The organism is Streptomyces sp. NPDC091412 (genome assembly GCF_044756885.1).
Classification (GTDB): Bacteria; Actinomycetota; Actinomycetes; order Streptomycetales; family Streptomycetaceae; genus Streptomyces.
The window spans coordinates 55,275-166,982 of sequence record NZ_JBIVTV010000009.1; the positions used below are offsets into that span (position 1 = coordinate 55,275).

Consider the following 111,708-nt stretch of genomic DNA (forward strand, 5'->3'; position numbering starts at 1 on the left):
TCGCTGCGCGGGCCGACCGTGGCGATGGGAGCGCCGTTGTCGCAGGTCGCCCCGCGGAAGACCTCGACGCCCCTGCGGCTGTCGTTGCGGATGTTGAGGCTCTTGGAGCCCAGGCCGCTGACCACGGTGATGCAGCCGTCCGGGCGGGCGGAGTACGACCGCTCGTTGATGAAGATCCTGCCCACCTCGCGGTGTCGGCCGCGCTCGCCGCCGCGCTCGTGGCCGCCCCCGCCGCCGCGCTCGCCGCCGCGCTCGTTGCCGCCGCGGCCGCCGCCCCCGCCCTCGTAGCCGCCGCGGCCGCCGCCGCCCTCGTTGCCGCCGCGGCCGCCCCCGCCGCCGCGCTCGTTGCCCTGTCCCTGTCCCTGCCCCTGTCCGGACATGCCGTCCATCGGGGCGTGGGCCGGAGCGGGCGCCTGCTTGACGACGGCCGGGACCGTCTGGGCCACCGGCTCGGTGGCGGCCGTGGCGTAGGTGATGCCGGTCGCGACGAGTGCTGCAGCGGCGGCGACAGCCGCGGCGACGGCATGTGAACGGGTCATGGTCATGTCGCTTCTGCTCCTGTCTCAAAGTGGCCGGCTGTGGCAGTCGGCATGTGAATGAACGTAATGAAAGCCTCACTGGCTGTCATTTCGGGCCATTGGGAGGGGGTGCTGCTATGGAGCCGAATGGGGTACCCAGGGCACCCGCGCGCCCGATTCACCGGCTGCTGACGACACGTCAATCCTCGTTGAAAGCTGGGCGTGTCGGTGATCGACTAGGCCTTCAAGGTGATCTCTGACAGCTGCTCACCCGTGCGGCAGCGAGTCGACTGGAAATTCCGGCCGAAAGGGTCCAGGCATACCGGGACGGGCGGGTCCCGGACGGACCACGGCGTGGGCCGGGTCGCCGTGCCGTGGTCGGGGGAGAGGTCCCGAAGCCGAGCCTGTGACGACCCCTCACCCCCGGGCTCGGCCGTGGACCATCCGACGTGCTGCCGCGGCACGGGCTGGGACATGCCGTGCGGGTCGTCGCGCGGGCCCGTGGGCCGGGCTGAGGGTCGGGTGTCGTACCGGAGCGGGATCGACGGACCCGATCAGCGCCGCATCCCAAGTCCCCTTGCCCGCGTGCACCGCGGCCGGCCGTCGCCGCAGCCGGATCATGCCACCCGTCAGGGGCCCCGCCCTCATGCGCTGTCACGGAGCCGACCGACAACGTGGACGGCGCGCCCGCGGAAATTCCCTCGCGTTGTGGCCGGAACGGGCCGAGACTCGTCTCATGGCTGACATGGGGGCGTTCCGGGACGCGGTCACCGCGTGGGCGGCGGGTGGTTCCGGCGACCTTGCGCACGAGCTGGCCGCGCGGCTGTCCGTCCGGGCGGCCGTCCTGCTCGAAGGGCCGTGCGACGTCGCGGCGGTCGACGCGCTGGCGGAGAGCCGCGGCCGGGACCTGGCGGTCGAAGGGGTCTGCGTCCTGCCGATCGGCGGTGCGATGAGCGTCGGGCGCTACGCCCGGCTCCTCGGTTCACCCGGTCTCGACCTCCGCCTCGCGGGACTGTGCGACGAGGCGGAGCGTCCCTACTACGCACGCGGCTTCGAACGGGTCGGTGCGGCACAGCAAGGCTTCTTCGTCTGCGCGGCGGATCTGGAGGACGAGCTCATCCGCGTGCTGGGCGTGACACGGGTGGAGGAGCTCGTCGGGGCGGAAGGCGACCTGCGTGCTCTGCATACCTTCCTGCGCCAGCCCGCACAGCGGGGCCGCGCCCCGCAGCAGCAGTTCAGGCGCTTCCTCGGAACGAAGAAGGGACGCAAGATCCACTACGGCCGCGTCCTCGTCGAGGCCCTTGACCCCGACCGGGTTCCAGCCCCACTCGACCGCCTGCTCTCCAGCCTCTGACCGCCGGACCCCACCACGGACGTCGAGGAGACGCTTTCCGCGCTCTCCGGCCTGATCCACAGCGGGAAGGTCGGTGCGGTCGGGACGTCCTGAGGCCGGCGTCCGGGACCGCCGAAGCCCAGTGGGTCGCCGAGCGGCGCGGTCCGGAACGTGCCGCCGGCTCTCCGGCAGGCCGGCCTGCGCCGCCGGCCGGTCGGTGGACGCATCGCCGTCCGACGCCTCTTGAGGCGTTCCCGTCCGCGCGCACCGCTCCCGGCCGGCCGGCGTGGGCGGTGTGGTCAGGCTGGTGCGTCGGCTTCGAGGATCTTCGCCAGTTGCTCCACGGTGGAGTGGATCTCGCGTTGGAGGCCGGCGAGGTCGAGTCCGTCGTCGCCGAGGACGGTCAGCAGGGCGCGTTCGCCGATGGCCTGGATGACGACGTGCCGCCCGGAGCTCCGCGTGGCCACGTCACGCAGCACCCCGCCGCCGGCCTCGTGCACCATGCGCTGGCCGAGGCTGTGCGTGGCGGCGGAGAGCGCGGCGATGGATTCCGGCTGGACGGCATCGGCGTCGGCGGCGACCAGCAGGCCGTCGACGGTGGAGATGACCGTCTCGTTCACTCCCATCACCTGCTCACGCAGAGCGGTCAGGACCTCGATGAGCGGTTCGGGCTGGTGGACGGTGGGCATCGGCGCTCCTGGGGGGTGGGCTGTGAACTGATGCTGCACATACGCGCTTGGGTCAGGACAGGGCTTTGAGGCCCGCGTAGACCCGGCGCAGAAGGAGCAGGTCGGGTTGGTGGTCTGCGAGGTCGTCAGGCGGCTTCGGCAGCGCGAGGCCGGTGCCTGGCCGACGGACGGTGAGCGGGGTCGGGGCGAACGGAGCCGTGTCCGGCAGCGGGTCGGGGCTCACACGCTGTCCGTTCGGTGCGGGCGATGTGTTCCGGGGCTGCGTCGGGGCAGCGAGAGGTCGGAGGCAGGCGGGACGTTCCGGGACCGGGGCCCGGGCAGGCGCGGCGCGGTGCTCGGACGGCCGCCCGCGGCCGGCCGCTCGCGGTGCAGCAGTCCCAGTTCGCGCATGCGGGCCAGGTCCAGCATGACCGCGTAGGTTCCCCGCCCCAGGGTGAAGGCGATGTCCCGCGGGGTGCGGCGGCCGTTGGCGGCCCGCAGCAGCGTCGCATAGCGGGACGGGACACCCGCGGGTACGTCCGCAGCCGGGCGGACACGGGTGCGGGCGAACTCGGCGGGCGATCCCCACAGACGGCTCAGCAGCACCAGACGCCGCGAGGTCTCGGCCGCGAGGAGCTGCGGTTCGAAGGCCGGCCCGATGGCCACCGCCGGCATCGCCTCGGTCACCTCCCAGTCCCCGGGCGGGCTGAGTGCGAGGGCGAAGGCACCGTCGAACACGGCCGCCGCGCAGGTGATCTCGAACTCCTCCGGTGCCAGCAGGCCACGCGCCTGAAGCTCGGCGCCGACCCGGCCGTCGGCCGCACCGTCGGTCGCGCAGGCGGACGTCCAGGCGGCATCGTCGATCCGGCCGGACGCGAGCAGGAGGGACTCGACACTCGGTGCGCCCGGGGTCTCCACGGCGACGACCCGGCCGGCGCGCAGGTGGATCCTGCCACCGGGTGCGCCGGAGATGACGACCGTGCCGGTGCGGCCTTCGTCGTACAGCGTGTTGAGCAGGGCGGGGACGTTGCGCGGGCCGTCGGTGCGGGTACTCATCCCGCCGCCTTCGCCGCATACAGGTCCAACTGGCGCAGCACCAGGGCCAGATTGGTCTGGTCGCGGTCCAGCGCCGTCAGCAGCAGCAGGGGGTCGCCCTGCCGGGGCAGCGCCCTGAGGACGAGCTGACGCCGGCTGCCCGTGATGACCATGCTCTCCAGCTCCCCTTGTGCTCCGGCCAGGTGGAGCCGGTCGCTGACGAACGCGGCGAGTCGACTGCACTCGGCAGCGTCCATCTCCCCAGTGCCGGACTCGCCGTAGGTCAGTCCGGTGACCGCGTCGACGAGGACGGCCCCTTTGACTCCCGGCACTTCGAGCAGGCGGCGCAGGGAGTCTTCGACTGAGGACACCGGCATCCCTTCACGAACCCTTCACATTCGGTCAGAAATTACAGTAGTTTAAGCCAGACATTCCAGAACAGGTTGTCTGACCAAGTTTTTCTGACACGGCCTCAGCGCCGGGTCACACAGCGCGAAGGGCCGGAGCATGAGCATCGAGACCGCACTCAAGGAAGCCATGGCGATCGAGGGTGCGATCGGCGTCGCCGTGGTCGATTACGAGAGCGGCATGTCGCTGGGGACCCTCGGCGGTGGCCACGGACTGGACCTGGAAGTCGCCGCCGCCGGCAACACGGAGGTCGTACGCGCCAAGACGCGGACGCTGGCCACCCTCGGCATGAACGACTCGATCGAGGACATCCTCATCACCCTCGGTGAGCAGTACCACCTCATACGCCCTCTGAACAGCAGCGACGGGAGCCTGTTCCTCTACCTGGCACTCGACCGGTCCCGCGGCAACCTGGCTCTCGCGCGCCACTCGCTCAAGCGCATCGAGGCCACCCTGGAGATCTGACCCCGCCACCCCGCCGCACACACCGCCGGTGCCGGGCCGCCCCTCCCCGCGACCGGTGCCGACCGGACGGTTCGGGGCCGACGTGTGCGTCCAGGGCCGACGCATGCGTCAACGAGGTGGCCCGGTCGGGTGGTCAGGCGGTCAGCGCCGCAAGCTCCGCGTTGGCGTGCTCGGTGACCAGGGCGAGGACGCGGCCCGCGGCGGCCAGGTCCTCGGCGGGTATCCCGCCCCAGATGCGGGCGGTGATGGGGGCGGTCTCCGCGCCGACGGCGGCGAGCAGTTCGCGCCCCGCGTCCGTGGGACGAAGGTGCGCGCCGTCGGTGGCGAGCAGTCGCCTGTCGAGCAGTTCGCCGAGAGTGGCGCGGACGTCGGCCGGATCGGCCTTGAGGGAGCCCTGTACCCGGGTGGCGAGATCGTCCGGCGTCTGCGGGGCGTCGGCGGTGACGGCGGCGCGCAGGGCGATCTGCTGCTGGAACGTGATGCCGTGCCGGGCCAGGACGTGCTCCAGGACGCCGCGGGCGGCGTAGTGGGCCAGGCCGAGGGCCCGGGCGTCGGCGACGGGTCCGGTGGTGGACGCGCTGGTGGATGCGGTGGTCGTCATGGTGTCGTCCCCTGAATGCTCTCGTCGTTCGGCAGGGATGGAGCGAGAGGTGCGTCGAGAAGGGTCGTCAGCTCGTCGGTGAACGCGCGCGTCCGTGGGGCGTCGAGTCCGCCGAGCGGCTCCAGCAACTGCTGAAGCAGTTCCTGGACCACCCCGATGGCCTGCCGCGTGACGGCTTGGCCCTGCTCGGTGAGGGCGAGTTGTACGGCGCGCGGATCGCGGGGATCGCGGGTGCGCTCGATCAGGCCGGCCGACTCCAGGGCGCGCGCCAGCTTGGAGACGTACAGCGCCTCCAGACCTGTGTGGTCGGCGAGTCGGCGCTGACTGGGCCGCTCGCCGGCGCACTGCATGCCGTACAGCGACGCGACCAGTGAGTACTGCGCGTGGGTGAGGCCCAGTGGAGCCACCGCGCGATCGACCGCGACGCGCCACTTGGTGGCGAGCCGCCATACCAGGAAACCGGGTGTGGGCCCCGGTGAACCCTTGCTCATGGCATATAAAGTACATGGCTACTATGTCCATGGCTACTATTTTCGGGCGGATCTGGACGGCGCGTCCCGAACAGATCAACGACGCCCAGTGCTGTGGCCGGGAGGGTTTGCCGGGAAGCTCGCGGCGTCCGGTGCTGGGGGCACCTCCCACGCCCTTCGGGCAGTGGGGGAGCCTCGCGAGGCGGAGCATTGCCCGCGTACTGGATGTACTCGGGTGATGCGACAACGCGGCGTGGGGGTACCCCCGGCCGAAGGCTGGGGGAGTGCCGTGCCGGGCGTCGCGAGCCGGCACACCTTTCCGGTCACAGCACTAGTGCGCCCGGCCGGTGCCCGACAGCGTGTCCCAGTGGACGGTGCGGTCGCACCAGCGGTGGAGCAGGGCGCGGTCGTGGCCGACGGCGAGGAGGCCCGCGCCGGTGGCGGCGCGGTAGTCCTCGACGACCGCGACCAGGGCGGCCGTCGTGGAGGCGTCGAGCATCGCGGTCATCTCGTCGCAGATCAGCCAGCGGGGGCGCAGGACGAGGGCCCGGGCCAGGCAGGCGCGTTGGAGCTGGCCGTCGCTGACCTCGTGCGGTCGTCTGCCGAGCAGGTCGGGGGTCAGACCGGCCCTTCCGGCGAGTTCGGTGACGCGCTCCCGCACCTCGTCGCGGCGGCCGGTGGCCCGCAAGGGCTCGGCGATCAGGTCGGTGAGCGTCAGACGCGGGTCCGCGGAGAGGCGGGGTTGCTGGAAGACCACGCCGAAGGCGGTGCGCAGCGGGCGCGGGGCGCGGTGGCGCCACCCTCGTACGGACGCGCCGTCCAGCAGTACGGTGCCGGAGTCGGGGCGGTGCAGCAGGGCCGCGACCCGGGCGAGCGTGGACTTGCCGCAGCCACTGGGGCCGAGCAGGCCGACCGCTTCACCGGGCGCGACGGTGAGTGAGACATCTCGTACCGCCGGATTCCGCCGGTCGTAGCCCGCGGTGATGGCGCGCAGTTCAAGCATGCACGTCCTCCGATGCTCCCTGGGACGCTTCCCCGCCGGTCGCCGAGGCGGGGTGGGGGTGGTGGCAGGCGACCTCGCCGGCTGTCGGCGGCAGTACGGCGCAGGCGTCGTCGGCCCGGTCGCACCGGGCGGCGAAGGCACAGCCCTCGGGGAGGGCACCGAGTTCGGGTGGCAGGCCGGGGATGGCGGTGAAGGCCCGGTCGGGGAGGGCCTGGAGCAGGCCGCGGCTGTAGGGATGACGGGGGCCGCGCGCGCCGAAGAACACCTCCGCGTCGGCCAGTTCGACGATCCGGCCCGCGTACATGACGGCGATCCGGTCGGCGATCCGTTCGGCCGCGGCCAGGTCGTGCGTGATCATCAGCAGGCCGCGCCCCGCCGCGTCCGGATTGCCCGGGCGGTCGAGGTGGCGCCGCAGTTCGTCGACCGTGCGGTCCACCAGGTCACGGTCGAGCCCGGTGGTCGGTTCGTCGGCGAGCAGCAGCGGCGCGTCACCGACGAGGGCCAGGGCGGTGGCGGCGCGCTGGGCCAGGCCGCCGGACAGCTCGTGCGGGTGGCGGTCCAGGTGATCCGCGGGGAACGCGGCGCGTTCGGCGGCCGCCCGCGCGGCGGAGCATACGGCCGCGCGGCCGCGGACCCCGGTCAGTGCGGCGATCGTCTCCTCCACCTGGGAGCGGATGGTGCGCACGGGTGTGAGATGGGCGGCCGGGCTCTGCGGTATGAGCCCGACCAGCCGGCCCCGTACCGTCCTTGCGAGGGTCCGTTCGTCGGCCGAGAGCAGGTCGAGGCCGCCGAGCATCGCCTCCCCGGCCGCCTCGGCGTTGCCGGGAAACAGCCCCAGCAGGGCGGAGGCGAGGACGGACTTGCCGCAGCCGCTCTCGCCGATCAGGGCCAGGCACTCGCCGGCCGCGACGTCGAAGTGCGCGTCGGTGACGGCGGCGACACGGCGCCCCCCGGGCATGAGGAAGCGCACCGACAGTCCGCGCACCGACAGCACGGGCGATCGCTCGGTCACAGCATCAGCTCCGATCGGCGGCGGGGGTTGATCCGTTCCCGCCAGGCTCCGGCGAGTCCGGCGATGGCGAGGGTCGGGACGATGACGAACAGGCCGGGGAAGACGGTCGGCCACCACTGTCCGGCCAGCAGCGAGCCCCGCGCGCCCTGGATGAGGGTGCCCAGGCTGGCCATGTGCGTGGGCAGTCCGAGCCCGAGGAAGGACAGCGCCGATTCGTGCCACATGGCGTGCGGCACCATCAGCGCCGCGGCGAGCGCGGCCTGGGGCAGCACGGCGGGCAGCAGGTGCCGTACGGTCACCCGCCACCTGGACGCGCCGCCGGAGACGGCGGCGTCGATGTACGGGCGTGAGCGCAGGGAGAGGACTTCGGCGCGGACGATCCGGGCGGTCGACAGCCAGTGGGTGAGCGCGACCGAGACGATCACCGGCCAGACGCCCGGCCGGAACATGGCGACGATGAAGATGCCGAGCAGCAAGTGGGGTACGGAGGAGACCGTGTCCACGACCCGCATGATCCCGCGGTCGACCCAGCCGCCCAGCGCACCGGCGGTGGCTCCGACGGCGGTACCGACGACGGTGGCCGTCACAGCCGCGGCCACTCCGACGAGCAGGGAGACGCGCAGTCCGTAGACGCAGCGCAGCAACAGGTCCCGGCCGAGGTCGTCGGTGCCGAAGGGGTGGGCCCGGCTCGGTCGCAGCAGCTTGGCGGCCAGATCGACGGCCTGCTGGTCGAGTTGGACCAGCGGTGGCACGACGAGGACGGCGAGGACGGTCGCGGCGACCAGCACGGCGGAACCGCGCACCCGCAGTGTGCGGGTGGAGCGGCGCCTCGTCCCGTACGAACGCCAGACGGTTTCCCCGGAGGCGGGAACGTCACATGTCACTGAACTTCACCCTCGGGTCGAAGAGTCCGTAGAGCAGGTCCGCGAGCAGGTTGCCGACGAGGACGGCGGCCGTGGCCAGCGTGGTCAGCGCGGCGAGCAGCGGGAAGTCGACGGAGGTGGCCGCCTCCACGGTGGCCGCGGCGATGCCCGGCCAGCTGAAGACGCTCTCCACCAGCAGGGCGCCGGTGATGAGTTCGGGCACGCGGGAGCCGATCAGGGTGAGCACCGGAAGCAGGCCGGAGCGAAGGGCGTGGCCGAGCAGGACCGTGCGCTCGTTCAACCCGCGGGCCCGGGCACCGCGTACGGGGTCCTCCGCCAGCGCGTCGCCCACGCCTTGGCGCACGTAGAGGGTGAACCACGGCAGTTGGGAGACGGCGAGCACCCCGGCCGGCAGTACGAGATGGCCGGCCACCTGCCCTGGGGTGACCTGTTCGCTTGCGGTGTCGGTGAGCCCGCCGGCCGGGAGCACGCCCAGTTGGAGGGCGAACAGCCAGATCGCCAGCAGGGCGAGCCAGAAGACCGGTGCCGCCTCCAAGGAGTAGGCGAGTGACGTGACGACCCGGTCGAGCAGGGATCCCGGCCGGCGCGCGGCGAGGACGCCGAGCACGGTGCCCGCCAGCACGGCCGTCGCGAAGGCGACCGCGCACAGCAGCGCGGACCACACAAGACGCTCCCCGATGACCTGGGTGACCGGCTGCCGCATCACGCTCGACTCGCCGAGGTCGCCGGAGAGGGCGGAGGTCAGCCAGTGCCACCAGCGCGAGGTGAACGGCTGGTCCACGCCCAGGTTGGCGCGCAGCCGGTCGAGGGTCTGTCCGTCGGCACGGAGGGCCGCCGTACCCGCGTACGCCTTGACCGGGTCGAAGGGGGAGACGGCGGCGATGGCGAACACGCCGAAGGTGACGACGAGGAGGACGGGGGCGGCGAACAGCAGCCGCCGCCCCACCAGACGCGCCATCGCCGCCCAGAGCGGGGAGGTCACTTCTTCGGCTGCCAGTCCTGGAGGTTCCACCACGGGCCGCTGGCGAAGCCGTGCTCGTGCGGCTCGACCTGCGTGGTCAGGCCGTCCCAGTGGTCGGCCAGCACATAGAGGTGGTCGATGTGGGTGAGGAAGGTGTAACCGGGGTCCTTCACGAGTTCGCGCTGCACCGTGTCGTACGCGGCCCGGCGGGTGTCGGTGTCCTGGCTGCGGCGGCCGGTGTCGAGGGCCTTGTCCACGGCCGGGTTGGCGAAGTGGCCCATGTTGTTGAAGCCGTCGCCGGCCAGGGAGGAGTGCAGCAGGGTGAACAGGCCGAAGTCGGGGTCGCCGCTGCTGTCGAGTCCGGCGAGGACGGCGTCGCTCTTCATCCGCGGCTCGATCACCTCCCAGGTGGCGCTCTCCACCTTCACCTCGATGCCCGCCTTCTTGGCGTCGGAGGCGTAGGCGAGGGCGTGGTCCTGGCGGACCTTGTCGCCGGAGGGGTAGAGGAGCGTGAAGGAGGCCCGCAGACCGTTCTTCGCGCGGATGCCACCGCTGCCGGCCTTCCAACCCGCCTGATCCAGCGTCCGCTTGGCCTTCGCCAGGTCCTGCGGTCGCTCGATGCCCGCGGCGAACCAGGGGTCGTCGCTCGGCAGCGGTCCGTAGGCAGGGCGCCCTGCCCCGTCGAGGATCTTGTCCACCATGGCCTCGCGGTCCACGGCGGCGTCCAGCGCCTGGCGGATCGCCCGGTCGCCGGTGACCCTGTTCTGCTGGGGGAGGGTGACGGCCCGGAAGTCGTAGGACTTCGCGTCGTACGTCGTCTTCGCCGTGTCGCCCTTGAACGTGGCGGCCAGGTTGGGCGGCAGGACCGCGCCGTCGAGGTCGCCCGAGCGCAGCCGGGTGGCGCGCACGTCGTCGTCCTTGACGATCGCGATCGTCACCTTCTTCACCTTCGGCTCGCCGCCCCAGTAGCCGGGGTTGGCCTTGAAGGTGAGCTTCTCGCCCTTGCTCCAGCCGGTGAGGACGTACGGTCCGGTGCCGACCGGCCTGGTGTTGAAGGAGCCGGTGTTGGGGTTCTGGCCCCCGGCGATGTGCTGGGGGACGATGGGCAGGACCGTGCGCCCCGCGAACGGCGCGTAGGGGTACTTGAGCGTGAAGACGACCTTGCCGTCGCGGTCGGCCCGCACCTCCTTGATGGCGTCCAGCTCGCTCCGGGCGGTGTTGTTGGTCTTCGCGTCGAGGATCGTCCGATAGGTGAAGACCACATCGGCGGCGGTCAGCGGCTTGCCGTCGCTGAACTTCACGCCGTCGCGCAGGGCGTAGGTGTAGGTGAGCCCGCCGTCGCCGACCTGGGGCAGTGAACTCGCCAGTGCCGGCCTCAGCTTCATGTCGGCGTCCCGGGCGAGCAGACCGTCGAAGATCTTGGAGTTGCCGTCCTTGCCGTAGCCGAGAAGAGGACTGAGGGTGTCCGGCTCGGAGGCCACGCCGACCACGACGGAGTCGGAAGCACTCTCGCTGCTCGCACCGCCCCCCGGGGCCGAGCAAGCGGCGGCTCCCACGAGTGTCGCCACCGCTGCGGCTGCCCGTATCCGTCGGACGGTCATGAACCCTCACATCCTTAATGCTGACCAAATGCTTTTGCATAGTAGTCGCAATAGAGCCTCCGGTCACCCGGGGGTCGGATGTGTGAGTTCGTCCCAACTGTCCGGCTGACCAGGAGTTTCGCGGGTGCGGAGGCGCGGAGGCGCGGAGGCAGGTGGGCGCGGCCATCGCTTCCCAGGCCCTCCTCGGGCCCAGTGCGTAGGACGGCGGTCGTTCCCGCTCACCGGTGCGGGGCAGTCCCGGATTCCCACCGGGTTCCCTCTTGCGACGCGTCCCGCGTGGCGGGCGGGGCGAACCAGCTGCGCGGGCCGGCCTGGGGTCTTCCCGGATCGCGGCCGATCATGTCCAGTATTCGGATGGCGAGCCCGGACAGGCGTCCGGTCCTGCTCGCTACGGGATCCGGTGCGCGCCCTCGGCCCCCACGCGCCCCGCGTACTCCGCCAGCCCCTGCGTGGTCTCTCCCGCCCAGCCCACGTAGCCGTCCGGGCGGATGAGGAACACCCCCGCGCCGTACCCCTGGTGCGCCGTGTCCCCGTCCGTCGTCAGCAGGGTCCAGTGCGGACCCCGGAACGCGTCGAACAGCCGGATCCCGCCCACCGTCCCGTCCGGCGCACGGTCGCCCGCCCGCACGGGGCCCGGGGACCGGCGGGTTTCCTCCGTGAGGGAGGAGGCCCGGTAGCCGAGGCCGAGTTGGCGGGTCGCCCCGCCGCGGCGGGTCTCGCCGCGGTGAACGCTCGTCGACAGCGCGAGCATGTCGGCGGCGCTCGGGCGCCGTTCCTCCTCGTAGGTGCCGAGGAGGGAGTCGGGCACCCCGTCCCGCAGCACCGCGCCCAGCTTCCAGCCCAGGTTGCAGGCGTCCTGCACGCTGGTGTTGAGGCCCTGGCCGCCGGCCGGCGAGTGGATGTGCGCGGCGTCCCCGGCGAGGAAGACCCGGCCCTCGCGGAAGCGGTCCGCCAGGGCCGCCCGCGGGCGGAAGTCCGAGGCCCACCGCACCTCGGTCACGTCCTGCGGGGCGAGATGCGAACGGGCGGCGACGACCTGGCGCATGCCGTCGAGGGACAGGTCCACCACGGTGCCTTCCGGGAACCCGGCCACGACCTGGAAGTCCTCCGTACCCGCGAGCGGGCAGATCGCCATGAAGCCGTCGCCCTCTCCGCCGGCCGGGAAGATGTGCCAGTTGTCGCGGTCCAGACCGGTGATGCGGACGTCAGCCACCAGCATCGGGCTCGGATCGACCGTCTCGCCCGTCATGCCGATGCCCAGCGCCCGGCGCACCGTCGAGCGGCCCCCGTCGGCGGCGACCACGTACCTCGCCGTCAGAGCGGCGCCGGAGACGAAACGCACGGTCACCCCGGCCTCGTCCTGAGCGAGACCGACGACCTCCCGGCCGAAGACGACCCGCCCGCCCAGCTCCTCCAGCCGTGCCAGCAGGATCCGCTGCGTGCGCCACTGCGGCACCATCCACCCTTCCGCGTACGGCGAGTCCTCGGTCGCTTGCACCGGTTCGAACATCCGGTGTTCGCCCGTCCGCCGCCCGTTCTGCCAGATCATCCCGACCGGATAGGTGCCGCCGGCCGCGCGGATCGCGTCCAGGACGCCGAGGTCGTCGAAGACCTCCAGGGTGCGCGGCTGGATCCCCTTGCCCCGCGAGCCGGGAAACAGCCCGTCGGCCCGCTCGACGACGAGCGCGTCCACCCCTCGCCGGGCCAGATCGATACCGAGGGTCAGTCCGCTGGGGCCCGCGCCCACGATCAGTACGTCCACCTGTGCGGTCATGTGCCGATGCTCCTTAACGCCGTTAAGTTCGGTCTGTCAGACGATGGACTTAACGCCGTTAAACTGTCAAGCGTGAACTCGGAACCACGCCTGCCTCTCGACCGCAAGCGGGTCGCGGACGCCGCCCTGGCCCTCCTGAACGAGGTGGGCCTGGCGGGCCTGACGCTGAGCGCCATCGGCCGCGAGCTGGGCGTCAAGGCACCCGCCCTGTACTGGCACTTCAAGGACAAGCAGGCCCTGCTCGACGAGATGGCCACGGAGATGTACCGCCGGATGATCGCGGGGACCCCTCTCGACCCCGCGGACACCTGGCAGGAACGGCTGCGCAAGTCGAACCACGGTCTGCGCGAGGCGCTGCGCGGCTACCGCGACGGCGCGAAGGTCTTCAGCGGCTCACGTTTCACCGGCATGGAGCACGCCGAGCAGATGGAGGACAACCTGCGTCTGTTCACGGCCGCCGGCTTCACGCTCGCCCAGGCGGTGCGCGCGACTACGACCACGTATCTCTACACGCTCGGCTTCGTCACCGAGGAGCAGGGCGTCGAGCCGCTGCCCGACGAACGGCGCGAGGGCTTCGACATCGGGGAACGCGCCCGGATGATGGCCGACTTCCCGCTGTCCGCCGCCGCGGGCGTGGAGATCTTCGCGGACTACGAGCAGCACTTCGCGGAGGGACTGGAACTCGTGATCGACGGCATCGCCACGCGGTACGGAATCGAGTGAGGACGCGGCCCGCAGGACGGTGAGTCGCCGGCGGCGCGGTCACGTGCGGGCCGCGGCCCGCGGGACGCCGGGTCCCGACTTCCGCGGTTCGGGACGTGGCGACGTCGCCCCGCTCCTCACCCGCGCCGGAACCCACGCCGACCGGAGCCAGGGCTCCCAAGGGACAGGCGCTAAGCCGTTCCGGGGGTGTCAGCCGTTCCGAGGGCTTCGCGCAGGAACATGACGGCCTGGTCGATGGCCGCTCGGGTGGCCTTGGACCGGCTGAGCGAGTTGAGCATCATGAAGTCGTGCACCGTGCCGTCGTAGCGCACCGTGGTGACCGGGACGCCGGCGGCACGCAGCTTGGCGGCATACGCCTCGCCCTCGTCGCGCAGCACGTCGGCCTCGTCGACGACCAGCAGGGCGGGGGGCAGACCGGTGAGCTGCTCGGGGGTCGCGCGGTTGGGGGACGCGGTGATCTCCGCGCGCTGTTCCGGGTCGGTGGTGTAGGCGTCCCAGAACCACTCCATCAGCTTGCGGCTGAGGTAGTAGCCGGTGGCGAACTGGTCGTAGGAGTCGGTGTCCATCGCCGCGTCGGTGACCGGGTAGTACATCGACTGGTGCACGAACCTGACGTCGCCGCGCTCCTTGGCCATCAGGGCGAGCGCCGCCGTCATGTTCCCACCGACCGACTCGCCGGCCACCGCCATGCGCCGGGCGTCCAGCCCCATGGACTCTCCCTCACGCGTGATCCACTGCGCCGCGGCGTAGCCCTGTTCGATGGCCACGGGGTAGCGCGCCTCCGGGGAGGGCGTGTACTCCACGAAGGCCACGGCGGTACGGGCGCCGACCGCCAACTCCCGCACCAGCCGGTCGTGGGTGCCGGCGTTGCCCAGCACCCAGCCGCCGCCGTGCATGTACACCACGACGGGCAGCGTCCCGGTGACGCCCTGCGGCTTGACGATGCGCACCCGTACGTCGCCCACAGCGGCCGGTACGGTGATCCACTCCTCGTCGACCGGGAGTTTGTCGACCGGCGCGGCCTGAAGGTCGTCGAGGACCCTGCGTGCTTGGGCGGGTTCCATCTCGTACAGGAAGGGGTGCTTCGAGGTCGCGTCGGCGAGTTCCTGCGCCGGGCGCTCCAGGACGATTGAGGCGGACTGAGCAGCCATGGCAATGCTCCTTGGCGATGCTGGGAAGCGCATGCTGAGACGCGCGTGCCGAGCGGCGTAGGGCGCCCGGCCGGCAGGCGGCGGTGCCACTGAACACCCGGGCCCTGGGAAATGAGTCCTTGTCCAAGGTTCAAGGCCCTCGTTCAAGCCCTACGAGCCGATGTGCCCATCGTAAGCGCACATCGTGTGCCCATCGAGTTCGCGGCGAACGGCCGGCGCCGGGAGATCGGGCCGATCAGATCGGTCGGGCCGGTGAGAGTCGGGCGGGACGCGCGACGCGGCGCCGCTGCCGGCGCACGCGTGCTCGTGTGAGCCCTGTGCGCGCCCCCGCCCGGTCGACAAAACTGCCTGCCGACGGGCAGGGAGCTGTGGCACTGCCCGCCGCCTTCGTCCGGCGTCCCAGGAAGGCAGGTCGGTCGCTGTGCTGTTGCGTCTGCCCACGTCCGTGTCCGAAGCACGGGAGTGCCTGGCCGAGGGGGCCGTCCCGATCGGCGGGGCGACCCTCGTCTGGGCCACCTGGCAGCGCGACGGATTCCCCGAACTGGCCATGTCCCTGCGCGAATTGCCGGAGGCCAACGTCGTGGGGCGGCGGACCCTGGGCGGCGCCGTGGTCCTGAACCTGATCGACGAGCGGGTTCCCGGCGTGCTGCGGCTGGCGGCCGCCACGGTGGGCACCGGTGCCGTGCGGCGGACGGCGACGGTCGGCGGCAACCTCGTCGGCAGTACGCTGCGCTGCCTGCTGCCCGCCGCGCTCGTCCTGGACGCCCGCGCGATGGTGCTGGAGCCCGAAGGCGTCCGTGAGGCCGATCTGTCCGAGGTGGTGGCCAAGCGGCCCGTCCTGCTCAGCCTCCGTTGGCGCGAGCCGGTCGCCTGCGCCTACCGCAAGCTGGACGGCGAGGCGGGCGGACCGCCGCCCCTCGTGGTCGCCTCGGCGGTGCATGCCGACGACGACGGCGACCGGCTGAGGGTCGCCGTCCGCGATGGCTATGACGTGCTCAGCGGAAGTGCCCTGCGCGCCACCGACGTGGATGAGGTCCTGAGCGGGTTGCGCGGGACGGCCCTCGGTGAGCTGCCCGCCGCCACGTGGGAAGTCGTCCGCTCACAGATCGCCGGCCTGCTGGGCGGGCGTGGCGCGCACTGAGTGACTGAGTAGGCGGCTCGCGCCTGGCCCCGGCCGTCCGGCGGGGCCAGGCGCACCTCCACGTCCGTCCCGGGGCGGACGGGCCCGGTGCTTCACCGTCCCCTTCTCCCACCGCGCGCTCCCACCGCGCCCTGTCGTCGGTCTCGCCTGTGGATGTTCATGGGCGGCTCGACGCACGTCAGATACCCCCATGGGGTATTGATTCAGAGAGGGTGATTCCTTGCCTTGAATACGGGTGGGGGGTATACATGTACGCGTGCCGGGTACCCCCCTGGGGTATCCGATGAGACGAGGAGGAAACGATGTCCGGCTGCTGCACGCCCGAGGGAAGCTGCCACACCGACGCCCGGATCAGGACCGTCTACAAGGTGGACGGTGTCGGCAGCGCCCACTGCCAGGGTGTCGTCGCCAAGCCGTGGGCGCGCTCGACGACGTCATCGCCGTGGAGGTCGAGATCGGCACGGGGCTCGTCACGGTGACGACCGCCGCCGCCCCCGACGCGACGTTCGAGTCGCTGCTCGCCGAGACCGTGGACGAGGCCGGCTACGACTATGCCGGCCGCGTCGGCACCTGACCGCACATCACCGGGCGGGGGCGCCCCGGCCCCGCCCCACCCGCCATCCGCACCCGCCGTGACCGTGAGCTGCGAGGAACAGACATGACCACCACCACGCCAGGTGCCGCCGAGGTAGAACTCGCCATCGGCGGCATGACCTGCGCCTCGTGCGCCGCCCGCATCGAGAAGAAGCTCAACCGCATGGACGGCGTCGAGGCGACCGTCAACTACGCCACCGAGAAGGCGAAAGTCACCTTCCGTGAGGATGTCGCCGTGACCGACCTGATCGCCACGGTCGAGGCCACCGGTTACACCGCGCGCGAACCCGAGCCCCTTCGTGCCGAGCCGGAGCGGGCCGACCGCTCGGCAGGCCCCGCGGGGGAGGGCCCCGACGAACTCCAGCCGCTCCGGCAGCGGTTGACCACCGCGGTCGTGCTCGCCGTGCCGGTGATCGCGATGGCGATGATCCCGCCCCTCCAGTTCGAGTACTGGCAGTGGCTGTCCCTGACCCTGGCGGCCCCCGTGGTGACGTACGCCGCCTGGCCGTTCCACAGGGCCGCCTGGACCAACGCCCGTCATGGCGCCGCCACCATGGACACGCTGATCTCCGTCGGCACCTCGGCGGCGTTCCTGTGGTCGGTGTGGGCGCTGTTCTTCGGCACCGCGGGCATGCCCGGCATGACCCACCCCTTCGAGCTGACCATCGCCCGCAGCGACGGCGCCGGGAACATCTACCTGGAGGCCGCGGCCGGCGTGACCGCGTTCATCCTCGCCGGCCGCTACTTCGAAGCCCGGTCCAAGCGCAAGGCCGGCGCGGCGCTCAGGGCTCTGCTGGAGCTGGGCGCGAAGGAAGTCACCGTTCTCCGCGGCGAGCGCGAAGAACGCATACCGGTAGCGGAGTTGAAGGTCGGCGACCGCTTCCTCGTCCGCCCCGGCGAGAAGATCGCCACCGACGGCACCGTCGTCGAGGGCGCTTCTGCCGTGGACGCCTCGATGCTCACCGGCGAGTCCGTCCCGGTCGAGGTCACCGTCGGGGACGCCGTCACCGGCGCCACCCTGAACGCGGGCGGACGGCTGGTCGTCGAGGCCACCCGGGTCGGCTCCGACACCCAACTCGCCCGGATGGCCACGCTGGTGGAGGACGCCCAGAACGGCAAGGCCGCGGCGCAGCGGCTCGCCGACAGGATCTCCGGAGTCTTCGTTCCCGTCGTCATGGCGCTGGCCCTGGGCACGCTCGGCTTCTGGCTCGTCGACGGCGCGGGACTGACCGCCGCCTTCACCGCCGCGGTCGCCGTCCTGATCATCGCCTGCCCGTGCGCCCTGGGGCTCGCCACCCCGACCGCCCTCATGGTCGGCACCGGGCGCGGCGCGCAACTGGGCATCCTCATCAAGGGTCCCGAGGTCCTGGAGAGCACGCGCAAGGTCGACACCGTCGTCCTGGACAAGACCGGCACCGTCACCACCGGCCGGATGACCCTGCTGGCCGTGCACCCGGCCGACGGCACCGACGAGACGGACGTCCTGCGGCTCGCCGGCGCCCTGGAACACGCCTCCGAGCACCCGATCGCCCAGGCGGTCGCCACCGGAGCCGCGGACCGCGTGGGCACCCTGCCGGTCCCGGAGGACTTCGCCAACATCGCCGGATTCGGTGTCCAGGGAGTCGTCGAGGGGCACGCCGTCCTCGTCGGGCGCGAGCAGTTGCTGGCCGAGTGGGCGATGTCCCTGCCCGACGGTCTGCGACGCGCCAAGGAGGCCGCCGAGGCGGCCGGTCGTACGGCCGTCGCGGTCGCCTGGGACGGCGAGGCGCGTGCCGTGCTCGAAGTCGCCGACGCGGTCAAGGAGACCAGCCCCGAGGCCATCCGCCGGCTGCGTGCCCTCGGCCTGACCCCCGTGCTGCTCACCGGCGACAACCGGGCCGTCGCCGAGGCCGTCGCGGCTCAGACGGGCATCGCACCCGAGCACGTCATCGCCGAGGTCCTGCCGCAGGACAAGGTCGACGTCGTCAAGCGACTTCAGGGCGAGGGGCGTTCGGTCGCCATGGTCGGCGACGGCGTCAACGACGCGGCGGCACTCGCCCAGGCCGATCTGGGCCTGGCGATGGGCACCGGCACGGACGCCGCGATCGAGGCCGGAGACCTGACCCTGGTCCGCGGAGACCTCCGGGTCGCGGCCGACGCCATACGTCTTGCCCGCAGGACGCTGGGCACCATCCGCTCCAACCTCTTCTGGGCCTTCGCCTACAACGTCGCCGCGCTTCCGCTGGCCGCGGCCGGACTGCTCAACCCGATGATCGCGGGCGCCGCGATGGCCTTCTCCTCGGTCTTCGTGGTCGGCAACAGCCTGCGCCTGCGCCGTTTCCGGGCCATCGGCCACTGACCTCCCGCCGGGAGCCGGGAGCCGGGAGCCGGGAGCCGGGAGCCGGGAGCCGGGAGCCGTGAGCGGTGCGCGGGCATCGCGGCAGGGCGTCCGCCGTTCCTCCGGGGGCGACGGACGCCCTCGGCTCACCCCTCGTGACCGAAGGGACCCGATGATGACGCATCCACCGGCCCCGCACGCCTCGTCGGCCTCATGGGCCGTGCTTCGCACGGCAGTCGCCCATCCGGTGACGCGTATGGCCGCTGTGGCCCTGCTTCAGGCCCTGGCCGCGCACATCGGCCGGACGGAGGCCTCGGGAACACGGCCGCCTCAGTGCGGCTGCCGGGTGTCCGTAGGATGAGTGCCGTGACAGCCCGTGCACAACAGCGCCGTGAGCGACCGCCCGTGGGGCGGTGGCGGGCACTGCTGGTGCTCGGGCTGCTGGCCGGGCTGTTGGGGATGCACGCCCTCGCGCCGGGCGGTGCGGCAGCCGTCGGCGCTCGTCACGCCTCCGCCGCCTCGGCGCACAGGGGCATGGTGACGGGCGGCGACGAGTCCGTCTGCCACGACGACGGCGGCGGTGGCGGGCACGTCCGTCACGCGGACTCGACGTGTGCGTCCGGAGCCCTTGACGCGGGCCCGGTTCTTCCCGCCCTGATGCCCGACCCCGTGGGCCCGGTCCCGCTCGCCTTCGGCGGGCACGGGTCCTTTGCCGCCGCCGTGGAGGGCGGACGCGCGCCGCCCACGCTGGCCGAACTGCAACTCCTGCGGATCTAGGACAAGGCCGCGCCGCGCCCGCCCCCGGGGGCCGCCGCGGCACTCCGCCATGTCCCGCGCCCCACCGGCGCAGCATCCTTCGCGCATCGCAGGAGTACCACCATGACCAGTACCCGTTCCCTCGTCCGCCGTGCCGCGCTCGTCACGACGGCCGTGACCGCCGCCCTCGCTCTCGCCGCCTGCGGCAGCGGCGACGGCTCCGGAAGCGGCGCCGACGCGCGGACGTCGTCCTCGGCGGCGAGCGCCGAGCGCACGGCCGGCGCCCACAACGACGCGGACGTGTCCTTCGCGCAGGGCATGATCCCGCACCACCAGCAGGCCGTCCTGATGGCGCGGACGGCCGCCACCCGGGCGTCCTCCGCCGAGGTCAAGGACCTGGCCACCCGCATCGAGAAGGCCCAGGACCCGGAGATCGCGACGATGTCCGGCTGGCTGGAGTCCTGGGGCGCGAAGGTGCCCTCCGCCATGCCGGGTATGGACCACTCCGGTCACGCGGGCATGCCCAGGATGATGGACGGTCAGGACACGAACAAGCTGGCGAAGGCGTCCGGTGCGGACTTCGACAGGATGTTCCTGACCATGATGGCCGAGCACCACGAGGGCGCCGTGGAGATGGCCACGACCGAGAAGACCAACGGCCGTTACGGGCCCGCCAGGAAGACGGCCGACGACATCATCACCGCGCAGAAAGCCGAGATCGAGGAGATGAACAAGCTCCTCGGCAAGAGCTGATCGTTCAAGCCGACGAGAACCCGGAGGCCGGTGGCCCGCCTCCGGGTTCTCGTGACGGTCAGGCGCGGTCGGCCGGTGCGGGGGAGGGGAGCCGGAAGCGCGGGTGGGGCTCGGTGTCGCCCTCCGCGAGGTCGGCGAGCATCCGGCCCAGCAGCGGCGTGAACTTGAAGCCGTGCCCGGAGCAGGCCGTGCCGACGACCAGCGGACCCACCCGGTCCAGCAGGAAGTCCTCGTCGGCCGTGTTGGTGTAGAGGCAGGTCGTCTCCGTGGAGACGACCGGTTCCAGACCGGGCAGCCGCTCCGCCGCGAACGCCAGGACCCGGCCGCGGGCGGCGGCGTCCACGATCCCGTCCCGGGTATCCGGGTCCACGACCCGTCCGCCGAGGTGTTCGGCGACCTTGACGCCCTCGTCGGCCGTGGGCATGCCGTAGACGATGCCTCCGTCCTCGTGCTGAAAGCTGAAGGCGGGCCAGACGGCGTCCGGATCGCGCTGCGGCAGGTGGAAGACCTGTTCTTGGGTCACCGTCAGCTCCGGCAGCGTGACGAGACCGTCGAGCAGCCGGCTCGTCCACGGGCCGACGGTGACGACCGCGACAGGTGCGGTGAACGTGCCCGCGGGCGTGCGGGCACGGACTCCGTCCGCGTCGGTCTCCAGCGCGGTCACCGGTGTGTCGTACAGGATCCGGCAGCCGGAACGGGCGGCGAGGTGCTGGAGCGCCGGGAGCGTCGCGTCGGGGTCGACGCGGGCGGCGTCCGGGTGGAACAGCACGTCACCCGGCAGGGCGAGCTGCGGCCAGCGTGACCGCGCCTGGTGCTCGGTGAGCACCTCGAAGTCGGCTCCCTCGTCGGCCAGCGCGGCGGCGGCCTGCTCCAGACGCTCCGCGCGGCCGCCGTCCACGGCCCCCACGGTGGAGATCAGGTCGCCGCCGCTCTCGGACTCGAGCCGGTGCCACATGCGCAGCGCCTCGGCGGCCATCCGCGCGTACAGAGGATCCGTGTAGGTCAGCCGCAGCAGCCGCGACCTGCCGTGCGAGCTGCCGGCCCGGTGCCCGGGTGCGAACCGTTCCAGCAGGCAGACGCGGTGGCCGCGCTTCGTCAGCTGCCAGGCGGCGGCGGAGCCGGCGGCGCCCCCGCCGACGACGAGGACGTCGTAGTGCTCGGCTGTGCCGGAAGCGTGCATGGGATGAACCCCTTTCCTCTGTGCCACTGCGGCCGTCCGTGTTCCCCGCTCCCATTGGATGCAGTGCACACACCGTATACAGCGCATTCGCCACGAGCAATGGGCCGACGGCCCGCAGTTCACGTCCGGCCATGACCGGGGCGGTTCCGGATTTCCGGATACCGAGGGGCTGCACGCCCCGGCGCGTCCGGTGCGCGTGCGCGTGGGCGGGCTGCCCCGGAAGTACGCCCCGTCGACCGCCACCCGCCCGGCGGAGCGGCTGGGGGTCGACTCCGGGTGCTACTGGCGGCGTCAGGAGCGGGGAGCCCGCCCGAGGCCGGCTACCGCGCGGCCCATGCGCGTGAGCGCTTGACGCAGGATCGCCGGTGAGGTCGCGAAGTTGAGGCGTACGCATCCCGCGCCGCCGCTGCCGAAGACGTGTCCGGAGCTGAGGGCGACGCGAGCTTCGTCCAGGAACAGCCTCGCCGGTCCGGCGAGGTCGCTCACGATGCCGGGTCCGCCGGTGGGACGGTCGTCGTGCAGTCCCAGCCCGGTGCAGTCGAGCCAGGCGAGGTAGGTGCCCTGGGGCGGGACGTACCCCACGTCCGGGAGGTGTTCCTTCACCAGTTCGCCCAGCAGGTTCCGGTTGGCGTCGAGCCCGAGCAGCAGCTCGTCGAGCCAGTCGCCCGCGTCGCGGAACGCCGCCGTGTGGGCGAGGATGCCCAGATGGCTGGGGCCGTGGCCGACCTCCTCGGGCATCCGGCGCAGGTCGTCCGCGGCCTCGGTGCCGGCCATGGCCACGGCGGCCTTGAGACCGGCCAGGTTCCATGCCTTGGACGCGGAGGTCAGCGCGAAGCCGTTCTCCGAGCCGGGAACGCCGAGGAAGGGCGTGAAGACGGCGCCGGGCAGCACCAGCGGGGCGTGGATCTCGTCGGAGACCACCCGGACACCGTGTCCGCGGGCGAGCGCGGCGATCGCCTCGAGTTCCGCGCGGGTGTGGACGACACCGGTCGGGTTGTGCGGGTTGCTCATCAGGAACGCCGCGCGGCGGCCGTCGCGCCGCGCGCGTATGAAGGCGTCCTCGAGTCCGGCGAGGTCGATTCGCAGGTCGGGGCCGAGACGGGCTTCGACGACCTCCCGGCCGGCGTGCGTGACGAACGCGTAGAACGGGGGGTAGACGGGTGAGCAGACGACGACCGCGTCGCCGGGGCCGGTGACGAGGCGGAGGATCTCGACGATGCCCATCATCACGTCGGGCACGAGCGCCGTGTTCTCCACGCGCAGGCCGTCCCACCCCCATCGCGTGGCGGCGAAGGCGGCGAGGGCCTCGGCGTAGCCGGTGCCGTGGGGGTATCCGGTGTCTCCCAGCGCGACGGCCCGGTGCAGGGTGTCGGCGACCGCGGGTGCCAGGGGGACGTCCATCTCCGCCACCCACAGCGGCAGGACGTCCTCCGGGTGCGCGCGCCACTTCATGCTGGACCGCTGCCGCAACTGCTCCAGGGACAGCTGGACGAGCGGATCGGTCCGGCCGCCGTCGTCGGGCTCGGCGACTGCCTGGTGGGTGGACTCGCTCATGCGGTGCTCCCCTCGCCCGGGCGGACCGGGCCTCGGCGGTGCGGTGTGGTCGTCTCGCTGGACGGTACCGCGACCCCCGTGTGCCGGTCAGCAGGTCATCGAGGAGGCCGGCCGCCGCCGTCACGCGCAACCGTGCCGGTGGCTGCCGGACCGGCCGCCGGTGGGGCCGGCCCTGCGGGCCGTACGGCCGGGACGGCCGGTGTCAGCGGCTCCGCCAGCTCGCCCAGACGGTCGCCAGTTCCGCCTCGATCGCCGGTGCCACCGTGTCCAGCAGCCGCACCTGAGCCCCCGGCCCCGCCAGCTCCATGCGGTACGGGTGGTGCGGTCCGCGGGGACGGGAGCCGAGGCAGGTGACCGAGCCGATGACGCGGTGGGGGCCGAGGACGCCCGGGAGCTCGCGCAGGTCCGGCTCCGTCAGGTCCAGGTCCTCGACCAGCAGGTCGTGCCCGTCGTGGGTGACGTGTGTGGTCGCCCGTACGCTGCCGCCCCGCTCGCCGGAACGCCCCAGGACCAGGGTGTCCCGCCACAGCATCCGGGCCCCGGCCGCCAGCGCGACGTCCATCGAGCGTTCCACTCGGGCGCCGTCGCCGACCACGAACGGCTTGCCGTGCCAGACCAGTTCGCCGTCCTCGGCGATGTGGACCCGGGCCCGCCACCGCGAGGTGCCGCCGCGGTGGTCGTAGGCGACCAGGCCGGACGGCTCGATCAGTTCCAGGCGGGCCCCGGGGCCGACCGAGATGTGCAGGAGCAGGTCGTCTCCCGCGAGCAGGCCGGCCCGGGTGCCGACCAGGGCCATCCGCACCCGGTCGGGGGACGGCAGCAGGGGGCGGGGGGCGAGGAAGGCGCCGGGGCGCAGTTCGCGGACGAGCGGGCGGCCGGCGCCCTCCCGCTCCACGGCGACGACCGTGGGGTCGGCCGGCTCACCGTGGGCCACCGTGCCCCCGGTCACGAGTCGTGGCTGTGGCTGTGCGGTGCCATCGGTCCCGGGTCGGTGGGGACATGAGTGCCGGCCCGGTGGCGTGCGAGCAACGAGCGTACCCAGTCGGCGAGTTCGGCGATCGAGGCCGGGTCCTTCCTGGACAGCGCGAGGACCGGCAGACCGCCCCGGGCACTCCGGGCGTCGGCGACCATGGCGTCCACGTCGACCTCGACGTGCGCCGCCAGATCGGTCTTGTTGACGATCAGCAGGTCGGCGCCGGTGATGCCGGGGCCGCCCTTGCGTGCCACGTCGCCGCCGCCCGCGACGTCGATGCAGAACAGCTGGGCGTCGGCCAGGGCCGGGCTGAAGGTGGCGGTGAGGTTGTCGCCGCCGCTCTCCACGAGCACCAGGTCCAGCGGCCCGAACGCCTCCTCCAGGTCCTCGACCGCGTCGAGGTTGGCGCTGACGTCGTCGCGGATCGCGGTGTGCGGACACGCGCCCGTCTCCACCGCGCGGATGCGCTCCGTCGGCAGCACGCCGGCCGAGCGCAGGAAGCGGGCGTCCTCGTCGGTGTAGATGTCGTTGGTGACGACGGCCATGGCGAGTTCGCCGGCCAGCTCACGGCACAGCGTGGCCAGGATCGAGCTCTTGCCGGTGCCGACGGGGCCCGCGACGCCGAGTCGCAGGGCGCGCGGGGTGCCGGACGGCCGGTGGTGGTGCTGGTCGGGCTGCTGGTCAGGCAAGGAAGAGTCTCCGTTCTCGTCGTGCGTGTTCGAGTGCCCACTGTTCGGTGAGCAGGGGGGTACGGGCGGGCAGTCCGGCCGGGTTCCGTACCGCGAGGGCCTCGTGCGCCGCGGCCGTGGCGTCCGGCTCGGCGGCGAGGATCCAGGCGACCGTGTCGAGGGGGTCGCCGGGCAGCAGCTTCAGGGCCGCCGAGGTGATCGTCTGGAGTTCGTCGTAGATCACGCCGTGCGCCAACTCCTCCTCGGAGACGTCCATGACGGCTCCGAGCGCGCCGAGCGTGACCGGCCGCAGCGGGCGGGGACGGATCGACGACAGCGCGGTGACGGCCGGGTGGTCCGGGGCCAGCCGCCGCGCGAGGCGGTGCACCCCGCGGCCGAGCGTCGCCGACGCCTCCCGCAGCGGCGCCGCCGGGGTGCGGGCGGCGAGGGCCCGCTGTACGGGCTCGTAGTCCACCGGGTCCGCCCGGGCGGCCCGCAGGGCGAGGACGGCCGCGGCCGCCTCGGTGACGGCCGCGGTGCGCAGCCGGGCGCGCAGCAGCGCGGGTACGTCGTCGCGGGTGAGGCCCGCCGCGACGGCCGGTTCCAGTCCGGCGCTGTAGGTGTACGCGCCGACCGGGAGCCGCCCGTCGCCCAGCAGCAGGGGTGCCAGGCCCGGCATCAGAACATCGCGTACCGCTGGGCGAGCGGCAGTTCGGTGGCGGGGGAGGGCTCGACGAGCGCGCCGTCGATCCGGATGGCGAACGTCTCCGGGTCGACGTCGATGTCCGGCAGCGCCGTGTTGTTCGGCAGGTCCGCCTTGGTGAGGTGACGGGTGGGCCGCACGGCGACCAACTCCCTTACGAGGCCGAGACGTTCGGCCAGGCCGTCCTCCAGGGCCGCCGGGGCGACGAAGCTGACCGACAGGTGCGGGGCCGCGCCGGCCGCGGCGGTGGGCCGCAGCAGGACGGGCTGGGTGGTGGGGATCGCGGCGTTGGGGTCGCCGAGCGGCGCGTACACCACCATGCCGCCCTTGATCACTGCGGCCGGGCGGATGCCGAAGAAGGCCGGGTCCCACAGCACCAGGTCGGCGAGCTTGCCCGGCTCGACGGAGCCGACGACGTGGTCGATGCCGTGGGCGACGGCGGGGCAGATCGTGTACTTGGCGACGTAGCGGCGGGCGCGTTCGTTGTCGGCGGGAAGTTCGCCGCCCCGGTCGCCGAAGCGCCGCTTCATGGTGTGGGCGACCTGCCAGGTGCGGCAGACGACCTCACCGATGCGCCCCATGGCCTGGGCGTCGGAGGAGGTGATGGACAGGGCGCCGATGTCGTGCAGGACGTCCTCGGCGGCGATGGTGGTCGCGCGGATGCGGGACTCCGCGAAGGCCAGGTCCTCCGGCACCCGCGGGTTCAGGTGGTGGCACACCATCAGCATGTCGAGGTGCTCGGCGACGGTGTTGACGGTGTGCGGAAGCGTCGGATTGGTCGACGCCGGAAGGATGTTGGGGTGGGAGGCGACGGTGATGATGTCGGGTGCGTGGCCGCCGCCCGCGCCCTCCGCGTGGAAGACGTGGATACCGCGTCCGGCGATGGCGGCGAGGGTGCCTTCGACGTAGCCGGCCTCGTTGAGGCTGTCGGCGTGCAGGGCGACCTGGAGGCCGTAGGCGTCGGCGGCCTTCAGCGCGGCGTCGATGGCGGCGGGCGTCGCGCCCCAGTCCTCGTGGACCTTGTAGCCGCCGGCGCCGCCGAGCGCCGCTTCGCGCAGGCCGTCCTCGCCGACGGTCGAACCCTTGCCGAACAGCATGACGTTGAGCGGCACCCGGTCCAGCGAGCGGTGCATCATCGCGAGGTTCCACGGGCCGGGGGTGACCGTGGTGGCCTTGGACGCCTCGGTGGCGCCGGTGCCGCCGCCGATGACGGTGGTCGTGCCGGTGGCCAGGGCCTCGTGCAGGGCCTCGGGCATCAGGAAGTGGACGTGGGTGTCGACGGCTCCGGCGGTGAGGATGCGGCCCTCGCCGGAGACCACGTCGGTGCCGGGTCCGATCACCAGGTCGGGGTGCACACCGTCGCTGATGTCGGGGTTGCCGGAGCGCCCGAGCGCCACGATCCTGCCCGCCCGGACACCGACGTCCGCCTTGACGACGCCCCAGTGGTCGAGGACGACGGCGTTGGTGATGACGAGGTCGAGGGCGCCGTCGGCGCGTGAGGCGGTGGCCTGGCCCATGGATTCGCGCAGGGACTTGCCACCGCCGAACACGGACTCGTCGCCGCCGAAGCAGCGGTCCTCCTCGACCTCGATCCACAGGTCGGTGTCGGCGAGGCGGACGCGGTCGCCGGTGGTGGGCCCGTAGAGCGACGCGTAGGCGGCGCGGGTCAGTTCTGCCATGTCACATGTCGTCCGTTCGTGCGGTCCGGGTGCCGGGCACGACGATGCCGGGCACCTCCCGGCGGCCGCCCAGTTCGACGAGGGTGACCTCGACGCCGACTCCGGGCTCGAAACGCAGGGACGTGCCGGCGGGAATATCGAGCCGGAAACCCTCGGCAAGTGACCGGTCAAAAGAAAGTGAGGGATTCGCGTCGGGGAAATGCAGATGCGATCCGAGCTGAATGGGGCGGTCACCGTCATTCACCACGGTCATCTGAAGCCGTGCGCGGTTCTCATTGATGTGCAGTACGCCGGAACCGGTCCGGATCTCGCCGGGGATCACGGGATCGGCGAGGTGATCGTGACGAGCTTGCGCCCGTCCGGGAAGGTCGCCTCGACCTGGACGTCGTGCAGTATCTCGGGGACGCCTTCGAGTACTTCGGCGCGGGTGAGGACGGTGCGCCCCTCGGCCATCAGATCGCTGACGAGGGCGCCCTCGCGGGCCCGCTCCATCACCCAGCAGGAAAGGAGCGCGACGGCCTCGGGGTAATTGAGGAGCACGCCGCGCTCCCGCCGGTCACGGGCGACCATTCCGGCGACGCTCAGCAGCAATTTCTCCGTATCGGACGGAGTCAGAAGCATGGGAATCCTCCGTAGCGGGCAGTTGCCCGAATTCCGGAATCACTCCGGTCGTGCTCCTCTTATAGGCCGCCCGATGCCGCTGTGGCAACTTTCACCGCACCGCGATAAGTCCCTTTCTATCCTTATGACCCGTCTTATACGGGCAAAGCAGACAAATTTTGGTCATGGAGGGAGCAGTGGAAGGACCGCCTCCACCCGATCTCACCGGAACGCCGCGTGTCCCGTGACCGCCTGCCCGACGACGAGCGTGTGCATCTCGACGGTGCCCTCGTAGGTCAGCACGGACTCCAGGTTGTTCATGTGCCGGATGACGGGATATTCCAGGGAGATGCCGTTCGCCCCGAGGACCGTGCGGGCGGTGCGGCAGATGTCCAGTGCCTCGCGCACGTTGTTGAGCTTGCCCAGGCTCACCTGCTCGGGCCGCAGCGTGCCGGCGTCCTTGCGCCGGCCCAGGTGCAGCGCCAGGAGCACGCCCTTGGTGTACTCGAGGTACATGTCGGCCAGCTTCTGCTGGGTCAGCTGGAACGCCCCGATCGGCTTGCCGAACTGGGTCCGCTCCACCGCGTAGGACTGGGCGGCGTACAGCGACGACCGGGCCGCGCCCATCGCTCCCCAGACGATGCCGTAGCGGGCCTCGTTGAGGCAGCTGAGCGGGCCCTTCAGACCCCGGACCTCGGGGAGCACGGCGTCCGCGGGAAGGCGCACCCCGTCCAGGACCAGCTCGCTGGTGACCGAGGCGCGCAGGGACAGCTTGTGCTTGATCTCCGGGGCCGAGAAGCCCGGGGTGTCGGTGGGCACCACGAAGCCGCGCACGCCCTCGTCGGTCCCGGCCCAGACCACGGCCACGTCGGCCACGCTGCCGTTGGTGATCCACATCTTGCGGCCGTCGAGGATCCAGTCGTCGCCGTCGCGCCGCGCCCGGGTGCGCATGCTGCCGGGGTCGGAGCCGGCGTCGGGCTCGGTGAGGCCGAAGCAGCCGATCGCCTCACCGGCGGCCATGGACGGCAGCCACTGCCGCTTCTGCTCCTCGGTGCCCCACTTCCAGATGGCGAACATCGCCAGCGAGCCCTGCACCGAGACCAGCGAGCGGATACCGGAGTCGGAGGCCTCCAGTTCGAGGCAGGCCACGCCGTACTCGGTGGCCGACATGCCCGCGCAGCCGTAGCCCTCCAGGTGCATGCCGAGCACGCCCAGCGCGCCGAGCTCCTTGGCCAGGCCGCGGATGTCGGGAATGGTGCCCTGCTCGAACCAGTCCGCCACGAAGGGGTCGACGCGCTGGCCGCAGAGCTGGCGCACCGAGGCGGCCACCGCCTTCTCCTCGGGGGTGAGCAGGTCGTGCAGGCCGGCGGGGTCGCGGGGGTCGAGCGGGGGCAGTGTGGCCGGTGCGTTCATGCGGTCTTCTCCTGTGGCGGATCAGTGGGTCGGGTCGGTGAGCCAGCGGCGCACGTCGTCACTGTGCTCGCCGAGACGGGGCGGCGGCCGGTAGCCGGTGACCGGGGTGGCCGAGTACGTGACGGGGTGCCGGATCTGGGGCGGCGACGAGGGGCCGACCCGGACGGTCGGTTCGAGGCCGAGCGACTCGGCCAGGGCGATGCCGTCGGCGACGGTGCCGACCCTTCCGGCCGGAACGCCGACCGCGGTGCACCGCTCGATCCAGGTCTCGACCGTCTCGCGCGTCAGGTGTTCCTCGAGCGCCAGGACGAGCTCGCGGCGGTTGCGCACACGGGCCGGGTTGGTCGCGAAGCGTTCGTCGTCGGCCAGGTCCGGCGCGTGCAGCACCTCGGCCAGCCGGCGGAACTGCCCGTCGTTCCCGCACGCCATGGCCAGCAGGCCGTCCGCGCAGCGCAGCGTCTCGTACGGGGCGATGGACGGGTGCGCGTTGCCCATCCGTCCCGGGGCGCGGCCGGTGGCCAGATACGCCGAGGCCTGGTTCGCCAGCGAACCCAGCAGGCTGGACAGGAGGTTGACCTCCACCCGCTGGCCCCGGCCGCTTTGCTCGCGGGCCCGCAGCGCCGCCAGGATGCCGATGGTCGCGTCCTTGGCGGTCAGTACGTCGACCAGGGCCACGCCGACCTTCTGCGGGTCGCCGTCGGGGTCGCCGGTGATGCTCATCAGACCGCCCAGTGCCTGGACGAGGAAGTCGTAGCCCGCCAGCGCCGCGCCGCCGTGGCGGCCGAAGCCGGTCACCGAGCAGTACACGACGCCCGGGTTCGTGCGGCGGACGGATTCGTAGTCGAGTCCCCGTGCGGCGAGGGCGCCGTCCTTGAAGTTCTCCACCAGGACGTCGGCCCGCCCGGCCAGTGTCCGGGCCAGCCGGAGGTCCTCCGGGTCGGACAGGTCGAGGGTCACGGACCGCTTCGAGCGGTTGGCGCACTCGAAGTAGCTGCTGGAGTGGTCCGTCCACGGCGGACCCCAGGCACGGGTGTCGTCGCCGGAGCCCGGGCGCTCCACCTTGATGACGGTGGCCCCCAGGTCCGCCAGCATCACCGAGGCCAGCGGGCCGGCCAGGACGCGGCTGAAGTCGGCGACGACCAGGCCGTCGAGCGGTGCCGCGGGCGGATCGACGGGCATGACCATTCTCCGTTCGCTCGGGACGGGACGACCGTACGGAGAAGGCGCGGATCTCTCATTGGTTAAAATGCACCTCGCAGGGCTCGTATTGGCCAGATCGCACAGGAGCATTCGTGACGGTTCCCGCGCAGGAGCAGCCGTGACGGTTCCGACGGTGGCCTCACTGTGTCGGGCCCTCGGTACGGATCTCGCGCCGGCCGAGGGGTTCGCCGCCTCCACGCGGGAGGTGTCGGCCGTGCACATCAGCGAACTCCTCGACCCGACCGGCTATCTGAGCGGCGGGGAGCTGCTGCTGACGACGGGCCTGTCCCTGCCCCGGAACAAGCTCGGCTGCGAACGGTACGTCGGCCGCCTGGTCGAGGCCGAGCTGACCGCGCTGGCGCTCGGCCTCGGCCCGGTGCACGCGGAGGTTCCGGCGCCGCTCCTGGCGGCCTGCCGGAAGCGGGGACTGTGCCTGCTCACCGTCCCGCCGCCCACGCCGTTCCTGCGTATCACGAAGGCCTACTGGGCCGCCGTCTCCCGCACGGCCGAGCAGCACCTCAAGGACGTCCTGGCGACGCAGCGGGCGCTCGTCGACGCGGCCGCCTCCGCCGACCCCGTCGCCACGGTCCTGCGCACCCTCGGCCGGTCGCTCGACGCCTGGGCGGCGGCCTACACACCGGCGGGCGAGGTGGACCAGGTGTTCCCCGCCGGAGCCGCCGAACAGGCCGCGCGGGTACGCGGGGAGATCGTGCGGCTGGAGGGCGCCGGAGCGCACTCCGCCGCCTCGTTCGCGACCGGGTCGGGAGCGGTGATCGTGTTCCCGCTGGCCGGGCACGAGCGGGCCGCGGGGTTCCTCGCGGTCGGCACCTCGACGCCGCTGGATCCCACGAGGCGCAGAGCCGTGCTGACGGCGTCGGCTTTGCTGAGCCTGGACGCGGTGCGCGGTTCGCGCGCCGAATCCGTGGCCGACGAGGGACAGCGCTGCGTCGGACTGCTGGTCGACTTCGGGCACCTGGACGCCGCGCGGAGGCTCGCGGGCGCGGTACGGGCACCGAGCCCGCCGGACCGATTGCGCGTCCTGGCGATGAGGGGCCGGGCGAGCGACGTCCTCACCGGAGTGGTCCGCCGCTGGTGCCCGGAGGCGATCGCCGTCCGGACGGACGACCGAGCGGCCTGGTTCCTGGTCCCCGCGGACCATCCCCCGACCGCGTGCCTGGAGGACGCGGTACGGCGGGCGGACGCCGACGCCGCGGCCGTCCTGACGGAGGTGGTCCCGGTCGGGCGGGCACCGGCCGTCCGCGCGGTCGCCGCCGCGACGCTGGCGGACCTCGCCCCGGGAACCCGGCTGCTGGCCCACCCGTCGGCGGGACCGTACGGCGGCGATCCGGCCGCGCGCATGGCCGCCGCCTGCGACCGGCTGACCGATGTCCTGCGCCAGGCCCTCGTCGGCTACCTGCGCCATCACGGTCAGTGGGAGGCGGCCTCCCGTGCGCTCGGCGTCCACCGCAACACGCTCCGGCACCGCGTCTCGCGCTGCCAGGCGCTGCTCGGCGTGGATCTCACCGACCCGGACGTCACCGCGGAACTGTGGCTGCTTCTGCGCCGCCGGGGGATGGCGTAGGGACGGCCGGGACGCCCCGCGCGCGGTCGCGGGTGCCGACCCGCCGCCGAGGTCGCGATCTTTCGGGAAAACCACCGGCGGAAACGTGAACTGGCGTGCACAGCAGGGCTTTCGGAACGTAGTTTGTCGTTGGACAACCCGCGAGACGGAGAACGGACGGTACCCATGACCCACCCCGCGACGAGCCCCGACCCGGCGGCGCACCAGAAGATCGACACGACGGTGCCGCACTCGGCTCGGATCTGGAACTACTGGCTGGGTGGCAAGGACAACTACGCCGTCGACGAGGAGGCCGGTGACGCCTACACCGCCGTCTTCCCCGGCATCGTCACCATCGCCCGCAGCAGCCGCGGCTTCCTGCGCCGCAACATCACCCACCTGGTCGCCGAGGCGGGCATCCGGCAGTTCCTCGACATCGGCACCGGCCTGCCGACGGCCGACAACACCCACGAGGTCGCCCAGCGCATCGCCCCCGAGTCCCGGATCGTCTACGTCGACAACGACCCGATGGTCCTGGCCCACGCGCGCGCCCTCCTCTACTCCACTCCGGAGGGGGCCACCGCCTACGTCGACGCCAACGTGCTGGACCCGGACCGCATCCTCGCGGCCGCCGCCGACACGCTGGACTTCAGCCGTCCCATCGGCCTCATCCTCAGCAACATCCTTGGTCACGTTGCCGATTACGACCAGGCACGCTCCATCGTCTCCCGGCTGCTGGACGCACTGCCGTCCGGCAGCTACCTCTCCATCAACGACGGGTCCCTGGGCACCGACCCGGACTTCGAAGCGGCCCAGGAGGGCTACAACAAGAGCGGCGCCATCCCGTACAACCTGCGCACCGTCGACCAGATCACGGCGTTCTTCGACGGACTGGAACTCGTGGAGCCCGGGGTCGTCTCGGTTCCGCACTGGCGTCCGGACCCCGAAGCCCCCGCCGTGGCGCCCGTCGCCGAGCACGGGGGCCTCGCGCGCAAGTCGTGACACCCGCACGAGCCGTCCCGCGGCCGTGACCGAAGCACCGCACCGGCGGTTCGGTCACGGCCGCGGCCGTTGGGCCCCGGGGGAATCAGGGGCCGAGCGGAGCGCCGGCTCCGGTGAACCTCAGGCGGCCCGGTCCTTGCGCAGGAAGCGGCGCAGCCGCCGCAGCGGCCAGGTGTTGATCACATCGTCCGGGGTCAGCCATCCGCGTTGGGCCGTGCCGATTCCGTAGCGCAGGTAGGCGAGATGGAGGAGGGAGTGGGCGTCGGAGTCGACGGCGAACTTCGCGCCGTGGCTCCTGGCCCGCAGGATGTCCTCGTCGCCCAGGTCGAGGCGGTCCGGCTGGGCGTTGATCTCCAGGGCCGTGCCGGTGCGGGCGCAGGCGGCGAACACCTCGTCGAGGTCGGCGTCGATGCCCGGCCGCCTGCCGATCAGACGGGTGGTGGGGTGGCCGAGGACATGGACGTGGGGGTTCTCGCAGGCGCGCACGAGCCGCCGGGTCATCGCCTCACGGCCGAGGCCGAAGTGCGAGTGCACCGAGGCCACGCAGATGTCGAAGCCCGCGAGGAACTCGCCGGGCCAGTCCACGTCCCCGTCCGGGCCGATGTTGAGCTCGGTGCCGTGCAGCAGCCGCATCCCGCGGCGCCGGCCGTCCAGTGACCGCACCCGCTCGCGCTGGGCGAGGACCTTCTCCTCGGTCATGCGCTGCATGGCGAGGCCGGGCGCGTGGTCGGTGACCGCGTAGTACGCGTAGCCTCGGTCGGCGGCCGCGGCCACCATCTCCTCCAGCGGGGCGAGCCCGTCGGTGAGGTCGGTGTGGGTGTGCAGGTCACCCCGGACGTCGTCCTCCGTGACCACCTCGGGCAGCTCGCCGCGCAGACCGGCCTCGATCTCGCCCCGGTCCTCGCGCAGCGTGGGCGGGATCCACGGCAGGCCGAGCCTCGCGTACACCTCGTCCTCCGAGCGGGAGGCGACCCGCTCTCCGCTCCCGGCGTCGAACAGGCCGTACTCGGAGAGCTTCAACCCCAGGTGGACGGCGATGGTCCGGGTGCGGATGTTGTGCGCCTTGGAGCCGGTGAAGTACTGCATCCCGGCACCCCAGGAGTCCGGTCGCACCACGCGCAGGTCGACCTGGACGCCCGTGACGGTACGGATCGAGGTCTTCTTCGCGCCGTGCGCGACGACCTCGGCGGTGGAGGGGAGTTCGGTGAGCGCGTCCATGAAGGGCGCCGACCGGTCGGCGGCGACGAGGACGTCGATGTCCCCGATGGTCTCCCTCATGCGGCGCAGCGACCCCGCGTACGCGCACTGCGCACACCCGGTGATCCGGGAGAGTTCGGCGACGATGTCCTCGGCGGACTCCATGGCGGTGCCCAGCAGGATCCGCTCCCCGGCCTGCTGCATCAGGGCGATGCCGTGCAGGATGTTCTCCTCGGTCCTCTTCCCGAAGCCCTTCAGATCGCGCAGCTTCTCCGCCTTGATCGCGTCGGCCAGCTCGGCCACCGAGGAGATGTGCAGGTCCTCGTAGAGGGTCATCGCCTTCTTGGGCCCGAGGGTGGGGATGGTGATCAACTGCCGTACCCCCGCCGGAATCCTGGCCCGCGTCTCCTCCACCACCGTGACGTTGCCGGTGCGGAGGTACTCGACGACCTTCTCGGCGATCGACCTGCCCACGCCCGGGATCTCCTTCAGGCCCGCGACATCGAGGCGGGAGACGTCGGTGGGGTGGCCGCCGATCGCGCGGGCGGCCTTCTCGTAGGCCCGCGCCTTGAACGCGTCGCCTCCGGTGATGGCGATGAGGTCCGCGTACTCCTGGAGGAGTGCCTCGACCTCCTCGTTGGCCCGAACCACGTCTCCCAGTCTAGGAACCGACCCGTCCGGCGGGCCAGGTGCGACGATGACTGCGGGGGGCGAGCCCGACGGGATGCTCACCCTCCGGCCCCGCAGGGAAAGAAGTGCCATGTCCGAAGCCGCCCAGCCGGCCGAGGCTCTCGTGCGGGCCGCTCGCGCGGCCGGCGTCGGTGACGAGCGGCTGCTCCGGGCCGTCCGCGCGACGCCCCGGGCGGCGTTCGTGCCCGCCGTCCACCGCGCGGACGCCTACCGCGACGTGCCCCTTCCGATCGGCCACGGACAGGTGACCACCCAGCCCTCGCTCTCCGCCATGATGATCGACGGCCTCGGCCTGAGCGGGGACGAGCACGTCCTGGAGATCGGTACCGGACTCGGCTTCCAGACCGCGCTGCTCGCCGCACTGGCCGCCGACGTCGTGACCGTCGAGATGCGGCCGGACATTGCGGAGCGGGCACGGCGCAACCTCGCCGGTCAGGGCCTGCGGAACATCGAGCTGCGCGTCGGGGACGGCAGCGGCGGGGTGCCGGACCGCGCTCCCTACGACGCGGTCGTCGTGTCCGCCGCCTTCCCGGAGGTACCCGCGCCGCTGGTCGCGCAACTGCGTCCGGGCGGGCGCCTCGTGCAGCCCATCGGGTCCGGCGGCCGGGAGCAGGTCGTGTCCTTCCTGCGCACCGAGCGGGGATTGGAGCCGCGGCGGACCCTCACGCCCGCGTGCTTCGTACGCCTGCGAGGGCGGTACGGCTTCTCCTGCTGAGCCCCCGGACCGTGGGGCCGACGGGAGGTCACTGCTCCACGACCCGCACCACGGCGAGCGTGATGTTGTCGGGCCCGCCGGCCTCGATGGCGGCCTTCCACAGTTCGAAGGCCGCCCGGCCGTCGTCGAACTCCCGCAGCACGTCGTCCAGGACGTCGTTCGGCACCGGGTCGGTCAGGCCGTCGGTGCAGATCAGGTAGCGGTCGCCCGGGGCGAGGGGACAGGCCGTCACATGGGGGGTGACGGCGTGGTACCTCAGGCCGCCGCCCAGGGCCTGGGTCAGGAGCGACGTGGTGCGCTGCCCCGGCGGGGGCGGAGGGTTGTCGTCCACGCTGACCTGGAGCAGCCCGTCCCGGGGCGCGGCGAAGATCCGGCTGTCGCCCACGTTGAACGCCAGCAGCGATCCGGGCAGGACGACGGCGCCCGCGACGGTGGTGCCCATCGTGGCCGGTCCGTCGCCTTCCGCGGCCGCGTACACCCGGCGGTTGCAGGCGTGCACCACCTCGCGGACGTCGTCCTCGTCGGTCAGGCCGGGCCCGGCCTGAGCGAGCTGCCGGACCACCAGGGCACTGGCCACGTGGCCTCCGGGCTGGCCGCCGATCCCGTCGGCGACCGCGACGACGAGGGGCGTCCCGAGGGGGAACACCAGCGTCTGCGGATTCTCGGTCATCGTGGCGCACAGGGTCCACGGCCCGGCGACCAGGCTGTCCTCGTTGTGCTCGCGGATCAGTCCCGGATGGCTCAGCGCACTCACAGCGACGTACGTCATCACAGGTCACCGCCTTCCCCTGCGCGTCGGGGCGGATCGTGCGCCGAGACCATTGTCGGGTGGCCGGCCGGGCGGTGCAGCCCGGGCAGCCCGGTCCCCGGTGTGGGGCGGCAGGCCGGTCGGATCGGTGCGAGACTGACCAGGTGGGTGACTGGCGAGCCGGCCGGGAGCTTGCCAGGAGGTTGCCGTGAGCGACTTCGAACGTCGGGCCGTCGGCGAAGAGGCCCGTCCGCCGCTCCGCGGCACAGGCCCGACCCCCGATCCCGGCCTGCCGCACCCGTGAGGACCCGGGACATGAAGCAGAATCACACAGCCGCAGCAACCGGTGCCGCGCCCGAGCTGGAGGCCCGGCTGAGTCGGCTGGAAGCACAGACGGCGACGCTGGCGGAGGCCGTACGGGCGCTCGCCCGCGGTCTGGAGAACATCCCGTCACAGGACAACCCGCCCGGGGAGGCGGCCCAGGGAGCGCGCCTCGCCCACGAGCTCCTGCTCGCCCAGGGACTGTAGACCCCGCGCCGCCCGCACGGGTGGGCGCGGGGCGACGGTGCAGCCGGGAGCGACCATGAGACTTTCCTTCCTCGAACCCCTGTACAAGCAGTCCGGTCCGTTCGCGTCGGTGTATCTGGACACCTCCCGCGACAGCGCCGTCGCGGACCCCGACACGGCCATAGCACTGCGGTGGCGGCATCTGCGGGACGCCCTGATGTCCGAGGGGGCGGACCGGAGCACCATCACCGCGGTGGCCGACCTGGTGGGCAGCGACACGGAGGTGCCCGGCCCGCACGGGCAGGCGGTGTTCACCGCGCACGGCCACGCGGCCCTGCTGGACGAGCTGCCGCTGCCGCCCACGCGGGACACGGCGCACTTCGGAACACTGCCGGACACCATGCCGCTGATCGTCCAGCACGCGCCCGGGATCCCGTACCTGGCGGTGCACGTCCGCTACGGCGGACGTCACTCCACGGACGCGACCGGCACCGTGCGCGTCGACGCCGAGGCGGGCATCTGGCCCCTGACCAAGGTCGCGCCCGGGCACCGCCTGCACGAGGAGATCCCGGTGGGCGACTGGCCGCGGGCGGCCCAGGTGATCGGCCGCGAGCTGGAGGGCCACGCACGGCGCACCGACTGCGAGGCGGTGGTCGTCGCGGGAGACGTCTGGGCCCGCGGAATCCTCGTCAACCGGCTTCCCCCGCCGCTGCGCGGACATGTCACCACGGTGGAGGGCACGGGCGAGTCGGTGCCGGGGCGGGCCCTGCTGGAACAGCGGCTCGAAAGTCTCTTCAGCGGACGCATGGCCGCGCACGACCGGGGCCTGCTGGACGTCTTCCTGGCCCAGCGGGCGCACGGCGGAGCGACGGCCGAGGGGCTTTCCGCCGCTGTGTCGGCCCTGCAACGGGGCCGGGTCAAGGCCCTGTTCCTCAACAACCACCCCGAGTCGCCGCTGCGCCTGTGGGTCGGCCCGGGAGCCGGCCAACTCGCCATGACTGAAGAGGAGTTGCGCTCCTATGGCGTACAGGACGTGCGTGCGGAGCGCGCCGACGCGGCGCTGACCCGGGCGCTGGTCGGCACCAGGGCGGAACTGGTCCTGGTGCCCGAGCGGGAGGTGCGGCTGCACGAGGGTGTGGGCGTCCTGCTGCGCTACCCGCTGCCCCGGAACGGCCCGGGCGCATCAGGGGCGCGACGGCTGTGATCGTCAGCGTGCCGCGTGGCCCCACTGCGGTCCGACCCTGCGCCATTCCGCTTCCCAGGCGCGGGCGCGGCGCCGGTCGAGCGCGGCGCGGACCGCGCAGCATCCGCCGCCGGCGGCACCCGCGAGGGCGAGCGTCACCAACGCGCCCGTGGCGGCCGCCTGCGACGCGGCCTCGGACGGGGTCAAGGGCGGGGGTGTGACCCGGTGGTGCTGATCGGTCCACACCGCGATCCGGTCGCCCGCCGCGAGGGTGGGCGCGACCAGGGTCCGGTCCTCGTGCCGGGTACCGTCCGGAGCCGTCCAGCGGACGGTCCCCACGACCCGGTCGTCCGGCGTCGTCACCCGGTCGCCGCCGGGCTGAGCCGAGCGGACCAGGACGGCGGTGGCCGGGTGCCGCTCCACCTGCTGCCGGGCGAGGCCGTCCGCCGTCGCCTGTCCGACGACCACGCCCGTCAGGGGAGCGCCCACCGCGATGACGGCACACGTGGCCAGCAGGACCCAGCCCTCGATCACGTCCTCGCGTCGGCGCATCGGGTTGCTCCGCCACCGCCACAGCGGACGCCGGACGGGTTTGTTCGCCCTCATCGCTGCTCCCTTCGGCCCTCCGACCACCCCCCGGGTCCTCCGACCACCCCCGACGCGCCGAGCGGACGGTCGCCCGCACGGCTTCCTCCACTCCAGCGTGACAGCCTCGCGGGCCGCCGTCCTGGGGCCGCCCGACGCGATCACACCGGCCGTTCGTCCCCGCCGGGGCGGGACCTCGGGCCCACCGTCCGGCACGCACCGGGCCGGTCGGCCCACAGCCGCCGCGGCTCGAACGCGCGAGACTGGAAGAGAGCGCCGAGTACCGAGTACGCCGAGTACCGGGCACAAGCAGTACGAGAACGGCGTCCTGACCATCACGGTCCCGGTCCCGGAGGAGAAGACGGGCACCAGGACCATCCCGGTGCGGCACGCCTGAGCAGGGGCGATCCGCCGCACCCGCGGTGCGCGGCCGGTGTGACGCCGACCGCGCACCCGCGGGGGAGAACAGGGGGAGAGGCAAGCGCGGGGTACAGGGAAGGTGACCGTCATGCTGAGACCTGTCGTGGCCGGCCTGGACGGCTCGCGCGAGAGCCTCGCCGCGGCCCACTGGGCGGCCAGGGAAGCCCTCCGGCGAGGGCTGCCGCTCCGGCTGGTGCACGCCTGGGAAGGCCTGCCCGACACCGCGGGGAGAGCGGACCTGCCCGAGATGCGGGTGCCGCAGTCCCGTGCGCGGCGGATGCTGCGGGACACGGTCGCCCAGCTCAGCGAGTCGTACCCACGGCTGGACCTGTCCGGCGAGCAGGTGCGCAGGCAGCCGGGTCCCGCGCTGCTCGACGAGGCGGAGGACGCCGAACTGCTGGTCATCGGCAGCCAGGGGCTCGGCGCGGTCGGCGGCTTCGTCCTGGGCTCGGTGGCCATGGCGACCGCCGTGCACGCCGAGCGGCCCGTCGTCCTCGTACGGGCGGGCGAGACCGCGGAGAGCGAACATCTGCCGGACGTCTCCGGACGTCCCTCGACACGGACCGCGCACCGTGACGTGGCGGTCGCCGTCGACACCGACGGCCCCTGTGACGACCTGCTGGACTTCGCCTTCCGCGCCGCCGAACTGCGCAGGGCGCCCCTGCGCGTGGTGCACGCCTGGCATGTGCCGCTGACCCACGGGCTGCCGGACGCGCGGACCCGGGGATCGTTCCGGCGGGAGGCGGAACGGGAACTCGCCGCGCTGCTGGAGCCCTGGCGGCAGAAGTTCCCCGCCGTGTACGTGACCGAGACCCTGCACGAGGGGCGCCCGGCCCACGTTCTGCCGCGCGCCGTGAGCGGGTCGGGCCTCCTGGTGGTGGGCCGCCGCAGGAAGTACCCCGTGATCGCGCACGCGGGTCCGGTCGCGCACGCCCTCGTCCACCACGTCACCCGCCCGGTCGTGCTCGTACCCCACGACTGACAGGCCCTGACAGGCCGGAGACGACCGCCACGGCCGATGTGCCCTCGCGGACCATGGGGCCGGCCGTGTCCACGACCCGCGGGCTTCACCGGCCGCCGCCGAGGAGGCGACGGCGACGGCGCGATGTGCTCAGCGCGGTTCGGTCAGCGCCGGACCGCTCGTCAGGTCGCACTCGACGTCGACGACTCCCTCGATGGCCCGCACCAGACGGGCGGCCACGGGCACCAGCGAGGTGTCGCGGATCCGGCCGGTGAGCGTGACCACGCCGTCGCGTACGCCGATGTGGATCGGTTCGAGCGGCGCGGGGAAGAGGTAGGAGACGATCTCCCGGCGGACCTCCTCGGCGAGGTCGTCGTCCGACCGCAGGAACACCTTCAGCAGGTCACCCCGGCTGACCATGCCCTCCAGCATTCCCTCGCCGCTGACGACGGGCAGCCGCTTGACCCGGCGCTGTGCCATGATGCGCGCGGCCTCGGCGAGCGTGGCGTCGGAGTGGACGGTGACCGCCGGGGACGTCATCAGCTCCTCGGCCGTCACCGCGCCCGCCTTGGCCAGGTCGGGCAGCCGGCGCAGCTGGGTGAAACGGTCGGGGTCGCTGTCGCGGAACTCCTCCTTGGGCAGCAGGTCGGCCTCGGACACGACACCGATCACGCGTCCCTCGCCCTCCAGTACCGGAAGGGCACTGACCTTCCACTGCGCCATGAGGTTGATCATCTCCTTGAACGGGGCGTCACGGCCCACGGCCACGACGGTGTGCGTCATGACGTCGCTCACGATGTGCGGGCTGCCGTGCACGGTCTCCTCCTCGGGACGTCGGATGCGGGCGCGGGCGGATTCACCTGCCCCCGCTGCCGTAGGGGGCGTACAGGTCGAGCAGCCGGATGCGGGCCGCCTGCAGCCGGTGGGCGACCACACCGCCGACCCAGACGGCGACGGCGCGACCGAACTCGGGATCCTCCCCGCACAGCGTGCGCACGGCCTCGGCGTCGAACTCGTAGGCCCGCACCGGGCTCGTGGCCTCGGCGCCCAGCTGCCACACATGGGGCGGGAAGTGCCAGGACCAGCCGACCAGTTCGCCGTGGCCCAGCGATTCGATGACGGCGGCGCTCCGGCCCGGGACGTGCAGGTCGAGGGCGACGGTGCCGGTCCGGATGATCCAGAACCGGTCGGCGTGCCGGCCCTCCTGGAACAGACGGGCGCCCATGTCGAAGGAGGTCTCGCGGGCGAACCGCATGAGCCGCGCACGGTGCTCGGCCGGAAGGGCCGCGGCCCGGGGGGTGGTGGAGGTCATCGCTCCGGCTCCTCTCGTTCCTGCCGCCTCGCTCGGTCGGCGGGTTCGTCGTGCAGCGTGCCCGTGGGCCCGGCGGCCGCGCGGCCGGGCCCGCCGAGGGGCCCGGACAGGGCGTCGAGTCCGCTCCTGGCCAGGCCCGCGGTGGTGGGGCTGTCCGTCATCGTCCCCCCTCCGGGATGGCGGTCGTCCCGCTCCGGGATGCCGCCGCGCTGCTGTATCCAGCCTGTTCCCGTACGGCCCGCGCCGCCACGGGCCGCTCGGGCCCGCCGGGGGGCCCTTCGGCCCCACATGGCGCCCGGCGGCCCGTCGTGGCACGCCGCGAGGACGTCCGTCAGGCGGGCGCGGGACCGGCCAGCTCGACGATGTCGTCGGAGGCCACGTCGTGCAGCCGGATCGCGAGGTCCTCCAGGGCCCTGCTGACGGCGAGTTCGTCCCCGATCTCGGGAATCGGACGGTCGATGGGGTTGCGCCGGGCCACGCCCCGACCGGTGACCGTCGACGTGTCGCGGGTGCTGAGGACGGCACGTGCGTGGGTGTCGTCGCCGTCCTCGGTGATGTAGATCTGCACGGTCCACTGCTTGGCTTCCATCGTGACCACTTCCGTGCGAGTTCCGTACGAGGCTGTCCCGCCACTTCTCACCTTGCGCGCACGCCCGCGGCCGCGCCAGAGCCGAAAGGCCCACTCCGGGGCCGCGCCCGAGCCGATGGCCGGACGGCGGCCGGGGCCGGGGTTCACGGGGCGAGCGAGAAGTAGTTCTCTTCCTCCTGCGCGAAGTGCAGGCGCAGCACGGTGTGCAGGCCGTAGAGGCAGGCGAGCAGGTCCTCGGACTGCTCGGGTGCGAAGGTGCCCTCGGTGTCGGCCAGCGAGAGGTGCGTGGCGACGCGCCGGGAGAGCCGTTCGATCTCGGCGTGGGCCCGGCTCATGGTGGCGGTCGCCTCGGGGCCGCCGAGTGCGGGCATCAACGCCGGGTAGAGCTGGTGTTCTTCGGCGTACTCGTGGGGCAGCAGCCGTTCGGTGAGGAGCCGGTGCACCTCGCGCACCGACGCCAGGGCGTCCGGGCCGGGGCGTTCGGCGAGCCGGGCCGCGGCCGAGCGCACCGCCTCCAGGACGTCCTGAAGATCGTCGTGCTCGGCGGCGAAGCGCTCGATGAGGGCCTGAGTCGAGGGTTCGAGCGCCGGCTGGGCCGCCCGGTCCGTGCGCAGGGCGCGCAGCGCGTTGAGGATCACCACGACGTCGATCCCCTCCTGGAGCAGGGCGCCCACCGCGGGCGGCAGCAGCCCGAAGGCGGCCGCTGCCATGGCGGCCAGGGACATCAGCATGCCCCCGAGGGCGCTCTGCACCGCGATGCGCCGTGCGCGCACCGCGACCGCGGCCGCGTCGGCCAGCCGGTCCAGGCGGTCGGTGGTCAGGACGATGTCGGCGGCCTCGGAGGAGGCGGTGGATCCGCGCGCGCCCATCGCCACACCGACGTCCGCGGCGGCGAGCGCCGGTGCGTCGTTGACGCCGTCCCCCACCATCACGGTGACCGCGCGCTCCTGCTCCGTGCGGACCGCGGCCACCTTGCCGGCCGGGGAGAGTTCGGCGCGCACGCCGTCGAGTCCGAGGACGGCGGCGACCTCACGGGCGGGCTCGGGCCGGTCCCCGGTGAGCATGACGATCCGTTCGATGCCCGCCGTGCGCAGCCGGCGCAGCGTCCGGGGGGCGTCGTGCCGCACCGGGTCGCGCAGGAGCACGGCACCGACGGGCCGGCCCTCGACCGTGAGCCAGGCCACCGCGGCGCCGTCCAGCATCGCCCGGTTCTCCACCGCCCGGGCCCACGCCGGAGCCTCCGTACCCGCGGGCAGCCGGCCGATGGTCGCCCCGCGCCCGCCGGCGACGCCGGAGATCCCCCGGCCGACCTCCTCCGACACCTCCAGCGCCACGCCCGGGTCCAGTCCGCGCTCGTGCGCCGCGTCGACGATGGCCCGCGCCAGGACGTGCGGCGAGTACTGGTCGAGGGTCGCCGCCAGGTGCAGTACGTCGGCGGGCTTCCAGCCGGGCGCCGCGGTCACGTCGACCACGCGCGGGCGGCCGCCGGTGAGCGTGCCGGTCTTGTCGAGCAGCAGCGTACGTGCCCGCCCCAGGTTCTCCAGGGCGCCGCCGTCACGGACCACCACGCCGAGCCGGGAGGCCCGGGACAGGCCGGAGACGATCGCGACCGGAGCGGCGAGCAGCAGGGGACACGGCGTGGCGACCACGAGGACCGCCACCGCCCGCACCGCGGACCCGCTGAGCAGCCAGGCCAGCCCGGCGGTCGCCACGGACAGCGGCAGGAACCAGGCCGCGTAGCGGTCGGCCAGGCGGACCAGGGGGGCCGACTCGGCGCCCGCCCGCCGGGCCAGCCGCACGATCTCGGCGTACGTGCTGTCCTGCTCGGTCGCGGCGGCCCGCAGCTCGAAGGCGTCGCCCGCGTTGACCACACCGCTGCGCACCTCCTGACCCGGCGCCCGCTCGACGGGCGTGGCCTCCCCGGTGAGCACCGACTCGTCGAGCACGGCCGGGGCGTCCACCACCCTGCCGTCCACGGGGACGACCTCGCCCGGACCCACCACCAGCAGGTCGCCGACGCCGACCTCGGAGAGCGGCACCGTGCGAACGACGGTCCCGGTACGGCGGCGGGCCGTGCGCGGCGCGTGCTCCAGCAGGGCGACCAGGTCGTGGGAGGCACGTCGCTCGGCCGCGGCCTCCAGGGTGCGGCCCGTGGCGAGCATCAGCGCGATGAGCGCGCCGGCGAGGAACTCGCCGACCGCCAGGGTGCCGCCGAGCGCCAGTACCGCGATCAGGTCCACGCCCGTACGGCCCTGGCGGAGCGCGGCCACCATCCAGCCCAGCGCGGGCACGACGGCGGCGACGGTGCCGAGCCCCCAGCACACGTCGGCCAGGCCGGTGTTCCCGGCCAGCCAGGAGACGCCTCCGGCGATCAGGGCCGAGGCGGTGACGGCCAGGAGCACGGGCTGGAACTCGGCGGTGGTCGGGGTCAGTGCCCTGGCCAGGCGGCGCAGCGAGTTGCTCGTGGTGCCGCGGCTCCCGGCCGGAGCGCTCACGGGAGCCGCCGCGCGGGGCTCGGCAGCGAGGCGGGGCGGCGGGGGAGCACCGTGGCCGCCCACGCGGTGAGGCGGGCGGGTCCGGCGACGGCTCCCGTCATGGCGTACCTCCTGTTGCGGGCGCAGGCCGGACGCCACGTCCCGGCCGCGCGCGGTCCCGTACGTCGGTCCCTCCCAGTCTCCGTCCGGCCGGCGGCCGGAGCCAGGGCCGAACGGCACCGTCCGGGGCCCCTCCGGGCCCTGCCGCGCCGAACGCCGGACCAACGCGCGGGTGCCCCCGCCGACGTCGCCCGGTGCGCCGCACCCGCCCGCGGACACAGCGAGGGCGGGCCTTGTGCAAGGCCCGCCCTCGTCCGATCGGTCGGATCGTCGCTTACTTGACGACGGTGACCCGGTCGGCTGCGGTCGGCGCGTACGGCGCGGCGGCCGAGGTGTTCGCCGTCAGGTAGTCGACCAGGGCGGCCAGGTCGTCGCTGCCGACGAGCTGGTCGGTGCCCTTGGCGAACTCGGTGAAGCCGTCACCGCCGTCGGCCAGGAAGGAGTTCATGGCGACGCGGTAGGTGGCGCTGGCGTCGATCGGCTTGCCGTCCAGCCTGATGGAGTCCTCGACGACGCGGTCGGCGCCCGTCTTGGTCAGGTCCAGGGTGTAGGTGAGGCCGGAGGAGATCTGAAGGTACTTCGGGGCGGCGGCGTTGCTGCCGCTGACCTGCTGCTTCAGTACGGTGATCAGCTGCGCGCCGGTCAGGTTCTTGAGGTTGACCGTGTTGCTGAAGGGCTGCACCGCGAAGCCCTCGCCGAAGGTCACCACGCCGTCGCCCTCCTTGCCGGAGGCGGCGTAGACCAGGTCGGCACGGATGCCGCCCGGGTTCATCAGCGCCACGACGGCACGGCTGTCCAGCGACTTGGCGTGCGCCAGCTGCGCGTCCGCGATCAGGTCGCCCAGCGGCGACTCGACGGCACCGGTGCGGGTGACGTCCTTGGTGATGTACCCGACCGGCTTGTTGGCGACCGGCGCGGCCAGGGTCTGCCAGTAGTCGAGCAGCTGCGTCAGGTCGGCCGCCTTGGACTGGGTCCGGTCGACGACGCGGTTGGAGCCCTTGACCGTGGCGCGGACGATGTCCTCGGTGCGCGGGTCGTACTTCATGTTCAGCTCGGTGAAGAGCCGGCCGTAGGAGGCGGCGCTCGTCACCAGACGGGGGTGGCCCGCCGGGTCCGGGATGGAGCAGACGTACGCGTTGTGGGTGTGGCCGGTGACGAGGGCGTCGACCTCCGGCGCGACCTTCTTGGCGATGTCCACGATGGGACCGCTCAGCCCGGTGCTGCCGCCCGCGTCGCAGTCGTAGTTGTACGCCGAGGAAGCCGGGAACCCGCCCTCGTGGACGAGCGCGACGATCGCGTGGATGCCCTGCTGCTGGAGTTCCTTGGTGTACTTGTTGATCGTCTCGGCCTCGTCGAGGAACTTCAGTCCCTTGACGCCCGCGGCCGTGACGACGTCCGGGGTGCCCTTGAGGGTGACGCCGATGAAACCGACCTTCGCGCCCTTGACGTTCTGGACGACGTACGGCTTGAGAAGCGGCTTGCCGGTCTTCTCGTTGATCACATTGGCCGACAGGATCGGGTAGTCGGCGCCCTTGAACTTGCGTCCCTGGTCGTAACAGCCGTCGACCGGGTGGCAGCCGCCGTTCTGGAGGCGGAGCAGCTCGTCCTTGCCCTCGTCGAACTCGTGGTTGCCCACGCCCGTGACGTCCAGGCCGAGCTTGTTCATCGCCTCGACGGTCGGCTCGTCGTGGAAGAGGCCGGACAGCAGCGGGCTGGCGCCGACGATGTCGCCGGCGGCGACGGTCAGCGACCGGTCGTGGCCCTTGCGCGCGGTGCGCAGGCTGCTCGCCAGGTACTCCACGCCGCCGGCGTCGATGTCCTTCGTGGTGCCGTCGGCCTGCCGCTCGGTGACCCGGCCGGAGGATCCGGCCGGCGGCTCCAGGTTGCCGTGGAAGTCGTTGATGGCGAGGAGCTGGAGGTCCTTCAAGGGGGCCGAGTTGGCGTCGGAGCCGGCCTGCGCGGGGTTGGCCGCGACGAGAGCACCGGCGGTGGCCAGCGTGGCGGCCGTGGCGAGAGCCGCTATGAGGGCTCTTCGCGGAGCCGGGCGGCGGGAGTGGGTCGGCGACATGGTGCTCCTGATGTGACTGGAAAGAGTGGGGGCAGCAGGCCGCAGCCTAGAGTCAACGCGCGTAGTTGTCAGGAACTTCGTGGTTACGGAGAGGTTTCCATCTGGCGGACGTTTGCAGTTCAGGGCGATTTTGAGTGATTCGCGCGGACGTCGGAGGCGGATCGTCGCGGTAAGCCCACGGTGAGGAATCCGTGAGAAGTCGTCTCCCGGCCAGGGGGCGCGACGACGCCCTCGGGGCGGCCCGTCCGACCCGCGTCGCACCCTCGGAATGTCCGGCTTCCAGGCGGTTCGGCCCGTCGAGCGGTCCCGTCCCGGGTGTGGTGCCGTGTTGACGCGACGCGCCGGACGCCCTCACCCCGCCGCCCCGGGAGCGGCCGCCGGCGACTACCGTCCGCAGGGGACATGAACCGACTCGTCCCCTGTGGGCGGATGGAGAGCGATACGCATGATTCCTGAGGCGGTGACCGAACTGTCGGCCGGGCAACTCGCCGAACCGACCCTCGGTCGTCTGCTGTCCTCGTGGCAGGCCGACGTCCCGGCGCTGGCCGTGGTGGCCGTCCTGGGCGGACTGTACGGCTGGGGCGTGCTGCGGCTGAGCAGACGCGGCAGGAGCTGGCCGCCCGCCCGTACCGCCGCCTTCGCGCTGCTCGGACTGGGCACGCTGGTGGTGGCCACGATGTCGGCGCTGGCCGTGTACGACCACGTCCTGTTCTGGCCCGCCGCCGTGCAGAACATCCTGCTCGACCTGGTCGCTCCCCTCGGCCTGGCCCTCGGCGACCCGCTGCGGCTCGCGGTGGAGGCGCTGCCGGAGGCCAGGGCGGAGCGGGTCCGTCGGGCGATGACCGGGCGGCTGGTGCGGGTGCTCACCTTTCCCCTGGTCAGTACGGCCCTCGTGCTCGCCAGCGAGCTCGTCGTGTACTTCACGCCGTACTTCGCCACCGCGCTGCGCGTCGGCTGGCTGCACGAGCTGATGTACCTGCATCTGCTCACCGCGGGCTGTCTGTTCGTCGTCCCGGTGCTCACCCACGAGCGGGCGCTGCCGTCCTGGTGCACCCATCCGGTGCGGGCCGCGCTGGTGTTCCTGGACGGCATCGTCGACGCGGTACCGGGTGTCGTGGTGATGACCCACGGGACGCTGATCGCGGGGGCCTGGTACCAGCACCACGCGCCCGCCTGGGCCACGGACGTCCACCACGACCAGCAGATCGGCGGCGGCGCGATGCTCAGCATCGCCGAACTGGTCGCGCTTCCCTTCATCCTGGCGATCCTGGTGCAGTGGGCGCGTGCCGAACGCGTCCAGAACGCCGCCCTCGACCGCCGCCTCGACCAGGAACTCGCCCGCGTCGCCGTACCGTCCCGGCAGGCCGGCGAACAGGTCCCGGCGTCCGCGCCCGCACTCGTCCGCCCCTGGTGGGAGACCGAGCAGAACGAGGTGGCCGACAGGATCAGGCGGCAGCGCGGCACGGGCTGAGCCCCGTTCCACCCGCAGGGTGACGGCACACATGGGCAGCCGTCGAACGAACTGTCCCGTGGTCCGGTCAACAGTTTTCGCCCGGCGGCCCGGACCCGTCCGGGAGCCGTGCCCGTCCGTGGGAGCCGAATGGCGAGGGCCATTCGGCGGGGAGACGATGAGAGCGCGGGGCTCGGCCCCGCCGGTACCGTGCGCCTCGTGCGGGGACGGAGACCGGCCCCGGCCGCAGGGATCAACGGCCGGAAGGGAGATCACCGTCATGCTGGAAGTGAAGACGGTCGAGAAGCCGGACGAGCGGCGCGACTTCCCACGGGGCCACCTCGAAGCCGTCCACCTCACGGGACTCGACTTCGCCGTGGCCACCTTCGAACCGGGCTGGCGCTGGTCCGAGTCGGTCGGCCCGATCGCCGGGACGCGCAGCTGCCTGGTCCACCACAACAGCTATGTCGTACAGGGCCGCATGCACCTGGCCATGGACGACGGCGGCGAGGCCGAGGTGGGCCCGGGCGACGCCTTCGTCTGCTCGCCCGGACACGACGCCTGGGTCGTGGGCGACGAGCAGGTCGTGCTGTACGACTTCGCGGGGCCCATGGCACAGCGGTACGCGAAGCCGGGCGGGGTGTAGACGCCGGGGCGGACAGGACATCGCCGGACGACGTCACTCACCGCTCACCAGCACCACCTCCAGGGTGCGCGGCCCGTGCACGCCCTCCACCCGGTCCAGTTCGATGTCACTGGTGGCGGAGGGGCCGGAGATCCAGGTCAGCGGCCGGGTCGGGTCGAGGCGCTCCAGTGCCTGCGGCACGGAGGAGACGACCTGGCCCGGGACGCGCACCACACAGATGTGGTGGTCGGGGACGAGCGTGATCCGGCGCCGGCCCTGATCGGGGGAACCGTCCAGGACGAGGGTGCCGGTCTCGGCGACGGCGACAGCGCAGCCGGTGACGACGCTGTCGACCCGGTCGAGTTCGTGCGGGGTGCTGTCCGGCCGGTCCGCGACCAGGGTGACCTCGATGGCGGTCAGCCAGCCCCGCTCCAGTCCGGGCGGCACCAGGACGGTGTTCGAGCCCCGTTCGCCGAGCAGGTGGGCGATCAGCCGGGGCAGCCCCTCCGCGTCGCAGCGGTGCACGATCGCCCGGTAGTCGGCCAGGTTCTCGGCGAGCAGGTCCACCGTCTCCTCGGTGCTCCGGTCGCCGTGCTGCCGCAGATAGTCGCGGGAGACCTCCCGCTCGTACCGGGGGTGCCTCCCGGGCCGTTCGGGCACTGGTGGGGGAGCGTCGTCCGGAGGTACGTCCACCAGGGCGCGCCGTACCCGGCCCAGGATCCGGTCCCTGCTGCTCACTGCGCGTCCTTTCCGCCGGGTCCGCCGTGCGTGCGCTGCCACCAGTCGCGGAACGGCTCCGCCGGCACCGGCGGCAGATCGCGGGTGCCGGTCCAGGCCCGGCCGGGGCCGGGCAGGGTGCGGGGGTGGAAGCGGCGGGTGCGGGAGGCGAGTCGCTGGCCGCCGCGCAGCGCGCCGGGGCGGGTCAGGGCCCAGCGGGCCGCGCGCATGGCCGCGCGCTCGGCGGCGTGCCCCTTGGCCGGTTTGAGGAGCACCTTGTTGCCCGCGTGCGTGGCCGGGCCCCCCTCGACGACACGTTCGCGCAGGTGGACCAGCACCTCGGGGATGTCGATGGCCACCGGGCACACCTCGTAGCAGGCGCCGCACAGTGAGGACGCGTACGGCAGGGAGGCGTCGATCTCGCTTGCCGTGCCGCGCAGTTGGGGGCTGAGGATGGCGCCGATCGGGCCGGGGTAGACCGAGCCGTAGGCGTGTCCGCCGGCCCGCTCGTAGACCGGGCAGACGTTCAGGCAGGCCGAGCAGCGGATGCAGCGCAGGGCCTGGCGGCCGACCTCGTCGGCGAGGGTGTCGGTGCGGCCGTTGTCCAGCAGCACCAGGTGGAACGTCTCGGGCCCGTCGCCGTCGGTGGTGCCGGTCCACATGGACGTGTACGGGTTCATCCGCTCGGCCGTCGAGGAGCGGGGGAGTGTCTGGAGGAAGACTTCCAGGTCGCGCCAGGTGGGCACGATCTTCTCGATGCCGACGACCGAGATCAGCGTCTCGGGCAGGGTCAGGCACATCCGCCCGTTCCCCTCGGACTCCACCACCACCAGCGTGCCCGTCTCGGCGACGACGAAGTTGGCTCCGGAGATGCCGACCTTGGCGCGCAGGAACTTCTCCCGCAGGTGCAGCCGCGCGGCCTCGGCGAGTTCGGCGGGCGCGTCGGTGAGGCCCTCGGGGGCCGGGCGGCCCCACCGGCTCATCTCGGAGCGGAAGATGTCCCGGATCTCGCCGCGGTTGCGGTGGATCGCGGGCACGAGGATGTGCGAGGGCCGGTCGTGGCCCAACTGCACGATCAGCTCGGCGAGATCGGTCTCGTAGGCCCGGATGCCCGCGGCCTCGAGGGCCTCGTTGAGGCCGATCTCCTGGGTGGCCATCGACTTGACCTTGACGACCTCGCTCTCGCCCGTGGCCTTGACCAGTCCGGCCACGATCCGGTTGGCTTCGTCGGCGTCGGCGGCCCAGTGGACGGTGCCGCCCGCGGCGGTGACCGCCTCCTCCACCCGCACCAGATACCAGTCCAGATGACGCAGGGTGTGGTCCTTGATCTGCCGTCCCGCCGCACGCAGCGCCGCCCAGTCCGGCATCTCCGCCACGGCCGCCGCCCGCTTGGCGCGGATGGTGTGGGTGGCGTGGCGCAGATTGCCGCGCAGGGTGGTGTCGCGCACGGCGTCGTGCGCGGCCCGGGGGAAGGCGGGGAACGCCGGGGAGCCGGGCATTCCCACGAACGTCGTGCTCATGCCGCGGCCTCCTCCTCCGTGCCGGCCAGGATCTCCGCGATGTGCACCGGCCGCATGCCTGTCCCGAGGCGGGCCATCGTGCCGCCGATGTGCATCAGGCACGAGTTGTCGCCCGCGCACAGCACCTCCGCGCCCGTCGACTCGGCGTTGCGCACCTTGTCGGCGCCCATCGCCGCCGAGACGTCGGGGTTCTTCACCGCGAAGGTGCCGCCGAAACCGCAGCACTCCTCGGCCCCCGGCAGCTCCAGCAGTTCCAGCCCCTTCACCGCGCGCAGCAGCCGCAGCGGACGGTCGCCCAGGCCCAGGCTGCGCAGCCCGTGGCAGGTCGGGTGATAGGTCACCGTGTGCGGGTAGTACGCGCCCACGTCCGTCACCCCGAGCACGTCCACCAGGAACTCCGTCAGTTCGTACGTCCTGGGCACCACCGGGGCCAGGGTGTCCGCGAGCCCGCCCCCGCGTCCCTCCGCCCGTGCCCGCGCGCCCATGCGCGGATACAGCTCCCGCACCATCGCACCGCAGGAACCGGACGGGGTCACGACCGCCTCGTAGTCCCGGAAGACATCGGCGAAACGCCGGGCCAGCGGCTCGGCCTCGTGCCGGTACCCGGCGTTGTAGTGCGCCTGTCCGCAGCAAGTCTGGGCCATCGGGAAGTCCACCTCCACGCCCAGTCTGGTCAGGAGTTTCACCACCGCGCGCCCGGTGTCCGGATAGAGCGTGTCGTTGACGCAGGTCAGGAACAGAGCGACACGCATCGCGGCTCCTCGTGGTCGGTCGGCGGACGCGTGAGGGGGGCACCTCCCACACGCGTTCAGCGTAGTGGGGGGCGTAGTCGGGCGAGGGGCCCGACGGGAGACTCCGTTTCCGGCGTGGCGAGGACCGCGGGCTCCCGGCCCGGCGAAGCGGCGGCTCACGGCGTGACGGCGGCGAGCCGGGCCTCGGCCGCGCGCCAGGCCGCCGCGTCGCCGCCCGGCTCGTACCGCACGAGCGGCTGTGTCCGGGCGAGCAGGGTCCGCATCCCGGCCCGGTCGCCGACGAGCCCGTGCGTCCGGGCCTGCACCAGGACGTTGCCGAGGGCCGCCGCCTCGGCCGGCCCGGCGACCACGGGCAGCCCGCAGGCGTCGGCGGTCAGCCGGCACAGCAGGGCGTTGCGGGCGCCCCCGCCCACGATGTGCACGACGTCGACGGGCCGGTCGGCCAGCCGCCGCGCCTCGGCGACCGCCCGGCGGTGGGCGAGGGCGAGGGAGTCGAGGACGCAGCGGGCGATCTCGGCGGGGGAGCCGGGCACCGGCTGACCGGAGGCCCGGCAGGCCGCCGCGATCCGCTCCGGCATCCGGCCCGGCGCGAGGAAGGCGGCGTCGCCCGCGTCCACGACCGACCGGAGCGCGGGCACCTCGGCAGCCTCCCGCAGCAGCTCGCCCAGATCCGGGTCGCCCCAGGCCCGTACGCACTCCTGGAGCAGCCACAGCCCCATGATGTTGCGCAAGTAGCGGACCGTGCCGTCGAGCCCGAGCTCGTTGGTGAAGTTGGCGGCGCGGCTGTCCTCGGTGAGCACCGGCGCGTCCAGCTCCAGGCCGGCCAGCGACCAGGTGCCCGTGCAGATGTACGCGAAGCCTTCCCCGCCGGCGGGCACGGCGGCCACCGCGGACGCCGTGTCGTGCGAGGCGACGGTCGTCACCGGCACGGGCCCGCTCAGCCCGGTCTCCCGCAGCACCTCGGGCCGCAGCACGCCCGCCGGATCCCCGGGCCGGCGCAGCGGCGCGAACAGGTCCAGGTCGATGCCCAGCCGGGCCGCGACCTCGTACGACCAGTCGTGCGTGCGCGGGTCGACGAGCTGGGTGGTCGAGGCGTTGGTGAGTTCGGTGCCCTGCTCGCCCGTCAGCCAGTACGTCAGCAGGTCGGGGAGCAGCAGCAGACGTCGCGCGGTGGCGAGTTGGGGAGAGGAGCGGGCCGCCGCCAGCTGGTACAGGGTGTTGAAGGGCGCGTACTGGATGCCGGTCGCCGCGTACAGCTCGGCGGCCGGCATCGTCGCCCGGACCTTCCGCGCCACGCCCTCGGTGCGCGCGTCGCGGTAATGGACGGGATTGCCGAGCAGGGCGCCGTCCGCGTCGAGCAGGCCGTAGTCCACGGCCCAGCCGTCGATGCCGATGGAGTCCACCCGGCCCGCCGCCCGCAGCCCGTCCAGCACCCCGGCGTACAGGCTGAGCACGTCCCAGCGCAGACCCTCGGGAAGCCGCACCGGCCGATTGGGGAAGCGGTGCGCTTCGGTCAGCTCCAACCGGTCGCGGCCGACCCGGCCGACCATGACCCGGCCACTGGACGCGCCGAGGTCGACGGCGGCGTACGCCTTCACGTCCGGGCTCATCGCAGGAAGGCGGCCGCGACGCCGGCGTCGACCGGGACGTGCAGCCCCGTGGTGTGGGTCAGCTCCCCGCCGGTCAGCGCGAAGACGGCGTTCGCGACGTGCTCAGGCAGCACCTCCCGCTTCAGCAGCGTCCGCTGGGCGTAGAACTCGCCGAGCTTCTCCTCCGGCACTCCGTACACGGCGGCCCGCTGTGCGCCCCAGCCACCCGCGAAGATTCCGGAGCCGCGGACGACCCCGTCCGGGTTGACCCCGTTGACCCGGATCCCGTGTTCACCCAACTCAGCCGCCAGTAGCCGCACTTGATGTGCCTGGTCGGCCTTGGTGGCCGCGTAGGCGATGTTCTTGGGCCCGGCGAACACGGCGTTCTTGGAAGCGATGTAGACGATGTCACCGCCCAGTCCCTGCGCGATCATCACCCGCGCCGCTTCCCGCGAGACCAGGAACGACCCGCGCGCCATGACGTCGTGCTGGAGGTCCCAGTCCTCGGCCGAGGTCTCCAGCAACGGCTTGGAGACCGAGATGCCGGCGTTGTTGACGACCAGGTCCACCCCGCCGAAGGCGAGGAGCGCCGCCTCGAAGGCACCCGCGATCTGCTCCTCGTCCGTCACGTCCACCGTCACGGCGACCGCCTTGTCGGGCCCGCCCAGCTCCTCGGCGACGGCGGCGGCGTTGCGAGCGTTCAGATCGGCGACCACGACGCACGCGCCTTCGTCGACGAGCCGCCGCGCGATCGCCCTGCCGATGCCGCTGCCCGCGCCGGTGACGAGTGCGACGCGTGTCGCGAGGGGCTTCGGCGCGGGCATCCGCCGGAGTTTGGCCTCCTCCAGCGCCCAGTACTCGATACGGAACTTCTCCGACTCCTCGATCGGCGCGTACGCCGACACGGCCTCCGCGCCCCGCATGACGTTGACGGCGTTGACGTAGAACTCGCCGGCCACCCGGGCCGTCTGCTTGTCCTTGCCGAAGGAGAACATGCCGACGCCCGGCACGAGCACGATGGCCGGGTCCGCGCCGCGCATCGCGGGGGAGTCGGGCAGGGCATGCCTCCGGTAGTAGGCGGTGTACTCCTCGCGGTACTCGGCATGCAGCTCCTTCAGCCGGGCGATCGCCTGCGCGGGCGGAGCCGTCGGCGGCAGGTCGAGCACGAGCGGCCGGATCTTGGTCCGCAGGAAGTGGTCGGGACAGGAGGTGCCGAGCGCGGCGAGCCGCGGATGCCGGGCACGGGAGAGGAAGTCGAGCACGACGTGCGCATCGCTGAAGTGCCCGACCTGGGCCCTGTCCCGCGAGGCGATCGCGCGTACATGGGGCGCCAGGGCGGCGGCCCGCTCCCTCCGCTCGTCCTCGGGCAGCGCCTCGTACCCCGCGACGACCGCCCCGAACGGTTCGGGCTTCCCGCGTTCGGCGAGGAAGTCCCCGGCGGTGCGGATGATGTGCAGCGAGTTGCGCTCGCACTCCTCGGAGTCCGCGCCCCACGCGGTGATCCCGTGCCCGCCGAGCACACAGCCGATCGCCCGCGGATTGGCCTCCCTGACCGCCGCGATGTCCAGCCCCAGCTGGAACCCGGGCCGCCGCCACGGCACCCACACCACACGGTCCCCGAAGCACTCGGCGGTCAGCTTCTCCCCGTCGGCGGCACAGGCGAGGGCGATACCGGAGTCGGGGTGCAGATGGTCCACGTGCGGGGCGCCGACCAGCCCGTGCATGGCGGTGTCGATGGAGGGAGCCGCCCCTCCCCTGCCGTGCAGGCAGTAGTCGAACGCGGCGACCATCTCGTCCTCGCGCTCGACACCCGCGTAGACGTCCTTCAGCGCCCGCAGCCGGTCCAGCCGCAGCACGGCGAGCCCGGCCTCGGTGAGTGTCCCGAGGTCGCCCCCGGACCCCTTCACCCACATCAGCTCCACGTCAGCGCCGGTGACAGGATCGGTGCCGGTGCCCTTCGCGGACGCGTTGCCGCCCGCGTAGTTGGTGTTACGGGGATCGGCGCCGAGCCGATGGGACCGGGCGAGAAGGGCGGAGGCTTCGGGGTGAAGTGACATACGGGGTTCCCTTCAGGAGAGGGGAGTACAGGACAAGAGGGCGTACTCGGCGGACGATTCCCGGAACTACGCCCCCCACCCGGCCGGCCGGCCCCCCACCCGATCGGCGACGATCTTCTCCGCCCACCCCGACCGGCGATACGCCGCAAGCGGCTCGGGGTCCAGTCCCATCTCCTCCCGCACCTCACGCAGCAACGGCCGGACGTCCGTGTTGTACGCGTCCATCAGGACGGCGTTGGCCTCGAGCACATCCCCGGAGTCCTGTGCGGCGGACAACGCGTTCCGGTCCACCAGCAACGCCTTGGCCGTCGCCTCCTGGACGTTCATCACGGACCGGATGATCGCCGGGATCTTCGCCTCGACGTTGTGGCACTGGTCGAGCATGAACGCGACCTCGGACGTGAACCCGCCCCCGCGCACCACCTCGTACATGATCCGGAACAGCTGGAAGGGATCGGCCGCGCCCGCCATCAGGTCGTCGTCGGCGTAGAACCGGGAGTTGAAGTCGAACCCGCCGAGCCTCTCCTCCCGCAGCAGGGTGGCGACGATGAACTCGATGTTCGTGCCCGGGGCGTGGTGCCCGGTGTCCACCACGACCCGCGCCTTCGGTCCCAGCTTCAGGCAGTGTGCGTACGCCGTTCCCCAGTCCGGGACGTCCGTGGTGTAGAAGGCCGGCTCGAAGAGCTTGTACTCCAGCAGCATCCGCTGCCGCTCGCCGAGCCGCTCGTACACCTCGGCCAGCCCCTGGGCCAGCCGGTCCTGCCGTCCCCGCACGTCGTCCTGGCCGGGGTAGTTCGTGCCGTCGGCGAACCAGAGCTTCAGATCGCCGGATCCGGTGGCGTCCATGATGTCGACGCACTCCAGCAGGTGGTCGACCGCCTTGCGCCGCACCGCCGCGTCCGGATGGCAGACGCTGCCGAGCTTGTAGTCGTCGTCCTGGAAGGTGTTGGAGTTGATCGCGCCCAGCGTCAGGCCGCGGTCCTCGGCGTGCCGGGCGAGCGCCGCGTAGTCGTCGACCCTGTCCCACGGGATGTGCAGCGCGACGGCCGGCGCGACGCCGGTGACGGCGTGCACCTGGGCCGCGTCGTCCACCTTCTCCCAGGGCGTTCGCGGCACGCCCGCCTGCGCGAACACCTTGAAGCGGGTCCCCGAGTTCCCGTACGCCCACGACGGCGTCTCGACGGCCTGGGTCTTGAGGGCGGCCTTCACCGCGGCGAGCTCGGTCACTGCAGGGCTCCTGTGACGTCGGGTCGAAAGTCTGCTGACAGGCCTTGGCGGGTATCTGAACAGCCTCTCGTGAAACGATTCAGAAGTGGAAGCTATGAGTCGTCGACGGGGGTGTCAACCCTTCCGGTGCGGGCAGCCTCTCGTAATTCCTCTGAATCTTCGATCCCGTGATGTTTTCGATCCGCACCCATTGACGTGCCGTCGGCTCCTTGCCTAACGTCCCGGCAACCAAGTTGAAACCTTTCACGACGTGGGGCGGACCTTCCGCAGGCGTCGTCGAGGAGCCCCCATGACTCACCCGTCCGACACGGGTCCGGCCCCGGTGCTGGCGCTCAGGGACATCTCGAAGTCCTTCGGTGCGGTGCGTGCCCTCAGGAACGTGTCCCTGGAGCTGCTGCCGGGAGAGGTGCACGCGCTCGCCGGGGAGAACGGCGCGGGCAAGTCGACCCTCATCAAGACCCTGGCCGGGGTGCACCGGCCCGACGCCGGCCAGGTGCTGCTCGACGGCGAGCCCGTCGTCCTCCACGGCCCGGGCGACGCCCGCGACGCCGGCATCGCCGTCATCCACCAGGAACCGACGCTCTTCCCCGACCTGTCGATCGCCGAGAACATCTTCATGGGCCGCAGGCCCCGGCGGGCCCTGGGCCGTATCGACCACAAGGCCACCCACGAGGCCACCCGCGCGCTGATGGGACGCCTCGGCGTCGACCTCGATCCCGACCGTCCCGCACGCGGACTGTCCATCGCCGACCAGCAGATCGTCGAGATCGCCAAGGCGCTCTCCTTCGACGCCCGCGTCCTGATCATGGACGAGCCGACCGCGGCGCTGACCGGCAGTGAGGTCGCCCGCCTCTTCGACGTCGTGCGCGCCCTGCGCGACCAGGGCGCCGCCGTGCTGTTCGTCTCGCACCGTCTGGAGGAGATCTTCGAGATCTGCCGGCGGGTGACGATCCTGCGCGACGGTGCCCGGATCGCCGGCGAGCCGCTGGACGGCATGACCGAGGACGACCTCGTGCGGCGCATGGTCGGCCGCGACCTCGACGCGCTCTACCCCAAGCAGGACGTGGCACCGGGCGAAGTCGCGCTCAGCGTGCGCCGGCTGACCCGAGAGGGCGTCTTCACCGATGTCTCCTTCGACGTGCGGCGCGGCGAGATCGTGGGCCTCGCCGGACTGGTCGGCGCCGGGCGCACGGAGGTCGCCCGCGCCGTCTTCGGCATCGACCGCTGGGACGCCGGCGAGGTCGAGGTCGACGGACGCCGGCTCACCAACGGCGCCCCGTCCACCGCGATGGCCGCCGGGCTCGCCCTGGTCCCCGAGGACCGGCGCGCCCAGGGCTTGGTGATGAACATGTCCATCGAGCGCAACATCGGCCTCACCGGACTCCGCACGACGGTGAGGGCCGGCCTGATGGACCGCGGCGCGGAACGCAGCCGCTCCCTGGACTGGGCCGTCAGGCTCCGGGTCAAGTACGCCCGGATCGCCGACACCGTCTCCACCCTCTCCGGCGGCAACCAGCAGAAGGTCGTCCTCGCCAAGTGGCTCGCCACCGGTCCCAAGGTGCTCATCGTCGACGAGCCGACCCGCGGCATCGACGTCGGCACCAAGGCCGAGGTGCACCGGCTGCTCGGTCAACTGGCCGCCGACGGGGTCGCCGTCCTGATGATCTCCTCCGACCTGCCCGAGATCCTCGGCATGGCCGACCGGGTGCTCGTGATGCACGAGGGCCGGCTGACCGCCGAGATCCCCCGCTCCGACGCCACCGAGGAAACCGTGATGGCCGCAGCCACGGGGAGGGCCGCGTGACCGCGACCGCCCCCAAGCCCGCCTCCGCCGCCGAGGCGCACCGATCCAGTGGCACCCGGCTGGTCGACCGCGTGTTCACCATGCGTGAACTCGCCATCCTGGTCGTCCTCCTGGCGCTGATCGCCGTCGCCCAGGCGGGCAACAGCGCATTCCTGTCCGAGCAGGGCGTCAAGGACCTGCTGCTGAACGCGACCATCCTGGTGCTGGTCGCCACCGGCCAGTCCCTGGTCGTCATCACCCGCAACGTCGACCTGTCGGTCGGCTCCACGCTCGGCATCAGCGCCTTCGCCGCCGGTACCTGGCTGCAGGGCGGCGGCAACCCCGTGGTGGCGGTGATCCTTGCGGTGCTCCTCGGTACCGGCTTCGGTCTGCTGAACGGGCTCCTCGTCAGCCTCGGCCAGGTGCCCGCGCTCGTCGTCACCCTCGGCACGCTCTACATCATCCGGGGTGTCGACTCCGTCTGGGTCGGCTCCCGCCAGATCACCGCGGCCGACCTGCCCGGCGGTTTCGTCGACTTCGGCTCCGGCGGGATCGGGACGGTGCCGTACCCGGCGCTGATCGCCCTCGCCGTCCTGGTGGCGACGGCGTACTACCTCAAGCACTACGGCAGCGGCCGCGAGCTGTACGCGCTCGGCTCCAACCCGGAGGCCGCCCGGCTCGCCGGCATCCCGGTGCGCAAGCGCGTCCTGGCCGCCTACACCTTCTGCGGCGGCCTCGCCGGTCTGGCCGGGGCGATGTACCTGGCCCGGTTCGGCAACGTCGACTCCGGCACCGGCAGTGGATACGAACTCACCGTCGTCAGCGCGGTCGTGGTCGGCGGCGTGGTCTTCACCGGCGGCTCCGGCAGCGTGTACGGCGCGGCCCTCGGCGCCCTGCTGCTGACCTCCGTCAACAGTGTGCTGCCCGCCCTCGGCGTCAGCTCCGTCTGGGTGCTGGCGATCAACGGTCTGCTGCTCCTGCTCGCCATCGCGGTCGACCGCGTCGTCGCGCTGCGCGTGGCGTCGGCCCTGAAGAAGAGGAACGCCCGCCATGGCTGACTTCGACCTCTCGCGTGCCGTGCGCTGGGACACCGTCGTCGGTGCCCTGCTCGTCGTGGTCCTGCTGTTCTCCTTCGGCTTCGTCGACGGCTTCGGCAACGCCCTCAACCTGTCGTTCCTGATCGGCAACACCCTGCCGATCGCGCTGATCGCCCTGCCGATGACCCTCCTCGTGGTCTCCGGTGAGATCGACCTGTCGGTGGCCTCCACCGCAGGTCTGTCCGGCGCGGTGATGGGCGCCCTGTGGAACCAGGGCATGGCGATCGAGACGATCATCCCGCTGTGCCTGCTGCTCGGCGGGGTGTGCGGCCTGGTCAACGGCCTGCTGGTGACCAGGCTCGGGCTGCCGTCCCTCGCGGTGACCATCGGCACCCTCGCCGCCTACCGGGGCATCGCGCAGATCGTGCTCGGCTCCGACGCCGTGACCGACTTCCCCACCCCGTACCTGGACTTCGCTGCCGGACGGGTCGGGAACACCTTCCTCCCGCAGGCGTTCCTGCCGTTCCTGCTCCTGCTGGCGATCGCCGTGGTCACCCTGCACGCCACCCCCTTCGGACGATCGCTGTTCGCGATCGGCGCCAGCGAGGAGGCGGCCCGGTTCGCCGGCGTCCGGGTCAAGCGCGGCAAGCTGATCCTGTTCGTCGCCACCGGCTTCATGTCCGCCCTGACCGGCGTCTTCTGGGCCCTGCACTACGCCAGCGCCCGCTACGACAACGCCACCGGGCTGGAACTCTCCGTCGTCGCCGCGGTGTTGCTCGGCGGCATCGACTTCGACGGCGGGAAGGGCACACTCGGCGGCGCCGTCGCCGGTGTCTTCCTGCTGGGCGCGTCGCAGAACGTGATGAGCCTGCTGAACGTCTCCGCCCAGTCGCAGATCGTCGTCACCGGCGCGCTGCTCGTCGTCTCCGTCCTCGGCCCGCGGGTCGCACGCCAGGTCTCCGTCGCCAGGGACCGGCGCCGAGCCTCCCCGGCGCCCGAGTCGCAGGCGTCCACACCGACTTCGTAAACCGCTCCGCCCACCTCGCCACCCTCGTAAAGGACGTTCACCATGCGCAAGCCGACGATCCGCCGCACCTGCGCGGCCCTCGCCGCCGCGACCTCCCTCGCCCTGGCCGCCACCGCCTGCGGCGGCACGACCAAGAACGACGTGGGCAAGGACGGCGGCGCGGCCGCCTCCTCGGCCGGCAAGGCCGACCCGAACGCCCCGACCAAGAAGGGCCTGACCGTCGGCTTCCTGCCCAAGCAGGTCAACAACCCCTACTTCACCTCCGCCGACAACGGCGGCAGGAAGGCCCTGGAGGAACTGGGCGAGAAGTACAAGGAGGTCGGACCGTCCAGCGCCACGGACACCTCCGGCCAGGTCTCCTACGTCAACACCCTCACCCAGCAGCAGGTCGACGCGATGGCCGTGTCCGCGCAGGACCCGGGCGCCCTGTGCACCGCGCTGAAGCAGGCCATGAAGAACGGCATCAAGGTCGTCACCTACGACTCCGACACCAAGCCCGACTGCCGCAACGCCTTCGTCTCACAGGCGTCCGCCGAGGACCTCGGCCGCACCGAGGTGCAACTGCTCGCCGAGCAGATCGGCTACAAGGGCGAGATCGCGATCCTGTCCGCCGCGCAGACGGCGACGAACCAGAACACCTGGATCGACTACATGAAGCAGGAGCTGACGGACCCCAAGTACAAGGACGTCAAGCTGGTCAAGATCGCCTACGGCAACGACGACGCGCAGGCGTCCTTCCAGCAGACCCAGGGTCTGCTCCAGCAGTACCCGGACCTGAAGGGGATCATCTCCCCGACCACCGTCGGCATCAAGGCCGCCGCCCAGTACCTGTCCGGCTCCAAGTACAAGGGCAAGGTCAGGCTGACGGGCCTCGGCACCCCCAACGACATGCGCACGTACGTCAAGAACGGCACCGTCGAGGCCTTCGAGCTGTGGGACCCGGCCAAGCTCGGCGAGCTGGCCGCGTACACCGCGGTCGCCCTCTCCTCCGGACAGATCACCGGCAAGGAGGGCGAGACCTTCAAGGCCGGCGCCATGGGGTCGTACACGATCGGCGAGGACGGTCTGATCAACCTCGGCAAGCCGACCGTCTTCGACGCGAAGAACATCGACCAGTTCGACTTCTAGCGGCCGGGCGGCACCCGCCCGGACGAGGAGACGAAGCCCCTCGGCGAGGTCTTCCACCTCACCCGACCCGCATCCGGCCCCCCTCCGACCCGCGCGGATGCGCGGGGCCATGACGGTAATGTGAAGGCTCGCCCGCCGCCCCCCGCATCCCTGGAGGTTTCCGCCCGATGGCCCCATCGGTGGGTATCAAGGACGTCGCACGCGCCGCCGGTGTCTCCGTGGGCACGGTCTCGAACGTCATCAACCGTCCGGAGACCGTCGCCACCGAGACCCGGGTCCGGGTGCAGTCCGCGATCGACCGGCTCGGCTACGTCCGCAGCGAGTCCGCGCGCCAGCTGCGCGCGGGCCGCAGCCGGATCATGGGGCTGCTCGTCCTCGACATGGGCAACCCCTTCTTCGTGGACGTCGCCCGGGGCGCCGAGCGGGCGGCCCGCGCGGCCGGGCTCGGCGTGATGGTCTGCAACAGCGCGCAGAGTCCCGCGGAGGAGGCCGAGTACCTGTCCCTCTTCGCCGAACAGCGGGTGCGCGGCGTCCTGCTCACCCCGGCCGACGCCACCGGCCGCAACATCGCCGCCTTCCGCCGCCACGGCATCCCCTTCGTGCTGGTCGACCGGGTCGCCGAGGGCGCCACCGAGTGCTCGGTCTCCGTGGACGACGTGGCGGGCGGCGCGCTGGCCGTACGGCACCTGGTGGACGCGGGGCACCGCTCCCTCGCGTACGTCAGCGGCCCGCCCGGCCTGAACCAGGTCCGCGACCGCCGTACCGGCGCCCTGAACACGCTCGCCGAGGCCGGTCTCGGCCCCGAGGCGCTGCGCGAGTTGCCCACCGAGCGTCTCGACGTGGCCGCCGGACGGGACGCGGGCGCCCGCCTCCTCGGCCTCGCCGACCGGCCCACGGCCGTCTTCTGCGCCAACGACCTGCTCGCCCTCGGCGTGCTTCAGGCCATGTACGCGGCCGGGGTCCGTGTCCCCGACGACCTCGCCATCGTCGGCTACGACGACATCGAGTTCGCCGCCGCCGCGGCCGTGCCGCTCACTTCGGTCCGCCAGCCCGCGGTCACCATGGGCGCCCTGGCGGCGGAGCTGCTGCTGGAGGAGACCGAGGCGCCGGGAGCGCCGGCGGTGCACGAGCACCGGCGGGTGGTGCTCCAGCCGGAGCTGGTGGTACGCAGCTCCAGCCTGCCCGGGCGCCCACCGGCCACCCAGTGACGCGTCCACCGCGCTTTCCGTACGAATTCCGGATCCCCGTGGTCAGGCGGCGGAGGATCATGTGCTGAACTGGGACGCGGCCGTAAACCCTCCGTCCCGGGAGAACCCTTGACCGTCAGCTACCGCCACCCCGGCGTCGTCCTCACCGACCGCACCTTCACCGTGCCGCTCGACCACGACGACCCGGCCGGGGAGACGATCGAGCTCTACGCACGTGAGGCCGTCGCACGGGACAAGGCCGGCAGGGACCTCCCGTGGCTGGTCTACCTCCAGGGCGGTCCCGGCTTCGGGGCGAACCGTTTCATCGGACGGCAGGCCTGGTTCGGCCGGGCCCTGGAGGACTACCGGGTCCTGCTCCTCGACCAGCGCGGCACCGGCCACTCCACGCCCGCCAACCGCCAGACCCTGACGCTGCGCGGCGGCCCCGCCGAACAGGCCGACTACCTCACGCACTTCCGCGCCGACTCGATCGTCCGCGACTGCGAGGCGATCCGTCCCGACGTGACCGGCGGAGCGCCCTGGACCGTCCTCGGGCAGAGCTTCGGCGGCTTCTGCACCGTGAACTACCTGTCGACGCACCCCGAGGGCATGGCCGCCGCCCTGATCACCGGCGGCCTGCCCTCCCTCGACGCCCACGCCGACGACGTCTACCGGGCCGCCTACCCGCGCATCGAACGCAAGGTCGCCGCCCACTACGCCCGCTACCCGCAGGACGTCGACCGCGCCCGCCGCATCGCCGACCACCTGCTCACCCACGACGTGGTGCTCCCGAACGGCTACCGGCTGACCGTCGAGGCCTTCCAGTCGCTCGGCATCATGCTCGGCGGCGGCGACGGCAGCCACCGCCTGCACTTCCTCCTCGAGCACGCCTTCGTCCGCACCCCGAACGGCCCGGAACTGTCCGACGCCTTCCAGGAAGAGGTGCAGGGCCTGCTGTCGTACGCCGGCCACCCGCTGTACGCCCTCGTCCACGAGGCGATCTACGGCCAGGACACCCGTCCCACCGCATGGTCGGCCGAGCGGGTGCGCGCGGAGTTCCCGCAGTTCGACGCCGCCAAGGCCCTCGCCGGGGACGGGCCGGTGCTGTTCACCGGCGAGACCGTGCACCCCTGGATGTTCGACTGCGACCCGGCGCTGCGCCCGCTGCGCGAGACCGCCGGCCTGCTCGCCGCCCGCACCGACTGGCGGCCCCTGTACGACCCCGCCCGCCTGGCCGCCAACGAGGTCCCGGTCGCCGCGGCCGTGTACCACGACGACATGTACGTCGACACCGCCCACGCCCTCGGCACCGCCCGCGCGATCCGCGGCCTGCGCACCTGGGTCACCGACGAGTTCGAGCACGATGGCGTCCGGGCCGGCGGACCCCGCGTCCTGGACCGGCTGCTCGGGCTCGTCCGCGGCGACGTGTGACGTGACGTCGACGGCGCCGGCCGGTCCGCGTCCGTGACCCAGCGGCCTGGGGTCTTCCGTTTGGATCAGGCCGGATCAGGGAGCGGGGTCCGGTGCCGTGCGTCGCACGGCGGAGGAGGGCGGCAGGGCGGAGCCCTGCCGACCGACGACAACGCGGCTGGGAGTACCCCCTGCTCGAAGAGCTTGGGGGAGCGGTGCCAGGGCCCGCGAGCCCGGCATGATCCAAACGAGCGGCCCTAGGATGCTCGGTGCTCGGGACGTTCCGGCGGAACGGCGTACGGGGAACGGGGTGGGAAGGACATGTCCGGCATGACTGACGAGGAAGTCCTGGCGCGGAGCTTCGAGGAGCACCGCGGGCAGCTGCGGGCGGTGGCCTACCGCATGCTCGGCTCGGTGCCCGAGGCCGAGGACGCCGTCCAGGAGACCTGGCTGAAGCTCACCCGCACGGACACCGGCGCCATCCGGAACCTCGGCGCCTGGCTCACCACCGTGACCGGCCGGGTCTGCCTCGACCTGCTGCGGGCACGCAACGCCCGCCGCGAGGAGCCGATCGACGAGACCTTCGTGCCGGACCCCGTGATCCGGCCCCTGACACCGGCCGACCCGGAGCAGGAGGCGGTCCGGGCCGACTCGGTGGGGCTCGCCCTGCTCGTCGTCCTGGAGACGCTTCAGCCCGACGAGCGGCTGGCGTTCGTGCTCCACGACCTGTTCGCGGTGCCCTTCGACGACATCGCGCCGATCGTGGAGCGCAGCGCCCCGGCGACCCGGCAGCTCGTCAGCCGCGCCCGCCGCCGGGTGCAGGGCGCCACTCCGTCCGCCGAGGCCGACCTCGCGCGGCAGAGGCAGGTGCTCGACGCCTTTCTCGCCGCCTCGCGCGGTGGCGACTTCGAGGCGCTGGTGGCCGTCCTCCACCCGGACGTGGTGCTGAGGGTCGACTCCGGCGCGCTCGTCCGGGGCACGGCCGCCTCCAAGGTGGTCCACGGGGCCAGGACGGTGGCCGCCCAGGCGCTCACCTTCGCGCAGTACGCCGGGACGGCCCGCCTGGTGCTGGTCAACGGCTCGGTCGGGGTGGCCAACGCCCCCGAGGGCGGGCCGCGGTCGGTCATGGGCGTCGTCGTCTCCGGCGGCCGGATCACCCACCTCTACATCCTGGCCGACCCCGAACGGCTCGGGCACCTGGACCTGGCCGCCGCACGGGAGGACTGAGCGGTCCCGGACCGGGAATTCGGTTGCCCGGCGGGCGACGGCCCTGACAGGGTCGTCGCCATGCCCGGCTACCGCGCGTACGACGCGACGACGCTCGCCTACCGGGCCCTCGGAGAGGGCCCGCCGGTGATCTGCCTGCCCGGCGGACCCATGCGGGCCTCGGACTACCTCGGTGACCTCGGCGGGCTGTCCGCGCACCGGCGGCTGGTGCTGCCGGATCTGCGGGGCACCGGAGCATCGGCGGTACCGCGGGATCCCGCGAGCTACCGCTGCGACCGGCTCGTCGACGACGTCGAGGCGCTGCGCGAGCATCTGGGCGTGGAGCACGTGGACGTGCTCGCGCACTCCGCCGGCGCGAACCTGGCGGCGCTCTACGTGGCCCGCCACCCCGAACGCGTCGGCAGGCTGGCGCTGATCACGCCGAGCGTCCTGGCCGTCGGCATCGAGGTCACCGGAGAGGTCCGGCGCGCAACGGCACGGCGGCGCGAGGACGAACCGTGGTTCGCGACGGCGTACGCGGCGCTGGAGGAGATCACGGCGGGCCGGGCGACGGACGCCCACTGGCAGGCGGTGGCCCCGCTCCGCCACGGCCGCTGGCACGCGGCGGCCCGTGCCCTCGACGCCGCCGACGCCGAGCAGAAGAACGGCGAGGCCGCGGCCGCGTACGCCGCCGACGGCGCCTTCGACCCGGACGCCACGCGGGCGGCGCTCGCCCGCTTCACCTCCCCGGTGCTCGTGCTCGCCGGTGAGGTCGACCTGAACTCGCCCCCCGCCGCCATGGCCGAGTACGCCGGGCTCTTCCCGCACGCCGAACTGGTCGTCCAGCCCGGCGCGGGGCACCACCCGTGGCTCGACGACGCCGACCGGTTCGTGGCGGCCACTGCCGCCTTCCTGCGCTGAGCCGCCCGACCGGGCCCCGCACCCCAAGCTCATGAGGCTGAACAACATGCAAGATCGGAAAGACACCCGGCACGACCGGAGCGGACTGCGCGGCGACTGCGCGCGGTGCTTCGGGCTCTGCTGTGTCGCGCTGCCCTTCGCCGCCTCCGCGGACTTCGCCCTGGACAAGCCCGCGGGGAAGCCGTGCCCGAACCTTCGGGACGACCACCGGTGCGGCATCCACACGCGGCTTGGGCAGCGGGGTTTCACCGGGTGCACGGTCTACGACTGCTTCGGAGCGGGGCAGAAGGTCTCGCAGGCCGTCTTCGGTGGACGGGACTGGCGCACGGGGTCCGGGGAGGACGCCCGGCGGATGTTCGAGGTGTTCCCGGTGGTGCGGCACCTGCACGAACTGCTGTGGTACGTGACCGAGGCGCTCTCCCTGAGCGCCGCCCGTCCGGTGCACGACGAGCTGCGCCGGGCGCTGGAGCACACCGAGCACCTCACCCAGCTGCCGCCCGGGGAACTGGCCGCGCTGGACGTCGGCGCGCACCGCCGGGAGGTCAACGTCCTGCTGCTGCGCACCAGTGAGCTGGCGCGGGCCGGAGTGCGGCGCGGGAAAGGCAGGCCGAAGGACCGGCGGGGCGCGGACCTGGCCGGGGCCCGGCTGAGGGGCGCGGACCTGCGCGGGGCCAGTCTGCGCGGCGCCTGCCTGATCGCCGCCGACCTCACCGGGGCGGATCTGCGGGACGCGGACCTGATAGGTGCCGACCTGCGGAACGCGAATCTGGCCGACGCCGATCTGACCGGCGCGATCTTCCTCACCCAGCCGCAGGCCGACGCGGCGCGGGGCAGCGCCGGCACCCGGCTGCCCGGATCGGTCTCCCGTCCCGCGCACTGGACGGCGCGGAGCTGACCCGCCGCCGTCCCGCACCGGCGCCCGGTCCGCCGGTGTTGCGCCGGAGCGGGCGCCGTGCGCCGTTTCACAGTCCTCCGCGCCCGCTGGTTGCGGCCCGCTTGGTTGGCACGTTCTCCGATCTTCGATAGGTTAGGCAAGCCTTACCTAAGAAGGAGGTTGAGGGATGGACGACAGCCAGACCTGGACGGCGGCGCCCGCGGCGGCACAACGGGCGCGGTCCCTGCTCGCCGCCGCCTGGTCCTGCGCGGTGACCGCGGAGGGCGGACGGGAGGAGTACGTGGGCGCCCACACCGTGAGCGACGACGGCCGCGTACTCCTGCACGTACCCGAGGACAGCGCCCTGCCCGCCGCCGCGATCTGCGCGCCGCGCGGTGAGCCGTCCGCCGTCCTGGAGTTCGCCGACGTCGCCCCCGTCCCCGTACGCAACCGGATCCGCGCCAGGCTCCGGCTCGCCGGCCGGCTCGTCCCCGAGGCGCGGCACCTGACGTTCCACCCCACGCGCATCGTGCTGCGGCAGCCGTCCGGCGCGGTCGTCATCGGAGCGGAGGAGTTCACCACCGCCGCGCCCGACCCGCTCGCCCTGGCGGAGGCCGGCCTGCTCACCCACCTCGCCGACGCCCACCCCGAGGCGGTGGAGCGGCTGACCCGGCTGGTCGGACCCGACAGCCTGCACGGCGCGGTGCGCGTCCGGCCGCTGGCCGTCGACCGGCACGGACTGACCCTGCGCATCGAGCGCGCCCGCACCCACGGCGACGTCCGGCTTCCGTTCCACGCGCCCGCCGACGACCTCGCCGCGCTCACCGAGCGCATGCACGTCCTGCTGCTCCAGGCGGGCGGAGCCTCCTGCCCGCGCGCCCTACAGCGGCAGCGCGCAGACGGCGACCGGTGAGGGGAACGGCGTACCCGCCCGGTGCAGCGCGCCGTTCGCGCGGTCGACGTGGAAGACGCTGACGGTGCTCGACTTCTGGTTCGCGGCGAACAGCAGCGCGCCGTCCGGCGAGAAGGCGATCTGACGCGGGAAGTCGCCCGCGACCGGCGTCGTGCCCAGCAGCCGCAGCCGGGCCCCGCCCGCCTCCACGGCGTACCGCGCCAGGGTGTTGTGGCCCCGGTTGGCCAGGTAGGCGAACCGGCCGTCGGCCGTGACCAGGACCTGTGACGGGTAGTTCTTGCCCGCGCCGCCGCCCGTGGACTGCGTGGCGCCGATGGTCAGCCGGCCGGTGGACTGGTCGTACGTGCACACCGCGAGGGTGTCGTCGACCTCGTTGGCGAGATAGGCGTACCGGCCGCCCGGGTGGAAGGTCAGTTGACGCGGTCCGGCGCCGGGCCGGGTGTGCGCCTGGGAGACCTCGGTGAGGCGGCCCGTGCGGGTGTTCAGGCGGTACGTGTAGACGGTGTCGGTGCCGAGGTCCACGGCGAGGACATGGCCGCCGTCGGGGCTGGTGATGACCTGGTGGGCGTGCGGTCCCTGCTGTCCGGGGCCGGGCCGCGGGCTGGTGTGGGTCACCAGGTCGGCCCGCTCGCCGAGCGCGCCCGAGGCGGCTATCGGGTGCACGGCCACGCTGCCGGAACCGTAGTTGGCGCTGAGCAGCCAGCGCCCGCTCGGGTGCACGGACAGATGGCAGGGCCCCGACCCGCCGGTGCTCCGGGTGCCCAGGACCCTCCGGTCGGCGAGCCGCACCGCGGTCACCCCGCCGTGCTGCCGCTCGTCGACCGCGTACAGCGTGCGCCCGTCGGGATGCACGGCGAGGTACGACGGGTCGGCGACCCCGGCGATGGTGCCCCGGCCGCCGACGGCACCCGACACCGGGTCGTACACCGCCAGGCCGATGCCCTTGCCGCCGCCCGGTACGGAGGTGTAGGTGCCCAGATACAGGGGCCGGGGACCGGACGGCCTCGCCGCCGGCTGCCGACCGCTCGCGGCGGCCTCCGGCGCGCTCCCGGGCGCGGACCCGGCCCGCGGTGTCGCGGGCGCCGGGACCGCCAGCACGGCGACGGCTCCCGTCAGGGCCCCCACGAACTGCCGCCTGCTCCAACCTCCCCCGGACTCCTGGCGCCGCCCGTGCAGGGGGGACCCCCCACGCGACGCCCTCGCACCACTGTCCATGCCCGCACCTCAGGTCGTCGGCTGCCCCGGTCGTGACTGCCACCTTGACGCGCGCCACCGCTCCCACGCAACCGCGGCAGGACGTCGCGGCCGGGTGGCGGCGCCTCGTGACTGCCGCCGCGCAGGTCGCCCACGACCGCGCCCCGCAACCGGTCCCCCCAGATCGTGGACCGCGCGCACCGCCGGCATGCCTCGGCCGGAGCCACGGAGCCACGGAGCCACGGAGCCACGGAGCCACGGAGCCACGGAGTCACGGAGTCACGGAGTCACGGAGTCACGGAGCCACGGAGTCACGGAGCCACGGGCCACGGGCCACGGAGCCCAGGTGGCCGCGGCCGGCGCCCTGTGCGGGGCCACGACGGCCGGGCCGGGTCCGGGTGGACGCGCGGACCGCCTGCACCCACGCGTCCCGGATCCGCGAGGCGCAGCCCGGTGCGCCTACCAGTCCCCGTCCTCCACCGGCCTGCCCGGAGCGTCCTTCAGGGGCCGCACCTGCCGCGGCGACGGTTCCTGCCACGGCTCGTGGTCGTCGCCGAGCCAGTCACCGGCCGGCCGCACCTCCGACAGGGCGTCGGTGGGGGAGAGGTCCTCGGCGTCCTGGTCGTAGTAGTCGAACCAGGGCAGTCCGGCGCTCGTGTACGCGGCGCGGTCCACGGGCGAGGGCGGGGGAGCCTCGCCGGTGATGCGGCGCCACTGCGGAGGCGTCACCAGGTGCACGAACACCCGCCCCGCGGGCCGCTCGGACCAGGCGCCCGGCGGCCGGTCGTCCCGGTACACCTCCTGACGCATGGAGCCGCCGACACCGAGCCCCATCGCGGGCGCGGCCCGGCGCGGGGCGGCCGGCGCGGCGCCGGGCGCGGGCGCCGCGGCAGCCGCCATGGGGGCGGCACCGCAGATCTGGGCCGACAGGGCCGCCTCCCGCCGCAGCCGCCGCCGCTCCTCCTCGTGCCACCGGGTCAGTTCGGCGTCGTTCAGCGGGAACGACTGCAACTGCACGCCGCCCCACACCTCCTCGCCCGTGACCTGGCCCTCGACGCTCGCCCCCAGGCCCAGCGGCACGGCGACGAACTGGCGCACGGTGCCCTTGCCGGAGTTGATGCCGTCCAGCCAGGGCTGGCGGGGCAGCACCACGTAGTTCTGCGGGTCGCGGGACAGCCGGTCGCTCCAGGGCCGGCCCGACACCGCGCACACCTTGCCCACGCCGACCTGGAGGGCGGCCGGCTCGGTCGTGCCCGCGAAGCTCAGCCACATGGCCTCGCGCAGATACACCGGCAGCATCACGCCGCCGCGCGCCCGCCACTCCTCGGGCACCGAGTCCGCGTAGTCGGCCACCCGCCGGACCGGGAACTCGCCCAGCCCCGGCGGCAGCGGATGCGTACCCTTCTCCGGCAGCCGCAGGGTGCGCACGAACCGCACCGCCACACCGCCCGGCAGCCGCAGCGTGTTCCCGTCGATCCGCACCTTCGAGTCGGTCATGCCTGTTCCCCTCCCTCACAGGACCGCGCCGTCGTAGGACCGCGCCCCTCACGCACAGAACGCCGCGCGACGCCCTCACGGTTCCGCCGCTGCCGGACCGGGGCGCCCAGCCGGTCCCCGAGCCGGGTCAGCCGCGGGGCGCGCTCGCGCTGGGCGCGGGTGTACCGGTCCAGCTCCTCCAGGAGCCGGCGGGAGCGGTGCTCGGTGTCCATCTCGTCGATGATGCGGTCGACCTCGGTGAGCACCGCGCCGTACAGCTGCCACTGGCCCGTGTCCCGCTGCGCCTCCTCCAGGAGCAGCCGTGCCGCCTTGTCGCGGGTGGCGGAGGTCTGGCGCAGCTGGGCGGCCAGCCGGGACTCGGCCTCCTCCGCGCTCACGCTGACGTCCGTGGTGACCAGCACCGCGAAGCTGACCACCGCGTCGGCGATCTCGCACAGCAGCTCCTGCACCAGGGCTCCGGCCTGCGGCGAGAACATCGGCTCGGGGGCCCGCCGCTTCGTCAGGTCGGTGAAGGTGCGGGCCAGCACCCGCAGCACGACCGTGCAGATCTCCAGCGTGTCCAGCCCCGTGCGCAGCACCACCCGGTGCAGCAGGCCCTCGCGTACCCGCGGATTGAGCCGCAGGCTGTCCTCGGCCTGCCTGAGGGAGGCGTCCACCTCGGAGATGTCGTGGTCCAGGCGGCGCGCCTCGTGCAGCCGCTCCGCGGCGCGCTCCACGGGCGGATGCCCGGCCGCCTCCTCGCCCAGCCGCAGCATCAGCTGCCGCACGCGGCGGGCCAGGCCCTCGATCGACGCACCGGCCTGTTCGGTCCACACCGGGGGAGCGAGCAGCAGATTGCAGCCGAGGCCGACCACCGCGCCGATCAGGGTCTCCTCGACCCGCGCCGAGGCGGTACTGCCCACGGCGGTGACGCCGAGGACCAGCATGGCGCTGATCGCCACCTCGGGCACGAACTCGTCCACCCGCACCAGGTGCCCGACCGCCAGCGCCGCCAGGATCACCAGTGCGAGACTCCACCAGGTCAGCCCCACCAGCAGGGAGAAGGCGATGGCCACGAGCACTCCGGCCACCACCGAGTTCACCCGGCGGATGCCGGTGGTCAGCGTGGAGTAGAGGGTCACCTGGACGACGAGCAGCGCCGTCAGCGGCGCGGTCAGCGGCGCGGGCTCCGGACTCAGCCGCAACGCGATCACATACGCGATCGTCGCCGCGGTCGTGGAGCGCAGCGCCTGGACGACCACGGGGTCCCGGTGCCGTTTCGCCAGCCGGACCAGGGGCGAAGTCCAGTCACGTACCTTCCGCATCCCTTGCGCTGTTCCCCGATCGCGCAGAGGTCGAACGTGACCGGCCGTGCGGTCAGGCGTACAGCTTGTCGAGGAAGGCCCCCAGATTGGCCGTGGTGCGGGCGATCTGCTGCTCCAGCGTGAGGCTCTCCTCGAAGCGCGGGCCGGAGTCCGGGACCTTCTTTCCGCGCACATAGAGCGAGCAGGCGAGGTCGGTGCACATGTATACGCCGACCGAGTTGCCCTCGCGGCCCGCCGTTCCGGCCTTGCGGGCGGTCATCAGGGAGACTCCGCCCCCGCGGTGGGTGGTCAGGCACAGCGAGCACATGCTGCGGTGCAGGAAGCCGCGCCGCGAGGCGGGGAAGCGCAGGGCGATGCCCATGAGCCGGCCCTCCCGCTCGGTGACCAGATAACTGCGATCGGGCGCTCCCGGATCGCGCCAGCCCAGGAAGTCCAGATCGTCCCAGGGGCGGTCACCGAGGTCGCGGGGCAGCGACAGGCGCTTGGCCTCGCCCTTGGAGCAGTTGACGAACGAGTCGCGGACGTCCCGCTCGGACAGTGATCTCATGGTGGGCCTCCGGGGGGGGGTGGGAGAAATTGCCTAAGGGTATTAGTTTTGCGGCTAGGGTAAGCAGGATCCGATAGGGGGGTCCAATGGATTTCGGTGACCTGGCGACACCGCCGACGCGGTCGTGGGGGCGGGCCCGGCGCGTGCTGCGGGCCGCGGGTGTCCCGCCCGGCCGGCTCGCCCGGCTCCGTGCGCTGGGCGGCGGCACGTACAACACCGTCGAGGAGCTGTGCCTGGCGGACGGCACCCGGTACGTGCTGAAGGTTCCGCCCGCCCCGACCGTGCCCGGTCTGCGCTACGAGAGGGACCTCCTCGTCGGCGAGGCCGAGTTCTGCCGCGGGGCCGGGCGGGCCGGAGTGCCGGCGCCGCGCGTGGTCGCGGTCGGCGAGGAGGCGGGCCGGCGTCATCTGCTGATGACGGCCTGCCCCGGCGAGCCGTGGGACGCGTCGGTGACGGGCGCCGAAGCGGCGGACCTGCGCACCCGGCTGGGCGGCCAGGTGGCCCGGCTGCACCAGGTGACCGGTCCCGGCTTCGGCTACCCCTCAGGCGCGCTCGGCCCGCTCGCCCCGGACTGGCGCACCGCCTTCACCGCGATGTACGCCGCCGCCCTCGAAGACGCCCGCGGCTACGGCGCCCGGCTGCCCCGGCCCGTCGGCGAGATCGCCCGCACGGCCGCGGCCGCTTACGGCGCCCTGGACGGGGTCGCCGTACCCCGCCTCGTCCACTTCGACCTGTGGCCGGGCAACATCCTGGTCGACCGCTCGGAGGGCGGCGTCCGCATCGGGGGCCTGATCGACGGCGAGCGCATGTTCTGGGGCGATCCGGCGGCCGACTTCGTCTCGCTCGCGCTGCTCGGGGACATCCGCGAGGACCGGGCGTTCCTCGCGGGCTACCGCGCGGCCGGCGGCCGGGCCGGGTTCGGGCGGACGGCCCGCCTGCGGCTCGCCCTGTACCGCAGCTACCTCTACCTGATCATGCTCACCGAGACGATTCCGCGTGCCCTGGGGCACGCGCACGAACGCTGGACGCGCGATCATGTCACCCCCGAACTGTCCGCCGCGCTCGAGGAGATCGGCCGCCTTGCCGTCACCTCTTAATTTATTGCGTGGACTAAGGGATCGCAGAAGTCGCGCCCAGACGGCCCGCAGCGGTATGTTGCAGCCCGGGCACGGTTCGGGAGGGAGCCACATGGCGGGGCGGAACGGGCGCACGGTGCGCGATCTCAGAAGGGGCAACCGTTCGGCCGTACTGCAACGGCTGTACTTCGACGGCCCTCTCAGCCGCTTCGAACTCGGCCCCGCGACCGGCCTGAGTTCCGGCTCGGTCAGCAACGTCGTCGCGGACCTGGTCGCCGACGGCCTCGTCGAGGAGGCCGGCAGCGTCGACTCCGACGGGGGACGCCCGCGCACCCTGCTGCGCGTCGCGCCGGGCAGCGGCCACATGATCGGCGTGGACGTCGGCGAGACCCGGGTCCGCGTCGAGCTGTTCGACCTCACCCTCACCGAACTGGCGCGCACGGAACGGCCACTGGAGTCACTGGGCTACGACGTCGACGTGATCACCGGGCACATCCGGGACGGGATCGCCGAGGTCCTGACCGCGGCCGGCCTGCCCCCGGAGCGCCTCCTCGGGGTCGGGATCGGCGTCCCCGGCATCGTCGAGCCCACCCCCGACCGCGGTGCCGTCGTGCACGGGCAGACCATCGGCTGGGACGCGGTGCCCCTGGAGTCCCTGCTCCGCGCCGGCTCCCGGCTCCCGGACGGCGTTCCGTACTTCATCGACAACGGCGCCAAGACCCTGGGCCAGGCGGAGATGTGGTTCGGCGCCGGCCGCGGTGCGGGCAACGCGGTCGTGGTGCTCTTCGGCTCCGGCGTGGGCGCCTGCCTGGTCACCCCCGAGGTCGAGCGCGGCCGGGCCGTGGAGTGGGGGCATCTGACGGTACGCGTACGGGGGCGCCGCTGCCGCTGCGGCGCCCTGGGCTGCCTGGAGGCGTACGCCGGCGCGGAATCCCTGCTGGCCCGCTGGCGCGAGGAGGGCGGCCGGCCACCGCGGGGCACCGACGAGGAGACCGCGCTGACCGCCCTGTTGGCCGCCGCCTACCCGCCCGAGGGCACCGCCGCCGACCCCGTGGCGCTCGCCGTGCTGGAGGAGACCGCCGAATACCTGGGCGCCGGCCTGTCCGACCTGATCAACCTCTTCCAGCCCGAGCGCATTCTCATCGGCGGCTGGGCCGGGCTCCAGCTCGGCCCCCGCTTCCTGCCCGCGGTACGCCGCCACGCGACCGCGTACGCCCTGCGCCACCCCGCCGAGCGGGTCACCATCGACCTGGGCAGGCTCGGCCCGGACGCGGTCACCGTCGGCGCCGCGATCCTCCCCCTCGCCGACTTCTTCACCCGCGGCGGCCGCCGTGCCGACCCGGCCCCCAAGGACCCGGTCCCCGCCTGGCAGACGGCCCTGGAGGAACGCAGAACGTAGGGGGCTGTCCTCGCGGCGCGGGGCGATGGATCATGGGGACGCATCCCGCACCAGGAGCGTTCGAAGGAGTCGTCCGTGACGCATGACATCGCCGGTGTCCGCGCGCAGTTCCCCGCGCTGAAGGCCGGGTGGGCCCATTTCGACGGGCCGGGCGGCAGCCAGACACCGCAGCCGGTCATCGACGCCGTCGCCGACGCGCTCGCCGGTCCGCTGTCCAACCGGGGCCTGACGACGGCGGGCGAGCGCAACGCCGAGGACTGCGTCGCCACCGCCCGGGAAGCCATGGCGGACCTCCTGGGCGCGGAGCCGTCCGGAGTCGTTTTCGGGCGCAGCGCGACCCAGCTGACGTACGACTTCTCGCGCACGCTGGCCCGGACGTGGGCGCCGGGCGACGAGGTCGTCGTCACCCGGCTCGACCACGACGCCAACATCCGGCCCTGGGTCCAGGCCGCCGAGGCCGTGGGAGCCGTCGTGCGCTGGGCGGACTTCGACCCGGCCACCGGCGAACTGACCGCGCGGCACATCGCGGACCAGCTGTCCGACCGCACCCGGCTGGTCGCGGTCACCGCCGCCTCCAACCTGATCGGCACCCGCCCGGACCTGCCCGCGATCGCCGCCCTGGCCCACGAGCGCGGCGCCCTGCTCTACGTCGACGGCGTGCACCACACCGCCCACGCCCCGGTCGACCTCGCCGCCCTGGGCGCGGACTTCTTCGCCTGCTCCCCGTACAAGTTCCTCGGCCCGCACCTCGGCGTCGTGGCGAGCCGCCCGGACCTGCTGGAGACGCTGCGCCCGGACAAGCTGCTGCCCTCGTCCGACGCGGTGCCCGAGCGCTTCGAACTCGGCACCCTGCCCTACGAACTGCTGGCCGGGACCCGGGCCGCCGTGGACTTCCTCGCCGGGATGGACCCGCGGGCGCGCGGCACCCGGCGGGAACGGCTCCTCGCCTCCTTCGGCTCGCTCGAACGGCACGAGGACGCACTGCGCCGCCGGGTCGAGGAGGAGCTGTCCCGCCTCCCGGAGATCACCGTGCACTCGCGCGCGGCCGAGCGCACCCCGACCCTGCTGCTGACCATGGAGGGCCGCAGCACCGTCGACGCCTACCGCCACCTGGCCGAACGCGCCGTCGCGGCTCCGTCGGGCGCGTTCTACGCCCTGGAGGCCTCCCGCCGGCTCGGCCTGGGCGACACCGGCGGGCTGCGGATCGGACTGGCCCCGTACAACGACGACGAGGACGTCGACCGGCTCCTGGAGGCGCTGGCGGACTTCCTGCGCACGGCGCCGTAGTCCGGGGCGTGGCCCGCGAGTTCCGCCGCCCGGGTGTCAGGGCTTGCGGGCCACGCCGCCGTGGATGTCCGTGGGCTCGGGCACGGTGCCCGGCTCGGGACGCCACAGCGGGCAGGAGACGATGCCGGGCTCGACCAGGTCGAGGCCCTCGTAGTAGGCGGCCAGTTGCTCCGGGCTGCGCAGCACGTACGGGACGGCGCCGGTGTCGTCGTAGCCCTGCTGGGCCTCCTTGAGCGCCTGGTCGGTGTCGGTGCTGTCGTAGTGCACGAAGCAGCTGCCGGAGGGCAGCGCGGCCTGGAGGCGGCGGACGATCGACTTCGCCTCCTCGTAGTCCTGGACGTGGCCGAGGATGCCCATCAGCATCAGGGCCACCGGCTGGTCGAAGTCGAGGATCTTGCCCGCTCGCTCGACGATCGCCTCGGGGTCGTGCAGGTCCGCGTCGATGTACTCGGTCACACCCTCGGGGGTGCTGGTGAGCAGGGCCTGGGCGTGACGCAGCACCAGCGGGTCGTTGTCGACGTAGACGATGCGCGACTCGGGGGCGATGCGCTGGGCGACCTGGTGGGTGTTGTCGTAGGTCGGCAGTCCGGTGCCGATGTCGAGGAACTGGCGGATGCCGAGGTCGCCGGCCACGTAGGTCACGGCGCGGACCAGGTACTGGCGGGAGGCGCGGGCCATGGTCTCGATGGTCGGCGCGTGCTCGCGGTAGGCGTCGCCCGCGATCCGGTCGACCTCGTAGTTGTCCTTGCCGCCCATCCAGTAGTTCCAGATGCGGGCCGAGTGCGGCACCGTGGTGTCGATCTTGGACAGCGCGTCCTGGTCCGGGGTGAGCTCGCCGTCTGCCATGGGGGGTCTCCTGCCGTGCGTGCGGCGGTCGGTGTCTGTCTTCAACTTAGCGTCAACATCCGTATGCGTGGCCCGAGTTCAGGATGATGTCGAGGAGGGGGCCGCCCCGCCCCCGTCCCCGGACCGATGCGGTCGGGCCCATGCCGCGAACCCCGACGCGGAGCCGGCCGGTCCCGCGCGCTGCGGGGCCGGCCGGGGCTGTTCCGGTTTTCTTCCGGGTCCGGTTCGGGCTCAGTCCACCAGGAAGTCCGCCTGGCCCGCCTTGACGCCCCGGAGGAACGCGATCATCTCGTCCCGGCTGTAGAGCAGCGCGGGCCCCTCGGGGTCGGTGGACTGGCGGAGGGCGACCCTGCCGTCGGGCAGGCGCTTGGCCTCGACGCAGGAGCCGCCGTTGGTGCCGCTCCAGGGTTTGTGCCAGCCCTCGGTGCCCAGGTCACCGGCCGGTATGCCGCTGTGGAGGGGGGCGTTGGATGCCATGGATCACAACTCCTTACGCAGTTCGCCCAGGATGTCCCTGGTCCGTGCGACCGGTTCCGCCTGCACGGACATCCGGTCCAGAACTTCGAGATAGGTCACGACGTCCTCCGGCCGGTCGTAGTACACCGAGCCCGCGAGGTTCTCGGTGTAGACGACGTCGGGCAGTTCGGAGAAGCCGAAGCGGAAGTGGTGGAAGGGGCCGAAGGCGCCCGGGTGGGCCCCCACCGAGTAGGGCATGACCTGGATACTGACCTTCGGCATCCGGAGCACCTCGACGAGCCGGTCCAGCTGGGCCCGCATCACCCTGGGGCCGCCGACGGGGCGGCGCAGCACCGTCTCGTCCACGATGGCCCACATGGCCGGGCCGTCCGGCTTGGCGAGCAGGTCCTGGCGTCTCAGGCGCAGGGCCACGCGACGGGCGATCTCCTCCTTCGACTCGTTGGGGAAGCCGACCCGCATGAGCGCGGTGGCGTAGTCGCGGGTCTGCAACAGGCCCGGCACGTAATGAGGTTCGTAGAGGCGGATGACGCTGGCCTCGCTCTCCAGGCTCACGTACGCCTTGAACCACTCCGGCAGCACGTCGCGGTACTTGTACCACCAGCCCGGCCGGTTGGCCTCCCGGGCCAGGGTGACGAAGTCGTCGATCTCCGCCGCGGGGACGCCGTAGGTGCGCAACAACTCCTTGACGTACGGGATGCGCAGGCCGACCTCGGCCTTCTCTATCCGGCGGACCGTCAGCGGCGTGACCTCGATGGCCCGTGCCGCGTCCTCGAAGGAGACCCCGGCCCGCTGCCGCAGGTGCCGCAGCCGCTTGCCGAGGACCATCCGCAGGACGGTGGGCGCGCTCCCGCCTGAGCGGTTCTCCCTCACGTCCTACCTCCCGAACGGCCGACTTCGCGTGCAGTGTGGCACGGCGTCGAGGACACAGACAGGCTGTTGGTGAACGTTCTGAAATTATCAGAACGCAGGTTGCGGGCCGAGTGTGTCCGAGACCATAGTGACAGGAGGAGCTGTCGCACAGCGGGCCGTCGCACCGGCCAACTGCGCTTTTCAGCAAGGAAACTGACGTTCCGCCAGATGCGAACCCGGCCCGCACGGGAACGCGACGCGAGACCTGGATGGCCATCGTGACCGACGGACAGTCGAGGAGCCCGGACCCCGGCCCCGCCCGCACGCGGACGAGGGCGGCGGTCCTGACCCGGGGCGCCGCGCCGCCGCGTCCGAAGGAGGACCGATGACGGCATCCGGCGCTTGGCGCCCCGGGCCGCCGCCCGCACCGGCGGACACCCGGCACCGGCCGGCCGGCCCCGCCGCGGACGAGCCCTTCCGCGTCCGCTCCACCGTCCCCGCCGACCCCTCCTGGGCGGCGGCCGTACGGCGACTGGTCACCGAGCAGTTCGCCCGGCTGCCGCTGTCGGCCGACCAGCGCGACGGCGCGGTGCTCGCCGCGGACGAACTGTTCGCCAACGCGGTCAAGCACGCGCGCACCGGCCCCGACGACACGGTCACCGTGACCGTCGAGTGGAGCCCGCACACCCTCCGCGTGACGGTGGCGGACTCCTCGCCGGTGCTGCCCCGACCGCGACCGGCGGACGCGGACGCGGAGTCGGGACGCGGACTCGCCATCGTCGCCGCGCTGGCGGACGACTGGGGAATGGCGCCGCCCGAACCCGGCCGCCCCGGCAAGAGAGTGTGGTTCACGCTGCGCCGCCGCGGGGGCACGGCTCCATGACGGCCTCTCCGGACCATCCCGTGGGCACGCCCACGACATGCCGCGGACCGGACGTCTCGGGCGGAGACCTCGCGGTCCCGGGCGGATCGGTGACGGGACCGGCCGAGGCGGCGGTGCCGACGGTCGAGAGGGACGCGGTGCCGCTCGCCGGGCGGGGAACGGCACTGGCCGAGGGGCGGGGAGCGGTACCGGCCGTGGGGCAGGACGCGGTGCCGCTGTCCGGGGAGGCCGCCTCCCCGGTGGCGGCCGAGCTGGTGCGCAGGGCCGACGCGGACCGGGAGTCGACGCGGGAGGCGGGGGCCGCGCCCACGGCGGAGCGGCGACGGAGTGTGGCCCGGTGCCGCCGGGACAACGCCGAGGCGCTCGCGGCGATCGTGCGCCTGCACGGCTGGCCGACCGTCGAGGCCGTGGGCGGTGCCGCCTCGACGGCCGCCCTGATGATCCTGCTGCACGCCCCGGACCTGGGCTTCCGGCTGCGGTGCCGGGATCTGATCGCCCAGGCCACCGCGGACGGCCGCTGCCCCGCGGTGCACCTGGCCTACATCGCCGACCACTGCGCCGTGGAACTGGGCGAGCCGCAGTTCTACGGCACGCGGATCAACCCCGTCACCCTGTGCCCGTACCCCGTGCGCCGCCCGCAGACCCTCGACGAGCGCCGCCGGGACGTCGGGCTCGGTCCGCTGGAGGAACAGATGCGGGCGCTGCGGGCACACGGCTGACACCTCCGGGGCCGTGGCCCGGCTCCCCTCGGGGACCCCTGCCCCTGCGCCTGCCGATCCGGTCCCGGTTCACCCGACCTTGCGGCCCCGCAGCGGCTCCGTGTCCGCACCCTCGCCCCGCTGCACCCCCTGGAGGAACTCCTGGAGGACCTCCGTCGCCGTACGTTCCGGGCGCCAGCCCAGTTCGGTGTGGGCCCGGGTGCAGTCCATCAGGGGGAGGTGGAGGACCGCGTCGAACAGCTGGGGGGAGGCGGGCAGCAGGCGCAGTCCCCACGCGGCGGCGATCGCCGAGCGGGCGGCGGTGCGCGGCAGCCGGACGGGCCGGGAGCCGAGCAGCTCGCCCAGCACCTGCGCGTCGAGCGGCGGCTCGGCGGCCAGATTGAACGCTCCCCGCACCTCGTGCGCGAGCGCCAGCCGGTAGGCCCGGGCGGCGTCGTCCGTGTGCAGCGCCTGCACCCGCAGGCCCGGGACGTCCGGCAGGAACGGCATCAGCTCGGGCCGGGCCAGCTGCCCCGGCAGGAACCGGCCGCCGAGGATCCGGCGCTGCTCGCTCGCCGACTCCCGCTTGAACAGGAAGGCCGGCCGCATCCGGACCACCCGCACGTCCGGGTGGTCCCGCTCGAAGATGTCCAGGGCCCGTTCCAGATACGCCTTCTCCCGGCAGTACGCGGCGTCCGGCCAGCCGTGGGTCGGCCACGACTCGTCCACCGCGTGGTCCTTCGGCCCCGGTGAGTACGCGCCGACCGACGAGGCGTGCACCAGGACCGGCACCCGCGCGGCGGCCACCGCGTCGAAGACCCGGATGCTCCCCAGCACGTTGGTGCGCCACGTGGCCGCCGGATCGTGCGTGGGCTGGAAGGCCCAGGCCAGATGGATCACGGCGTCGGCGCCCGCGAACTCCCCGGCCAGCCCGGACTGCTCGAAGGACACGTCCACCGCCGACCACTGCGTCTTCGGCGGCGACCACTGCGGGATCCTGCGGGCCAGCCCCCGTATGGATCCGATCTCCGGATCCTCGGCGAGGACTCGTACGACACTCGTGCCGACATTGCCGGTCGCGCCCGTGACGACGACCCGGCTGCCCGAAGCGCTGCTCACCCTCGGCTCCTCTCGGCGGCGGCTGACAGTGCGGCCCACCGAGTACCCGGTCACGGCCGGTCGACGCGGACCCGCGCGGGCGTCGACCGCACGGACGAGCACCGAGGGACGCGCGGGCGGCACGCCTCACGGCGTCCGGCGCTCGCGGGCCCAGTCCAGCAGCTGCTCCCCGGTCCACGTGGTCACCACGCGCTCCGGGGGCACCCCGCACTCCTCGGCCCGCGCGCACCCGTGGATCTGCCAGTCCAGCTGGCCGGGCGCGTGGGCGTCGGTGTCGACGGAGAACAACACGCCGGCGTCCACGGCCCGGCGCAGCAGCCGCCGCGGCGGGTCCAGCCGCTCCGGGCGGCTGTTGATCTCCACGGCCGTGCCGGTCTCGGCGCACGCGGCGAACACCGCGTCCGCGTCGAACTCGGACTCCGGCCGGCCCCGCCCGGTCAGCAGCCGTCCGGTGCAGTGGCCGAGGACGTCGGAGTGCGGATCGCGCACGGCGGCCACCATGCGGCGGGTCATCGACCGGGCGTCCATCCGCAGTCTGGAGTGCACCGACACCACCACGACGTCCAGCCGTTCCAGCAGCTCCGGCTCCTGGTCGAGCGAGCCGTCGTCGAGGATGTCGCACTCGATGCCGGTCAGCAGCCGGAAGGGCGCCCATGTCCGGTTCAGCTCCGCGACCACCTCCAGCTGCTCGCGCAGCCGCTCGGCGGACAGCCCGCGGGCCACCCTCAGCCGCGGCGAGTGGTCCGTGAGCACCGCCCACTCGTGCCCGAGGCGTGCCGCGGTCCGGCCCATCTCCTCGATCGGGCTACCGCCGTCGGACCAGTCGGAGTGCAGATGGCAGTCGCCGCGCAGCAGCGCCCGCAGCCGTTCGCCGCCCGCGACGAGCGGTTCGTCGGCCTCGTCCTCCAGCTTCCGCAGATAGCCGGGCACCTGCCCGGCCAGTGCCTCCCGCACCACCTGGGCGGTCTTCGGGCCGACGCCCTGGAGCGACTGGAGCGTCCCGGCCGTGGCGCGCTCGGCCACCTCGCGCTCGGGCAGCCCCGACAGCACCCGGGCGGCGGTGCGGAAGGCGCGCACACGGTAGGTCGGCGCCAGCGACCGCTCCAGCAGGAAGGCGATCCGGTCCAGTGCCTCGACAGGGTTCATCGCCACCTCCACCCCCAGGGTTCCCCGGCGCCACCGGGACCGCACCACACGGCACCGGAAGGCACCCGACGGGCCGGCCCGGATGCTTCCGGGCCGGCCCGTCGGGGCGGACGCCGCGGCGGTGCGGAACCCCGGGCCCGGCGGCGCCGGAAACCCGTCGCCGCGGTCGGCGTTCTAGGCTGGATGGCATGACCGAAGCTGCCCTGCACATCTCCCGGCCGCGGATCCTGGTGCTCGCCGTGCAGCCGGGCAGTCCGCCCTTCCGTATCGTGGAGATCGACGGTGAGGTGGTCGGCGAGGCGAAGACCGTCATCGACGTCCTGGAAGCCGCCGCCGCCTTCGGCATCAGCGTCCACGACCTCGACGATCCGGACGTGGTCCGCTGGGTCGGCGGCGACAAGTTCACCTGGACCGTGCACTAGGTCTTTCGTTTGGATCAGGCCGGATCAGGGAGCGGGGTCTGGTGCTGCCAACCGACGACAACGCGGCTGGGGGTACCCCCTGCTCGAAGAGCTTGGGGGAGCGGTGCCAGGGCCCGCGAGCCCGGCATGATCCAAACGAGAGGCCCCAGCCCTCAGCACCGGTCCACCGGCTCAGCCCACCGTCCACTTCTGGTTGGCGCCGCCCGTACAGGTCCAGATCTGGAGCCGGGTGCCGTTGGCGGAGTTGTTTCCGGTGACGTCCAGACACTTGTTCGCCTGCGGGTTGACGATGTCGTGCGCCGAGGAGACCACCCACTTCTGGTTCGCGCCGCCGCCGCAGTCCCACAACTGGACGGTGGAGCCGTCCGCGGTGCCGCGGTCCGTGACGTCCAGGCACTTGCCGAGTGCGCGCAGGGTGCCGTCCGAGGCGACCGTCCACTGCTGGGCGGCGGTGCCGTTGCAGTCGTAGAGCTGCACCGGGGTGCCGTTGGCGGAGTTCGCCCCGGCCACGTCCACGCACTTGCCGGCCAGCCCGCGGATCGCGCCGCCGCCGGACGTGTCGCTCGTGGTCACCGATACCGAGTCGACCACGAGCTGCTGCGGGAAGGAGGTGGAGCCGTCCGGGTCGCCCGGCCAGTAGCCGCCCACGGCCAGGTTCAGGATCAGGAAGAACGGCTTGTTGAACACCCACGTCCTGCCGCCCAGGTCGGCCGGCGTGCGCCGCTGGTAGACGTTGCCGTCCACGGACCAGGTGATCGAGTCCGGCGCCCAGTCGACGGCGAGGGTGTGGAAGGCGTCCGCGAAGTTCTGTCCGTTCGGCAGCGAGTAGCCCGCGCCGATGCCGCCCGAGCCGGAGTAGCCGGGGCCGTGGATCGTGCCGTGGACGGTGGACGGCTCGAAACCGACGTTCTCCATGATGTCGATCTCACCGGAGTCCGGCCAGTTGACCGGCGTGCCGAGCATCCAGAACGCGGGCCACATGCCCTGCCCCCGCGGGATCTTCATCCGGGCCTCGACGTGCCCGTACTGCGCGGTGAACTTCCCGGAGGTGTTCAGCCGGGCCGAGGTGTACTGGCAGGTGCCGTACCAGCACTGGTAGTTGGAGGGGTTCTCGCGCCGGGCGGTGATCACCAGATGGCCCTGGCCGTCCAGGGCCGCGTTCTTGTTGCCCGACGTGTAGTACTGCCGTTCGTGGTTGTTGACGTTGTCGCCGGTCTCGATCTGCCACTTGGAGGAGTCGACGGCCGCGCCGGCGGGGCCGTCGAAGGTGTCGGAGAACGTGACGGCGGCGGCCGCCTTCGGGGTGGCCGCCGTGGGGGCGGCCGCCTTCGGGGAGTCGGCCCGCGCCGGGCCGACGGCGGCGGAGCCGACCAGGACGGCGGACAGGGCGGCGAACAGACATCTGCGGAGCAGGCGTGGACGGGCCACGGCTCTCCCTTCCGTGCGGCGGCCCGGGCCCGGGCCGCCGATCCGTTGTGGGGGGTGAATGTGTCGCCCTTGATTCAAGGAGTGAGATAAGGGGCCGTCAATATGTGGTACGGACCAATTCCGGCCATCACTCACGCGGCTTGCGCGCGTGCACGGCCCGGCCCATGCGTCGGCCCAGGAGTACCCAACCCAGCAGCGCGCCCGAGGTGTTGAGGATGACATCGTCGATGTCGAAGGCCCGCCCGGTGATCAGGGCGCCCTGCGCGAACTCCACGAGCAGCATCACCGTCGCGGTCAGCAGCAGCACCGGCAGGACTTTGCGCGCCCCCGGCGCGACGACCGGCACCAGCACGCCGAACGGCACACCGAGCAGCACGTTCCCGCCGATCTGCTTGACCGCCTCCCGCGTCCCCGCCCCTTCCAGGTAGGCCCGAAGCGAGCTGCCCGGACGCAGATTGCTGTGCGCGATGGAAGCCGACGCGGGCGACGGCTCCAGCGTCAGCTGCGCCAGGACGACCGCGAACGCCACCATGAAGGCGAAGGCGCACAGCATCGCCAGCAGCCGTAGCGGCCAGGCCAGCGGTCGGCGGACCCCTTCGGCCCGCCGCCCGCCGGTCCCGGACCGGCCCTTGCGCGGGCGGAAAACGGTACGCGGACTGATCGCCACACGGGCCATGCCGGTCCTCCAGATCGTCAACTGCCTTGCCTTGTAGGCCGGTTACCCGCGAACCGGTCAAGGATGCCCTGCCCTGCCCTGCGTGGGGCCGGCGTCGCGGAGGTCGGCGGGGGCCTGCTCAGGGCCCGTACGTGACGTGCACCTCCTTGAAGCCGAGTGACGTGAGCAGGCCTTCGAGCATCCCGGTGGTGTTGGCCTCGGCCCGGGCCGTCAGGCCGCTGTCCTTCGCCGCGTCGGCGATGTGCTTGACCGCGAGCCGCTGTACGGCCTGTTCGCTGTTGGGGTTGTCGGAGAACAGGTCGCCCAGACGGTCGAGCAGACCGCGCTTCTTGGAGACGGCGTAGGAGTGGTCCGCGTCCAGGGCCGGGCGGCCGAGCCGTGCGTGCGGCAGCCGCAGCGTGGCCGAGGTGCGGTCGCCGTCGACCGTCACGTCCTTGTCGCCGAGCCGGCCGAGGTCCACGTAGGCGTCCACGGTGCCGGCCCCGACGTAGAGGGTGCGGGTGCCGCGGATGGCGTCGGGCAGGTACTTGCTGTCCTTCTCCAGGTCCACGACGACCTGGAAGTTGCCGGAGGCGGCGTCGTAACGGCTGAGGTCCTGGATCGACTTCAGGAGCGCGGGGCCCGAGCGGTCGTGCGTCTCGGTGCCGAACAGGTCCTTGATGCCGGGCAGCACGGCCAGCGCGACACCGGCGAACAGCAGCGCCGGCACCACCACGACGGCACTCACCGCCTTCGCCCAGCCGGGCATGCGCCGGGTGGCTCGCTCGGGGGGAGTCGTCATCCCACGGTTCTCCTTCCTCCCTCCTGAGAATGCCCGCCAAATCCGTGGCCAGACAGACGAGTTGGCCGGGCGCAGGGCGGTGAAGCGCCGTGGGGCCCGTCTGGCCCCGGCGGCGGCGTACCGCGGCCCGTCAGCGGGCGATCAGTAGCATGAGCCGGGAGCCGGAAATGATCAGCGAGGAGCGGATCGTGCGAGACATCGCGGTGTTCAGCGGCAGCGCCCACCCCGACCTGGCGGCGGAGGTCTGCGCCCATCTGGGTGTGCCCCTCAGCCCGGCGCGGGTCAGCCGGTTCGCCAACGACTGCCTGGAGGTGCAGCTCCGGGCGAACTGCCGGGAGCGGGACGTCTTCCTCATCCAGCCGCTGGTCAAGCCGGTGCAGGAGCATCTCGTGGAGCTGCTGCTGATGTGCGACGCGGCCCGCGGCGCCTCCGCCGGGCGGATCACCGTCGTGATGCCGCACTACTCCTACGCCCGCTCGGACAAGAAGGACGCGCCGCGTATCTCGCTGGGCGGCCGGCTGGTGGCCGATCTGCTGGTCGCGGCCGGCGCGAGCCGTGTGCTGGCGATGACGCTGCACGCCCCGCAGGTGCACGGCTTCTTCTCGGTGCCGGTCGACCATCTGCACGCGCTGCGTGAACTCGCCGAACACTTCCGGCAGTACGACCTGTCCCGCACCACCGTGGTCTCCCCGGACCTGGGCAACGCCAAGGAGGCGGCCGCGTTCGCCCGGATGATCGGGGCCCGGGTGGCCGCCGGGGCCAAGCAGCGCTACGCCGACGACCGGGTGACTATCAGCTCCGTCATCGGCGATGTGGCCGGGCGGGACGTCATCGTGCTGGACGACGAGATCGCCAAGGGCAGTACGGTGCTCGAACTGCTCCACCGGTTACGAGAGTTGGGGCCCCGCTCCATCCGCGTCGCCTGCACCCACGGCCTGTTCGCGGCGGGTGCCCTCAAACGGCTGACCGAGCAGAGCGACGTCCTGGAGATCGTGTGCACCAACACCGTGCCGGTGCCGGTGGGGGACGAGGAGCACCGGGCCCACAAGGACAAGCTGCGGATCCTGTCCATCGCCCCGGCCCTCGCGGAGGCCGTACGCCGCATCCACAACGGCGAGTCGGTCAGCGCCCTGTTCGACGCACCGCCCACCGAGTAGCCGTAGTCGGCTGCAATTCGGAGACATATGTCAACCGAACATGCTGGAATTCACTCCTACGAGGGTAACTTGCTGAGCAAGTAGGGGTGTTGGGCCCCAAGGGTCGGGGGATGCTGTGATCTCCGGGCCCGTCGTACTTGGAGCCGGTTGGAGGGGAATGCCGTCGTGCAGCAGGATCCTGCGCCGCCGTTCACCCGGCATCTGCGCGTCCATCGGGACCGCGGGCACACCGTGCTGGAGTTCCGCGGCGAGATCGACATCGCCGCGGAGGCACAGATCGCCCCCCACATCGACCGGGCCACCGCACGGCCCGGGGCCCGGGTCGTGATCGACCTGAGCCGGGTGGACTTCTTCGACTGCTCAGGGCTGCGCCTGCTGTACCGGGCCCGCGGCCGGGTCCTCGACCACGGCGGAGAGCTGCACCTGGTGTGCACACACCCGCTGACCCTGCGCATCCTGAAGGTCACCGGGCTGTCCCGGCTGCTACCCCCGCAGCCGACGCTGGAGGCGGCGCTGGAACAGCACGGGGCCGCGTCCGGCTCCGTGTGACCGGGGGGATCGCCGGACCGTGTGCCCGGTCACCGGGCGTCAGTCCATCAGCAGGACCAGCTTGCCCGTGGTGCGGCCGGTTTCGCCGAGCTCGTGCGCCCTGGCGGCCTCGGCCGGCCGGAAGGTACCGGCGATCGTGGCGCGCAGCCTGCCCTGTTCGACGAGCTGCGCGATCGACTTCATGCCGTGGTGGTCGGCGTCGACGAGCATCCGGACCGCCCGGACGCCGAGCCGCTCGGCCTCGTGGTAGAGCTCGTCGGAGCCGACCGGCAGGATCGACACCAGGAGGCCGCCCGGGCGCAGCACCCGCAGCGAACGGAGCGAGGTGTCGCCGCCGATGGTGTCGAGCACGACGTCGACGTCCCGTACCGCCTCGGTGAAGTCGGTCGAGCGGTAGTCGACCGGCTCGTCCACACCGATGCCGCGCAGGAAGTCGTGCTTGCCCGCGCCGGCGGTGCCGAAGACGTACGCGCCGCGCGCCTTGGCGATCTGCACGGCCACATGGCCGACTCCGCCGGCCGCCGCGTGGATCAACACCCGCTGTCCCGCTTGGAGATCCGCCCGCTCCACCAGCGCCTGCCACGCGGTCAGCGACACCAGCGGCAGCGCGCCCGCCCCGGTGTGGTCGATCGCGTCCGGCTTCGGCGCGAAGGCCCGGGCCGGAGCGGTCACGTACTCGGCGTGCGAGCCGTGGCCGAACGGGTACGGCAGCATGCCGAAGACCTCGTCCCCGGGCCGGAAGAGGGAGGCTCCGATGCCCGTCGCCTCGACCACCCCGGAGACGTCCCAGCCCAGCACGAACGGCGGTTCGCCGAGGAAGCCGCCGTTGGCCCGGTGTTTCCAGTCCGTGGGGTTCACCCCGGCGGCCCGCACCCGCACCAGCACCTCGTTGGGTCTGGGCACGGGCCGCTCCAGTTCGATTTCCCGCAGCACCTCGGGACCGCCGAGGACGTCCTGACCGATCGCGCGCATCGTCTCCATGCGGTTCATGGTGGACGAGCCTGCCCGCGCCCGCCCGCTCATCCGGCGGCGCGTCCCGCGGGTCCGGGCTCTCCTTGTGCTGCCACCGCCTGACGGGTGGCCGGTTCCGCCGGGGTTCGTCCGCGGCGCGTGCCTGAATCCGCGGGGCCGGGACATCCGGGAGGAAGAGGTGGAGGGGCAGCCACGTCCCGCCGCCGGACCCTACGGAGGAGACATGTCACTGGTGAACGCGGGCGTCGTGGTGCTCGACTGTGCCGAGCCCGAGAAACTCGCCATGTTCTACAAGGAGTTGCTCCAGGCGCGGGAGACGGACGTGACCGCGAACCTGGTGCAGATCAGGGCCGCCGACGGACTGCGGCTCGCCTTCCGCCGCGACGCGAACGCGACCCCGCCGAGCTGGCCCCGCCCCGAGAACTCGCTCCAGGCGCACCTGGACTTCCTGGTGGAGGACCTGGACGCGGCCGAGCGCCGAGTCGTCGAACTCGGCGGCCGCCCCGTCGAAGCCAAGGACGCCCCCGGCCCGTACGAGGAACGTGGCTGTTCCGACCCGGCCGGTCACACCTTCACCCTCCGCCGCGTCCCCCACGCCGGCCCCGAACAGGGCTGACCGAGGCAGGCGGCGGTGTGGCCGGCCGCCCCCGCCGGCCACCGCCCCCGCGGGTGCGGTCACCGGGCTTCCACGGCGGCGTGGGTCAGTCGTGGTCGTCCCTGACCTTGGCGGGCCAGACGCCGAGCGAGCGCTCGACGGCGGTGGCGCCCGCCCGGTCGACGGCACTGCGCACGACGGCGAAGATGGCGCCCTGGACGGCCGCGGCGAGCAGGATCTCGCCCCAGCGGCGGTCCTCGTCGAGCGCCTCGGGGACCTCCTCCTCGTGACGGATGGCCTTCCACGTCGCGCGGAACGCCAAGCCCGCCAGCGTGCCGCCGACCCAGCCCAGCGCGAAGCCGACGGGCTGGTAGGCGAGCGGGATCTTGTGCTTCTTCTTGGCCATCGGTGTCTCCTCTGCGGGTACGGGGGTCGCCGGTGCGGTCGCCGGGGCGGGCGCCGGGGCCGTCAGGGCCGGCCTCGCGGCGGAACCTCCTCGCCGGGCCGTACGGGACCCGGAGGGGTCCCGTCGCCGAACGGGCGCCCGCCGAGCTCCTCGCGGTGATGCGGACTCAGCCATCCGGACAGGTCCGGCCCGAGCGGCACGATCCGAGTCGGGTTGAGGCCCGTGTGCACCTGGTAGTAGTGCCGCTTGATGTGGTCGAAGTCGACCGTGTCCCCGAAACCGGGGGTCTGGTACAGGTCCCGGCTGTACGCCCACAGCACGGGGTTCTCGGCGAGCTTCCACAGATTGCACTTGAAGTGGCCGTGGTAGACGGCGTCGAACCGGACCAGCGTGGTGAACAGCCGGATGTCCGCCTCGGTGATCGTGTCGCCCACGAGGTAGCGCTGCCCGGCCAGGCGGGACGCCAGCAGCTCCAGCCGCCGGAACACGCCCGAGCAGGCGGCCTCGTACTCCTCCTGGTTCGAGGCGAAGCCCGCCCGGTACACACCGTTGTTGACGTCCTCGTACACCTCCGCCATCACCGTGTCGATCTCGTCGCGCCGCGCCCGCGGGTACAGGTCCGGCGCGCCGGGCCGGTGCAGCGCGCTCCATTCGGTGGCGAGGTCGAGCGTGATCTGCTGGAAGTCGTTGGTGACCAGCTCGCCGCTGGGCACGTCGACGACCGCGGGCACGCTCACCCCACCGGGGTAGCCGGTCTCCCGCCGGTCGTAGGCCTCGCTGAGGAAACGGATCCCGAGTACGGGATCCCGGCCGTCGGCGTCGAGTGTGAAGCGCCAGCTCCGGTCGTCCTGGATCGGATCCACGACGGCCAGCGACAGGGCGTCCTCCAGTCCCAGCAGCCGCCGGGAGACCAGTGACCTGCTCGCCCACGGGCAGGCACGGCTGACGACCAGCCGGTAACGTCCGGCCTCCACCGGCCAGCCGTCCCGCCCGTCGGCGGTGATCCGGTCCGCGAAGTGGCTCTTGGACCGCTTGAAGGCCTTGTGGCCGTAGGCGTTGTTGCCCTCGCCCCCGCCGCTCATGTGTCCTCCCTGCTCGACGGATGTCCTGGTGAACACGTTCCCCGAAATCCGCCGGCGGCACGGCGTGGGCCGCGGTGGCCGGGGAGCGAGCGGGCACGAAGGGGCCCCGCCGCGACGGGGGAGCGCGGCGGGGCCTGACAGACGCATGCCCGGACGGGACGGGCTCATGCCTCCCGGCCGGACTTTCTCGCGCGGCTCAGTTCCCGGCGGCCGGTTCCAGCACGAAGACCGGGATCTCCCGCGAGGTCTTCTCCTGGTACTCGGCGTACGGGGGGAACGCGGCCACGGCCCGTTCCCACCATCGCGCCTTCTCCCCACCGGTCACCTCATGGGCCGTCATGTCCTGCTTGGCCGGACCGTCCTGGAGCTCGACGCGGGGGTCGGCCTTGAGGTTGAAGTACCAGAACGGGTGCTGGGGCGCACCGCCCTGGGAGGCCACCACGGCGTACTGCCCCTCGTGTTCCACGCGCATCAACGGTGTCTTGCGGATCCTGCCGCTCCGAGCGCCCACGGTGGTCAGCAGGATCACGGGAAGTCCCGTGTCCAGCAGCGTCGTCCCCTTGGTGCCGCCGGAGCTCTCGTACAGCTCCACCTGCTCCCGCACCCACTGGGTCGGGCTGGGCTCGTACTCGCCCTCAAGAGCCATGCCGGCCGTCCTCTCGTCGCATTCCCTGACTGATGGTGCAACGCCATTCAACATCCGCACCCCCACGATTCATCCCCACCCGCGCCCACACCGCCGGCCGGGCACGCCGCGTCGCCTCGCGGGCGGGCCGGGTCCCTCGTGGACGCATGGCGTCCCTTGCCGGCGGACTGCGTCGCTTGCAGGCGGGGGAGCCTCTCGCTGCGGGCGGGTCCCGTTTCGTGCAGCGGGCCGTGTTGCCTTGCGGGTGTACGGCGTTCTCCGCTGGTGGGGGAGCGTGTGCCCGTGGGTGGGCCTCGTTCCGTCCGGGGGGCCGCGCCCCCGTGGGCGCACGGCGCCCTCCGGGCGGACTCCGTCACCTCACTGGCGGACCGCGTCGCCCCGCGGGCGCAAGGCGCCCCCGGGCCGGCCTCCCCCTGTGGGAGGGACGCATCCCTTGGAGGAGGGTCCCGTCCCCGTGGGTGCACCGTGGGCGGGGCGCTCATCCCGTTGGCAGCAGCATTCGCAGCGCCAGTGCCGTGATCACGGCACTGGACGCCAGGGTCGTCACCAGCTGTCCCCGGGAGCCTGTCAGGGCGCGGCCGAGCAGGGCGCCGCCGCTCGCGAGCAGGAGTTGCCAGCTCGCGGACGCGGCGAGGGCCGCGAGTACGAACACCGTCTGCTGGGACGGGGGCGCGGCCTGTGTACCGCGGGTGCCGAGCACCAGCGCCGCGAAGTAGACCAGCGTGGTGGGGTTGAGCAGGGTGATCCCGAGCAGCGCCAGGTACGCACGGGCCGGGTTCACCGGCGGCGGGGCGGCCCGGGCGGCGAGCCGGTGCCCGCGGTACCGCCGCACCGCGCCGACCGCGCCCCGGACGGCCAGCGCCGCGAGCAGCAGGGCCGACGCCCAGCGCAGCGGCACGAGCACCGGCCGCAGCGCGGCGGCCAGGGCCGAGCCGCCGAGGGTGGCGAGCAGGGCGTAGAGGCCGTCGGCCGTCGCCACGCCGAGCGCGGCGCACACACCGGTCCGCAGGGACGTACGGGCGGTCAGGGTGACGAGATAGGTCGCGACGGCGCCGACGGGTACGGCGATGCCGTAGCCCGCGAGCAGGCCCGCGACGAGCGCGGCGCTCACGACCGCGGCGGACCGGGCCTCCGGGGACGGCCGGGCTGCTGCTGGGACCGCGCGGAGAGATCGGCGGCGGACGGCAGCGGCGGGAACACATCGGTCGTGGACATGGCCGGATCCTGCAGCCCGCGCCGTTTCGGCGGCAACCGAATTACGATGCGGAATGGGTGGTTCCCAGCCAGATGCCGTAGGTCCCCGATCTGGCCGAACTTCATGTCGTGCCCTAGGTGCCCCGGGCATCTAATGAAGATCGGCACGACGCATCCTTCGTCTGCGAGGTCTTCCATGACAGACCTGACCGAACTGTCCGAGCCCGTCTCCTTTCCCCAGGACCGGGCCTGCCCCTACCACCCGCCCACCGGGTACGACCCGCTGCGCACCGCCCGGCCACTGGCCCGCATCCGGCTCTACGACGGCCGCCCGGCCTGGCTCGTGACCGGCCACGCCGTCGCCCGGGACCTGCTGGTGGACCCCCGGCTGTCCACGGACCGCACCCGCTCGGGTTTCCCGGCCACCACGCCCCGCTTCGCCGCGGTCCGCGACCGCAAACCGGCGCTCCTGGGCGTCGACGACCCCAAGCACCGCACCCAGCGGCGGATGATGATCCCGAGCTTCACCCTCAAGCGCGCCACCGAGCTGAGGCCGCGCATCCAGGAGATCGTCGACGAACTGCTGGACGCGATGATCGCGCAGGGACCGCCCGTCGACCTGGTGCGCGCCTTCGCGCTGCCGGTGCCGTCCATGGTGATCTGCGCCCTGCTCGGCGTGCCCTACGCCGACCACGAGTTCTTCGAGGAGCAGTCGAGGCGGCTGCTGCGCGGACCGACGGCCGAGGACACGCAGGACGCCCGGGACCGGCTGGCGGAGTACCTGGAGGAGCTGATCGACCAGAAGCGTCGGCAGCCCGGCGAGGGCCTGCTGGACGAACTCGTCCAGCAGCGGTTGCACGAGGGTGAGCTGGACCGCGAGGAGCTGACCGCGCTGGCGATGATCCTCCTGGTCGCGGGCCACGAGACCACCGCCAACATGATCTCCCTGGGTACCTACACGCTCCTGCTGCACCCCGACCGGCTGACCGAGCTGCGCGCCGACCCCACGCTGCTGCCGGACGCGATCGAGGAACTCATGCGGATGCTGTCCATCGCGGACGGGCTGCTGCGCCAGGCCACCGAGGACATCGAGATCGCCGGGACCACGATCAGGGCCGGGGACGGCGTGGTCTTCTCCACCTCCGTCATCAACCGCGACGAGGAGGTCTACCCGGCGCCCGACACCCTCGACTTCCACCGTTCGGCCCGCCATCACGTCGCCTTCGGCTTCGGCATCCACCAGTGCCTCGGCCAGAACCTCGCCCGCACCGAGCTGGAGATCGCCCTGCGCACGCTCCTCGAACGGCTGCCCGGGCTCCGGCTCGCCGCCCCGCCGGAGGAGATTCCCTTCAAACCCGGCGACACCATCCAGGGGATGCTGGAACTCCCCGTCAGCTGGTAAGAGGCTGCCTTCATGCACATCGAGATCGACAAGGACCGCTGCATCGGCGCCGGACAGTGCGCCCTGACCGCGCCGGGTGTGTTCACCCAGGACGACGACGGCTTCAGCGCCCTGCTGCCCGGCCGGGAGGACGGCGCCGGCGACCCGCTGGTCCGGGAGGCCGCTCGGGCCTGCCCCGTGGGCGCCATCACGCTGTCCGAGGACGAGTAACGGGCCACGCCGGCCACCGGTCCGCCGCGGGACGCGGCGGTCGGCGGGCCGGCTGCCCGTCGTGCCGCCCCGTGGCCCCGGCGGCGCGGGATTGACTAGGGTTCCCGGGTGAGCGAACAGGCCCAGAAGCCCTCCGGGGCAATGCCCGGGACGAAGTCCGGGACAGCGTCCGGGAAACCCTTCCTCTACGTCGTCGTCTGCGCCGCCGGCATTGCCGAGGGCGTCAGCAAGCTGATCACCGCCGCGCAGGAACGGGGCTGGGAGGTCGGTGTCATCGCGACCCCGGTCGCCATGGGCGGCTTCTTCGACACCGCCGGGGTCGAGGCGCTGACCCGCCGCCCCATACGGTCGGCCTGGCGCACGCCGGCCGACCCGCGCCCGTTCCCGCCGCCGGACGCCGTGGTCGTGGCGCCCGCCACCTTCAACACGCTCAACAAGTGGGCCGCCGGGACCGCCGACACGCTCGCCCTGGGCACCCTGTGCGAGACGTACGGCCTGGGCGTCCCGGTCGTGGTCCTGCCGTGCGTGTCCGACACCCTCGCCGCCCACCCCGCCTACCGGGAGAGCCTCGCCCGCCTGCGCGGGATGGGCGTCCGCTTCGGGGAGCCGTTCTCCGGCGAACCGGCGCGGGACGGCGGCCGGCCCGCGTTCGGCTGGGAACGGGCACTGGACCTGCTGGACACGTTTCCGACGCGGACGCCCGCGGGCCGCCCCGGCTCGTGACCGGCGACCGCACCAAGAACAGGAGCAGCAACGATGCAGTACGCAAGGCTCGGTTCGACGGGCCTCGAGGTGTCGCGGATCTGTCTGGGCTGCATGACCTACGGCGTGCCCGGCCGCGGCACGCACGAGTGGACCCTCGACGAGGAGGCGTCACGCCCGCTGATCCGGCAGGCGCTGGAAGCGGGGATCACCTTCTTCGACACGGCCAACGTCTACTCCGACGGCACCAGTGAGGAGATCGTCGGCCGCGCGCTGCGCGACTTCGCCCGCCGCGACGACATCGTGCTCGCCACCAAGGTGCACGGCCGGATGCGGCCGGGACCCAACGGCGGCGGGCTGTCCCGCAAGGCGATCATGACGGAGATCGACCACAGCCTGCGCCGGCTGGGCACCGACTACGTCGACCTGTACCAGATCCACCGCTGGGACCCGCACACGCCGGTCGAGGAGACCATGGAGGCGCTGCACGACCTGGTGAGGGCGGGCAAGGTCCGCTACATCGGGGCGAGTTCGATGTACGCCTGGCAGTTCTCCAAGGCCCAGTACACGGCCCTGCTGCACGGCTGGACCCGCTTCGCCTCCATGCAGAACCACTACAACCTGCTCTACCGCGAGGAGGAGCGGGAGATGCTTCCCCTGTGCGCGGACCAGGGCGTCGGCGTCCTGCCGTGGAGCCCGTTGGCCCGCGGCCGCCTCACCCGCGACTGGGGCACCACCACCGGGCGCAGCGCCACCGACGCCTTCGGCGGCCGGCTCTACACGGAGGGCGACCGCGGCATCGTCGAGGCCGTCACCCGCGTCGCCGGGGACCGCGGGGTCCCGCGCGCCCAGGTCGCCCTCGCCTGGCTGCTGCGCCAGGACACGGTCACGGCGCCGATCGTCGGCGCGTCCAGGCCGGAGCACCTGCGGGACGCGGTGGCCGCGGTCGAACTGGAGCTGAGCGACAAGGAGGCCGAGGAGCTGGAAGGGCCGTACACACCGCACGCCGTCAGCGGTCACTGAGGGCGGCAATTGGCCTGTGCATCGGTCAGTAATCGCATTCCATCCACGGGAATTGACAATTCGTCAACACAGGGCGCCGGGAGCGTTATGCACAAAACCGCGTGATCCCTTGTTGCTCGCCGCTGGCCTGTGCAAAGGTGTGGCCAGTCGGCGAGCAGGCCATGGGCCCACCCTCTGCGCGGTGGACGTTCGAGATGCCGACACGCCTTTCTGGGGCGGATTTTTTGGTACGGACCAAATCCGCGGTGTGTATGGAGGAATGCGGCCGTGAAAGACCCGGGCACGTCCAATTCCCCCACGTCACCCGCTCCGTTCGGTACCACGGACGAGCAGTTGAGCGCCGAACTCCGGAAGTGGACGGGTACCTCGCCCACTCTGCTGCCCGTCGGTGAACTCCTCGACCGGCACTGGGAGTCGGCCTTCGCCTACGCACGGCTGTGCGCGGACGGCCCGCATCCCGCGGGCATGCTCACCACCGCGGCCTTCACCCGCCTGTTCGGCGAGTTCCTGCGGCAGTCCGGGCCGACCGCCGCCTGGCGGCCCCAACTGCTCGTCACCGTACGCCGGATCGCGGCGGAGTGGAGCGCGGACCACCGCCAGGAGATGCTGCACCCGGAGTTGAGGGCCGCGGGCGCCGACGGAGAGCGGATCGCGCCGCGGCTGCTGCCGCCGGGTGACCGGCGTCTGCTGTCCCGTGCGTTCCAGCGGCTGCCGCAGACGGGCCGCGCCCTGTTGTGGCACGCGGAGGTCGACGCCGAACCCCTCGCCGTCCCGGCCCGGCTGCTCGGCCTCGACGAGGAGGACGCGCGCGTCGAACTCGGGCGGGCCCGGGAGCGGTTGCGCGAGGAGTGCCTCCAGGCGCACCGCGAGGTCGCACCCCGGCAGGAGTGCCTGCTCTACCTGCGACTGCTCGACGTGACCTACCGGCGCGGCGGCGTCCACGTCGACCCCGATCTGCGCACGCACCTGGCCGGCTGCACGCACTGCCGGCACACCGCCGACCAACTGGCCCAGTTCAACGCGGACCTGGGTGGCGCGCTGGCCGAGGGAGTCCTCGGCTGGGGTGCCCGCGCCTACCGTGCCTCCCGCCTGGCCGGTCCCTCGGCCCTGACGGAACCGGAACACCCCGCGCCCGCCGCCGAGTCGGGGCCCGTCGCGTCCGCCGGGGGAGGGCCGTTCGCGTCGGGGCCGGTCGCGTCCGCCGGGGGAGGGCCGTTCGCGTCGGGGTGGCCGGAGACGCCGAGCGGGGGCGAGCCTTTCGCGCCGGATCCGTCCGGTCCGGTGGCCGCCGGCCAGGCCTACCCGGCCGGGCGGCCCGACGGCCCGGGCGGCGCCCTCGGCACCGACCCGGCGGGTGGGCCCGCCCCCGAGATGTCCGCCGCCGCGCCCTTCGCGGCCCCCGTCGCTGCCGAGCCCTGGGGTTCCGCCCCGCCGCCCGCCACCGCGGCCGTCGGCCCGGCCTCGCGTGCGGCACCGGCCGGTCGCGGTACCGGGGCCGAGCCGGCCTCTGCCGATCGCAGGGCGCCAACGCCGGACACGGAGCCGGTGCCGGCCGGCCGCGGCGCCGCGGCAGCGGGACCGGGGGACGGGGTGGCGTCGGCGGGCGGGACGGCCGGGGGCCGTGCGGCCACGCGGGGGCGGTCGGCCCGGAAGGCGGCGCGGCGGGCGCGGCAGCGGAACCTGGTCATCGCGGTGGCGACGGTGAGCGGGCTGGTCGTGCTGCCGCTCACGCTGTGGGCGGTGCTCGGCTCCGGGGACGGAACCCCCACACGCGCCGAACAACAGCCCTCCGGGCCGCCCGGCACCGGCGCCTCGGCCTCCGGACCGTCGTGGACCGGAGCCGGGACGGCGGCCAGGGGCACCCTGCGCGGACGGTTGCACAACGCCGCGTCCGGACTGTGCGTCGACGTCGTCGGCGAGAAGGCCGTCGACGGCGCGGAGACCGAGCTGGCGGCCTGCTCCTCGGCCCCCGGCCAGCAGTGGGTGTACGAGACCGACGGCCTGCTGCGCAGCGGCGCCGCGCCCGGCCTGTGTCTGGACTCCCACCTCGGCTACTCGGTACGGCTCGCCCCCTGCGTGGCCGGCTCCGGACCCGGCGCCAGGAACATCCGCTACGACTTCACCCTTCAGGGCATGCTCGTACCCCGTTTCGACCAGGACCTGGCCCTGACGCCCGCCGCCACCGACGGCGGTGGCGCCCTCGTGCTCAAGACCCGCGCGAAGAACGACACCCAGCGCTGGGCGATGGACTCCTCCGCGCCGGAGCTCCAGATGGAGGTCGTCAACTGGGACCTGGACGGCGGCTCGTCGGCCCGGCCCGGCCCCGGACCATCGGAGCCTGCGAAACCGGCGGAGACACCCGCCCCGGCCCGCAGCGCGCCCCGGACGACCCCGCCGCCCACGGCCGGCAGCGCCGAGCCGTCCGCCACGGACAGCTGTTCCTCCCACGGACACCCCTGTTCGTGGGACGACCGGAACAGGCGGCACCGCCACGGCGGCGGCCGCTGAACGACGTCAGCGGTGGTGCGGCGGCGGTGGAGGGGGCATCGTCGTGAGGTCCGGCGCCGCCTCCGGCCACACCAGCAGCACCGCGCAGGGCGCGTGGTCGACGGCGAACCGCGCGGCCGGACCCAGGCTGTGCGGGCCGAGCCGCTCACGGTCGCCGTCACGGGCCAGCACCAGCAGGTCCGCGTCCTCCGCGGCCCCCACCACCTCGCGCTCCACCCGCCCGCGCCGCTCCATCCGGGTGCACGGCCGCCCGAGCCGAGTCGCGGCGGCCTCGAGCAGCTCGGCCGCCGACGTGCCGCCGAGGTCCGTCAGCAGGTCGCCCGGGTCGCGCTCGGCGCGGCCGCGGCCGAGCAGCCCGGCGAAGGCCCCGTGCGCCACCGCGGGCACCTCCGGCCCGCTGACGTGCAGCAGGACGACGTCGGACGCGTGCGGAGCATGGGTGCGCACGGCGTCCACACAGGCGGGCCAGGTGCCCTCCACCAGCCAGGTGATCACACGCATCCGGTCGGCCTCCTTCCGTGTCACAGCACCGTCAGCGCCCCCCACAGTGCCACCACGGCCGGCACGAGCGCGGCCGGCACGGCCAGCAGACCCAGCCGGGTGAACTCCTTGAGGTCCACACCGTGTTCGTGCTGGTGCACGATCCGTCGCCACAGCAGGGTCGCCAGCGACCCGGCGTAGGTGAGATTCGGGCCGATGTTGACGCCGAGCAGCACGGCGAGGACGGCCCCCGGCCCGGTCGGCGCGGTCAGCGGCAGCAGGACCAGCACCGCGGGCAGGTTGTTGATCAGGTTGGCGAGGACGGCGGCCAGCGCGGCGACGGCGAGCAGAGCGAGCAGTCCCGTACCGCCGGGCAGGAGGTGCCCGAGGGCACCGGCGAGACCGTTGTCGACCACCGCGCGGACCACGATGCCCAGGGCCAGGACGAAGGCGAGGAAGGACGGAGCAGCGGCCCGCACCACGCTCAGCGCACTCGCCCTGCGCCGCAGCAGTGCGCGCCCTGCCAGTACCAGCGCCCCCGCCAGGGCGGCCCACACCGGTGCCACGCCGAACGCGGAGGCCACGACGAACCCGGCGAGCGTGCAGGCCACGGTGACCAGGGCGAACAGCGGCAGCTCGGGTGTCTCGCCGGTGCGCGGCGAGGGCACCGCGGCGGTCAGGTCGCGGGCGAAGAAGCGCCGGAACACCACGTACTCGGCTCCGATCGCCACCAGCCACGGCAGCGCCATCAGCGCCGCGAACCGGGTGAAGCTCAGCCCGCTCTCCGCGAACGCCAGCAGGTTGGTGAGGTTGGAGACGGGCAGCAGCAGCGACGCCGTGTTGGACAGATGCGTGCAGGCGTAGACGTGCGGCTTGGGCCGTACGCCGGTGCGGGCGGCGGTGGCGAACACGACCGGCGTGAGCAGCACGACCGTGGCGTCCAGGCTGAGCACGGCGGTGATGGCGGACGCCAGCGCGAACACGGCGGTCAGCAGCCGCACCGGGCGGCCGCGCGCCCGGCGGGCCATCCACGCCCCGCAGGCATGGAACAGCCCCTCCACGTCGCAGAAGTGGGCGAGCACCAGCACCGCGGCGAGGAACCCGACCACCGGTCCCAGCCGTTCGGCCTCGGCCCGCGCGTGGTCCAGCGGGATCGCGCCGGTGGCGACGGCGATCCCGGCGGCGGGCACGGCCATGACCGCCTCGGGCCAGCCGAAGGGACGGACGACGGCCCAGGCGAGCACGGCGACGAGCAGGACGACCGAGAGGGCCTCGGCCAGCGGGGTGTTCAGAGCGGTGTTCCTCAGGACGTGACCGATGGTGCCCGCCCATCAAAGCAAAGGGCCGTGCCGGACCTGCGCGGGAGAGCGCCGCCGACGGTACGGGTCAGGGCTCGGTGCCGGGGCTGAGAACCGTCAGGAACACCGAGGAGGCGTTGCCGCCCACGGGCACCTGGCCGGCCGTCCACCTCACCGTGAGGTGGTCGCGCTCGTCCGGCGGTGTGACGATCAGCGAGGCGGGCGTCGCCGTCCTCGCCCCGCTCACTCCGGGGTTGGAGAAGGTCAGCCCCGCCCAGGCGCTCTGGCCGGGCTTCAGCGTCACCGTGGTGGGGGTGCCCGAGGACCGCCGCTTCGGGTCCGGGCCCAGCTGCCTGCCGGAGGCGTCCACGAAGGCGGCGCCGGGATAGCCGTGCACGGTGCAGGTGCGGCCGGAGGTGTTCGTCAGGACGACCGGGAAGTTCTCCTGCCCGGCGCCCGGGTTCTCACGGCCCACCGACGCCCTGAGTTCGGAGGTGTGACAGCGGGTGCTCGTGGCGGGGGCGGGGGTGCCGCCCGTGTGCCGGGCGGTGCCCGGGGCGGAGCCGGTGGCCGTGCCGCTCGGGGGCGCGGCGCCGCCGCTGGGCGCGGAGCTCGTGGCGGGAGCCGTGCCGGGGGCCGTCCCGGCGGTGGCGCCGCCGGTCGCGGGCGCGGCGGTGCCGGACACCTTCTGCGGAGCACCGCTCGTGCCGTTGCCGTTGCCGTGGCCGCAGGCGGTCAGCGGCAGGCCCAGCAGGGCGACCGCGCCGACGAGCAGGGCCGCCCGGCGGGCGGACGGGGACTTGTGCGCCATGTTCCACACTCCTGGGTCGCTCGCACGCGGTGACCGCGTGCCTACGGCGCCGGGTGCGCCGTCCTGAGTGTCCGATGCACGGACCGGGCGAAAAGTTCGCGGCCGGCCGCACCTTTCTCCCGGTGACTTCTTCTCTCCCGGTGACTTCTTCCCGCGCGGACCCCGGCCGGCTCTCACCCGTACGGGGTCGAGCGGCTCCAGCCGGTACGAGGTCGAGCGGCTCTCACCCGTACGGGGTCGACCTGCTCGACCTCGTACGGGGTCAGGTGACGCGCAGGGATCCCAGTACCCGGTCGGTCGCGTCGCCGCCGCCGCGCTGACGGATCTGCACGTACACCTGCGGCTGCCCGCCGCCGGCCGGGACCAGCGCGGTCTCCGTGAGCCGGCCGCCGCCGGGGCAGTCGCTCCAGGCCCGGATCCGGCCGTGCCACCGCCCACCGGTGTAGGCGCGGACGCCGTCGTAGTGGCAGCCCGGGTGACCGAGCGCGTCGACCCGGGCGGTGACGTCGCCGTGCTCGCTCAGTCCGGCGAACACCCCGCGTACGTCGGCCCCGAGGTCCTGCCACCGGGTCAGGTCGTCGGCGACGGCGAGCCCCGGCTCGTGCCCGGCGGGCAGCCCCAGCGCCGCGGGATCCCAGCCGGAGTCGCGCAGTTGGCGCCCCCATCCGTCGGGTACCCGCACCGCGATCCGGCCGGTGGCGTCCTCGACGCCCACGCCGGACGCCGGGGACGGCCGGTTCACCAGGGCGAAGGCGGCCCCGGCGACGGCGACGGCCGCCACGGCGGCGGCCAGCGCGACGGTCCTGGACCGCCCGCGCGGACGGACGGCGGCCGCCTGGGCCGAGGCCAGCCGTTCCAGCTCGTTTGCGAACGCCTCGGCGGTGGGCCAGCGCCGCTCCCGGTCCGGTTCCAGGGCCCGCATCAGGGCCCGGGCGACACCGGGGTCCAGGCCCGGCCGCAGCCGCTCGGGCCGTACCACCGCGCCGGGCTCGGCGGGCACCGTGCCCGTGACGAGCCGGTAGCCGACCGCGCCCAGTCCGTAGACGTCCGCCCGTGCGTCGATGCCCGCGCAGGGCCCGGCCTGCTCAGGCGGCCGGTACCCGGCCGAACCCGCCGCCAGGGTCAGCCCCGAGGCCTGCGCCAGGCTCTTGGCGAGCCCGAGATCGGCGAGCAGCACCCGGTGGGTGCCGTCCGGCGCGGTGCGCAGCAGCACGTTGCTCGGCTTGACGTCCCGGTGCACGATGCCCGCCTCGTGCAGGGCGTGGGCGGAACGGGCGGCCAGCGCGGTCAGCCGCAGGGCCTCCGGCACCGGCAGCGGACCGGCGTCGAGCAGGTCGGCGAGGGTGCCGGCGTCGGCGTACTCCATGACGAAGTACGGTCTGCCGTCGGGCAGTTCACCGATGTCGTAGACCTGGGCCACCCGGGACGAGCCGGCCCTGCGCAGCAGCCGTGCCTCGGCCAGGAACCGCTCGCGCACGTCGAGGCGGTGGGACCAGTTCTCGGCGAGGACCTTGACGGCCACGGGGGCCTCGAGCTCGTCGTCGTGGGCGAGCCACACCGTGCCGAAGGCGCCCGTGCCCAGGCGCCGTTCGAGCCGGTAGCGGCCGATCCGCTCGAGGGAGTGCATGCGACTATCATGCCTCCCCGGGATCGACGCAAAGGGGGCCTTGTCGTGCAGAACGCCGCGCCGGTCGAAGACCTCGCCCGCCGTGCCGCCGCCGGTGACGGCGCCGCGCTGGAGGCCCTGCTCCAGCAGGTCCGGCCCGAGGTGGTCCGGCGCTGCGGGCGTTTCCTGCCCTGCCGCGAGGACGCCGAGGAGGCCGCGCAGGACGTGCTGCTCCAGATCGCGCGGAGGATCACCTCCTTCGAGGGCCGCAGCCGCTTCGGCACCTGGCTCTACACGGTCGTCGCCAACTGCTGCCGCCAGAAGTACCGGGAGCTCAAGCGCCGCGCCGCCGAGCAGCCCGCGCGGATCGAGCCCGCGCAGTACGCCGACCCGCGCACCACGAGCGTCATCGCGGGCTCCCGGGTGGACCTGCTGGAGGCGCTGGACCGGCTGGAGCGGGAGCATCCCCACCTGGTGGCTCCGCTGGTGTACCGGGACATCTGCCGGCTGGAGTACGCCGAGGCCGCCGAGCGGGCGGGCATCCCGCTGGGCACGCTCAAGTCGCGGCTGTACGAGGCACGGCGGCGGGTGCGGCCCTGGCTGGCCGACGGATCCTGAGGCGCGGCCGGGCTCACTCGTCGTCGAGCAGGCTGAGCTCCGCCCAGATCGTCTTGCCCTCGGCCGTGTGCCTGCTGCCCCACCTCCGGGTGAGCTGGGCGACCAGCAGCAGGCCGCGGCCGCCCTCGTCCCAGGTCTTGGCACGGCGCAGGTGCGGAGCGGTGTGGGTGGTGTCGGACACCTCGCAGGTCAGGTGCGACTCGTCGTGGATGAGTCGGAGCCGTATGGGCGGGGTGCCGTACCGGATCGCATTGGTGACCAGCTCGCTGACCACCAGTTCGGTGGTGAACGCGGCCTCGCTCAGCCCCCAGTCGTCGAGCCGGTCGACGACCTGCTTGCGGACCGGCGCGACCAGTGACGGGTCGGCGGGGATCTCCCAGGTCGCCACCTGGGAGGGTGGCAGGGCGCGGGTGCGGGCCAGCAGTAGCGCCGCGTCGTCGGAGGCGCCGCCCGCCGGCAGCAGGGTGTGCAGGACGCGGTCGCAGATCTCCTCCAGCGAGCCGCTGCGGGCGGCCAGCGCGTCGCACAGCAGCCGGTGCCCGGCGTCGGTTTCCCGCTCGCGGCTCTCGACCAGCCCGTCGGTGTAGAAGGACAGCACGCTGCCTTCCGGCAGTTGGAGCTCGACGCTCTCGAACGGCAGCCCGCCCAGGCCCAGCGGCGGACCGGAGGGCAGCTCGACCCGGCGGGGCGGGCCGTCCGGCGGGACCAGCACCGGCGGCGGGTGCCCGGCGCGGGCGAGCGTGCAGCGCTGGGAGACCGGGTCGTACACCGCGTACAGACAGGTCGCGCCGACCTCGCCGGGCCGTCCCTCGGCCCCGGCCTCGGCGGACAACCGGGCCACCACGTCGTCCAGATGGGTGAGCAGCTCGTCCGGGGCGAGATCGATGTCGGCGAGGGTGCGCACGGCGGTGCGCAGCCGGCCCATGCTGGCCGAGGCCTGCACACCGTGCCCGAGGACGTCCCCGACGACCAGGGCGACCCGCGTCCCGGACAGCGGGATCACGTCGAACCAGTCGCCGCCCACCCCGGCCCGGGCCGCCGGGAGGTAGCGGGAGGCCGCTTCCACCGCGGCGGTCCGCGGCAGGCTGCGCGGCAACAGGCTGCGCTGGAGGGCGAGGGCGGTCTCCCGCTCGCGGGAGTAGCGCCGGGCGTTGTCGACGCAGACGGCGGCGCGGGCCGTGACCTCCTCGGCCAGCAGCACGTCGTCGGGCATGAACGGGGCGGGCTGCCGGAACCGGGTGAACACGGCGACCCCGAGGGTCACGCCCCTGGCCCGGATCGGCACGGACATCGTGGCGTGGACGCCGAGTTCGCGGGCGTGCAGGCGGCGCACCGGGTCCCAGGACAGCCACTTCTCGAGGTCGCCCGACTCCTTGGAGATCACCACGGAGTGGCCCGTGACCAGGGAGGCGCCCTGTGGGGAGGTGGCCGGGTACAGCTCGGTCCGCCCGGCGACGGCCAGCGCCTCAGGGCTGCCCGCGTTGACGGAGCGGTGGGCGGCCCGGCGCAGCACGACCGGCATCGTCACCGGCCCGGTGAGCGGTTCCCCGCCGTGCTCGGGCGGATCCAGCAGGTCGACGCTGACGAAGTCGGCGAGGGCCGGGACACAGACGTCGGCGAGTTCCTGCGCCGTCCGGGCGACGTCGAGGGTGGTGCCGATGCGGACACTCGCCTCGTTGACCAGTTGCAGCCGTTCGCGCGCCCGGTACTGCTCGGTGAAGTCGTGCGCGGCGACGCACACCCCGCGCACCCGTCCCTGCCGGTCGGTGATCGGGGACATCCGGGCCAGCCAGGCGGTCACCTGGCCGTCGCCGCCTATCGGCACATACGTCCGCACGTCGTTCCCCCGGCCGGTGGTGAGGACCCGGTGCATGTGCCGCTCGAAGTCCTCGCTCTGCCGGCGGCCGCCGATCTCGGAGAGGCGCAGGCCCCGCAGCCGATCGGCCGGCACCCCGAGCACGTCCGCCATGGCGGCGTTCATCCCGTGCAGCCGCAGCCGCTCGTCGTAGATCGCCACGGCGCAGGGGGACTGCATGAGCTCGGCCCGGACCAGCGGGTCGTCGGGGTCCGGGGGGCCGCCGCCCTCCAGCGGGGTGACCAGGAGCCAGTTGCCGCCGTCCTCGGGGCGCCGGTGGTGGGCCAGGACCCAGACGGGCACGGCACGCCCGTCGCGGTGACGCACGGTCAGCGTGCCGTTCCAGCGCGGCTCGTCGGGAAGGCGGGTGTCCGGGCGGTCGGCCAGCAGGGTCGCGGCCCGCTCGCCCAGTACCTCCTCGGGCGCCCAGCCGAGCAGTCGGCGCGCGCCCTCGTTCCATTCGACGAGGACGCCGTGCTCGTCGACGACGGCGCGAGCCGTGGCGGCATCGTCGAACGGATACACGGGGCTCATCGTCGCCACTCCATCGCGCACACTCACAGTGAACAGGTGCGTCACTTCCGTTCCAGCCTAGTGCGTACCGGCGCCGTACGGACGGCGACCCCCCTGCCGGTCGAACGCGGTCACGCGGCAGGGGGGCGCCGTGCGGCGCGCCGGCGCCGGGGACGGACGCGTCGGCGCCGCGGGGGGAAGGCCGGGGCGGCCGTCCGGCGGGAAGGCCGTGCCGGCGGCCCGGGAGGCAACACGTCCCGTCGGGACCGTTGACGGATGTCATGGCTGCAACAAGCATGGTGCCTTCGTCCTTGGGAGCGCTCCCATGGACGCCGCCCGTACCTCCTCCGAGGAGCTCAGACGTGAAACGACGCAGAACCACCCTGCTGTCCGTGGCAGCCCTGCTCGCGGCGGCCCTCACCACCCTGCCGTCCGCCCCGCGGGCCCTGGCCGACGAGGTCGAGCAGGTCAGGAACGGCACCTTCGACACCACCGCCGAGCCGTGGTGGACGACCAGCAACGTCACCGCGGGCCTGTCCGACGGCCGGCTGTGCGCGGACGTGCCCGGCGGCACCGCCAATCGCTGGGACGCCGCCGTCGGGCAGAACGACATCACCCTGGTGAAGGGCGAGACCTATCGGCTGTCGTTCACGGCGACCGGCACCCCCGACGGGCATGTCGTACGGGCGCTCGCGGGGCTCTCGGTGGCGCCCTACGACACCTGGTTCGAGGTGAGCCCGCAGCTGAGCGTCTCGGGGAACGCCTACTCCTACACCTTCACGTCCCCCGTCGACACCACCCAGGGCCAGGTCGCCTTCCAGCTCGGCGGCACCGCGGACCCCTGGCGCTTCTGCCTGGACGACGTGTCGCTCCTCGGTGGCGTCCCGCCGGAGGTCTACGGGCCCGACACCGGGCCGCGGGTACGGGTCAACCAGGTCGGCTATCTCCCCGGCGGCCCCAAGAACGCCACGCTGGTCACCGATGCCGGCGCCAAGCTGCCCTGGCGGCTGCACGACGCCCGCGGGACCGTCGTGGCCCACGGCTGGAGCGCGCCGCGGGGCACGGACGTCTCCTCCGGGCAGAGGGTGCACTCGATCGACTTCGGCACCTACAAGGGGAGCGGCAAGGGCTTCACGCTGGTCGCCGACGGCGAGACGAGCCACCCGTTCGACATCGGCGCCGGTGTCTACGACCAGCTCCGCCTGGACTCGCTCAAGCACTACTACACCCAGCGCAGCGGCATCCCGATCCGCGAGGACCTGCGGCCCGGCTACGCCCGCCCGGCCGGCCACCTGAACGCCGCCCCCAACCAGGGCGACGCCAAGGTGCCCTGCCGGCCGGGCCTGTGCGACTACACGCTGGACGTCACCGGCGGCTGGTACGACGCCGGCGACCACGGCAAGTACGTCGTCAACGGCGGCATCACGACCTGGGGACTGCTGAGCACCTACGAGCGCACCCTGTACGCGCGCACCGCCCGGCCCGCGAGCCTCGGTGACCGGACGCTCGCCCTCCCGGAGAGCGGTAACAAGGTGCCCGACATCCTGGACGAGGCCCGCTGGGAGCTGGAGTTCCTGCTGAAGATGCAGGTGCCCGCCGGGCAGCCGCTGGCCGGCATGGCGCACAGCAAGATTCATGACGAGCAGTGGACCGGGCTGCCGCTGCTGCCGAGCCAGGACCCGCAGAAGCGCGAACTGCACCGGCCGACCACCCAGGCGACCCTGAACCTGGCGGCGACGGCCGCGCAGGCGGCCCGCCTCTACGAGCCCTACGACCGGGCGTTCGCGGCGAAGGCCCTGCGTGCCGCACGCACGGCCTGGACCGCGGCCCTCGCCCGTCCGGCTCTCTACCCGGACCCGGACGACGGCATCGGCGGCGGCGCCTACCCCGACGACAACGCCACCGACGAGTTCTACTGGGCGGCCGTCGAGCTGTATCTCACCACCGGTGAGCGGCAGTTCGCCGACTACGTGACCAAGTCCCCCCTGCACACGGCCGACATCTTCGGCAGCGTCAGCTTCGACTGGGCCGCGACCGCGGTGCCCGCCCGCCTCGACCTCGCCACCGTCCCGAGCAGGCTGTCCGGCCGGGAGAAGGTGCGCCAGTCGGTGATCAAGGGCGCGGACAAGTACCTCGCCACGCTGAAGGCGCAGCCCTACGGCATGCCGTACGCGCCCGCGAACAACATGTACGACTGGGGCTCCAACAGCCAGATCCTCAACAACGCCCGCGTCCTCGCCGCCGCCTACGACCTCGACGGCGCCACCAAGTACCGCGACGGCGCGGTGCAGAGCATGGACTACATCCTGGGCCGCAACGCCCTCAACATCTCCTACGTCACCGGCTACGGCACGGTCAGCTCCCACAACCAGCACAGCCGCTGGTACGCCCACGAGCTCGAGCCGAGCCTGCCGAACCCGCCCAGGGGCACCGTCGCGGGCGGGGCCAACTCCAGCATTCAGGACCCGTACGCGCAGAGCAAACTCCAGGGCTGCGTGGGCCAGTTCTGCTACATCGACGACATCGAGTCCTGGTCGACCAACGAGACGGCCATCAACTGGAACGCGGCGCTGGCCTGGATGGCCTCCTTCGCGGCGGACCAGGGCCGGCAGGCCGGGCCGCCCGCTCACCCCGGACGCGGGTGAGCGAGCCGGACCGCAGGAGCGCCGCCGCGTCCCCAGCGGAGCGGCGGCGCGCGGCCCCGACTGCCGCGGATCCGTCCCTCGGTACCGCTGTCCCACCACTGTGACCAGCGGATATTTACGGGAAAGTACCCGCGCGGTACCGTGTGGACCATGCCAGCTCTGAATGTGGAGTTCAGCGACCGCGAGCTCGAGGACCTGCGCCAGATCGCCAAGGAACGCGGCACGTCGATGAAGGCACTGGTGCGCGAGGCCGCCGCCGCGGACATAGCCCGGCACCGGGCCCTCCAGGAGGGCGCCGAGGCCTTCCGGCGGTTCTTCACCGCCCACGCGGACGAGTTCGCGACGGCCTTTCCCGAGGACGAGACAGCCACGAAGGGCGAGGGGCGGGCGGCCTGACCGATGACCCCCGTCATCCACATCGACGTGCCCTGGCTGCTCCAGCGCCACGAGGAGGTCCTGCCGGACCAGCCCGCCGTCGACGACTTCTCGGCCCTGGTGGCCGCGGTCGCCCGCCACCGTGTCGACCCGCCGCGTCTCGGCGTCAATTCGGATCCCGCCTGGCGGGCCGCCGCCCTGCTGCACACCCTCGCCGTGCTCAAACCCCTGCCGTCGGCCAACGCCCGTTTCGCCTGCGCGACGGCCGTGGCCTACATGTTCGTCAGCGGCGTCGGCATCGACCCGCCCTACGGCGCGCTCGTCGACCTCACCCGCGACCTGATGTCCGGCAAGGCCGACGTCTACGGCGCCGCCGACCGCTTGCGCTCCTGGGAGATCTGACACCACTCGCCGTACGCCCCCGGGGCCGCAGGCCGTGGGGTGGGAGGAACACGGTCGGCGGTCCGGCGCGCGCAGGAGAGCCGCCGTCCCGCGCCGGGCCTGGAGAGGCCGAAACCAGTGCACTCCCGGGCCGGTCGCGCGGGGAGCGTGCGCGCGGCGCCGATGTGTGCGCGTGCTTCACACGGGGCGCGCGGCGACGACGGGAACGCGTAGGCGTGCACCGCTCGGTGGTGTACGCCCACAGCGCCCGGTGACGTCCCGCTTCCTGAATTTCCGTCAATGATGCCCGTGTTGTCGGGATGTCTTGTTGTGTGTCAACGAGCTGTGCAAGGCTGAGCGGCCCGTGCGTGGGCAAGGGCCGGTCCTGAAGGGACAGTTGGGGAGTCGCGCCGATTCGTCCGCCGGCCGTGTGCCAGACCCGCGGGCCCGCTCCACACAGGTACGTACCAAAGGAAGCCTCTTCGTGCCCACCCCCCACCCCTCCCGTCCTCCCAGCCCGCCGCCCGGCGGGATCCCCGGGGAGTCCGACGAATCCCTCGCCGCCCGGCTCACCGGCAGCACGGACGACGAAGTCGGCCACTGCGTCGCCCTGCTGATCGCCCGCCACTGGCAGCCGGTCCACGACTACGCGGTGATCTGCCTCGCCTCCCCGGCGCCCCTCGCGGCCATGGTGACCTCGGCCGCCTTCCATCAGGTCTTCGACCGGCTGACCCTGGGCGAGCCGGGCACCGCGCTGCGCCCCCGGCTGCTGCTGACCGTGCGGGACACGGTCCGGCTGTGGGCCGCCGAGGACCGCCTGTCCGCCGCCCTGCCCGAGCTGCACAAGCCCGCCGGTGGCCGGGGCATGCGGGCCGCCGCGACCCTGGTCCCGGAGAACCGCCGGCTCGCCCAGCGGTCCTTCGAGGGCCTCGTCCCGGCCGCCCGGTGCCTGCTGTGGCACACCGAGGTGGAGGCCGAACCGCTGGGCGTCCCGGCCGGGTTGCTGGGCATGGACCCCGACACCGCCTCCCGCACCCTGGAGGAGGCCAGGGACAAGTTCCGCGAGGGCTGCGTGCGCGCCCACCGCGACCTCGCGCCGACCGACGACTGCCGCTTCTACAACCGGCTGCTCGACGTGCCGATCCGCCGCGGCGGTGCCCTGCTGCCGGACGTCGAGCGGCATCTGGACGACTGCCGCTACTGCCGCGACGCCGCCGGGCAGCTCGGCCAGGTGGAGAACGCACCGGGCGTGCTGCTCGCCGAGGCGGTGCTCGGCTGGGGCGCCCGCCGCTACGTCGACTCCCGCCCGGGCCGCGCCGGGCACGCCGCGCGCACGAAAGGCTCCGCCCGGCACGGCGGGGGACGGTCGGCCGGCTCCGGCCGGCGCCGGCTGCTGTCCCGGATCGCCGCGCCGGTCCGCCGCGCCCCGGCCGGCCCGCGGTCGTCCCGGGCGCTGCGCACCGGTCTCGGCCTCGTCTCCGCCTCCCTGCTCGCGACCGTGCTCGGCGTCAGCCTGTGGTCGCACGGCGACGGCACCGCCCCGGCGGCGTCAACCGGCGCGTCCGGCACGCGGGACACGGCGCACGGTGCCGGGTCCGAGGCCCCGTCCGGCGGTTCCGCGGCACCCGGCACCGCCTTGCCGTCCCCGTCGACCGAGGAGACCCGGCTGCGCAACATCGAGGCCGGCCTGTGTCTGGCCGTCCGGGGCGAGCCGAAGGCCGGAGCGGTCACCGCACTGGCCGAGTGCTCCTCGGCCTGGAGCCAGCGGTGGACGCTGGAGGACGACGGGCTGCTGCGCAGCGTCGCCGACCCCGGCCTGTGCCTGGACTCGCACGCGGACGCGGGCGTGGTCGTCCTCGGCACCTGCGCGGAGGCCGGTGACGAGCGGGGCCCCGACGTGCGCTACGACGTGGGCGCGCGGGGAGAGTTGCTGCCCCGCTGGGGCGAAGGACTCGCCCTGACCTCCGCCTCGCCGCAGGCGGACGCGGACATCGTCGTCAAGGTCGGCGACGGCACGGCCGCGCAGCGCTGGGCGGCCGACTCCGCTTCGGTGACTCCGGGGCCGCTGTCGGTCGCCGGGCCGGGCACGCCGTCCGCCCGCGGGGCCGCACCGCCGGACGTCACCATGTGAGCGGTCGTGGCCGCCGCCCGCGTCCGGGCGGCGGCCACGACCGGCCGGCTCGGGTCAGGCCGGGTCCTCGACGAGGTCGCCCGAGCCGACCGTGGCCGGCCCGGCGTGTCCCGTCAGGGCGAGCGTGAGGTCGAACTCCGCGAGCAGACAGCGGATCACGTGCTCGACGCCCGCCTGGCCGTCCAGGCCGAGCCCGTACGCGTACGGCCGGCCCAGCAGCACCGCCCGCGCACCGAGGGCGAGCGCCTTGAACACGTCGTCCCCGGTGCGCACACCGCTGTCGAACAGGACCGTCAGCCGGTCGCCGACCGCCTCGGCCACCCGGGGCAGCGCGTCGGCGGCCGCGACGGAGCCGGCCACCTGGCGCCCGCCGTGGTTCGACACCACCACGCCGTCCATACCGGCGTCGGCGGCCAGGCGCGCGTCGTCGGGGTGCAGGATGCCCTTCAGGACGATCGGGCCGTCCCAGTTCTCCCGCAGGAAGGCCAGATCCGGCCAGGTCTTGCCGGGGTCGGCGAACATGCCCACGAAGTGCAGCACCGCCGCGTTGGGATCCTCGTGCACCGGCTTCGCCAGACCCGCCCGGAAGGCCGGGTCGGAGAAGTAGTTGGCGGTGCCCACGCCGTGCAGGAACGGCAGGTACGCCTGGTCCAGATCGCGGGGCCGCCAGGCCAGCAGCGGTGTGTCCAGGGTGACCACCAGGACGCTGAACCTGGACGCCCCGGCCCGGCTCAACAGGCTCCGGGTCACCTCGCGGTCCTTGGCCCAGTACAGCTGGAACCAGCGCTCGGCGTCCCCCATCGCCTCGGCGACCTGCTCCATGGGCGTACTGGAGGCCGACGACAGGACGAACGGCACGCCCTGCGCCGCGGCGGCACGCGCCGCCGCCGGCTCCGCGTCCGGGTGCAGGATCGACAGCACCCCGACCGGCGCCAGCGCCAGCGGGGCCGGCAGGGTCCGGCCGAGCACCTCCACCGACAGGTCGCGCGCGTGGACGTCCCGGAGCATGCGCGGCACGATCCGGCGCCGGTCCAGGGCGGCCCGGTTGGCCCGCGCCGTACTGCCGTTGCCCGCACTGCCCGCCACATAGCCCACCGGGCCGGGGCCGAGCCGTCGCTCGGTCAGCTCCTCCAGGCGGGTCAGGTCGGTGGGCAGCCGCGGTACCGCGCCCGTCATGCCGTTGAGATAGATCTCGTACTGGAAGTCCGCCCAGTGCTTCGCCATCCG

The 111,708-nt window shown here is 73.1% G+C and carries 107 protein-coding genes, 1 pseudogene and 1 riboswitch (1 of these 109 cut by a window edge); of the genes and pseudogenes, 46 read left to right on the forward strand and 62 right to left on the reverse strand.

Annotation, left to right across the window (positions count from 1 at the left end):
• On the reverse strand, positions 1-545 hold the 5' portion of the coding sequence (locus ACIQMV_RS22295; protein WP_402594930.1) for a hypothetical protein. The gene continues 145 nt to the left of window position 1, outside the view; 545 of the gene's 690 nt are visible here — the first part of the coding sequence; its start codon is at positions 543-545; the stop codon falls past the left edge of the window.
• A 709-nt stretch (positions 546-1,254) separates the two neighbouring features.
• On the opposite strand from ACIQMV_RS22295, the gene ACIQMV_RS22300 reads away from it, so the two are divergent.
• Both ACIQMV_RS22300 and ACIQMV_RS22305 read left to right on the forward strand, forming a co-directional pair.
• Positions 1,255-1,872 carry a TOPRIM nucleotidyl transferase/hydrolase domain-containing protein gene (locus ACIQMV_RS22300; protein ID WP_402594931.1) on the forward strand — a complete coding sequence of 206 codons (618 nt, stop codon included), beginning with the start codon at positions 1,255-1,257 and terminating at the stop codon, positions 1,870-1,872.
• Between the two features lie 3 nt (positions 1,873-1,875).
• Positions 1,876-2,024 (forward strand): annotated as a pseudogene (locus ACIQMV_RS22305) (aldo/keto reductase); the annotation flags it as partial.
• 126 nt (positions 2,025-2,150) lie between these two features.
• Here ACIQMV_RS22305 and ACIQMV_RS22310 read toward each other — a convergent pair.
• From ACIQMV_RS22310 to ACIQMV_RS22325, 4 genes are read right to left on the reverse strand one after another with little or no spacing between them, the layout of a single operon-like run.
• The gene (locus tag ACIQMV_RS22310) at positions 2,151-2,540 is read right to left on the reverse strand and encodes a roadblock/LC7 domain-containing protein (RefSeq protein WP_402594933.1); all 390 of its coding nucleotides are present in this window, start codon (positions 2,538-2,540) and stop codon (positions 2,151-2,153) included.
• Between the two features lie 52 nt (positions 2,541-2,592).
• Entirely contained in the window at positions 2,593-2,763 is a 171-nt protein-coding gene (locus ACIQMV_RS22315; protein ID WP_402594935.1) for a hypothetical protein, read from the reverse strand.
• Positions 2,760-3,575 carry a hypothetical protein gene (locus ACIQMV_RS22320; protein WP_402594936.1) on the reverse strand — a complete coding sequence of 272 codons (816 nt, stop codon included), beginning with the start codon at positions 3,573-3,575 and terminating at the stop codon, positions 2,760-2,762. The genes ACIQMV_RS22315 and ACIQMV_RS22320 overlap by 4 nt, the downstream gene beginning before the upstream one ends.
• Complete coding sequence (locus tag ACIQMV_RS22325; protein ID WP_402594938.1) at positions 3,572-3,925, reverse strand: hypothetical protein; 354 nt, start codon at positions 3,923-3,925, stop codon at positions 3,572-3,574. The genes ACIQMV_RS22320 and ACIQMV_RS22325 overlap by 4 nt, the downstream gene beginning before the upstream one ends.
• Positions 3,926-4,061: 136 nt before the next feature.
• Between ACIQMV_RS22325 and ACIQMV_RS22330 the strand changes: the two genes are divergently transcribed.
• Positions 4,062-4,427, forward strand: coding sequence for a hypothetical protein (locus ACIQMV_RS22330; RefSeq protein WP_401778509.1), 366 nt, complete (start codon positions 4,062-4,064; stop codon positions 4,425-4,427).
• A 133-nt stretch (positions 4,428-4,560) separates the two neighbouring features.
• Here ACIQMV_RS22330 and ACIQMV_RS22335 read toward each other — a convergent pair whose 3' ends face one another.
• From ACIQMV_RS22335 to ACIQMV_RS22370, 8 genes are all read right to left on the reverse strand, one after another.
• Positions 4,561-5,028, reverse strand: a complete 468-nt coding sequence (locus tag ACIQMV_RS22335) for a MarR family transcriptional regulator (RefSeq protein WP_141355639.1) — start codon at positions 5,026-5,028, stop codon at positions 4,561-4,563.
• The gene (locus ACIQMV_RS22340) at positions 5,025-5,519 is read right to left on the reverse strand and encodes a MarR family winged helix-turn-helix transcriptional regulator (RefSeq protein ID WP_402594941.1); all 495 of its coding nucleotides are present in this window, start codon (positions 5,517-5,519) and stop codon (positions 5,025-5,027) included. The genes ACIQMV_RS22335 and ACIQMV_RS22340 overlap by 4 nt, the downstream gene beginning before the upstream one ends.
• A gap of 310 nt (positions 5,520-5,829) precedes the next feature.
• Entirely contained in the window at positions 5,830-6,501 is a 672-nt protein-coding gene (locus ACIQMV_RS22345; protein ID WP_402594943.1) for an ABC transporter ATP-binding protein, read from the reverse strand.
• The gene (locus ACIQMV_RS22350; protein ID WP_402594945.1) at positions 6,494-7,513 is read right to left on the reverse strand and encodes an ABC transporter ATP-binding protein; all 1,020 of its coding nucleotides are present in this window, start codon (positions 7,511-7,513) and stop codon (positions 6,494-6,496) included. Before ACIQMV_RS22350 ends, ACIQMV_RS22345 begins: the two co-directional genes overlap by 8 nt.
• Complete coding sequence (locus ACIQMV_RS22355; RefSeq protein WP_402594947.1) at positions 7,510-8,397, reverse strand: ABC transporter permease; 888 nt, start codon at positions 8,395-8,397, stop codon at positions 7,510-7,512. Before ACIQMV_RS22355 ends, ACIQMV_RS22350 begins: the two co-directional genes overlap by 4 nt.
• Positions 8,387-9,355, reverse strand: coding sequence for an ABC transporter permease (locus ACIQMV_RS22360; RefSeq protein ID WP_402595200.1), 969 nt, complete (start codon positions 9,353-9,355; stop codon positions 8,387-8,389). Before ACIQMV_RS22360 ends, ACIQMV_RS22355 begins: the two co-directional genes overlap by 11 nt.
• A gap of 20 nt (positions 9,356-9,375) precedes the next feature.
• On the reverse strand, positions 9,376-10,959 hold the full coding sequence (locus ACIQMV_RS22365; protein WP_402594949.1) for an ABC transporter substrate-binding protein: 1,584 nt from the start codon (positions 10,957-10,959) through the stop codon (positions 9,376-9,378).
• A gap of 130 nt (positions 10,960-11,089) precedes the next feature.
• Positions 11,090-11,221: riboswitch (cobalamin riboswitch) on the reverse strand.
• A 126-nt stretch (positions 11,222-11,347) separates the two neighbouring features.
• Entirely contained in the window at positions 11,348-12,733 is a 1,386-nt protein-coding gene (locus ACIQMV_RS22370) for an FAD-dependent oxidoreductase (protein WP_402594950.1), read from the reverse strand.
• A gap of 72 nt (positions 12,734-12,805) precedes the next feature.
• On the opposite strand from ACIQMV_RS22370, the gene ACIQMV_RS22375 reads away from it, so the two are divergent.
• The gene (locus ACIQMV_RS22375) at positions 12,806-13,456 is read left to right on the forward strand and encodes a TetR/AcrR family transcriptional regulator C-terminal domain-containing protein (RefSeq protein WP_401778525.1); all 651 of its coding nucleotides are present in this window, start codon (positions 12,806-12,808) and stop codon (positions 13,454-13,456) included.
• A 170-nt stretch (positions 13,457-13,626) separates the two neighbouring features.
• On the opposite strand, the gene ACIQMV_RS22380 is transcribed toward ACIQMV_RS22375, so the two are convergent.
• Entirely contained in the window at positions 13,627-14,607 is a 981-nt protein-coding gene (locus ACIQMV_RS22380; RefSeq protein ID WP_402594951.1) for an alpha/beta hydrolase, read from the reverse strand.
• 421 nt (positions 14,608-15,028) lie between these two features.
• On the opposite strand from ACIQMV_RS22380, the gene ACIQMV_RS22385 reads away from it, so the two are divergent.
• From ACIQMV_RS22385 to ACIQMV_RS22405, 5 genes are all read left to right on the forward strand, one after another.
• Positions 15,029-15,748: an FAD binding domain-containing protein gene (locus ACIQMV_RS22385; RefSeq protein ID WP_402594953.1), complete on the forward strand. Its 720-nt coding sequence runs from the start codon at positions 15,029-15,031 to the stop codon at positions 15,746-15,748.
• 415 nt (positions 15,749-16,163) lie between these two features.
• The gene (locus ACIQMV_RS22390) at positions 16,164-16,322 is read left to right on the forward strand and encodes a hypothetical protein (RefSeq protein WP_402594955.1); all 159 of its coding nucleotides are present in this window, start codon (positions 16,164-16,166) and stop codon (positions 16,320-16,322) included.
• Positions 16,323-16,406: 84 nt separating this feature from the next.
• Positions 16,407-18,680, forward strand: a complete 2,274-nt coding sequence (locus ACIQMV_RS22395; RefSeq protein ID WP_402594957.1) for a heavy metal translocating P-type ATPase — start codon at positions 16,407-16,409, stop codon at positions 18,678-18,680.
• Between the two features lie 336 nt (positions 18,681-19,016).
• Positions 19,017-19,436, forward strand: a complete 420-nt coding sequence (locus ACIQMV_RS22400) for a DUF6153 family protein (RefSeq protein WP_172632762.1) — start codon at positions 19,017-19,019, stop codon at positions 19,434-19,436.
• 102 nt (positions 19,437-19,538) lie between these two features.
• Complete coding sequence (locus tag ACIQMV_RS22405) at positions 19,539-20,168, forward strand: DUF305 domain-containing protein (RefSeq protein WP_402594959.1); 630 nt, start codon at positions 19,539-19,541, stop codon at positions 20,166-20,168.
• Between the two features lie 58 nt (positions 20,169-20,226).
• Here the strand turns inward: ACIQMV_RS22405 and solA are convergent, their stop codons facing one another.
• From solA to ACIQMV_RS22455, 10 genes are all read right to left on the reverse strand, one after another.
• Positions 20,227-21,348: an N-methyl-L-tryptophan oxidase gene (solA, locus tag ACIQMV_RS22410; protein WP_402594961.1), complete on the reverse strand. Its 1,122-nt coding sequence runs from the start codon at positions 21,346-21,348 to the stop codon at positions 20,227-20,229.
• Between the two features lie 291 nt (positions 21,349-21,639).
• On the reverse strand, positions 21,640-22,902 hold the full coding sequence (locus ACIQMV_RS22415) for a MalY/PatB family protein (RefSeq protein ID WP_402594963.1): 1,263 nt from the start codon (positions 22,900-22,902) through the stop codon (positions 21,640-21,642).
• 202 nt (positions 22,903-23,104) lie between these two features.
• Entirely contained in the window at positions 23,105-23,851 is a 747-nt protein-coding gene (locus ACIQMV_RS22420; RefSeq protein WP_402594965.1) for an urease accessory protein UreD, read from the reverse strand.
• Entirely contained in the window at positions 23,848-24,564 is a 717-nt protein-coding gene (ureG, locus tag ACIQMV_RS22425) for an urease accessory protein UreG (protein ID WP_402594967.1), read from the reverse strand. The genes ACIQMV_RS22420 and ureG overlap by 4 nt, the downstream gene beginning before the upstream one ends.
• Positions 24,557-25,222: an urease accessory protein UreF gene (locus ACIQMV_RS22430; RefSeq protein ID WP_141355609.1), complete on the reverse strand. Its 666-nt coding sequence runs from the start codon at positions 25,220-25,222 to the stop codon at positions 24,557-24,559. Before ACIQMV_RS22430 ends, ureG begins: the two co-directional genes overlap by 8 nt.
• On the reverse strand, positions 25,222-26,925 hold the full coding sequence (locus tag ACIQMV_RS22435) for an urease subunit alpha (RefSeq protein WP_402594969.1): 1,704 nt from the start codon (positions 26,923-26,925) through the stop codon (positions 25,222-25,224). The genes ACIQMV_RS22430 and ACIQMV_RS22435 overlap by 1 nt, the downstream gene beginning before the upstream one ends.
• A gap of 1 nt (position 26,926) precedes the next feature.
• Positions 26,927-27,247, reverse strand: coding sequence for an urease subunit beta (gene ureB / locus ACIQMV_RS22440; RefSeq protein ID WP_141355605.1), 321 nt, complete (start codon positions 27,245-27,247; stop codon positions 26,927-26,929).
• The gene (locus ACIQMV_RS22445; protein WP_402594971.1) at positions 27,244-27,546 is read right to left on the reverse strand and encodes an urease subunit gamma; all 303 of its coding nucleotides are present in this window, start codon (positions 27,544-27,546) and stop codon (positions 27,244-27,246) included. The genes ureB and ACIQMV_RS22445 overlap by 4 nt, the downstream gene beginning before the upstream one ends.
• 201 nt (positions 27,547-27,747) lie before the next feature.
• The gene (locus tag ACIQMV_RS22450) at positions 27,748-28,938 is read right to left on the reverse strand and encodes an acyl-CoA dehydrogenase family protein (protein WP_402594973.1); all 1,191 of its coding nucleotides are present in this window, start codon (positions 28,936-28,938) and stop codon (positions 27,748-27,750) included.
• Positions 28,939-28,959: 21 nt separating this feature from the next.
• Complete coding sequence (locus ACIQMV_RS22455) at positions 28,960-30,117, reverse strand: CaiB/BaiF CoA transferase family protein (protein WP_402594975.1); 1,158 nt, start codon at positions 30,115-30,117, stop codon at positions 28,960-28,962.
• Between the two features lie 139 nt (positions 30,118-30,256).
• Between ACIQMV_RS22455 and ACIQMV_RS22460 the strand changes: the two genes are divergently transcribed.
• Both ACIQMV_RS22460 and ACIQMV_RS22465 read left to right on the forward strand, forming a co-directional pair.
• Positions 30,257-31,720: a PucR family transcriptional regulator gene (locus tag ACIQMV_RS22460; protein WP_402594976.1), complete on the forward strand. Its 1,464-nt coding sequence runs from the start codon at positions 30,257-30,259 to the stop codon at positions 31,718-31,720.
• A gap of 165 nt (positions 31,721-31,885) precedes the next feature.
• Complete coding sequence (locus tag ACIQMV_RS22465; RefSeq protein ID WP_402594978.1) at positions 31,886-32,701, forward strand: SAM-dependent methyltransferase; 816 nt, start codon at positions 31,886-31,888, stop codon at positions 32,699-32,701.
• Between the two features lie 120 nt (positions 32,702-32,821).
• Here ACIQMV_RS22465 and polX read toward each other — a convergent pair whose 3' ends face one another.
• A complete protein-coding gene (polX, locus tag ACIQMV_RS22470; RefSeq protein ID WP_402594980.1) occupies positions 32,822-34,549 on the reverse strand; it encodes a DNA polymerase/3'-5' exonuclease PolX in 1,728 nt (575 codons plus the stop codon).
• Between the two features lie 109 nt (positions 34,550-34,658).
• On the opposite strand from polX, the gene ACIQMV_RS22475 reads away from it, so the two are divergent.
• Positions 34,659-35,303 (forward strand): protein-L-isoaspartate(D-aspartate) O-methyltransferase, encoded by a 645-nt coding sequence (locus ACIQMV_RS22475; protein ID WP_141355592.1) that lies wholly within the window; start codon positions 34,659-34,661, stop codon positions 35,301-35,303.
• A gap of 28 nt (positions 35,304-35,331) precedes the next feature.
• Here ACIQMV_RS22475 and ACIQMV_RS22480 read toward each other — a convergent pair whose 3' ends face one another.
• On the reverse strand, positions 35,332-36,072 hold the full coding sequence (locus ACIQMV_RS22480) for a PP2C family protein-serine/threonine phosphatase (protein ID WP_402594982.1): 741 nt from the start codon (positions 36,070-36,072) through the stop codon (positions 35,332-35,334).
• A gap of 294 nt (positions 36,073-36,366) precedes the next feature.
• Here ACIQMV_RS22480 and ACIQMV_RS22485 point away from each other — a divergent pair, with 294 nt between their 5' ends.
• Positions 36,367-36,579: a hypothetical protein gene (locus tag ACIQMV_RS22485; protein ID WP_141355588.1), complete on the forward strand. Its 213-nt coding sequence runs from the start codon at positions 36,367-36,369 to the stop codon at positions 36,577-36,579.
• 55 nt (positions 36,580-36,634) lie between these two features.
• The gene (locus ACIQMV_RS22490; protein WP_402594984.1) at positions 36,635-37,762 is read left to right on the forward strand and encodes a hypothetical protein; all 1,128 of its coding nucleotides are present in this window, start codon (positions 36,635-36,637) and stop codon (positions 37,760-37,762) included.
• A 3-nt stretch (positions 37,763-37,765) separates the two neighbouring features.
• On the opposite strand, the gene ACIQMV_RS22495 is transcribed toward ACIQMV_RS22490, so the two are convergent.
• Entirely contained in the window at positions 37,766-38,347 is a 582-nt protein-coding gene (locus ACIQMV_RS22495) for a hypothetical protein (protein WP_402594985.1), read from the reverse strand.
• 487 nt (positions 38,348-38,834) lie between these two features.
• Between ACIQMV_RS22495 and ACIQMV_RS22500 the strand changes: the two genes are divergently transcribed.
• Positions 38,835-39,728: a universal stress protein gene (locus tag ACIQMV_RS22500; protein ID WP_401778577.1), complete on the forward strand. Its 894-nt coding sequence runs from the start codon at positions 38,835-38,837 to the stop codon at positions 39,726-39,728.
• 129 nt (positions 39,729-39,857) lie between these two features.
• Here ACIQMV_RS22500 and ACIQMV_RS22505 read toward each other — a convergent pair whose 3' ends face one another.
• From ACIQMV_RS22505 to ACIQMV_RS22530, 6 genes are all read right to left on the reverse strand, one after another.
• A complete protein-coding gene (locus ACIQMV_RS22505) occupies positions 39,858-40,523 on the reverse strand; it encodes a CBS domain-containing protein (protein WP_253265973.1) in 666 nt (221 codons plus the stop codon).
• A gap of 40 nt (positions 40,524-40,563) precedes the next feature.
• Positions 40,564-41,019, reverse strand: coding sequence for a cyclic nucleotide-binding domain-containing protein (locus tag ACIQMV_RS22510; RefSeq protein WP_402594987.1), 456 nt, complete (start codon positions 41,017-41,019; stop codon positions 40,564-40,566).
• On the reverse strand, positions 41,016-41,180 hold the full coding sequence (locus tag ACIQMV_RS22515) for a hypothetical protein (RefSeq protein WP_402594989.1): 165 nt from the start codon (positions 41,178-41,180) through the stop codon (positions 41,016-41,018). Before ACIQMV_RS22515 ends, ACIQMV_RS22510 begins: the two co-directional genes overlap by 4 nt.
• Positions 41,181-41,350: 170 nt before the next feature.
• Entirely contained in the window at positions 41,351-41,608 is a 258-nt protein-coding gene (locus tag ACIQMV_RS22520) for a DUF1876 domain-containing protein (RefSeq protein ID WP_141355578.1), read from the reverse strand.
• Positions 41,609-41,751: 143 nt separating this feature from the next.
• The gene (locus tag ACIQMV_RS22525) at positions 41,752-43,881 is read right to left on the reverse strand and encodes a heavy metal translocating P-type ATPase (protein WP_402595202.1); all 2,130 of its coding nucleotides are present in this window, start codon (positions 43,879-43,881) and stop codon (positions 41,752-41,754) included.
• A gap of 595 nt (positions 43,882-44,476) precedes the next feature.
• A complete protein-coding gene (locus ACIQMV_RS22530) occupies positions 44,477-46,270 on the reverse strand; it encodes a bifunctional metallophosphatase/5'-nucleotidase (RefSeq protein ID WP_402594992.1) in 1,794 nt (597 codons plus the stop codon).
• 445 nt (positions 46,271-46,715) lie between these two features.
• Between ACIQMV_RS22530 and ACIQMV_RS22535 the strand changes: the two genes are divergently transcribed.
• Together ACIQMV_RS22535 and ACIQMV_RS22540 are read left to right on the forward strand one after the other, a co-directional pair.
• Positions 46,716-47,741 carry a cytochrome c oxidase assembly protein gene (locus tag ACIQMV_RS22535; RefSeq protein ID WP_402594993.1) on the forward strand — a complete coding sequence of 342 codons (1,026 nt, stop codon included), beginning with the start codon at positions 46,716-46,718 and terminating at the stop codon, positions 47,739-47,741.
• 259 nt (positions 47,742-48,000) lie between these two features.
• Positions 48,001-48,366 carry a cupin domain-containing protein gene (locus ACIQMV_RS22540; RefSeq protein WP_141355574.1) on the forward strand — a complete coding sequence of 122 codons (366 nt, stop codon included), beginning with the start codon at positions 48,001-48,003 and terminating at the stop codon, positions 48,364-48,366.
• 33 nt (positions 48,367-48,399) lie between these two features.
• Here ACIQMV_RS22540 and ACIQMV_RS22545 read toward each other — a convergent pair whose 3' ends face one another.
• The 6 genes from ACIQMV_RS22545 to rhaI form a co-directional block, all read right to left on the reverse strand.
• Positions 48,400-49,083 (reverse strand): lactate utilization protein C, encoded by a 684-nt coding sequence (locus ACIQMV_RS22545; RefSeq protein ID WP_402594995.1) that lies wholly within the window; start codon positions 49,081-49,083, stop codon positions 48,400-48,402.
• Positions 49,080-50,582 (reverse strand): lactate utilization protein B, encoded by a 1,503-nt coding sequence (locus tag ACIQMV_RS22550; RefSeq protein WP_402594996.1) that lies wholly within the window; start codon positions 50,580-50,582, stop codon positions 49,080-49,082. Before ACIQMV_RS22550 ends, ACIQMV_RS22545 begins: the two co-directional genes overlap by 4 nt.
• Entirely contained in the window at positions 50,579-51,334 is a 756-nt protein-coding gene (locus tag ACIQMV_RS22555; protein WP_402594998.1) for a (Fe-S)-binding protein, read from the reverse strand. Before ACIQMV_RS22555 ends, ACIQMV_RS22550 begins: the two co-directional genes overlap by 4 nt.
• Before the next feature lie 155 nt (positions 51,335-51,489).
• Entirely contained in the window at positions 51,490-52,932 is a 1,443-nt protein-coding gene (locus ACIQMV_RS22560; RefSeq protein ID WP_402595204.1) for a rhamnulokinase family protein, read from the reverse strand.
• An 8-nt stretch (positions 52,933-52,940) separates the two neighbouring features.
• Entirely contained in the window at positions 52,941-54,980 is a 2,040-nt protein-coding gene (locus ACIQMV_RS22565) for a bifunctional aldolase/short-chain dehydrogenase (protein ID WP_402594999.1), read from the reverse strand.
• A 66-nt stretch (positions 54,981-55,046) separates the two neighbouring features.
• Positions 55,047-56,207: an L-rhamnose isomerase gene (gene rhaI / locus ACIQMV_RS22570; protein WP_402595000.1), complete on the reverse strand. Its 1,161-nt coding sequence runs from the start codon at positions 56,205-56,207 to the stop codon at positions 55,047-55,049.
• Positions 56,208-56,496: 289 nt separating this feature from the next.
• Here rhaI and ACIQMV_RS22575 point away from each other — a divergent pair, with 289 nt between their 5' ends.
• From ACIQMV_RS22575 to ACIQMV_RS22620, 10 genes are all read left to right on the forward strand, one after another.
• Positions 56,497-58,011 carry a sugar ABC transporter ATP-binding protein gene (locus ACIQMV_RS22575; protein ID WP_402595002.1) on the forward strand — a complete coding sequence of 505 codons (1,515 nt, stop codon included), beginning with the start codon at positions 56,497-56,499 and terminating at the stop codon, positions 58,009-58,011.
• The gene (locus tag ACIQMV_RS22580; protein ID WP_141355558.1) at positions 58,008-59,048 is read left to right on the forward strand and encodes an ABC transporter permease; all 1,041 of its coding nucleotides are present in this window, start codon (positions 58,008-58,010) and stop codon (positions 59,046-59,048) included. The genes ACIQMV_RS22575 and ACIQMV_RS22580 overlap by 4 nt, the downstream gene beginning before the upstream one ends.
• Complete coding sequence (locus ACIQMV_RS22585; protein WP_402595005.1) at positions 59,041-60,054, forward strand: ABC transporter permease; 1,014 nt, start codon at positions 59,041-59,043, stop codon at positions 60,052-60,054. Before ACIQMV_RS22580 ends, ACIQMV_RS22585 begins: the two co-directional genes overlap by 8 nt.
• 42 nt (positions 60,055-60,096) lie before the next feature.
• The gene (rhaS, locus tag ACIQMV_RS22590; protein WP_402595007.1) at positions 60,097-61,182 is read left to right on the forward strand and encodes a rhamnose ABC transporter substrate-binding protein; all 1,086 of its coding nucleotides are present in this window, start codon (positions 60,097-60,099) and stop codon (positions 61,180-61,182) included.
• 167 nt (positions 61,183-61,349) lie between these two features.
• Positions 61,350-62,390, forward strand: coding sequence for a LacI family DNA-binding transcriptional regulator (locus ACIQMV_RS22595; RefSeq protein ID WP_402595009.1), 1,041 nt, complete (start codon positions 61,350-61,352; stop codon positions 62,388-62,390).
• Positions 62,391-62,498: 108 nt separating this feature from the next.
• Positions 62,499-63,800, forward strand: a complete 1,302-nt coding sequence (locus ACIQMV_RS22600) for an alpha/beta fold hydrolase (RefSeq protein ID WP_402595010.1) — start codon at positions 62,499-62,501, stop codon at positions 63,798-63,800.
• Positions 63,801-64,109: 309 nt separating this feature from the next.
• The gene (gene sigJ / locus ACIQMV_RS22605) at positions 64,110-65,006 is read left to right on the forward strand and encodes an RNA polymerase sigma factor SigJ (RefSeq protein WP_402595012.1); all 897 of its coding nucleotides are present in this window, start codon (positions 64,110-64,112) and stop codon (positions 65,004-65,006) included.
• Between the two features lie 60 nt (positions 65,007-65,066).
• Positions 65,067-65,906, forward strand: coding sequence for an alpha/beta fold hydrolase (locus tag ACIQMV_RS22610; RefSeq protein WP_402595014.1), 840 nt, complete (start codon positions 65,067-65,069; stop codon positions 65,904-65,906).
• A 46-nt stretch (positions 65,907-65,952) separates the two neighbouring features.
• The gene (locus tag ACIQMV_RS22615; protein WP_402595016.1) at positions 65,953-66,801 is read left to right on the forward strand and encodes a pentapeptide repeat-containing protein; all 849 of its coding nucleotides are present in this window, start codon (positions 65,953-65,955) and stop codon (positions 66,799-66,801) included.
• 166 nt (positions 66,802-66,967) lie between these two features.
• On the forward strand, positions 66,968-67,693 hold the full coding sequence (locus ACIQMV_RS22620) for a DUF2470 domain-containing protein (RefSeq protein ID WP_402595018.1): 726 nt from the start codon (positions 66,968-66,970) through the stop codon (positions 67,691-67,693).
• Here ACIQMV_RS22620 and ACIQMV_RS22625 read toward each other — a convergent pair.
• The 4 genes from ACIQMV_RS22625 to ACIQMV_RS22640 form a co-directional block, all read right to left on the reverse strand.
• Entirely contained in the window at positions 67,661-68,818 is a 1,158-nt protein-coding gene (locus ACIQMV_RS22625) for a lactonase family protein (RefSeq protein WP_402595020.1), read from the reverse strand. The two genes, ACIQMV_RS22620 and ACIQMV_RS22625, sit on opposite strands and share 33 nt — an antisense overlap.
• A 528-nt stretch (positions 68,819-69,346) precedes the next feature.
• The gene (locus ACIQMV_RS22630) at positions 69,347-70,384 is read right to left on the reverse strand and encodes a hypothetical protein (RefSeq protein ID WP_402595022.1); all 1,038 of its coding nucleotides are present in this window, start codon (positions 70,382-70,384) and stop codon (positions 69,347-69,349) included.
• Entirely contained in the window at positions 70,381-71,688 is a 1,308-nt protein-coding gene (locus ACIQMV_RS22635) for an aromatic acid exporter family protein (RefSeq protein ID WP_402595024.1), read from the reverse strand. The genes ACIQMV_RS22630 and ACIQMV_RS22635 overlap by 4 nt, the downstream gene beginning before the upstream one ends.
• A 52-nt stretch (positions 71,689-71,740) precedes the next feature.
• Complete coding sequence (locus ACIQMV_RS22640; protein WP_402595025.1) at positions 71,741-72,235, reverse strand: FBP domain-containing protein; 495 nt, start codon at positions 72,233-72,235, stop codon at positions 71,741-71,743.
• A gap of 86 nt (positions 72,236-72,321) precedes the next feature.
• Between ACIQMV_RS22640 and ACIQMV_RS22645 the strand changes: the two genes are divergently transcribed.
• The 3 genes from ACIQMV_RS22645 (at position 72,322) to ACIQMV_RS22655 (ending at position 75,997) form a co-directional block, all read left to right on the forward strand.
• On the forward strand, positions 72,322-73,332 hold the full coding sequence (locus ACIQMV_RS22645) for a phosphotransferase family protein (protein WP_402595027.1): 1,011 nt from the start codon (positions 72,322-72,324) through the stop codon (positions 73,330-73,332).
• A 91-nt stretch (positions 73,333-73,423) separates the two neighbouring features.
• A complete protein-coding gene (locus tag ACIQMV_RS22650; protein ID WP_402595029.1) occupies positions 73,424-74,710 on the forward strand; it encodes an ROK family protein in 1,287 nt (428 codons plus the stop codon).
• Between the two features lie 75 nt (positions 74,711-74,785).
• Positions 74,786-75,997 (forward strand): cysteine desulfurase-like protein, encoded by a 1,212-nt coding sequence (locus ACIQMV_RS22655; protein ID WP_402595030.1) that lies wholly within the window; start codon positions 74,786-74,788, stop codon positions 75,995-75,997.
• A 36-nt stretch (positions 75,998-76,033) separates the two neighbouring features.
• On the opposite strand, the gene ACIQMV_RS22660 is transcribed toward ACIQMV_RS22655, so the two are convergent.
• The 3 genes from ACIQMV_RS22660 to ACIQMV_RS22670 all read right to left on the reverse strand — a co-directional run bounded on the left by ACIQMV_RS22660 (position 76,034) and on the right by ACIQMV_RS22670 (position 78,145).
• Positions 76,034-76,843, reverse strand: coding sequence for an SAM-dependent methyltransferase (locus ACIQMV_RS22660; protein ID WP_402595032.1), 810 nt, complete (start codon positions 76,841-76,843; stop codon positions 76,034-76,036).
• Positions 76,844-77,074: 231 nt separating this feature from the next.
• The gene (locus ACIQMV_RS22665) at positions 77,075-77,320 is read right to left on the reverse strand and encodes a DUF397 domain-containing protein (protein WP_141355525.1); all 246 of its coding nucleotides are present in this window, start codon (positions 77,318-77,320) and stop codon (positions 77,075-77,077) included.
• Between the two features lie 3 nt (positions 77,321-77,323).
• Entirely contained in the window at positions 77,324-78,145 is an 822-nt protein-coding gene (locus ACIQMV_RS22670; RefSeq protein WP_402595206.1) for a helix-turn-helix domain-containing protein, read from the reverse strand.
• 409 nt (positions 78,146-78,554) lie between these two features.
• On the opposite strand from ACIQMV_RS22670, the gene ACIQMV_RS22675 reads away from it, so the two are divergent.
• The gene (locus ACIQMV_RS22675) at positions 78,555-79,052 is read left to right on the forward strand and encodes an ATP-binding protein (RefSeq protein WP_141355523.1); all 498 of its coding nucleotides are present in this window, start codon (positions 78,555-78,557) and stop codon (positions 79,050-79,052) included.
• Entirely contained in the window at positions 79,049-79,771 is a 723-nt protein-coding gene (locus ACIQMV_RS22680; protein WP_402595034.1) for a DUF6624 domain-containing protein, read from the forward strand. Before ACIQMV_RS22675 ends, ACIQMV_RS22680 begins: the two co-directional genes overlap by 4 nt.
• Positions 79,772-79,840: 69 nt before the next feature.
• Here the strand turns inward: ACIQMV_RS22680 and ACIQMV_RS22685 are convergent, their stop codons facing one another.
• Positions 79,841-80,869, reverse strand: coding sequence for an SDR family oxidoreductase (locus tag ACIQMV_RS22685; protein ID WP_402595035.1), 1,029 nt, complete (start codon positions 80,867-80,869; stop codon positions 79,841-79,843).
• A 126-nt stretch (positions 80,870-80,995) separates the two neighbouring features.
• Positions 80,996-82,015, reverse strand: a complete 1,020-nt coding sequence (locus tag ACIQMV_RS22690; RefSeq protein WP_402595037.1) for a PHP domain-containing protein — start codon at positions 82,013-82,015, stop codon at positions 80,996-80,998.
• A gap of 188 nt (positions 82,016-82,203) precedes the next feature.
• On the opposite strand from ACIQMV_RS22690, the gene ACIQMV_RS22695 reads away from it, so the two are divergent.
• Complete coding sequence (locus ACIQMV_RS22695; protein ID WP_402595039.1) at positions 82,204-82,437, forward strand: hypothetical protein; 234 nt, start codon at positions 82,204-82,206, stop codon at positions 82,435-82,437.
• A gap of 171 nt (positions 82,438-82,608) precedes the next feature.
• Here the strand turns inward: ACIQMV_RS22695 and ACIQMV_RS22700 are convergent, their stop codons facing one another.
• The 3 genes from ACIQMV_RS22700 to ACIQMV_RS22710 form a co-directional block, all read right to left on the reverse strand.
• Entirely contained in the window at positions 82,609-83,865 is a 1,257-nt protein-coding gene (locus ACIQMV_RS22700; RefSeq protein ID WP_402595041.1) for a ricin-type beta-trefoil lectin domain protein, read from the reverse strand.
• A gap of 127 nt (positions 83,866-83,992) precedes the next feature.
• Positions 83,993-84,541 carry a VanZ family protein gene (locus tag ACIQMV_RS22705; protein ID WP_402595043.1) on the reverse strand — a complete coding sequence of 183 codons (549 nt, stop codon included), beginning with the start codon at positions 84,539-84,541 and terminating at the stop codon, positions 83,993-83,995.
• 118 nt (positions 84,542-84,659) lie between these two features.
• The gene (locus tag ACIQMV_RS22710; protein ID WP_402595045.1) at positions 84,660-85,322 is read right to left on the reverse strand and encodes a DUF4230 domain-containing protein; all 663 of its coding nucleotides are present in this window, start codon (positions 85,320-85,322) and stop codon (positions 84,660-84,662) included.
• 188 nt (positions 85,323-85,510) lie between these two features.
• Here ACIQMV_RS22710 and ACIQMV_RS22715 point away from each other — a divergent pair, with 188 nt between their 5' ends.
• Both ACIQMV_RS22715 and ACIQMV_RS22720 read left to right on the forward strand, forming a co-directional pair.
• Complete coding sequence (locus tag ACIQMV_RS22715; RefSeq protein WP_402595208.1) at positions 85,511-86,479, forward strand: ribose-phosphate diphosphokinase; 969 nt, start codon at positions 85,511-85,513, stop codon at positions 86,477-86,479.
• Between the two features lie 165 nt (positions 86,480-86,644).
• Positions 86,645-87,028 (forward strand): anti-sigma factor antagonist, encoded by a 384-nt coding sequence (locus tag ACIQMV_RS22720; RefSeq protein ID WP_141355510.1) that lies wholly within the window; start codon positions 86,645-86,647, stop codon positions 87,026-87,028.
• Positions 87,029-87,067: 39 nt separating this feature from the next.
• On the opposite strand, the gene ACIQMV_RS22725 is transcribed toward ACIQMV_RS22720, so the two are convergent.
• Entirely contained in the window at positions 87,068-88,018 is a 951-nt protein-coding gene (locus ACIQMV_RS22725) for an NADP-dependent oxidoreductase (protein ID WP_402595046.1), read from the reverse strand.
• A gap of 205 nt (positions 88,019-88,223) precedes the next feature.
• Here ACIQMV_RS22725 and ACIQMV_RS22730 point away from each other — a divergent pair, with 205 nt between their 5' ends.
• Entirely contained in the window at positions 88,224-88,616 is a 393-nt protein-coding gene (locus ACIQMV_RS22730) for a VOC family protein (protein ID WP_402595048.1), read from the forward strand.
• 85 nt (positions 88,617-88,701) lie between these two features.
• Here ACIQMV_RS22730 and ACIQMV_RS22735 read toward each other — a convergent pair whose 3' ends face one another.
• The 4 genes from ACIQMV_RS22735 to ACIQMV_RS22750 form a co-directional block, all read right to left on the reverse strand.
• Positions 88,702-89,001 (reverse strand): DUF4235 domain-containing protein, encoded by a 300-nt coding sequence (locus ACIQMV_RS22735; protein WP_141355504.1) that lies wholly within the window; start codon positions 88,999-89,001, stop codon positions 88,702-88,704.
• Between the two features lie 62 nt (positions 89,002-89,063).
• On the reverse strand, positions 89,064-90,083 hold the full coding sequence (locus ACIQMV_RS22740) for a glutathione S-transferase family protein (RefSeq protein ID WP_401777227.1): 1,020 nt from the start codon (positions 90,081-90,083) through the stop codon (positions 89,064-89,066).
• A gap of 196 nt (positions 90,084-90,279) precedes the next feature.
• Positions 90,280-90,729 carry a nitroreductase family deazaflavin-dependent oxidoreductase gene (locus tag ACIQMV_RS22745; RefSeq protein WP_402595051.1) on the reverse strand — a complete coding sequence of 150 codons (450 nt, stop codon included), beginning with the start codon at positions 90,727-90,729 and terminating at the stop codon, positions 90,280-90,282.
• Between the two features lie 478 nt (positions 90,730-91,207).
• Positions 91,208-91,840, reverse strand: coding sequence for a LysE family transporter (locus tag ACIQMV_RS22750; protein WP_402595052.1), 633 nt, complete (start codon positions 91,838-91,840; stop codon positions 91,208-91,210).
• Positions 91,841-92,119: 279 nt separating this feature from the next.
• On the opposite strand from ACIQMV_RS22750, the gene ACIQMV_RS22755 reads away from it, so the two are divergent.
• The 5 genes from ACIQMV_RS22755 to ACIQMV_RS22775 all read left to right on the forward strand — a co-directional run bounded on the left by ACIQMV_RS22755 (position 92,120) and on the right by ACIQMV_RS22775 (position 97,768).
• Entirely contained in the window at positions 92,120-93,325 is a 1,206-nt protein-coding gene (locus ACIQMV_RS22755) for a cytochrome P450 (protein WP_402595054.1), read from the forward strand.
• A gap of 12 nt (positions 93,326-93,337) precedes the next feature.
• The gene (locus ACIQMV_RS22760) at positions 93,338-93,535 is read left to right on the forward strand and encodes a ferredoxin (RefSeq protein WP_055571498.1); all 198 of its coding nucleotides are present in this window, start codon (positions 93,338-93,340) and stop codon (positions 93,533-93,535) included.
• Positions 93,536-93,676: 141 nt separating this feature from the next.
• On the forward strand, positions 93,677-94,258 hold the full coding sequence (locus ACIQMV_RS22765; protein WP_402595210.1) for a flavoprotein: 582 nt from the start codon (positions 93,677-93,679) through the stop codon (positions 94,256-94,258).
• A gap of 33 nt (positions 94,259-94,291) precedes the next feature.
• Positions 94,292-95,260: an aldo/keto reductase gene (locus ACIQMV_RS22770; RefSeq protein WP_141355494.1), complete on the forward strand. Its 969-nt coding sequence runs from the start codon at positions 94,292-94,294 to the stop codon at positions 95,258-95,260.
• A 267-nt stretch (positions 95,261-95,527) separates the two neighbouring features.
• Positions 95,528-97,768, forward strand: a complete 2,241-nt coding sequence (locus ACIQMV_RS22775; protein ID WP_402595056.1) for a ricin-type beta-trefoil lectin domain protein — start codon at positions 95,528-95,530, stop codon at positions 97,766-97,768.
• Between the two features lie 6 nt (positions 97,769-97,774).
• Here ACIQMV_RS22775 and ACIQMV_RS22780 read toward each other — a convergent pair whose 3' ends face one another.
• The 4 genes from ACIQMV_RS22780 to ACIQMV_RS22795 form a co-directional block, all read right to left on the reverse strand.
• Complete coding sequence (locus ACIQMV_RS22780) at positions 97,775-98,269, reverse strand: universal stress protein (protein WP_402595058.1); 495 nt, start codon at positions 98,267-98,269, stop codon at positions 97,775-97,777.
• Positions 98,270-98,289: 20 nt separating this feature from the next.
• Positions 98,290-99,492, reverse strand: coding sequence for an arsenic transporter (locus ACIQMV_RS22785; protein ID WP_402595060.1), 1,203 nt, complete (start codon positions 99,490-99,492; stop codon positions 98,290-98,292).
• Positions 99,493-99,634: 142 nt separating this feature from the next.
• Positions 99,635-100,357: a DUF4232 domain-containing protein gene (locus tag ACIQMV_RS22790; RefSeq protein WP_402595061.1), complete on the reverse strand. Its 723-nt coding sequence runs from the start codon at positions 100,355-100,357 to the stop codon at positions 99,635-99,637.
• A gap of 262 nt (positions 100,358-100,619) precedes the next feature.
• The gene (locus ACIQMV_RS22795; RefSeq protein WP_402595062.1) at positions 100,620-101,984 is read right to left on the reverse strand and encodes a serine/threonine-protein kinase; all 1,365 of its coding nucleotides are present in this window, start codon (positions 101,982-101,984) and stop codon (positions 100,620-100,622) included.
• A gap of 9 nt (positions 101,985-101,993) precedes the next feature.
• Between ACIQMV_RS22795 and ACIQMV_RS22800 the strand changes: the two genes are divergently transcribed.
• Positions 101,994-102,581: an RNA polymerase sigma factor gene (locus ACIQMV_RS22800; RefSeq protein WP_172632755.1), complete on the forward strand. Its 588-nt coding sequence runs from the start codon at positions 101,994-101,996 to the stop codon at positions 102,579-102,581.
• 13 nt (positions 102,582-102,594) lie between these two features.
• Here the strand turns inward: ACIQMV_RS22800 and ACIQMV_RS22805 are convergent, their stop codons facing one another.
• Positions 102,595-104,970, reverse strand: coding sequence for a SpoIIE family protein phosphatase (locus ACIQMV_RS22805; RefSeq protein ID WP_402595064.1), 2,376 nt, complete (start codon positions 104,968-104,970; stop codon positions 102,595-102,597).
• A 341-nt stretch (positions 104,971-105,311) separates the two neighbouring features.
• Between ACIQMV_RS22805 and ACIQMV_RS22810 the strand changes: the two genes are divergently transcribed.
• From ACIQMV_RS22810 to ACIQMV_RS22825, 4 genes are all read left to right on the forward strand, one after another.
• The gene (locus ACIQMV_RS22810; protein WP_402595066.1) at positions 105,312-107,594 is read left to right on the forward strand and encodes a glycoside hydrolase family 9 protein; all 2,283 of its coding nucleotides are present in this window, start codon (positions 105,312-105,314) and stop codon (positions 107,592-107,594) included.
• Positions 107,595-107,744: 150 nt separating this feature from the next.
• A complete protein-coding gene (locus ACIQMV_RS22815) occupies positions 107,745-107,990 on the forward strand; it encodes a hypothetical protein (RefSeq protein ID WP_100571383.1) in 246 nt (81 codons plus the stop codon).
• 3 nt (positions 107,991-107,993) lie between these two features.
• Entirely contained in the window at positions 107,994-108,371 is a 378-nt protein-coding gene (locus ACIQMV_RS22820; protein WP_141355478.1) for a toxin Doc, read from the forward strand.
• Positions 108,372-108,834: 463 nt separating this feature from the next.
• Positions 108,835-110,481, forward strand: a complete 1,647-nt coding sequence (locus tag ACIQMV_RS22825; protein ID WP_402595068.1) for an RICIN domain-containing protein — start codon at positions 108,835-108,837, stop codon at positions 110,479-110,481.
• A gap of 54 nt (positions 110,482-110,535) precedes the next feature.
• Here the strand turns inward: ACIQMV_RS22825 and ACIQMV_RS22830 are convergent, their stop codons facing one another.
• Positions 110,536-111,705: a lactate 2-monooxygenase gene (locus tag ACIQMV_RS22830; protein ID WP_402595069.1), complete on the reverse strand. Its 1,170-nt coding sequence runs from the start codon at positions 111,703-111,705 to the stop codon at positions 110,536-110,538.
• Positions 111,706-111,708: the final 3 nt, after the last annotated feature.

Bases quoted from the DNA above. Each gene is read 5' to 3' on its own strand.
- ACIQMV_RS22300 (WP_402594931.1), top strand. From the start codon at position 1,255: ATGGCTGACATGGGGGCGTTCCGGGACGCGGTCACCGCGTGGGCGGCG.
- ACIQMV_RS22310 (WP_402594933.1), bottom strand. From the start codon at position 2,540: ATGCCCACCGTCCACCAGCCCGAACCGCTCATCGAGGTCCTGACCGCT.
- ACIQMV_RS22320 (WP_402594936.1), bottom strand. From the start codon at position 3,575: ATGAGTACCCGCACCGACGGCCCGCGCAACGTCCCCGCCCTGCTCAAC.
- ACIQMV_RS22330 (WP_401778509.1), top strand. From the start codon at position 4,062: ATGAGCATCGAGACCGCACTCAAGGAAGCCATGGCGATCGAGGGTGCG.
- ACIQMV_RS22335 (WP_141355639.1), bottom strand. From the start codon at position 5,028: ATGACGACCACCGCATCCACCAGCGCGTCCACCACCGGACCCGTCGCC.
- ACIQMV_RS22340 (WP_402594941.1), bottom strand. From the start codon at position 5,519: ATGAGCAAGGGTTCACCGGGGCCCACACCCGGTTTCCTGGTATGGCGG.
- ACIQMV_RS22345 (WP_402594943.1), bottom strand. From the start codon at position 6,501: ATGCTTGAACTGCGCGCCATCACCGCGGGCTACGACCGGCGGAATCCG.
- ACIQMV_RS22360 (WP_402595200.1), bottom strand. From the start codon at position 9,355: ATGGCGCGTCTGGTGGGGCGGCGGCTGCTGTTCGCCGCCCCCGTCCTC.
- ACIQMV_RS22365 (WP_402594949.1), bottom strand. From the start codon at position 10,959: ATGACCGTCCGACGGATACGGGCAGCCGCAGCGGTGGCGACACTCGTG.
- ACIQMV_RS22370 (WP_402594950.1), bottom strand. From the start codon at position 12,733: ATGACCGCACAGGTGGACGTACTGATCGTGGGCGCGGGCCCCAGCGGA.
- ACIQMV_RS22380 (WP_402594951.1), bottom strand. From the start codon at position 14,607: ATGGCTGCTCAGTCCGCCTCAATCGTCCTGGAGCGCCCGGCGCAGGAA.
- ACIQMV_RS22395 (WP_402594957.1), top strand. From the start codon at position 16,407: ATGACCACCACCACGCCAGGTGCCGCCGAGGTAGAACTCGCCATCGGC.
- ACIQMV_RS22400 (WP_172632762.1), top strand. From the start codon at position 19,017: ATGAGTGCCGTGACAGCCCGTGCACAACAGCGCCGTGAGCGACCGCCC.
- ACIQMV_RS22405 (WP_402594959.1), top strand. From the start codon at position 19,539: ATGACCAGTACCCGTTCCCTCGTCCGCCGTGCCGCGCTCGTCACGACG.
- solA (WP_402594961.1), bottom strand. From the start codon at position 21,348: ATGCACGCTTCCGGCACAGCCGAGCACTACGACGTCCTCGTCGTCGGC.
- ACIQMV_RS22415 (WP_402594963.1), bottom strand. From the start codon at position 22,902: ATGAGCGAGTCCACCCACCAGGCAGTCGCCGAGCCCGACGACGGCGGC.
- ACIQMV_RS22430 (WP_141355609.1), bottom strand. From the start codon at position 25,222: ATGCCGGGCCTGGCACCCCTGCTGCTGGGCGACGGGCGGCTCCCGGTC.
- ACIQMV_RS22435 (WP_402594969.1), bottom strand. From the start codon at position 26,925: ATGGCAGAACTGACCCGCGCCGCCTACGCGTCGCTCTACGGGCCCACC.
- ACIQMV_RS22445 (WP_402594971.1), bottom strand. From the start codon at position 27,546: ATGCTTCTGACTCCGTCCGATACGGAGAAATTGCTGCTGAGCGTCGCC.
- ACIQMV_RS22450 (WP_402594973.1), bottom strand. From the start codon at position 28,938: ATGAACGCACCGGCCACACTGCCCCCGCTCGACCCCCGCGACCCCGCC.
- ACIQMV_RS22455 (WP_402594975.1), bottom strand. From the start codon at position 30,117: ATGCCCGTCGATCCGCCCGCGGCACCGCTCGACGGCCTGGTCGTCGCC.
- ACIQMV_RS22465 (WP_402594978.1), top strand. From the start codon at position 31,886: ATGACCCACCCCGCGACGAGCCCCGACCCGGCGGCGCACCAGAAGATC.
- ACIQMV_RS22475 (WP_141355592.1), top strand. From the start codon at position 34,659: ATGTCCGAAGCCGCCCAGCCGGCCGAGGCTCTCGTGCGGGCCGCTCGC.
- ACIQMV_RS22480 (WP_402594982.1), bottom strand. From the start codon at position 36,072: ATGACGTACGTCGCTGTGAGTGCGCTGAGCCATCCGGGACTGATCCGC.
- ACIQMV_RS22485 (WP_141355588.1), top strand. From the start codon at position 36,367: ATGAAGCAGAATCACACAGCCGCAGCAACCGGTGCCGCGCCCGAGCTG.
- ACIQMV_RS22490 (WP_402594984.1), top strand. From the start codon at position 36,635: ATGAGACTTTCCTTCCTCGAACCCCTGTACAAGCAGTCCGGTCCGTTC.
- ACIQMV_RS22495 (WP_402594985.1), bottom strand. From the start codon at position 38,347: ATGAGGGCGAACAAACCCGTCCGGCGTCCGCTGTGGCGGTGGCGGAGC.
- ACIQMV_RS22500 (WP_401778577.1), top strand. From the start codon at position 38,835: ATGCTGAGACCTGTCGTGGCCGGCCTGGACGGCTCGCGCGAGAGCCTC.
- ACIQMV_RS22510 (WP_402594987.1), bottom strand. From the start codon at position 41,019: ATGACCTCCACCACCCCCCGGGCCGCGGCCCTTCCGGCCGAGCACCGT.
- ACIQMV_RS22515 (WP_402594989.1), bottom strand. From the start codon at position 41,180: ATGACGGACAGCCCCACCACCGCGGGCCTGGCCAGGAGCGGACTCGAC.
- ACIQMV_RS22520 (WP_141355578.1), bottom strand. From the start codon at position 41,608: ATGGAAGCCAAGCAGTGGACCGTGCAGATCTACATCACCGAGGACGGC.
- ACIQMV_RS22525 (WP_402595202.1), bottom strand. From the start codon at position 43,881: ATGGTGGCCGCGCTCCGCCAGGGCCGTACGGGCGTGGACCTGATCGCG.
- ACIQMV_RS22530 (WP_402594992.1), bottom strand. From the start codon at position 46,270: ATGTCGCCGACCCACTCCCGCCGCCCGGCTCCGCGAAGAGCCCTCATA.
- ACIQMV_RS22535 (WP_402594993.1), top strand. From the start codon at position 46,716: ATGATTCCTGAGGCGGTGACCGAACTGTCGGCCGGGCAACTCGCCGAA.
- ACIQMV_RS22540 (WP_141355574.1), top strand. From the start codon at position 48,001: ATGCTGGAAGTGAAGACGGTCGAGAAGCCGGACGAGCGGCGCGACTTC.
- ACIQMV_RS22550 (WP_402594996.1), bottom strand. From the start codon at position 50,582: ATGAGCACGACGTTCGTGGGAATGCCCGGCTCCCCGGCGTTCCCCGCC.
- ACIQMV_RS22555 (WP_402594998.1), bottom strand. From the start codon at position 51,334: ATGCGTGTCGCTCTGTTCCTGACCTGCGTCAACGACACGCTCTATCCG.
- ACIQMV_RS22565 (WP_402594999.1), bottom strand. From the start codon at position 54,980: ATGTCACTTCACCCCGAAGCCTCCGCCCTTCTCGCCCGGTCCCATCGG.
- ACIQMV_RS22575 (WP_402595002.1), top strand. From the start codon at position 56,497: ATGACTCACCCGTCCGACACGGGTCCGGCCCCGGTGCTGGCGCTCAGG.
- ACIQMV_RS22585 (WP_402595005.1), top strand. From the start codon at position 59,041: ATGGCTGACTTCGACCTCTCGCGTGCCGTGCGCTGGGACACCGTCGTC.
- rhaS (WP_402595007.1), top strand. From the start codon at position 60,097: ATGCGCAAGCCGACGATCCGCCGCACCTGCGCGGCCCTCGCCGCCGCG.
- ACIQMV_RS22595 (WP_402595009.1), top strand. From the start codon at position 61,350: ATGGCCCCATCGGTGGGTATCAAGGACGTCGCACGCGCCGCCGGTGTC.
- sigJ (WP_402595012.1), top strand. From the start codon at position 64,110: ATGACTGACGAGGAAGTCCTGGCGCGGAGCTTCGAGGAGCACCGCGGG.
- ACIQMV_RS22610 (WP_402595014.1), top strand. From the start codon at position 65,067: ATGCCCGGCTACCGCGCGTACGACGCGACGACGCTCGCCTACCGGGCC.
- ACIQMV_RS22615 (WP_402595016.1), top strand. From the start codon at position 65,953: ATGCAAGATCGGAAAGACACCCGGCACGACCGGAGCGGACTGCGCGGC.
- ACIQMV_RS22620 (WP_402595018.1), top strand. From the start codon at position 66,968: ATGGACGACAGCCAGACCTGGACGGCGGCGCCCGCGGCGGCACAACGG.
- ACIQMV_RS22630 (WP_402595022.1), bottom strand. From the start codon at position 70,384: ATGACCGACTCGAAGGTGCGGATCGACGGGAACACGCTGCGGCTGCCG.
- ACIQMV_RS22635 (WP_402595024.1), bottom strand. From the start codon at position 71,688: ATGCGGAAGGTACGTGACTGGACTTCGCCCCTGGTCCGGCTGGCGAAA.
- ACIQMV_RS22640 (WP_402595025.1), bottom strand. From the start codon at position 72,235: ATGAGATCACTGTCCGAGCGGGACGTCCGCGACTCGTTCGTCAACTGC.
- ACIQMV_RS22645 (WP_402595027.1), top strand. From the start codon at position 72,322: ATGGATTTCGGTGACCTGGCGACACCGCCGACGCGGTCGTGGGGGCGG.
- ACIQMV_RS22650 (WP_402595029.1), top strand. From the start codon at position 73,424: ATGGCGGGGCGGAACGGGCGCACGGTGCGCGATCTCAGAAGGGGCAAC.
- ACIQMV_RS22660 (WP_402595032.1), bottom strand. From the start codon at position 76,843: ATGGCAGACGGCGAGCTCACCCCGGACCAGGACGCGCTGTCCAAGATC.
- ACIQMV_RS22665 (WP_141355525.1), bottom strand. From the start codon at position 77,320: ATGGCATCCAACGCCCCCCTCCACAGCGGCATACCGGCCGGTGACCTG.
- ACIQMV_RS22670 (WP_402595206.1), bottom strand. From the start codon at position 78,145: ATGGTCCTCGGCAAGCGGCTGCGGCACCTGCGGCAGCGGGCCGGGGTC.
- ACIQMV_RS22675 (WP_141355523.1), top strand. From the start codon at position 78,555: ATGACGGCATCCGGCGCTTGGCGCCCCGGGCCGCCGCCCGCACCGGCG.
- ACIQMV_RS22680 (WP_402595034.1), top strand. From the start codon at position 79,049: ATGACGGCCTCTCCGGACCATCCCGTGGGCACGCCCACGACATGCCGC.
- ACIQMV_RS22690 (WP_402595037.1), bottom strand. From the start codon at position 82,015: ATGAACCCTGTCGAGGCACTGGACCGGATCGCCTTCCTGCTGGAGCGG.
- ACIQMV_RS22695 (WP_402595039.1), top strand. From the start codon at position 82,204: ATGACCGAAGCTGCCCTGCACATCTCCCGGCCGCGGATCCTGGTGCTC.
- ACIQMV_RS22705 (WP_402595043.1), bottom strand. From the start codon at position 84,541: ATGGCCCGTGTGGCGATCAGTCCGCGTACCGTTTTCCGCCCGCGCAAG.
- ACIQMV_RS22710 (WP_402595045.1), bottom strand. From the start codon at position 85,322: ATGACGACTCCCCCCGAGCGAGCCACCCGGCGCATGCCCGGCTGGGCG.
- ACIQMV_RS22725 (WP_402595046.1), bottom strand. From the start codon at position 88,018: ATGAACCGCATGGAGACGATGCGCGCGATCGGTCAGGACGTCCTCGGC.
- ACIQMV_RS22730 (WP_402595048.1), top strand. From the start codon at position 88,224: ATGTCACTGGTGAACGCGGGCGTCGTGGTGCTCGACTGTGCCGAGCCC.
- ACIQMV_RS22735 (WP_141355504.1), bottom strand. From the start codon at position 89,001: ATGGCCAAGAAGAAGCACAAGATCCCGCTCGCCTACCAGCCCGTCGGC.
- ACIQMV_RS22740 (WP_401777227.1), bottom strand. From the start codon at position 90,083: ATGAGCGGCGGGGGCGAGGGCAACAACGCCTACGGCCACAAGGCCTTC.
- ACIQMV_RS22745 (WP_402595051.1), bottom strand. From the start codon at position 90,729: ATGGCTCTTGAGGGCGAGTACGAGCCCAGCCCGACCCAGTGGGTGCGG.
- ACIQMV_RS22755 (WP_402595054.1), top strand. From the start codon at position 92,120: ATGACAGACCTGACCGAACTGTCCGAGCCCGTCTCCTTTCCCCAGGAC.
- ACIQMV_RS22760 (WP_055571498.1), top strand. From the start codon at position 93,338: ATGCACATCGAGATCGACAAGGACCGCTGCATCGGCGCCGGACAGTGC.
- ACIQMV_RS22765 (WP_402595210.1), top strand. From the start codon at position 93,677: ATGCCCGGGACGAAGTCCGGGACAGCGTCCGGGAAACCCTTCCTCTAC.
- ACIQMV_RS22770 (WP_141355494.1), top strand. From the start codon at position 94,292: ATGCAGTACGCAAGGCTCGGTTCGACGGGCCTCGAGGTGTCGCGGATC.
- ACIQMV_RS22780 (WP_402595058.1), bottom strand. From the start codon at position 98,269: ATGCGTGTGATCACCTGGCTGGTGGAGGGCACCTGGCCCGCCTGTGTG.
- ACIQMV_RS22790 (WP_402595061.1), bottom strand. From the start codon at position 100,357: ATGGCGCACAAGTCCCCGTCCGCCCGCCGGGCGGCCCTGCTCGTCGGC.
- ACIQMV_RS22795 (WP_402595062.1), bottom strand. From the start codon at position 101,984: ATGCACTCCCTCGAGCGGATCGGCCGCTACCGGCTCGAACGGCGCCTG.
- ACIQMV_RS22800 (WP_172632755.1), top strand. From the start codon at position 101,994: ATGCCTCCCCGGGATCGACGCAAAGGGGGCCTTGTCGTGCAGAACGCC.
- ACIQMV_RS22805 (WP_402595064.1), bottom strand. From the start codon at position 104,970: ATGAGCCCCGTGTATCCGTTCGACGATGCCGCCACGGCTCGCGCCGTC.
- ACIQMV_RS22815 (WP_100571383.1), top strand. From the start codon at position 107,745: ATGCCAGCTCTGAATGTGGAGTTCAGCGACCGCGAGCTCGAGGACCTG.
- ACIQMV_RS22820 (WP_141355478.1), top strand. From the start codon at position 107,994: ATGACCCCCGTCATCCACATCGACGTGCCCTGGCTGCTCCAGCGCCAC.
- ACIQMV_RS22830 (WP_402595069.1), bottom strand. From the start codon at position 111,705: ATGGCGAAGCACTGGGCGGACTTCCAGTACGAGATCTATCTCAACGGC.